Here is a 107,343-nt window from a genome sequence, read left to right as displayed (position 1 = left end):
TTTGGTGGGACACCCACTCAATCACCCTAGAGGCGAGAGCTTGGTTCGTGTCCCGGCGGCCACCCGGTTTCCCTGGCGACTTGGAGAACTTTACACGCCCTCCGAGGGCCCGAAACAGGGGGGTACCTTAACCGCGTTCCCGCAGGTCAGGCCCCCTGTTTCGGGCCCGGACGGAGATCAGGCCCCGACGCGGACGCCGGCCACCGTGCGCTTGCCCTTGCGGACCACGAGCCAGCGGCCGTGGAGCGCGTCGGAAGCAGACGGCTTCCACTCCTCGTCAGCGATCTTCACGTTGTTCACGTACGCGCCGCCCTCCTTCACGGTCCGCCGCGCCGCGCCCTTGCTGTCCACCAGTCCCCCGGCGATCAGCAGGTCGACGATCGTCGCGTCCCCCGCGGGCTCGACCTTGCCGTTCGGGACCTCGGCCATCGCCGCGTCGAGCGTCGGCGCGTCCAGCTCGGTCAGCTCGCCGCGGCCGAACAGCGCTTGGCTCGCCGCGATGACCTGGCGCGTCTGGTCCTCGCCGTGCACCAGGTTCGTGAACTCCTCGGCCAGCTTCTTCTGCGCGGCGCGCAGGTGCGGACGCTCTTCGGTGTCCTTCGCCAGCGCCTCGATTTCCTCCTGGTCGAGGAAGGTGAACAGGCGCAGGTAGCGGAGCACGTCAGCGTCGCCGACGTTCACGAAGTACTGGTACCAGGCGTACGGCGAGGTCAGCTCCGGGTCGAGCCACACGTTGCCGCCGCCGGTGGACTTGCCGAACTTGCGTCCCTCGGCATCGGTGACCAGCGGCGCGGTCAGCGCGTGCGCGGTACCGCTTTCGACGCGGCGGATGAGGTCCACGCCGCCGACGAGGTTGCCCCACTGGTCCGAGCCGCCGACCTGCAGCTTGCAGCCGTGCTTGCGGTACAGCTCCAGGTAGTCCTGGGACTGCAGCAGCAGGTAGCTGAACTCGGTGTAGGACATGCCGTCGCCTTCGAGGCGGCGCTTGACCGTCTCCCGGTTCAGCATCACGTTCACCGAGAAGTGCTTGCCGACGTCCCGGAGGAATTCCAGCGTGTTCTGCTTCCCGGTCCAGTCGAGGTTGTTCTCGACAATCGCGCCGGTCGGCGAATCGTCGAAGTCCACGAACCGCTCCAGCTGCCCGCGGATCCGCCCGGCCCAGTCGGCGACGACGTCCAGGGTGTTCAGCGAGCGCTCCCCGTTGTCGCGGGGGTCGCCGATCATCCCGGTGGCGCCGCCGGCCAGCACGATCGGCCGATGCCCGGCGCGCTGGAACCGCTTGAGCATCAGCAGCGGGACGAGGTTGCCGGCGTGCAGGCTGGGCGCGGTCGGGTCGAAGCCGCAATAGAGCGTGAGCGGGCCGTGGTCGAGTTCTCGGCGCAGGGCGTCGACGTCGGTGGATTGCGCGATCAGGCCGCGCCAGGACAACTCGTCAAGGATGTGCTCACTCACACCTGTAGATGATCCCCCACCAGGTCAAACGACTAACCCGCGGGTCGCACCTGCCGGCGTTTCCCGCCGCGGCGGTAGGTCGAGACTGCTGGTGAGCCGTCGACCCAGAACCGCCACGGCGTCTCCATCGCCATCGCGACGCCGACGCGCGGGCCGGTGCGCACGTTCTCCGCGGGCACGCGTTCGCCGACGAGCAGCCGCACCGGAGACTCGGGGTCGGTGAGGTCGACGCCGTTCTGCTCCCGGGCGAGGCCCAGCACGGAGGTGAGGATGGCCGGGCCCTTGGCGAGTTCGCCGTTGCCGCGCGCGTTCGGCCGCCGCTTCCGCACGATGTCCGCGCCCTCGACGACCTCGCCAGCGCGCAGCAGCACCGCGCCCGGCTGGCCGTCCTCGGTGCCGACGACGTTCGCGCAGAAGTGCATGCCGTAGACGAAGTACACATAGAGGTGCCCGGCCGGACCCCACATCACGGCGTTGCGCGGGGTTTTCCCGCGATAGCAATGCGAAGCGGGATCGTCGAGTCCTCGATAGGCCTCGACCTCGACGAGCCGCACCCCGACCCGGCCTTCGGGCGCGTCGGCCTCGAGGACGGCACCGAGCAGCAGCCGAGCCAGGTCGACCGGGTCCAGTGCCAGTTCTTCGCGCCGGAACAACCGGTCCACACGCACTCCCCTCGTCAGGCCGCCAGCCTAGCCAGCGGCCTGACGACTGATCACTTCAGCCACTGCCGATACGCCGCGACGCGCTCGACCAGGCGTTCCCGTTGCTCAGCCACGCGATCCGGAGCGGTGCCGCCGCGCGCGTCGCGCGAACGCACCGAGCCTTCGACGGTCAGGACTTCGCGCACCGCAGGGGTGAGCGCCGGGTTGATGGCCTGGAACTCCTCGTCGGTCAGCTCGTCGAGCCCGGCCCCGCGCGCCTCCGCGACCCGCACGCTCTCCCCTGCCGCCTCATGCGCGACGCGGAACGGCACGCCTTGGCGCACCAGCCATTCGGCGATGTCGGTCGCCAGCGTGAACCCGGCGGGAGCCAGTTCGGCGAGCCGGTCGGTGTGGAAGGTGAGCGTGCCGAGCATCCCCGCGATCGCCGGGAAGAGCAGTTCCAGCTGTTCGACGGAGTCGAAGACCGGTTCCTTGTCCTCCTGCAGATCGCGGTTGTACGCGAGCGGCTGCGCCTTGAGCGTGGCGAGCAGGCCGGTGAGGTTGCCGATCAGCCGTCCCGCCTTGCCGCGGGTCAGCTCCGCGACGTCCGGGTTCTTCTTCTGCGGCATGATCGAACTGCCGGTGGCCCACGCGTCGTCCAGCGTGACGTAGCCGAACTCGGCGGTGTTCCAGATGATCACCTCTTCGGCGATCCGCGACAGGTTCACCGAAAGCATCGCGACGGCGAACGCGAACTCGGCGACGAAATCACGCGAGGCGGTGCCGTCGATCGAGTTCTCCACGCTGGTGTCGAAGCCCAGTTCGGCGGCAACCGCTTCCGGGTCGAGGCCGAGCGACGAACCGGCGAGCGCGCCCGAGCCGTACGGCGACTCCGCGGTGCGCGCGTCCCAGTCGCGCAGGCGGGAGACGTCGCGCAGCAGCGACTGGCCGTGGGCCATCAGGTGGTGCGCGAGGAGAACCGGCTGCGCGTGCTGCAGGTGGGTGCGGCCGGGCAGGATCGCGTCCGGGTGCCGGGACGCCTGCGACACCAGCGCGTCGATCACGTCGAGCGTGCCCGCGACCACCCGGCGCGCGGCGTCGCGCAGCCACATCCGGAACAGGGTCGCGACCTGGTCGTTGCGGGACCGGCCCGCCCGCAGCTTGCCGCCCAGTTCGGTGCCGGCGCGTTCGAGCAGGCCGCGTTCGAGGGCGGTGTGCACGTCCTCGTCGGCGATCGTCGGCGTGAACGCGCCGGACGCGACGTCCTGTGCCAGCGTGTCGAGCGCTTCCAGCATCCCGGCCAGTTCCGCTTCGGTGAGCAGACCCGCCTTGTTCAGCACGCGGGCGTGCGCGCGCGACCCGGCGATGTCGTAGGGCGCGAGGCGCCAGTCGAAGTGGGTCGAAGCGCTCAGCGCCGCCATCGCCTCGGCCGGCCCGCTGGCGAACCGGCCGCCCCACAGCTGCACCGGCTGGTCTTTCCCGCTCACGTTCTGCCTCTCTCGTCCGGCGTCTCAGGACGCCTGGGTGCTCGGATGCTGGGTGCTCCCCAGCGGAGTCTGCCCGGTGACCGGACGGTACCGCCGTCCGACCGGGCGAAGCCGCCTCCCGTGCAGGTCGGCGACGGTCGCGCTGCCCGCGTGCAGCACCAGCCGCACCTCGCCGGACACGCGCTCCTGCGCCTGCCGGACGAACGCGTCCAGCGGCTCGCGCAGCGGCGAGAACCACAATCCGTCGTGGACCAGCTCGGCCCATCGACGGTCGACGCCGCGTTTGAACCTCGCCAGATCGCGGTCGAGCGTGACTGATTCCAGCTCCTGATGCGCGGCGATCAGGACCGCCGCGCCCGGAGCGTCATAAGCCTCGAACCGGCCGACGCCGTGCGCCCCGGCCCGATGTCCGAGCCGCTGCACCGCCTCGGCCACGCTGACCGTCTCGCCGTCGACCGCGACCGGCACGCCCTCTTCGAAGGTGACGACCACCTCGTCCGGCATGCCGAGGTTCACTACGGCGTCCTCGGTGCAGCGGTAACCGTCGTTGGCGGTCCGGCCCCACAAAGTCCGGCTCGTCGACAACTCTTGCCTGCCTCGGACGCCGAGTTCGACGATCTCAAGGTCCGGCGCGAGGACCGCGATCATGCTGGACAACGCGTCTCCGCCACCGTGCGCGACGGCCGACGCGTTCCGGTCCCTCGCGGTCGCGACGAGCTGGCTTGCCAGCAGCGGCCGGGCCAGGACCAGCGGGTGCCGGTCGAGAATCAGCGCATTCGCTTGCAGCGCAGGCAAACAGTAGCCGTTCGCGAATTCGTCACGGACGTCCGCGACCACGGCTTCGGCGGCACCGTCGGCCATGGCCTGCCGCCGGAGCGCGCATAAATCGACGTCGCCCGCGCCGAAATCCGCGGCGACAGCGACCACTTCGCATTGTCCTGCAAGGAGATTCAGCGCTGTTGAAGAGCCGTGCCCACCCGAATAGGCGAGCACGACCCGCCGGGTCACGGCTCGTCCCCTTCCGCCGAACCTTGCGCGAGCGCGGTGAACCTCTCGGCAAGGTCGCGTCCAGTCAGCGGTTCGCGCGCGATCACCGCGACCGTGTCGTCGCCCGCGATGGACCCGACGACCTCCTCCAGGGCGGCCCGGTCGATCGCGCTCGCGAGGAACTGCGCGGCGCCCGGCGGCGTGCGCAGCACGGTGAGGTTGCCCGACGAATCCGCCGACACCAGCAGTTCGGCGAGCAGCCGGGACAGCCGCGAGGTGCCGCCCTGGACGCCGCGGACGGGACTGCCGTCCTCGGGGATGACGTAGATCGGCGCGCCCGAGTCGGCGCCGCGCAGCTTGACCGCGCCGAGTTCGTCGAGGTCGCGCGACAGCGTCGCCTGCGTGACGTCGATTCCCTCGGCGGCCAGCAGGCGCGCCAGCTCCGTCTGGCTGCGGATGGCCATCGTGGACACCAGTTCGGTGATCCGCGCCTGCCGCCCGACCCGGCTGCTGGTCATCGGCCGTTCTGCCCGAACAGCCAGACCAGCAGGGCTTTCTGCGCGTGCAGCCGGTTCTCCGCCTCGTCCCACACCGCGCTGGCCGGGCCGTCGAGCACGTCGTCGGTGATCTCCCAGCCGCGGTGCGCGGGAAGGCAGTGCAGCACGATCGCCTCGTCGGCGGCGCGCTTCAGCAGCTCGGCGTTGATCTGCAGCGCGCGGAACGGGCCGACCCGGTCGAGGCCGTCGTTCTCCTGCCCCATCGACGTCCACGTGTCGGTGACCAGCACGTCCGAACCCTCGACGGCTTCGCGCGCGTCGGTGTAGACGGTCGCGCTGCCACCGGTTTCAGCCCCGTGCTGCTTGGCGTCCAGCATCACCTGCTGATCGGGCTGGAACCCCTCCGGCGACACGACGCGCACGTTCATCCCGGCGGTAGTTCCGCCGAGCAGCAGCGAATGCGACATGTTGTTGGCACCGTCGCCGAGATAGGTGAGCGTGAGCCCGGCCAGCTTGCCCTTGCGCTCGCGGATGGTCATCAGGTCCGTGAGCACCTGGCACGGGTGGAACTCGTCGGTGAGCGCGTTGACGATCGGGATCGAGGCGACCGACGCCATCGAGTCGATGCGCTTCTGCGCGAAGGTGCGCCACACGACGGCGTCGACGTAGCGGGACAGCACGCGCGAGGTGTCCTCGATGGTCTCCTCGCGGCCGAGCTGCATCGAGCGGCCGTCGACGATCACCGGATGCCCGCCGAGCTGGCTGATGCCGACCTCGAACGAGAACCGGGTGCGGGTGGAGTTCTTCTCGAAGATCGCGGCCACCGTGCGGCCGGCGAGCGCCTTTGTGCCGAGCGGGTCGGCCTTCAGCTGGTCGGCCAGATCGAGCAGAGCGGTCTGCTCGGCGGGCGTGACGTCGTCGTCGCGGAGGAAGTGGCGAGGCATCAGTCGGATTCCTTCGTGGTGGTGGAGTCGAGCGCGCCCGGGAGGGCGGAGAGGAAGCCGTGCGCCTGCTGCTCGTCGAGCACGAGCGGCGGGGCGAGCCGGACGGTGTCCGGGGCGACCGGGTTGACGAGGTAGCCCGCGTCCTGCGCGGCCTTCGCCACGGCCGCGGACACCGGTTCCCGCAGGCCGATGCCGAGCAGCAGCCCCGCGCCGCGGACCCCGGAGACGAGCGGATGGCCGAGCGCCTCGACGCCGGCGGCGATGTCCTTGCCCAGCGCCGAAACGTGGTCGAGCAGGTCGTCCCGGACGATCGTGCGCAGCACGGCCAGCCCGGCCGCGCAGCACACCGGGTTGCCGCCGAAGGTGGTGCCGTGCTGGCCCGGCTTGAGCAAATCGCCCGCCGCGCCGACGCCGATCACCGCGCCGAGCGGAAGCCCGCCGCCGAGGCCCTTCGCGAGCGTGATCACGTCCGGCACGATCCCGGCCTGCTGGAAGCCGAACCAGGTGCCGAGCCTGCCGATGCCGGTCTGCACCTCGTCGAGCACGAGCAGCGCCCCGGCGGCCTTGGTGATCTCGCGCGCGGCCTGCAGGTAACCGTCCGGAGCCGGAATCACCCCGGCTTCGCCAAGAACCGGCTCCAAGAAGACAGCCGCGGTTTCGCCGTCGACAGCGGCCCGCAACGCTTCGACGTCGCCATACGGAACATGCGTGACGCCCGGAACCAGCGGCTCGAACGCCTCGCGCTTCGACGGCTGGCCAGTGAGCGACAGCGCGCCCATGGTGCGGCCGTGGAACGCACCTTCCGCCGCGACGACCTTGCTGCGGCCGGTGAGCCGGGTGATCTTCAGCGCGGCCTCGTTGGCCTCCGCGCCGGAGTTGACGAACAGGACTTTGCCTTGCCCGTGCAGGCCAGCGACGTCGAGTAGGGTTTCGGCGAGTTCGACCGCGACCGGGTTCACGTACAGGTTCGACGTGTGCCCCAGCTTCGAGATCTGCTCGGTGACCGCGCGCACCACCTCGGGGTGGGCGTGGCCGAGCGCGTTCACCGCGATGCCGCCGACCAGGTCGACGTACTCGGACCCGTCCGCGTCCCACACTCGCGCGCCTTCGCCGCGCACCAGGGTCAGGCCGGGGGTGCCGTAGTTGTCCATGACCGCCGACTGCCAGTGCTGCTGACCGTCCGCATTGGACTTGAGGGTAGTCACGCGTTCTCCGTTCCGGATGCCGCTGCCTCGGGCAGCACCATGGTCCCGACGCCGCGCGAGGTGAAAACCTCGAGCAGCACCGAATGAGCGAGCCTGCCGTCGATGACGTGGGCGCCGCGCACGCCGCCGCGCACCGCGCGCACGCACGCCTCCATCTTCGGGATCATGCCGCTGGCGAGGCCGGGCAGCATGCGTTCGAGACGGTCGACGGCGATCCGGTCGATCAGCGACGACCGGTCCGGCCAGTTGGCGTAAAGGCCTTCGACGTCGGTGAGCACGACGAGCTTCTCCGCGCCGAGCGCCGCGGCGAGCGCGCCCGCGGCGGTGTCGGCGTTGACGTTGTGCACCACGCCGTCGATGTCCGGGGCGACCGTGGACACGACCGGGATGCGCCCGGCGTTCACGATGTCGAGCACCGCGTCCGGATTCACCTCGGCGACCTCGCCGACGAGGCCGATGTCCACCTGCTCACCGTCCACAGTGGCCTGTTTGCGCTCGGCGGTGAACAGCCGCGCGTCCTCGCCGGAAATGCCGACCGCGTACGGCCCGTGCGCGTTGATCAGGCCGACCAGCTCGCGGCTGACCTGCCCGACCAGCACCATGCGCACGATGTCCATGGTCTCCGGCGTGGTGACGCGCAGCCCGCCCTTGAACTCCCCCGGCACGCCGAGCCGGGACAGCATCGCGCTGATCTGCGGGCCGCCGCCGTGCACGACCACCGGGTGCAGGCCGGCCAGCCGCAGGAACACCATGTCCTCGGCGAAGGCGGCCTTCAGCTGGTCGTCGATCATCGCGTTGCCGCCGTACTTGATCACAACGGTCGCGCCGTGGAACCGCTGCAGCCACGGCAGCGCTTCGATCAGCACGCCGGCTTTCTCGGCCGCGCTGGCGAGCCGTTCGTCGGCGGAGACGAGCCTTCCGGTATCCGTCATGACGAGTACGCGCTGTTCTCTTCGACGTACGCGTGCGAGAGGTCCGTGGTGTAAATCGTGGCCTCGTCCGAACCGACCCCGAGATCCACGACGACGTCGATGGCGCGCCCGGACAGGTCGGCCGCCGACCGGTCCTCAGCGGTCGTGCCGCCCGCGAACAAGGTGACGCCGTTGATCGCGATCGACACCGTCTCCGGGTCGATCCGCGCCGGCGCGCGGCCGAGCGCCATCGCGATCCGGCCCCAGTTGGGATCGGACCCGAACAACGCGGTCTTGACCAGGTTGTCCTCGGCGATCGTCCGGGCCACGACAATCGCGTCGGCCTCGGACGCGGCGCCCTTCACCGTGACGTCGACATCCTTTGTGGCGCCTTCGGAATCGGCGCGCAGCTGCAGCACGAGGTCATGGCTGACCTTGGTGAGCAACTCGGTCAACTCGGCCTCGGTCGGCTCGACGCCACTGGCCCCCGAGGCGAGCACGAGCACCGTGTCGTTAGTGGACGTGCCACCGTCGACGTCCAGCCGATCGAACGTGAGGTGCGTGGCGGCGCGCAGCGCACGGTCGAGAGTTTCCTTGTCCACCACGGCATCCGTGGTCAGCACGGACAGCATCGTCGCCAGGTTCGGCGCGAGCATCCCCGCGCCCTTGGCGAACCCGCCGACGCTCCACCCCGATTCGTGCCGGGCGAACGCCTGCTTCGGCTTGGAGTCGGTGGTCATGACGCCCGTTGCGGCGTTCAGGGCAGCCTCCGGGCTGGTGTCCAGCACCTTGACCGCACTGTCCACACCGGACAGAACCGCGGGCATCGGCAGCCGCTCGCCGATCAGCCCGGTGGAACACACCGCGACCTCGATCGCCCCGGCGCCCAGCGCTTCGGCGACCTTCTCCGCCGTCGCGTGAGTGTCCTGGAACCCGCCCGGCCCGGTGGCCGCGTTCGCCCCGCCGGAGTTCAACACGACGGCCTTCAGTTTCTGCTGCTTCAGCACTTCCTGCGACCACAGCACCGGCGCGGCCTTGATCACGTTGCGGGTGAACACCCCCGCCGCGACGTCGAGCGGGCCGTCGTTGACGACCAGCGTGAAGTCGAGCGCGCCGGAGGCTTTGATCCCGGCGGCCACGCCGGCGGCGCGGAAACCCTTCGGTCCGGTGACGGTCACGGTGCCACTCCCACGGTGGAAAGTCCGGTGGCCTCGGGGAAACCGAGCGCCAGGTTCATCGATTGGACGGCACCGCCGGCGGTGCCCTTGGTGAGGTTGTCGATCGAGGTCACGACGACCAGCCTGCCCGCGTCGGCGTCGATCCCGAGCTGGAGCTGGACGTTGTTCGACCCGACCGTCGCCGCGGTGGTCGGCCAGGTTCCCTCGGGCAGGATCTGGACGAACGGCTCCGCGCCGTAAGCCTTCTCGTACACCGCTCGCACCGCGGCCTCGTCGACGTCTTGGAGGAGTTGAGCGCTCGCCGTCGTGAGAATGCCGCGCGGCATCGGCGCGAGCACCGGCGTGAACGAAACAGTCACCGGCTTGCCCGCCGCGCCCGAGAGGTTCTGCACGAACTCCGGCGTATGCCGATGCGCCCCAGCGACGCCGTACGCACTCGCATTGCCCATGACCTCGGACCCGAGCAGGTTCGGCCGGAGGCTCTTGCCCGCGCCCGACGTCCCCGTCACCGACACCACGGTGACCGCGGGCTCGACCAGCCCCGCAGCCAGCGCGGGCGCCAACGCCAGCGACCCGCCAGTCGGGAAGCAGCCGGGCACCGCGATCCTCTTGGTCCCTACGAGCTTCTCGCGCGCACCGGGAAGCTCCGGCATCCCGTACGGCCACTGCCCCGCGTGCTCGCCGGAGTACCAGCGTCGCCAGTCCGCCCCGTCCGCGAGCCGGTGGTCGGCCCCGAGGTCGACCACGAGCACGTCCGGCCCGAGCTGCGCCGCGATCTCGGCCGAGTGGCCGTGCGGCAGAGCAAGGAACACGACGTCGTGGCCCGCGAGCGTCTCCGCGTTCGTCTCGAGCAGCACCCGCCCGGCCAGCGGAACAAGGTGCGGCTGGTGCGTGCCCAGCGTGGTCCCCGCGCTGCTCGCCGCCGTGAGAGTGCCGATCTCGACCTCGGGATGGGTCAGGAGCAGGCGCAGCAGTTCGCCGCCCGCGTACCCGCTGGCACCGGCTACCGCGATCTTCACCGTCATACGAATGATTATGCACGAGCGTGCAAGCTCAAACAAAGAGGGTTTTCTCACCCTGGGCGTCCCCTCCCCGGGACTTCCGCAGATTCCTCCCGTCTTCCTTCCGTCATAGTCAGCGGCTGCTTGGAACGCGCGGCCACAGATCACCTGACTGCCCGGGCTAACCGGCCGTGCGTCGCCCGGGTGCCCGAGGCGTCCAGCACCAGGTCACCGGCCGTCGGAGCCACCGGCGACCGACCACTCGATTCACCCAGCCACAGATCACCAGCCGTCCGGGACACCCAGCCGTCCGGGACACCCAGCCGTCCGAGCCGCCCAGCTTCGCCGGACCATCCGGCGACGCGGAACCGTTCGGCAACGCAGGGCCGTACAGCGGAGCGGGGCCACTCAGCGATGCAGGGATCGTCCAGCTAGCCGAACCTCCCGATGCCAACCATCCGGCCAGCGCGCAGGCCCTCCATCCGAGCCCGGCTCTTCCAGGCACAACCCACCCGTCCGAACCCGGCTTTCCCGACCCCCTCCACCCGGCCGTCCGAACCGATAGCCGCGTAGCCATCCAGGCCCGCACAGAGAGTTCGGCACCGCCCAACCCCGTCCATTCGGCACGCTCCGCGTGCAAGAAATGCCCAAACCGCCAATCCGGCGCGCAGGCAACGCCACGCCGGGCCCGCCTCGGGACACGAACCCGGCGGGCCTTCGTCAGTCCGCTCCCTCCTCCGCATCGCGAAGACTCGGCGGCGTCGGCAGATGATTCCCCGGATGCTCCGGATCGCAGCCCACTCTCGGCAAGCGCGCCCGGATCCCTCCCGGCGTCCGCGCGAAATGCCGCGCCAGCTCGGTCACGGAGTCGCCGGCGAGCCAGCGGGCTTCCAGATCCGCGTCCATCTCGTCGGTCCACGGTCTGCCCTGCTGTGCCGGGCGTCCGCGCGATCTTCGCCGCGAGCCGCCGCCCGCGAAGGTGCGCAGGCTCGTGTCGAGCAGCTCCGCGACGGTCGCCACGGACGTCACGTCGAGTTCGAGTCTGCCCTCGACGACGGGTTCGCCGTCCGGCCGTTCTCCGCCGACCGTGACGGTGACCCGCTCCGGCTCGCCGTCCTCGGTGCGGGTGATGACGGCGACCTGGTACTGGACATCTCCTGACCGGACCTCGGTCCGGTGTTCCTGAATGATCGTCATGGCCGCGAAGGTATCGGCGACCCCCGACAATTTTCGATCACTTAACGCGATCGGGTGACTGCGTTCCGAAATTGTCAGACCCCCGCCGTAGCGTCCCCGGCGACCACGAAAACGACCGAGGGGGATCGGTGGACCAGCGGAAAAGAACAGTGCCCCGGTCTGGCGGACCAGACCGGGGCACCGGGAAGAACAGCTCAGAAACGCAGCAAACCGGAAAGCAGGCTCTGCTTCTCCTCCGCCGCGGCCTTCGCCAGGGCGTCGGCCTTCTGCTGCGCGCCGGTGGCGACCGGAGACGGAACCGGCTGCGGCACCGCGGCGCACTGGACGTCGGAGCGGTCGTCACGGACGCGCTTCGGCAGCGCCCCGGTGGCGAGGTAGTCGGCGACGCGGTCGTCCACGCACGACACCCCGGACAGCGATCCGGCGTGCGTCGTCCCGCCCGGCGCGCTGACGAGGCTCGAACGCGGGTAGCGCTTGCGCACCTCGAGGCTGCCCGAGTACGGCGTGGCCGCGTCGAGTTCCTCGCTGATCAGCAGCGCCCCGCTCGCCTTCGACCCGTCGATGTCCACCGGCTTGCCCGCCTTCGCGGGCCAGTTCAGGCAGGTCGCGTTGTACCAGGTGTTGCTCCAGGTCTCGAACGGCGCGCGGGTCTGGGTGGCCCAGGCGTCGCGGCGCCAGCGGTCCCAGTCCTGCGGCCACTGCGTGTCGGTGCACTGCACCGCGCTGTACACCGCGTATCCGTTGTCGTCGCCGGGCGCGTTCGACTTCTCGTACAACGCTTTCAGCGCCTGCCAGTCGCCGCGGTGCACCCAGCCGTCGAACGCCTTGGCCATGTCTTCCCAGCCGAACACGTAGTACCCGGCCTGCAGGAAGACATCGAGCCACTCGTCGCCGCCGATCACGCCGCCCGCCGGGTTCCGGTCGAGCTTCCGCTGCTGCGCGTACCAGAGCTGCTCGACCGCCGAACCGGTCTTGCCGAGGTGATAGACGTTGTCGTACTTCGCGAGCCAGCCGAAGTAGATCTTGATGTTGCGGTCGAAGGCGACGTCCTGGTCGAGGTTGGCGTCGTACCAGACCTTGCGCGGATCGACGTTCCCGTCGAGCACCATCCGGCGTATGCGATCCGGGTGCAGCGTGCTGTACACCTGCCCGAGATAGGTGCCGTACGAGAATCCGTAGTAGTTGATCTGCTTCTCGCCCAGGGCTTTGCGCAGGCTTTCCATGTCCTGCGCGACATCAGTGGTCTTGATGTGCTGGAGCAGCGGGCCGTTCTTCGCGCAGGCCTCGGCGTACCCCTTCGCGCGGGCCCGCCAGGTGCTCTCCAGCTGCGGCGTGCTCGGCACGTAAGCCGGGCGGGCGGGCGCGAAGTAGTTCCCGTCGCACGTCAGTGCCGGTTTGCTGGAGCCGACGCCGCGAGGGTCGAAGCCGATCCAGTCGTAGCTGTCGCCGGCGTGCTTGGGCACGTTCCGGCCGAGCACCGAAAGGCCGAGCCCGGAACCTCCCGGACCGCCCGGGTTCACCAGCATCACGCCCTGGTACTTCGCGGTCTTGTGCTTCACCCGCGAGACGGCGATCTGCACCGTCTCGCCGGACGGCTGGGCGTAGTCCAGGGGTGCCACCAGGAATCCGCATTCGGCGCCCGCCTTCGCGAGGCCTGGTGCGGAACACGGTCCCCACTTGATCGGCGGCGGCGCATAGCCCGGCGCCTCGGGCGGTACCGCGGTGGCGGCGGGTGCGACAGCCAGCGTTCCGGCCGCGACAGCGGCGGCGGCCAGTGCGGTGACGATTTTCCTCACAGTGGTCCTTTGCGTACGACGGCAACCCGGGCTCGTCGAAGCTACCGGCTGCGCGGCAGAATCCCGTTTCCCGACACGAGCCGCGCTGTCCCCCGATCGTCGGGATCCGATACGACGGAGGTGGCCCTCGATGCGTGCGGGCGAAGCGTTGATCACGGCGGTGCGAACCGGGCTCGTCGAACTTGCCGACCCGGTCAAGGCACCGGAAATGCAGGCGTACATGAAATCCGCGATGCCGTTTCGCGGAGTGCCGAAACCGCCGCGCGGCAAACTCATGAAGGCGCTTCTCGCCGAGCATGTTCTGCCCGATCGAGTGACGTTCGCCGAGACCGTGCTCGCGTTGTGGCGGGAAGCGGAGTACCGCGAAGAGCGGTACGCGGCGATCGATCTTTCCGGGCACCGTGCCTATCGGCAGTGGCAGGACCCGGAACTGCTGGAGATGTACGACGAGCTGATCGTCACCGGGGCGTGGTGGGACTACGTCGACGAGGTCGCGATCCGCCGGGTCGGGCCGATCCTGCGCGAGCACCGGGCGGCGGTTACGCCGGTTCTGCGCCGCTGGATGACAGACGCTGATCGCTGGCGCCGGCGAACGGCGGTGATCTGTCAGGTCAGCGCGAAGGACGAGGTGGACCAAAGCCTACTCGCCGACGCGATCGAGGCGAATCTCGGCGACCGGGATTTCTTCCTGCGCAAGGGAATTGGCTGGGCGCTGCGGGACCACGCCCGCGTCGAACCGGAGTGGGTCCGCGCGTTTGTCCGGGCGCACCCGGGGCTGTCCCCGTTGTCCACAAGGGAGGCGATGAAGCACCTCGGCTGAAGTGAACTGTCTGCAGGAAAAACAAAGGAGGGTGCCATGGCACCAGCGCTCCCCCGCCCCGGCTGACCGGCCGGGTGTGGCCGGAGCGCGGGGCGGGGACAGCGTCGGGTCAGGCGCGGAGCGTCGCTCCGAAGCGCTCGCCGGCAGCGGCGACCGCGGCGTCGCGGGACTTGGTGGCCTCGTCGACGGTGAGGGTGCGATCCGCGGCACGGAAGCGGAGCTTGTACGCCAAGGAACGCTTGCCGTCGCCGAGCTGCTCGCCGGTGTAGACGTCGAAGAGGGTGATCTCCTCGAGCAGTTCGCCGGCTCCCTCGCGGAGCACCTCGGCGAGGTCTGCGGACGGGACGTCCGTGCCGGCGACCAGGGCGACGTCCAGCAGCACCGGCGGGTAGGCCGAGATGCTGGGCGCCGGACGGGAGTCGGGCAGCGGGATCGCGTCCAGGTCGAGTTCCATCGCGACCGTGCGCGGCGGCAGGCCGAGGGCCTCGACGACCTTCGGGTGCAGTTCGCCCGCGTGGCCGACCGGCCAGTCGCCCACCCGCAGCTGGGCGCAGCGGCCCGGGTGCCACGGCAGGAGATCCGCGGCCTGCACGGTGAGCTGCACGCCGGCGGCCTCCGCCACGAGGCGCGCGGCCTGCACGGCGTCGGCCCAGCCTGCCTGGTCGCCCTTGCCCCACCAGCCGGCGCGCGGGCGCTGGCCGCTGAGGACGACGGCGACGTGCACCGGCTGCGCGGGCACGGCGGCCTCCAGCACGGCGAGGTCCTCGTCGCTCGGGCGGTGCTCGACGCCGAGGTCCGGAACCTTGAGCTGGTTCGGCTTCGGCAGCACGACCTGGCCGACGTGGAACAGAGACACGTCCTTCAGGCCGCGGGAGACGTTGCGCTGCAACGTTTCCAGCAGGCCCGGCAGAAGGGTGGTCGCCATCCGGTCGTGGTCGGCTTCGAGCGGGTTCTGCACGCGCACCGTGGTGCGGCGGATGTCGTCCTCGGGCAGGCCGAAGGCGTCCCACACCGCGTCGCCGATGAACGGGAACGGGCGCACCTCGACGTAGCCCGCCTCGGCGAGCGCGCCGGACACCGCGCGGCGGCGGCGCTGGGCGTCGGTGAGACCGCGGCCCGCGGGCGCGGCGGGCAGGACCGACGGGATGCTGTCGTAGCCCTCGAGCCGCAGGACCTCCTCGACGAGGTCGGCCGGCTGCACGAGGTCGCCGCGCCAGCTCGGCGGGGTCGCGGTGACGAGGCCGACGCCCTGGTCGCTCGTGCTGAGCTGGACCTTGCAGCCGATCTGGCCGAGCCGCCGCACGGTGACGCCGCGTTCGTAGCGCACGCCGGCGATCTGGTCGGGCAGGTTGATCGGCATGGTCACCGGGGCGTGCGGGGCGACGCCGCCGACGTCGGTGCGGCCCGGGCGGATCGCGCCCTCGCCGTACTGGCGCAGCAGCCGCGCGGCGAGTTCCACCGCGGCCGCGCACAGCGCCGGGTCGGTGTAGCGCTCGAAACGCTTCGCCGCCTCGGAGAACAGCTTGTGCCGTCGTGCGGTGCGGCTGATCGACGCCGGGTTCCAGTGCGCCGCCTCGAGAAGCACGTCGGTGCTCTCCGGCGTGATCTCCGTGGTGGCGCCGCCCATCGTGCCGGCCAGGGAGATGACGCCGCTGTCGTCGGCGATCACGATGTCGTCCGCGTCGAGGGTGCGCTCCACGTCGTCGAGCGTGGTGAGCTTCTCCCCCGCCTTCGCGCGGCGCACCACCAGGTCGCCCTGGATGGAGGCGGTCGCGAACGCGTGCAGCGGGTGGCCCAGCTCGAGCATCACGTAGTTGGTGACGTCGACCGCGAGCGAGATGGACCGGATGCCGGCCAGCATCAGCCTGCGGCGGATCCGCCACGGCGTCGGCGCGGTCGCGTCGAGACCGGTGACGCGGCGCAGCACGAACCGCGGGCAGCCCTCGGGGTCCTCGACCCGGACCGGCCAGGCCTCGCCCTCGGCTTCCGGGAAGCTGTCGAGCATCGCCGGGTCGCCGAAGGGCACGTCGAGCGCGTTCGACAGTTCGCGCGCCAGGCCGCGGATCGACAGCGCGTAGCCGCGGTCCGGGGTCGGCGTGACCTCGATGACGGTGTCGTCGAGGCCGAGCAGATCCTTCGCGTCGTCGCCCGGGCTCGCCGTGCCCGGCGGGAGCACGAGGATGCCGCTGTGGTCGTCGCCGAGGCCGAGTTCTGCCGCCGAGCAGATCATGCCGTCGCTGACCTTGCCGTACGTCTTGCGCGCGGCGATCTCGAAATCGCCCGGCAGGACCACGCCCGGCAGCGCGACCACGACGAGGTCGCCCTCGGCGAAGTTGCTCGCGCCGCAGACGATGCCGCGCGTCTTGATGCCGTGCGGGCCCTCGTTCTCGAGCGGGCCGTCGTCCTCGTCTTCGTCCTCTTCGGACAGTTCCGCGTCGTCGGGCTCCGGGTCGGGTTCCTCGCCGACCTCGACGCGGCAGTACCGCACCGGCTTCTTGAAGCCGGTCAACTCCTCGATCTCCGCGACGCGGCCGACCACGAGCGGACCGGTCACCGGGCCGAGCTCGCTCAGCTCGTCGACCTCGATCCCGATCCGCACGAAGGCGTCGGCCAGGTCCTGCGGCGTGACGTCGGCATCCACTTCGAGATGCTCGGTCAGCCAGCTCACCGGGACTCGCACTACGCCTCCGTTCCGAAGGGAAGGGTGAACCGGACGTCGCCTTCGACCATGTCGCGCATGTCCGGGATGCCGTTGCGGAACTGCAGGGTCCGCTCGATGCCCATGCCGAAGGCGAAGCCGGAGTAGACCTCCGGGTCGACGCCGCACGCGCGCAGGACGTTCGGGTTGACCATGCCGCAGCCGCCCCATTCGACCCAGCCGGGACCGCCCTTCTTCTCCTCGAACCAGACGTCGACCTCCGCCGACGGCTCGGTGAACGGGAAGAAGTGCGGGCGCAGCCGCGTCTTGGAGCTCTCGCCGAACATCGCGCGGGCGAACGAGTCGAGCGTGCCCTTGAGGTGCGCCATGGTGAGGCCCTTGTCGACGGCGAGGCCTTCGACCTGGGTGAACACCGGCGTGTGCGTCGAGTCGAGTTCGTCGGTGCGGTAGGTGCGCCCCGGGCAGACGACGTAGACCGGCAGGTCGCGGTGCAGCAGGCTGCGGGCCTGCACCGGCGAGGTGTGCGTGCGCAGCACCAGGCCGGAGCCTTCCTCGCCGACGTAGAACGTGTCCTGCAGCTGGCGCGCCGGATGGTCCTTGCCGAAGTTCAGCGCGTCGAAGTTGAACCACTCGGCCTCGAGCTCGGGCCCTTCGGCGACCTCGTAGCCCATGGCGACGAAGACGTCGGCGATGCGCTCGGACAGCGTGCTGATCGGGTGCCGGGCTCCGCGCGGAACCTGGTCCCACGGCAGGGTGACGTCGACGGCCTCCTCGCGAAGCACCCGCTCGTCGCGCTCGGCCTGCAGCGCGGCGCGGCGCGCGTCGAACGCGGACTGCACCGCCTGCCGGGCCTCGTTGACGCGCTTGCCCGCGTCGGCCTTCTCCTGCTTCGGCAGCGCGGCGATCTCCCGGCGTGCCAGCAGCACCGGAGACTGGTCCCCGAGATGGGCCGGTTTGACGGCGGCGAGCGCGTCCAGGTCGGCCGCGCCGGCGAAGGCGTCCTCGGCCGCCTTGACCGCCGCGCGCAGGGTCTCCGGTGCGAGCACGTCGACCGGCTGTTCTGTGGCTCCGGACATGACTCCTCGGCGTCCACTGGGACTGTGTTGTCGGCGGCACGCGGGCATGCTGCCGCACGTGCACATCGGGCAGCTCAGTCTAGGGGATCGGGCTCCAGGCCCGGCCGCTCACCCTCCGCTTCCGGAGCCGCTGCGCCGGATCCGCCCCGTGATCACGACCGACCGTCGCCGAAGACCCGAACGGACGTCAGCGGATCAGGTGAGGACCGCCCCTCGACCGACTTGCCGCGGATGGCAGCCCGGGTGACCGCGGGACGGATGTGGGACGGGCGGGACCGGGTGTGGGACGGGTGTGGGACGGCGGCGCTGCGGTGCTTGTCACGGATACCCGCACGGGGTGACGGCGGGGCAGGACGGGGTGGCGGCGGGGCAGGCTTGCGACAGCGGAGCGCCGTGCTTGCCGCGGACACCCGCACGGGACCGTGCAGCTGGACAGGATTAGGACGGCAAAGTCGCCGTGCTTGGCGGGCGAAGTCTTGTGGGTGTTCGGGAGAGAAGACCGCGGGATCGAAGCTCGGGGGTGGGCGGCCGGGATGCACCGTTCGGATGGCGGCAGCGGGCGAAGGGGGTTGGCGGCCCGGTCAGGTATGCGGCATGCGTGCGGCAGGACCTGGCAAAAGTGCGGATGGAACCCGGCGAGAGCACGGAAGGAACCTGGCAAGAGTGAGAAGGGAGCAAGAGCGAGGAGGAAGTTCGGCATGAGTGCCGAGGGAGTTCGGCAGAGTGCGGAGGAAGTTCGGCAGGAGTGCCGCAAGCCGCGGCAGGAAGCGCAGGTGGGCTGGCGAAGCGTTCGGCATCGGGCATCTCAGCGTGCGGCTACTGATTTCTGCGTCGTGGTTTCCGTGTCGTGATTTCCGCGTCGTGGCTGGCGGCGAGCCGCCGCAACACCAACCTGCCGCGACACCATCTCGGTGACAGTTCTGGCAGCACAGGGAAACGATCATGCGCCAAGCAAGCCGGAGCCCGCGGCGGGACCCGTTGAAGGCAACCGGGGGTCAGAGGCGGAAGGCGGTCGTCACCTGGCGAAGAAGTTCGTCCGCCGAAGTCACAGTGTCAACCTCGATCGCCCGCAACCCGAGCCTCGAGGTTTCCTCGCGGAGGCGGGTCGTGAACATCCGGTCCCGTTCGGCGAGATTGCCCGCAGCCCGGGCCGGATCACTGGTCCGCCATACGAAACCCTCCCCCGGCGCGCTCCGGCCTTCGATCGCCGCGTGGCGGAACTCCGGCGTCGGCAGGAGCCAGACGGCCTGGTCCACGGCTCCCAGCAGCGGCTTCACCAGATGCGGCAGCAACCGGAGACCGTCGACGACGACAGACGGTTCCGAAGGCAGGCCGAGGAGATCTTCGACAATCAGCCCGAAACCCTCGCCCCGGAACCAAGGGAACGTCTCCAGCATGACGTCCGGGGACCGGCAGACCCAGCGTTCGTCCATGTCCATGGACAGGAAGGCGTGCAGCATCGGAGCTGTAGAAGGAGTCGTGTGGGCGCGCATAGTGTCGTCGGTCGCGTAGTGGCGCCAGCCGTAGCGGGCGGCGAGGCGGCGGGCGATCGTCGATTTGCCCGCGCCGGGAGTGCCGCCGATCCAGTAGACGTGCCGGAGATCCGCCGCGGTCAGCGGTGCGCGGCCATTGCCGCCGTGTAGACGCAGACTGCGGCGGCGGTCGCGAGGTTCAGGCTTTCCGCCTTGCCGTACAACGGGATCCGGACTGCTTCGTCCACAGAGGACAACACGTCCTCAGGCAGGCCGTGCGCTTCGTTGCCGAAGATCCAGGCCACCGGGTCTCCGAAGTGGACAGTCTCCAGCGAAGTCGACGCGTAACCGTGCGCGGCCAGCGTTCGGAGGCCGGCTGAGCGCAGCGTCGTCAGGACCGACGGGATGTCGCGGGCGCGCGCGAGCGGGACGTGGAACGTGGACCCGGCGGCGGCGCGGACGCTTTTGCCGTTGTGCGGGTCGACGGTGTCGCCGGCCAGGACTACCGCGTCGGCGCCGGCAGCGTCGGCTACCCGGATCACGGTGCCCGCGTTGCCGGGTTCGGCGACGTCGACCAGGACCACCACCAGCCGGGCCGAGGCCAGGACTGTCTCCAGCGGACGGTCGACCAGCGAGCAGACCGCGATGATTCCTTGCGGCGTCACGGTTTCCGACAGGCTCGCGGCCGCGCGTTCGGTGATCGGCGAGACGCGAGGGGCGGCTGCCACCAAGGAAGGGTGTGCTGCGGCGGCGCGTTCGGTGACGAAGAGCTCGTGCACCGTGCCGTGAGAAAGCGCCGAGGTGACGGCGTTGACCCCTTCGGCCAGGAAGCGGCCGGTCTTCTCTCGTTCCGCGCGCCGGGTCAGTTTGCGCGCGGCAACGACCCGGGGGGTCCGTTCGGTGAACGGATCCGCCCCGGGCCGGAAAATGCTGCCGGTCAGGCCGACTTCGCTTCGCCGGTCGTGACGTTTGCCTTGGCGACCTCGGCGAGCGCGGCGAAGGCAGCCGCGTCGTTGACCGCGAGGTCCGCGAGGATCTTGCGGTCCACCTCGACACCGGCGGCCTTCAGGCCCTGGATGAACCGGTTGTAGGTGACGCCGTTGGCGCGAGCGGCCGCGTTGATGCGGGTGATCCACAGCTGGCGGAAGTCACCCTTGCGCGCGCGGCGGTCGCGGTAGGCGTAGTTGAGCGAGTGGAGCGTCTGCTCCTTGGCCTTGCGGTACAGCCGCGAACGCTGGCCGCGGTAACCGCTGGCCAGTTCGAGAGTCGCGCGACGCTTCTTCTGGGCGTTGACCGCCCGCTTGACGCGTGCCACTGGTCCATCCTGTCGAATTCGGGGGGTGCGAGGACCCCGGGGTGGTCGGGAAAGGGTGCGGGCCTCAGCGGCCGAGCAGGCGCTTCACGCGGCCGACGTCGCTCTGGGCGACCTCGGTGGTGCCCTCGAGACGGCGGGTGAGGCGGTTGGACTTCTTCTCCATCAGGTGGCGGCGGCCGGCCTTCTGGCGGCGCAGCTTGCCCGAACCGGTCACGCGGACGCGCTTCGACGTGCCCTTGTGCGTCTTCATCTTCGGCATGCTTGTTGTCCTCTTCCGTGCGGCGGCACACCGGATGACCCGGTGTGCCGCTGACTGTGCTGGTCGGCGCTGGGGCGCTACGCCTCGGGAGCCGATTCGGCCGAATCGGCCTTCGCCGCCTTCGGCTTCACGTTCTTGTGCGGGGCCAGCACCATGATCATGTTGCGTCCGTCCTGCTTCGGCGACGATTCCACGAAGCCGAGCTCGGTGACGTCGTCGGCGAGCTTCTGCAGGAGCCGGAAACCGAGCTCCGGCCGGGACTGCTCGCGACCGCGGAACATGATCGTGACCTTGACCTTGTTGCCCGCCGCCAGGAACCGCGACACGTGACCCTTCTTGGTCTCGTAGTCGTGCTGGTCGATCTTCGGCCGCAGCTTCTGTTCCTTGATGACGGTCAGATGCTGGTTGCGCCGGGAGTCGCGGGCTTTCTGCGCGCTCTCGTACTTGAACTTGCCGAAGTCCATGAGCTTGGCCACGGGCGGGCGTGCCTGCGGGGCCACCTCGACGAGGTCGAGATCCGCCTCCTGCGCAAGCCGCAGCGCATCTTCGATCCGGACAATGCCGACCTGCTCGCCGTTAGGGCCGACGAGCCGGACTTCCGGCACCCGGATGCGGTCGTTGATGCGTGTCTCGGAGCTGATGGGGCCTCCTTGGTCCGAGTGATGTTTTCTCGTTCGACCTGGTGCCCACACGATTCAGGCCCCGGACGCCGGCTGCTGCCGGTGCACGGGGCCCGCTCTGTCTCCGATCGCGCCCGGCCGGAAAGCCGAACGCTTCGCCTCCGCAGTACGCTGCCAGGACGGCATGCACCACTTCGGCGAGACCGGACCCGGACACCTCAGTCGGTGACACGGGTGGGAGCGGGGCTCCACTTGCCGCCCCCGATCGCTCGGGAGCTGGTCGCACGTGGAAGGGTACCAGACGTGTCTGAACAACCTTCGCCACCGCCCCCGTATTCCCCCGACGACCGCGGGCTCGAGGAGATCCCGAGCGTCGAGGTGATCAGCCGCGCCGCGGTGATGCTGCTGTCCGCGGGAGCCGAACGCCTCGGCCTCGCCGACGCCGACCCGGAGAACTCGCCGCACCGCGACCTCGACGAGGCGCGCCGCCTCATCACCGCGCTCGCCGGGCTCGTGACCGCCTCCGCCGAGTACCTGGGCCTGCACGCCGGACCCCTTCGCGACGGACTGCAGTCGCTGCAGAAGGCGTTCCGCGAGGCGTCGGTCGTGCCGGATCCGCCGGGCCAGGGGCCGGGCGAGAAGTACACCGGGCCGGTTTACTGAGCCCCAGAGTTCCAGGAAGGCAGGACCCGCTCCGCGATCGGCCGGGGCGGGTCCTCGTCATTTCCGGCGGGCACCGAGGCATGCCGCGTGGGTGGGGACTCCGCGACGCGCCCCCTGAAGCGGCGGCTCTCGGCTAGGCCTCGTCATTTCCGGCGGGCAGTGCCGCGCGGGAGCAGGACTGCGCAAACTGAACCCTGAAGCATGCGGTCGCAGCGGGAACCTCGCCGTTTCCGGCGGGCGGCACCGAGGCATGTCGAACTGCGCGACTCGCCCCTGAGACATCAGCTCGCAGCGAGGTCCTCGCCATTCCAGCGAGCAGCGCCAACGCATGCCGCACGGGCAGAACCGCGCGACGCGGCGTCCCCAGCGCCGGGTCCCGTCGTTCCGGGCCATTGCCTCCAGCTGCCTCCGACATCTAACATGTTAGATGTGAGTGCACTCCCCAAGGTCTCCCGCCCGCTGCTGCGCGACGAGGCGTACGAGCTCATCCGGCACGCCATCATCGACGGCAGCCTCCCGCCGGGCACTTCCCTGCGCGACTCCGACCTCGCCGAGCAGCTCGGGCTTTCCCGCGCCCCGGTCCGGCAGGCGCTGCTGCGGCTGGCCGAGGACCGGCTGGTGGTGTCGAAGCCGCAGAGTTACACGAGGGTCGCCGAGTTCGTGGCCGACGACGTCCGCGACGCGGTCCGGCTCGTCCGGGCGTTGCACGAGCTGGCCGTGCGCGAAGCCCGGCTCGGCCCTCGGCAGATCGCGGACATGCGCGAGGCCAACGAGCGGTTTCGCGAAGCTGTCGCCGAAGGAGACGTCGGCAAGGCGATCGAAGCGGACGACGAACTGCACGACATCCCGGTGCGGGCGTGCGGCAACCGGGCGGTCGCGGCGACGCTCGACCGGTACACGCCGCTGCTGCGCCGGCTCGAATACGCGCGGTTCAGCTCGCTGCCCGCGCATCGCTCGGTCACCCGGCACGAGGAACTCATCGACGCGTTGGAAAGCGGCGACGAGAAAACCGCCGCACAGGTCACTTCCACGATTTGGACCGATCTCGAAGCCCTCCTGGAGGACGCGTGAGCCTGGCTGATTTCCCCCGTTTCCCGTTGCTCGTCGGGCCCTCGCCGGTGCACCGGCTGGAGCGGCTGACCGAACACCTCGGCGGCGCGGCCGTCTGGGCCAAGCGCGAGGACCTCAACTCCGGCCTCGCTTACGGCGGCAACAAGACGCGCAAGCTGGAGTACCTCGTCGCCGACGCGCTCGCCAAGGGCGCGGACACGCTCGTCTCGATCGGCGGCGTCCAGTCGAACCACACGCGGCAGGTCGCGGCCTCGGCGGCGCGCGCGGGAATGAAAGCCGTGCTGGTGCAGGAAAGCTGGGTCGACTGGGCCGATCCGCTGCACGACAAGGTCGGCAACATCCAGCTGTCGCGGATCCTCGGCGCGGACGTCCGGCTCGTCGACGCCGGGTTCGGCATCGGCTTCAAGGAGAGCTGGGAGCAGGCGCTGGCGGAGGTCGAGGCGAACGGCGGCACGCCGTACGCGATCCCGGCCGGGGCGTCGGATCACCGACTCGGCGGGCTCGGGTTCGCGAACTGGGTGCTGGAGCTCGAGGAGCAGGAACGCGAGCTGGGCGTTTTCTTCGACACCGTCGTGGTTTGCTCGGTCACCGGCAGCACGCAGGCGGGGATGATGGCCGGAGCGGCAGCGAGCGGGAAGCCGCGGCGGATCCTGGGGATCGACGCGTCGGCGAAGCCCGGGGAGACCCGCGAGCAGATCGGCCGGATCGCGAAGAGCACGGCGGAGCTGATCGAAGCCGGATCGGTTGACGACCCCGAACTCGACGAGCGTTATCACGCGGGCGTTTACGGAATTCCGGATGAGCAGACGCTCGACGCCATCAGTACCGCCGCACGGTTGGAAGGCATGATCACCGACCCGGTGTACGAGGGGAAGTCGATGGCCGGGCTGATCGACCTCGTGCGCACCGGTGAGATCGCGAAGGACTCGAACGTGCTGTACGCGCACCTCGGCGGGCAGCCCGCGATCAACGCGTACACGAGCGTCCTCGGCTGAAACCGGGTGCCCGGCTCGTCGCCGGGCACCCGTGCGGCTCAGTCCAGAACGGCAAGCACGTCGATCTCGACCAGGAGACCGGCGGGCAGCCCGACGTACACCGTGGTGCGGGCCGCGTGCGGGGCCTCGCCGATCAGCTCGTTGTAGACCTCGTTGAACGCGGCGAAGTGGCTGGTGTCGGTGAGGTACACGCGCACCATCACCGCGTCCGCGAAGCTCGAGCCCGCTTCTTCGAGCAGCGCGGTCAGGTTCTTGAACACCTGCCGGGTCTGGCTCACGACGTCGTCGCCGACGATCTCGTTCGTGGCCGGGTCGAACGCGACCGCGCCGGCGACCTGCAGGATGTTCCCCTTGCGGACGGCCTGCGAGAAGTTCGCCGGCGGCTTCGGCGCGTTCTCGCTGGTGATCGCCGTCTTGCCCATCATTGCCCCTTTCCGTTCCCCGTCCATCCACTGTGGACGGAAGCTTTCTCCGCGGCGGCCAGCAGCTCGGGCACGAGCGCCAGCAGCCCGTCGTAGTCCAGCAGCACCTTCGGCACCGACATCGACGCCGCGGCGAGCACTTCGCCGCCCGCGCCGCGCACCGGCGCGGAAATGCAGTGGATGAAGTCCTCGTGCTCGGCATTGTCCACCGCGTACCCGCGCTCAGCGACCTGGTCCAGCTCGGCCAAGTACGCCTCGGGCGTGGTGATGGTGTTGGCGGTGAGCACGACGTAGTCGATCGCGCGGGCGATCTCCTCGCGTTTCGCCCGCGGCATCGCCGCGACGAGCACCTTGCCGACCGCGGTGCAGTGCAGCGGCGCGCGTTTGCCGACCCGCGAGTACATCCGGACCGCGTGGTGTCCCTCGAACTTGTCGATGTACACCACCTCGCCGTCCTCATAGGACGCCAGGTGCACGGTGTGCCCGGTGCGCAGGTTCAGCTCGGCGAGCGCTTCGTGCGAACTGCGCCGGACGTCCCGGTCCTCCAGCGCCTGGTTGGCGAGGTCGAAAAGCGCGCTGCCGAGCCGGTAGTGGCGAACTCCTTCGCGCCGCACGAAATGGTGCGATTCGAGGGTGCGCAGCAGCCGCAGCACAGTCGTCTTGTGCACGCCGATCTCTTCGGCCAGCTCGTCGAGCGTCTTGCCGCCGCGGGCGAGACCGCTCAGCAGGGTCAGCGCGCGGTCGAGACTTTGGCTCACGTGGCCACCACTCCCTCTCCGGTGAGCCGGACCGAACCCCAGCTGTCGGCGTCCGCCTGCACCAGCTTCGTCACGACGGCTTCGGCCAGCGGTACGCCGACGTCGTCTTGAGTCAACAGCGTCGCCGCGGCTTGCAGGTGACCGCGCCGAAGCCTCGTAAGCGGATCGGCGCCGCGCAGAGTCGCGGCCAGGAATCCGGCAGCGAACGCGTCACCCGCACCGACCGGCTCGACCACGTCAACGCGAAGCGCGGGCGAGAACAGCGGTTCGGCCGAGCCCTCGACGAGCGTCGCGCCGCGTTCCCCGTGCTTGACCACCAACGTACGCGGGCCGGGCAGAAGCGCGCGCAGCCGCACCGGATCACCGGTGCCCCACACGCGTTCCGCCTCGTCGTCGCCGGTCAGCACCAGGTCCGCCTTCCCCGCCAGTTCGGCGAGCACGGACTGGTCGCGTCCGGTCCACAGCGCGGGGCGGTGGTTGACGTCGAACGACACGAGCAGGTCGCCGCGCGGACGGTCGAGCAGCGCGCGGACGAGCGCGAGGCAGCTGTCCGAGAGCGCGGGAGTGATCCCGGAAAGGTGCAGCACGCGAACACCGGAGAAATCCAGCCGGGACACCAGGTCCGGGCCCATGCCGGACGCGGCGGACCCCGAACGGTAGTAGCGGACCGGACTGCCGCCCGCGCCGCTTTCCTTCACGTACAGCCCGGTCGGGCGCGTCGGGTCGACCACGACGCCGCGGACGTCCACGCCCGCCGAGGCGATCTCGCGGACGAGCGCGCGGCCGAACGGGTCGTCGCCGACCGCGCTGACCCATCCGCTCGGCACGCCGAGGGCGGGCAGGTGGCACGCGACGTTCGACTCCGCGCCGCCGATGGTGCGCAGCCAGGTGCGCACCTCGTCCGGCGGGCCGGGTTCGGCGGGCACGAACAACGCCATCGACTCGCCGATGCAGAGCACTTCGGGCGACCCAGTCGGACTGCTGGTCACTGACGTCCCTTCCCCGTTGACCTGTGGCGACCCGGATGCTACACCTATGCAACGCATTTTGCGCAACGTCCGTTGCAAGATACGCAACCGAGGTCCCAGATGAACAGCAACGCCGCTCTCACCGCCGCCGTCCGAGCCGGGCGCGGCGAACGGATCGACTGGCGCTTCCGCGCCCTCCCCCCGGCACTGTCCGGGCTCACTCTCGACGAAGCCGCATCCCGCCGCGCGAAACTCTTCGACGACGGCTTCTTCGGTCCGTTCGTGGTGCTCGACGCTGCCGCGATGGAGCACAACCTCGCCACCATGGCCCGCTGGTGCGCCGAACGCGGCATCGCGCTCGCGCCGCACGGCAAGACGACGATGGCTCCGGAGCTGTTCGCCCGGCAGCTGGAGCACGGCTCGTGGGGCATCACCGCGGCGAACGCCGGGCACGTGCGGATCTACCGCGCGTTCGGCGTGCCGCGGATCCTGCTGGCGAACCAGCTCGTGGATCCGTCCGCACTGCGCTGGCTGGCCGGCGAGCTGGCGGCGGATCCGGACTTCGAGTTCGTCTGCTGGGTCGACTCCGTGCGCAGCGTCGAGCTGATGACCGAAGCGCTCGCCGGTGCCGAACGGCCCGTCGATGTGCTGGTCGAGCTGGGCGGCGAAGGCGGCCGGACCGGCGTCCGCGACGCGGCGACCGCGCTTGCCGTGGCCGAGGCGGCGGCGAAGAGCCCGGTGCTGCGGCTGCGCGGCACGGGCGGCTACGAAGGCGCGCTTTCGCACCACACCGACGAAGCCGCGCTGACGAAGATCAGTTCCTATGTGGACAGTCTCCGCGACGCGACGGTCACGTTCGCGGATAAGGGTTTGCTCGCCGACGGCCCGGTGTACGTCACCGCAGGCGGCAGCGCGTACTTCGACCGCGTCGTGGACGAGCTGACCAAGCCGTGGCCGAACGGTCTCGAAGTGGTCCCGATCCTGCGCAGCGGCGCGTACCTGACGCACGACGACGGCTTCTACCGCGAGATCTCGCCACTCGGCGAGCACCCGCGCATCGCCGGTGTCGACAGCTTCCGTCCGGCGCTGCACGCGTGGGCGCAGGTGACGTCGAAGCCGACGCCGGCGTTGGCGCTGCTCACCGCGGGCAAGCGCGATCTGCCGTACGACGAAGGCATGCCGGAGCCGCAGCTGTTGCGCAAGGACGGCGTGGTCACCGAGCTGACTGGGCACACCGTTCCGAAGCTCAACGACCAGCACGCGTTCCTCGAGCTGCCGGAAGGCTCGCCGGTCGAGGTCGGCGACTGGGTGCGGCTCGGGTTGTCGCACCCCTGCACGACGTTCGACAAGTGGTCGCTGCTGCCGGTCGTGGACAGCGACGGCGAGACAGTGGTCGATTTCGTACGGACGTGGTTCTGATGGATCTCGTGATCCGCGGCGCACGCGTCGCCGACGGAACCGGGGCCCCGCTGGAAATCCGCGACGTCGGCATCGCCGGCGACCGCATCGCCGACGTCGCCGCGCCGGGAGAACTCACCGCGCCGCGCGTGCTCGACGCGACCGGGCTGGTCCTCTCCCCCGGCTTCATCGACATGCACTCGCATTCCGACCTGCAGGTGCTCGCCAACCCGGACCACCTGGCGAAGATCAGCCAGGGCGTCACTACCGAGGTGCTGGGCCAGGACGGTCTCTCGTACGCACCGGTCAACGACGAGGTGCTTGTCTCCCTCCGCCAGCAGCTGGCCGGATGGAACGACGACCCGGCCGGGTTCGACTGGAACTGGCGCTCGGTCGGCGAATACCTCGACCGGCTCGACCAGGGCATCGCGACGAACGCCGCGTACCTGGTCCCGCAGGGCACGGTGCGGATGCTGGTGGCGGGCTGGGAAGACCGGCCCGCCACCGGCGCCGAGCTGGCCCGGATGCAGGAACTCGTCGCGACCGGGCTGTCCGAAGGCGCGTTCGGCCTGTCGTCCGGGCTGACCTACACGCCCGGGATGTACGCGACCACCGAGGAACTGGTCGAGCTGTGCCGCGTGGTCGGCGAGCGGGGCGGTTACTACAGCCCGCACCACCGCAGCTACGGCGCGGGCGCGCTGGAGGCGTTCGCGGAGATGGTCGACGTCTCCCGCCGCTCCAGTTGTCCGCTGCACCTCGCGCACGCGACGATGAACTTCTCCGTCAACAAGGGCAAAGCGCCGGATCTGTTGCGGCTGCTGGACAACGCGCTCGACGACGGCTGCGACATCACCCTCGACACGTACCCGTACCTGCCCGGCGCGACCTACCTGTCGGCGCTGCTGCCGAGCTGGTCGACCGAAGGCGGATTGGAACCAACGCTCGCCCGACTGTCCGATCCGGACACTCGCGAACGGATCCGGGCGGAGATCGAAGAGTCCGGTTCGGACGGTGCGCACGGCGTGCCGATCGACTGGGACGCCATCGAAATCAACGGTGTCCGCCGCGAGGAGAACGCCGCGTTGGTGGGGCACAGCGTCCTCGCCTCCGCGCGTGCCGCGGGGAAATCCCCCGCAGAGCTGTACTTCGACACGCTGATCGACGAAAAGCTCGGCACCTCGTGCCTGATGCACGTGGGGCACGAGGAGAACGTGCAAGCCATCATGCGGCACCGCACGCACACCGGCGGCTCGGACGGCCTGCTGGTCGGCGCGCGGCCACATCCCCGCGCGTGGGGCACCTTCCCTCGGTATCTCGCGCGCTACGTCCGCGAACTGGGCGTTCTCGAACTGGCCGACTGCATCGCGCACCTCACCGGGCGCGCGGCACGGCGGCTGGGGCTGTCCGACCGGGGCCTTGTCCGGCCCGGTTATGCGGCCGATCTGGTGCTCTTCGACCCGGACACGGTCGCCGACACCGCGACGTTCGACAACCCCCGGCAGCCCGCCGCGGGTCTCTCCCACGTCTTCGTCAACGGCGTCGCCGCCCTCGAAGACGGATCCCCCACCGGCGCGCTCGCCGGGCATTCCCTTCGCCATCCCGGGAGTCGACGATGATTCACTGGCTGCAGACCAGCACGGCCGGTCTGCTCACGCTGGCCGCGGTGTCCATCGCGGTGCTGCTTTTCCTCATCATCAAGGTGAAGGTCGAACCGTTCATCGCCTTGATCGTGGTGGGCCTGCTCACCGCGCTGGCCGCGGGCGTGCCGGTCGGCACCCTGGTCGGCACCGCGCAGAAAACCTCGGATTCGCTGCTGGAGAAGGGCTTCGGCAGCATTCTCGGGCACATCGCGGCGATCATCGGGCTGGGCACGCTGCTCGGTTCGATCCTGGAGAAATCCGGCGGCGCGCGCGTGCTCACCTCGGCGCTGCTGCGCACGTTCGGCGAGAAACGCGCTCCGCTCGCGATGGGTCTTTCCGGGCTGATCTTCGGTATCCCGGTGTTCTTCGACATCGGCATTTTCGTGCTCGCGCCACTGGTTTACGCCGCGGCGAAGCAGGGCGGCCGGTCGATCGTGCTGTACGCGATGCCGTTGCTGGCCGGGCTTTCCATCACGCACGCCTTCATCCCGCCGCACCCGGGACCGGTCGCCGCGGCCGGGCTCCTGCACGTCGATCTCGGCTGGCTGATCCTGATGGGCGCGGTCTGCGGCATCCCGGCGTGGTTCATCGGCGGCATCCTGTACTCGACGTGGATCGGCAAGCGGGTGAACGTGCCGCTGGCCGAGGACTTCGCGAAGCTCGCCGGGGAAGAGGGCGAGCAGGACGGACCCGCGCCGTCGCTCAAGCTGGTCGGCGGGATCATCGCGGTGCCGCTGGTACTGATCCTCGTGGGCACGTTCGGCAGCATCCTGCTGCCCAAGGGGTCCACCGGCGCGGGTATCGCGGCGTTCCTCGGCACGCCGGCCATCGCGCTGACCATCGCGACGCTGCTCGCGTCGTGGCTGCTCGGCCGCCGTCGCGGGATGAGCGGCGCGGATCTGGCCCAGCTTTCCGCCAACGCGCTGCGTCCGGTCGCGATGATTCTTCTCGTGGTGGGCGCGGGTTCGTTCTTCGGAGCGGTGCTGTCCGCCACCGGCATCGGCAAGGCGGTGGCCGGTTCTCTCGGCGACGCCGGGCTTCCGGTGCTGCTGGCGGCGTACATCATCAGCTGCGGCATGCGCATCGCCCAGGGTTCGGCGACGGTCGCGATCGTGACGACGAGCGGCATCGTCGCGCCGACAGTGCTGGAACTGCATTATTCGCAAGCACAATTGGCGCTCCTGGTGGTCGCGATCTCGGCCGGGTCGATCATCGCCTCGCACGTGAACGACGGCGGATTCTGGATCGTGTCCCGGTATTTCGGGCTGACCGTGACCCAGACCCTGAAAACCTGGACGGCTTTGGAAACAGTCCTTTCCTTGAGCGGTTTCGGTGTGGCAGCATTGGTGATGGCATTGGTCTGAACCACATCGGCACAGGTTCCGGGGGTATTCGATGACCGAGATTTCCCGTCGCACGTTCGTCGGCGCAGTCGGCGCGGCCGGGGCCGCCGCCGTGGTGGGCGCACAGCTCGCCACGGCAGCGCCCCGTCCGCGCGCGGCCACGACGGTGTACGTCGGCAGCTACACCACCAGCGCACCGGCGGGCCACGGGCTCGACGTCACCCAGCGAGCGGCGGGAAGCCCCGCGCTCGCGCCGGTGCGCACCGTCCCGAAGCTGACCGACGTCTCCTGGTTCGACCGCACTCGCGACGGCCGGATCCTGTACGTCACCAACGAAAACGAGGGCGCGGAGACCGGTACGGTGTCCGCATTGGACATCTCCGACCCGACCCGGCCGAAGCTGCTCGGGTCGACGTCCTCCCAGGGCGGCTCGCCCACGCACCTTTCGGTGCACCCGAGCCAGAAGTACGTGCTGGCCGCGAATTACGACTCCGGCAGCGTCGTCGTGCTGCCGATCAAGTCCGGCGGCAAGCTCGGCGCGGCCACCGACCTGCAGCAGCACCAGGGCAAGGAGCCGCACGCGCACCAGGTGGTCGCCGACCCGTCCGGCAAGTGGGTGCTGGCGGTCGACCTCGGCACCGACTCGGTGTACGTCTACTCGTTCGACACCGGCAAGGGAAAGCTGAAGCTGCACAAGCAGATCACCCTTCCCGCCGGTGCCGGGCCGCGACACCTCGCGTTCCACCCGAACGGCAAATTCGCTTACGTCGCCCAGGAACTGCGGCCGGAGATCACCGTCGCCAGCTGGGATTCCGCCACCGGCGCGTTCAAGCCGATCGCCGTCGTGCCTGCCGTTCCGCCGGGCAGCACCGGCGAACTGTTCCCCGGCGAGATCACCGTGTCGCGCGACGGAAAGTTCGTCTACGCCACCGTTCGCGGCCCCAACACCATCGCCACCTTCACCGTCGCCGACGGCGGAGCCGGGCTCACCCTGGTGTCCTCGGCTCCCTCCGGCGGCAACTGGCCGCGGCACCTCGCGCTCGATCCGGACGAGAAGTGGTTCTACGTCTCGAATCAGCGCTCCGGCACTGTCACCTGGCTGCCGCGCGACCCGGCCACCGGCTTGCCCGGCAAGTCCGCGGGTTCGCTCGCGGTGCCGAACGTCAATTCCGTCTTCTTCGTCTGAGAAAAACCGGGGCTGTCACGCCGCACAGCCCCGTCTTTTCCGGTCTCCGACCGGTCCCCTCGACAGGAGTCACCGATGAAGCTGCGTTCTGTCCTGCCCGCTGTCGCCACGCTGGCGTTGCTCGCCGCGTGTGCGCCCACCCAATCCGGCCCGGCCGCCTCCGGCGGAAACCAAACCGACGGCACGCTGAGAGTCTGGCTGTTCGACGAAGCGAACCGCGCGCCGAAGGAGGCCGCGGTCAAGGAAGCGATCACCGAATTCGAGGCCAACCAGGCCGGCGTGAAGGTCGACGTGCAGTGGGTTCCGGTGGAAGGCCGCGCGGACAAGTTCTCCGGCGCGTTCAACGACCCGTCCAACGCCCCCGACGTCGCCGAGTTCGGCAACACCGACGTCTCCAGCTACGCGCAGACCGGCGCGTTGTCCGATCTCACCAAGGACATCTCGAACTGGTCGGACGGCAAGGACCTGCTTCCGTCCGTTTTGGACACCGCCAAAGCGAACGGCAAGATCTACGGCATTCCCTGGTACACCGGCATCCGCGCGTTGTACTACCGCACCGACGTGTTCGCCGAACTCGGCCTCAAGCCGCCGACGACGCTGGCCGAGCTGACCGACGACGCGCGCAAGATCCGAGAGAAGAAGCCGGATCTGTACGGCATCGCCACCGGCGGCAAGTACACCTACGCCATGCTGCCGTTCATCTGGGCCAACGGCGGCGATCTGGCCAAACAGGACAATGGCAAGTGGACGTCCACTGTGGATTCCCCGCAAGCCAAGGCCGGTGTCACCGCCTACGCGAACCTGATCAAGGACGACATCTGCCCGCCCGCCGCCTGCGCCAACCTCACCGGCACGCAGAGCGTGACCGCGTTCGCCGGCGGCAAGGCAGGCATGGTGATCGGCGGCGACTTCAACCGCAAGGCTGTCGAAAAGGGCTCGGTGAAGGGCAAGTACGCGATCATGCCGCTGCCCGGCACCACTCCGAACTCGGTCGCACCCGCGTTCGCCGGAGGCAACCTGCTCGGCGTGTTCGGCGCGAGCCAGCGCCACGGTCTCGCGGTGCAGTTCGCCGAACTGCTGGCCGGCATCAAGTACCAGGAGAAGATGTACGCCGCGATGGGCAACCTGCCCACCCTGGCGTCGGTGCAGAAGAAGCTCGCCGCCAGCGACCCCACGCTGAAGGCCTTTGTGGACACCCTCACCGCGGGGACGAAGTTCGTGCCCGCCACCCCGGCGTGGTCCAAGATCGACAGCCAGAATGTCCTGCCCACCGCGGTGCAGCAGATCGCGACCGGCGGCAAGGACGCGAACGCCGCGCTGGCCGACGCCGCCGCGGCGATGAACAAGAACTTCGGCTGACCCGTGGCCGCAGTCCGTTCCGCGACCGTCCGCCGCGACGGCCGCGCGGCCCTTCTGTACCTGCTGCCCGCCGGGATTCTTCTCGGCGCGCTGCTGGTGTACCCGATTTACCAGCTGGTCGTGATCTCGCTCTACGACTACGGCCAGCCGCAGGCGGCGGGCGCGGCCCCGCTGGTGTTCCTCGGCCTCGACAACTACGTCAACCTGCTCGCCGACGTCCAGTTCTGGACGGTGCTCGGCAAGACGGTCGGGTTCGCCGCCGCCTGCGTGATCGGCAGCCTGGTCGTCGGCACGGCTCTGGCCGTGCTGGCGAGCCGGGTCCGCTCGTTCCCGCGCACGCTGCTGTTCCTGGCGGCGCTCGGCGCGTGGGCGACCCCGGCGATCGCCGGCTCGTACGTCTGGCTGTTCCTCTTCGACACCGATTTCGGCCTGGTCAACGAGGTGCTCTCAGGCATCGGGTTCAGCGGCATGGAGCACCACTCCTGGACGTTCGGCACCTTCGGGACGTTCGGGCTGGTCGCCGCCGAGGTGATCTGGTGCTCGTTCCCGTTCGTCATGGTCACCATGTACGCCGGGATCAGCGGCGTGCCGAAGGAGACGCTGGAGGCGGCGGCGCTCGACGGCGCGTCGGTCTGGCGCACCACGCGGTCGGTGATCCTGCCCGCGGTGCGGCCGCTGCTCACCATCGCGACCGTCCAGTCGATCATCTGGGACTTCAAGGTGTTCACCCAGATCTACGTGATGACCAACGGCGGCGGCATCGCCGGGCGCAACCTGATCCTGAACGTCTACGCCTACCAGCAGGCGTTCGCCGGGCAGGAGTACGGGCTCGGCTCCGCGATCGGGGTCGTGATGACCTTGCTGCTGCTGTCGATCACCGGGCTGTATGTCCGGTCCCAGCGCCGGAGTGCCGCATGGCTGTGAAAATCCGCCGCCCCGCGCGGCTCGTCGCCGAAATCGTGACCGTGGCGATCGCCGGGATCGTCGCGTTCCCGCTGTACTGGATGGTGCTGTCGGCCTTCAAACCGGCGGGCGAAATCCAGTCGGCGCATCCGAAACCGTGGACGTTCGCGCCTTCGCTGGACAGTTTCCGGCGCGTGCTCACGGTTTCCGGGTTCGGCCGGTTCTTCCTCAACAGCCTCGCCGTCGCGGTGGTCGTGGTGCTGCTGTCGCTGGTGCTGTCGTTCCTTTCCGCGGTGGCACTGACGCGATTCCGCTTCCGCGGGCGCGGGATGCTGCTGGTGATGATCCTGGTCGCGCAAATGGTTCCGGTGGAAGCGCTGACCATTCCGCTGTTCTTCCTGATGCGCTCGGTCGGCGGGGCGGTGCCGGCGTTCGGGCTCAACGAACTGGGCTCGCTCGTGCTGGTGCACCTGGCGTTCAGCCTGCCGTTCGCGATCTGGATGCTGCGCGGGTTCGTCGCCGCGGTGCCCGACGAACTGGAGGAAGCGGCCACTTTGGACGGTGCGTCGCGGATGCGGTTCACCTGGCAGATCCTGTTCCCGCTCGTCGCCCCCGGGCTGGTGGCGGTGAGCGTGCTCGCGTTCATCCACGCGTGGAACGACTTCCTGTTCGCCAAGACGTTCATCATCTCCAAGACCGAGAACCAGACTCTGCCGCAGGCGATCCTGGTGTTCTTCAAACCGGAGGACACCGACTGGGGCGCCGTGATGGCCTCGTCCACCCTGATGACGATCCCCGTGCTGGTGTTTTTCGTGCTGGTGCAGCGGAGGCTCGTCGGCGGGACGGCCGGGGCCGTGAAGGGATGACCATGCCCGGATTCGACTCCCTCCTCCCCCGTCCGGCGTCCGCGGAACCCGCGCCCGGCACCTGCCCGTGGCCTGCTCCGGTGGAGGTGCGCACCGCGGATCTCCCCGCCGAGGGCTACCGGCTCACGATCACGCCGGACGGCGTCACCCTCGACGCGGCCGACGCCGCAGGCGAGTTCTACGGCCGCCAAACCCTGCGCCAGCTGGCGGGCCCGGACGCGTTCCGGGCCGTTCCGATCCACAATGGACCGGTCGAACTGCCGTGCGGGACGATCACCGACCATCCGCGATTCGCCTGGCGCGGCTGTCTTTACGACGTCTCGCGGCACTTCCGGACGAAGGCCGAGGTGCTGCGGTTCGTCGATCTGCTGGCCGCGCACAAGATGAACGTGCTGAACCTGCACCTCACCGACGACCAGGGCTGGCGGATCGAGACGCCGGAATTCCCCCGGCTCACGTCCGTCGGCGGCTGGCGGAAGTCGTCGATGGTCGGCAGGCACGACGGCCCGGAACGCGACGGCCGCCCGCACGGCGGTTACTACACTGTGGACGATCTGCGCGAGATCGTCGCGTACGCCGCCGCCCGGGCCGTCACCGTAGTGCCCGAAGTGGACATTCCCGGACACGCCCGAGCCGCCATCACGGCGTACCCGGAACTCGGCCCGGCCAGCGACACCCCTTGGGAGGTCTGGACTTCCTGGGGGATCAGCACCTCGCTGCTCGATCCGTCGGGGTCCACATTGGACTTCTTCCGCGCGGTCTTCGACCACGTGCTGGACATCTTCCCGTCGCCGGTGATCGCGCTCGGCGGCGACGAGGTGCCCGGTGTCACCGAGGCGCACCACCGGTTCGTCCGGGCGATCGCGGACCATCTCGTCGCGCGCGGGCGCACCCCGATGGGCTGGGACGAGGTCCTCGACGGCGGCGACCTGCCGACGATGGTGATCGGCGTGTGGCAGGACCGGGAACGGGCTTCGCTGGCGGTGAAGGGCGGGCACGAAGTGGTGCTCTGCCCCGAGGACGGCGTGTACCTCGACCACCGGCAAAGCGACCACCCGGACGAACCGATCCCGGTCGGGTACCTGCAGGATCTCGAGCATTTCTACGGTTTCGAGCCCGAAGCCGGGCCGCGCGTGCGCGGGGTCCAGGCGCAACTGTGGTCCGAGCACCTGGACACCGTGCGGCGGACGGACTATGCGGCGTTCCCCCGGCTGTCGGCGTTCGCCGAGGTCGCGTGGAGCAGCGGCCCGCGCGACTACGCGGAACTCCTGCCCCGGCTGCGGGAGCACCACCTGCCGAGACTGGACGCGCTCGGCGTGGAGTACCGGCCGCTCGACGGACCGCACCCTTGGCAGACCCGGCCGGACGCGCCGGGACGGCCCCGCTGAACCCCGGGCGGCTCGACCTCCTTCAGGCCGAGCCGCCCGGTTTCAGGAGACCGGCCGGGCGCGGAGCGCGGTGCAGCAGCCGGGGACTGTAGGCGGGCCGGTACCACGATCTCGCGGGGACAGTGCCGATCTTCGGCCAGTCCGGCGACGGTTCGAAGCCCGGCCTGCGATGGGCTCGCACGTGGACTTGGACGATCTCCCCGGAAAACCCCGCGGAGTCGCCGGAGAACCGCCCCTTCCCGGCGGTGATGCCGACGATCTCCTCCGACATGAGGTCGTCGCTGCCGAAACTGCGGAGCCTCGCGATCAGGATCCGCAGCCGTTCCGTCTGCTCGACCGCCGTCAGCTCCTGGAACTCGCGGCGCTCCCGTTCGGCGGAAGCATCGAGCCGACGGGCCCGCACCCGTTCCGGCACGCCGTCGAACAGCACCGTGGCGAGCTGCTCGGCGACCCAGATCAGCCGCTCCCGACGCGGGACGTCGTGCAGTTCCGCGACCAGCTCGGCCCGCCGAGGATGTCCCTTCGGGTAGACCCTGGCCAGCAGGTTCACCGCGAACACCGGGAAGAACCCGAAGACCAGGGCCGTCAGGAACAACGTGCCGGCTCCCCAGGTCGCGAGGTGACCCGCCAGCTCGTCCATCAGACCCACCCGAGCCGGATGCCGCGGAACCTCTCGTCGGCTGCGGCCCGCTCGAGCAGCGCGCCCAGCTCGGCCTTCCCTTTCCCGGTCAGCGTGTAATACCGGCGGGGCGGCCTGCCGTCGGCCTCCTCGACCGATTCCCAGCCGTCTTCCAGCCAGCCCTCGGCCAGCATCTGGGTCAGCCGGGGGTACATCGCGCCGGAACGGACTCCGGACGCCCGCGACAACCGGTAGCCCCAGTGCCGGTCGTCGGGGGCGGCCATGAGTGCGGCGGCGAGCTGCACCAGGGCGTGCGTTACGCGCATCAGCCAAGTATGACCTATGTCGCTCAAGCCCTCAACTAGCCGACGGCCGGGCCGAGGAAAGTCCCGCCGGTCGCGTCGACGACCTGTCCGGTGACCCACCGGGAGTCCGCCGAAGCCAAGAACGCGACCACGTCGGCGATGTCGGCCGGTTCGGCGATCCGCCGCAGCGCGGACGCCCCTGCCATCCCCGCGCGCATCCGCTCGTCGGCGAACATGAACGCGGTGCGGTCGGTGGGCGTCGGGCCGGGGGCGACGGCGTTCACCGTGATCCCCCGCTCGCCGAGTTCCTGCGCCAGGCTGCGGGTGAACACGTCGAGCGCGCCCTTTGTCATGCTGTACGCCAGCTCGAAGGGCAACGCGATCCGCGTGTCCGCGGACGAGATGTTGACGATCCGGCCGCCGTCCCGCAGCACCGGCAACAGCTTCTGCACCAAGAAAAACGGCGCTTTCACGTTCACCGCGAACACCCGGTCGAAGTCTTCCGGCGTCGCCGTGGTGATCGAACCGGCGCCGGTGGCCGCGTTGTTGACCAGGATGTCGAGCGCGACTTCGCCGGTGCGCTCGCGCAGCTCCGCCGAGAGACGGTCGAACAGCGTCGCCGCGTCTCCGTCAACGCCCAGCGTCGCCTGCACCGCGAACGCCTGCCCGCCGTTCGCCTCGATCGACGCGACAGTCTCCTTGGCCGCCGCTTCGTCGCTGCCGTAGTGCACGGCGACCAGCGCGCCGTCGTTCGCCAACCTGGTCGCGATGGCCCGGCCGATGCCCTTGCCGCCGCCGGTGACCAGTGCGATCTTCTTCGTCATTTCTTGCTCCCCTGCGTGGTGTGAACTTCGATGTCCACACCTTCGGGGAGTCCGCTTACCGTCCGCGCACGAAGCGCTGACGGGCTCAGCCAGGCTTCAGCCGGTACCAGACCTCCGGCCGTCCGACCTGCCCGTATCGCGGTTCTCGCTGGGCCAACCCGTTGTCCGCCAAGTACTCCAGATACCGCCGCGCGGTCACCCGGGACGCCCCGATCGCGCTCGCCGCACCACCGGCGGACAGCCCCTCGCCGGCCCCGGCGAGCGCGTCGGTGATCGCGTCCAGCGTCTCCGCGCTCATGCCCTTCGGCAGCGGCGCGGACTCGGTGGTGCGCAGTGTGCCGAGCGCGCGGTCGATCTCCGCCTGCCCGGTGACCTCGCCGGACGCCTCGCGGAACGACGCGTAGCGCTCCAGCTTGTCCCGCAGCGAGGCGAAGGTGAACGGCTTCAGCAGGTACTGCACGACCCCGACCGAGACCGCCGCCTTGACCAGCGCGAGGTCGCGTGCGGACGTCACCGCGATGACGTCGATCGGCAGCCCGGCCGCGCGCAGCGAACGGCAGACCGCGAGGCCGTGCGTGTCCGGCAGGTAGAAGTCCAGCAGGACCAGGTCGACGGGTTCGCGTTCGCAGAACCGCAGCGCCTCGCCGCCGGAATGCACCACCCCGGCAACCACGAATCCGGACAGCCGCTCGACGTACAGCCGGTGCGCCTCGGCCGCCACCGGCTCGTCTTCCACCACCAGCACCCGGATCACGCCTGCACCTCCTGCCTCGGCAACCGTACGGTGAACACCGCGCCGCCGTCGCGTCCGACGTCGATGGTGCCTCCGTAGCGCCGGACCGCCTGCACCACCAGCGCCAGCCCGAGACCGTGCTCGTCGCCTGCCTTCGTCGACCAGCCCCGGCGGAACATCTCCCCCACCGCTTCCTCCGGCACGCCGGGGCCGTTGTCCGCGACGCGCAGCAGCAGACCGTCCTCTTCGGACCGTGCGGTGACCACCACCGCCGGGCGCGCGCCGGATTCCCGCACCACAGCGTCGATTCCGTTGTCGATCAGGTTGCCGAGGATCGTCACCAGATCCCGTCCGGCGACGCCGGGACCGAGGTCGTCGATCATCGTGTCCGGCGTGATGGTGAATTCCACGCCGCGCTCGCTCGCCTCCGCGGCCTTGCCGAGCAGCAACGCGGCCAGCACCGGTTCGGCGACCGCGGTCATCACGCGGTCGGTGAGCTCCTGCGCCAGCGCGAGTTCGGCGGTTGCGAAGTCCACAGCGTCCTCGGGACGGCCCAGTTCCACCAGCGACACGACCGTGTGCAGCCGGTTCGCTGCCTCGTGCGCCTGCGACCGCAACGCTTCGGCGAGGCTGCGTGCGGTGGTGAGCTCGCCGGTGAGCGTCTGAAGTTCGGTGTGGTCGCGCAGAATCACGACGGTGCCCTGCGCGCGACCGCCGGAACTGACGAGCGTGGTGCTGACGACCAGCACCCGCGAGTCCGTCAGATGCAGTTCTTCGGTGCGGTTTTCCGGCGCGGTGAACGCCGCCGCCAGCTCGGGCGACAACCCCAGGTCGGCAAGCGGCTGGCCGACCGGGTCGCCGCTCAGCCCGAGGAGCGTGCGGGCCCCGTCGTTGCACAGCCCGACCCGCCCGTCGCGGCCGACCAGCAGCACCCCCTCGCGAACCGAATGCAGCACCGCTTCGTGGTACTCGAAAAGATTGCTCAGCTCCGCCGGAGCGATGCCGCGCGTCTGCCGCTTCAGCCGCGCGCTCACCAGCCATCCTCCGCAGGCGCCCACCAGCAATACTGCCGCCGCGACGCCGAGCAACGGCCAGACGCGCTCCTGCACCTCGGCCGAGATCGCCGCGATCGTGATGCCCACCGCGACGAGCGCGACCACGCGATGGTTCGCGTCGAACACCGGCACCACGACGCGCACCGACGGGCCGAGCGAACCGGTGTAGGTCTCGGACACCACTCCGCCCTGTTGCGCCGCTTCGATGTGCCCGAGGAACCGCTGTCCGATCAACGCCGGATTCGGGTGCGTGTAACGGATTCCTCGCGGCGACATGATCGTCACGAAGTCCACGCGCGTGTCCACGAGCACCCGTTGCGCGTACGGCTGCAGGGTCGCGGTCGGGTCGGCGGTCGCCGCTGCCCGCGCGACGTCCGGCGCGTCCGCGATCGAACGGGCCACCGCGAGCGACTGCTCCCCGGCCCGGTCGGTCGTCGTGCGCCGGGCGTCGAGATAGGCGATAGTGATCCCGCCGGAGACGAGCACGAGCAAGATCGCCAGCTGCAGCACCAGCAGCTGACGGGCCAGGCTCCAGCGGCTCGTCCGGATCCGAGGTGTCGGGGGCACCCGCTCATACCAGCACACGCACGGGTCCGGCAGCACTCCGGCGCCGCTGCCGGGAAGTCCACACCGGACACCTCCTGCCGCGAACTCAATGAACACAACGGTGACGCCGGTCATACCCGCCCCGCATAGTGACCCGCGTTCCCCCCACCGAGCTGGAGGCAACGGTGCCGACACCGACCCCCGAGAACGCCACAGCAGTTGCGCCCAAGCGCGACCGCACGCGTTACCTGTACCTGGCCGTGATCGCCGCCGTAGTGCTCGGCGTCGCGGTCGGCCTGCTCTGGCCGTCCGTCGGCAAGAGCCTCGCCCCGCTGGGCACCGGCTTCGTCAACCTGATCAAGATGATGATCTCGCCGATCATCTTCTGCACCATCGTGCTGGGCATCGGCTCGGTCGCGAAGGCGGCGAAGGTCGGCAAGGTCGGCATCACGGCGCTGGTCTACTTCATCGTGATGTCGACGTTCGCGCTCGCGATCGGGCTCGTCGTCGGCAATCTGCTGCACCCGGGCAGCGGCCTGCACCTCAACCCGGCCGACGTGTCGAAGGTGCACCAGCAGGCCAAGGGCGAGGGCGGGGTCGACTTCCTGCTCGGGATCATCCCGAAGACCTTCGTGTCCGCGTTCACCGAGGGCCAGGTGCTGCAGACGCTGCTCGTGGCGCTGCTGGCCGGGTTCGCGCTGCAGAAGCTCGGCAAGCGCGGCGAGCCGATCCTGCGCGGCATCGAGCACATCCAGCGGCTCGTGTTCCGCATTCTCTCGATGATCATGTGGGCCGCCCCGGTGGGCGCGTTCGGCGCGATCGCCGCGGTGGTGGGCGCGACCGGCTGGGGCGCGCTGCGCAGCCTGCTGGTGATCATGCTCGGCTTCTACCTGACGTGCCTCGTGTTCGTGTTCGGCGTGCTCGGCGCGGTGCTGTGGCTCGGCGCACGGGTCAACATCTTCAGCCTGCTGCGCTATCTCGGCCGCGAATTCCTGCTGATCCTCTCGACGTCCTCTTCGGAATCCGCGCTGCCGCGGCTGATCGCGAAGATGGAGCACCTCGGGGTCAGCAAGCCGGTCGTCGGCATCACGGTGCCCACCGGGTACTCGTTCAACCTCGACGGCACCGCGATCTACCTGACGATGGCGACGCTGTTCATCGCCACCGCGCAGGACCAGCCGCTCGCGCTCGGCGAGCAGATCACGTTGCTGCTGTTCATGATCATCGCCTCGAAGGGCGCGGCGGGCGTCAGCGGCGCCGGCATCGCGACCCTGGCCAGCGGCCTGCAGTCGCACCGCCCGGAACTCGTCGACGGCGTCGGCTTCATCCTCGGCATCGACCGGTTCATGTCCGAAGCCCGCGCGCTGACGAACTTCGCCGGCAACGCGGTCGCGACTGTCCTCATCGGATCGTGGATGAAGGAATTCGACCGCGAGCGTTCGCAGCAGGTGTTCACCGGCCAGGCGCCGTTCGACGAAGCGACCCTGCTCGACGAGAAACCGGCCGAGCCGGCCGCCCCAGTCCCGGCGAACGCCTGAGACCCAGTCCGGACCCGGGCCCCTTCCCTCCGGGTGCGGACTGTTTCGGCGCCGCAGCCGTGCGCGTCCCCCGTGCGCGCGGCTGCGGCGCTTTCCATTTCAGCAAGCAGTGCGGCCGTCGTATCCCTGCCGCGAGACCGCGATCGCCTCGCGGTGCCGCTCCGCCCAGTCGACCAGGCCAGCCAGCGAGTCGTACAGTTCGCGCGCCATCTCGGTCGCCTCGTACTCGACCTTCGGCGGGACCGTCGGGTAGACCGTGCGCTTCAGCAGGCCGTCGCGTTCCAGGTTCCGCAGGGTGAGCGTGAGCATGCGGCGGCTGATCCCCTGCACCGAGCGTTCGAGTTCGGTGAACCGCACCGGGCCGCGCGTCGCCTCCAGCAGGATGCCGATCACCCACTTCCCGCTGATCCGGTTCACGACCTCCATCACCGTGCACACCGCGAATTTCGCCGGGTCGAAGTCCGTGGCCTCGTCGGTCACAGCGATGTTCCCCTGGGACATGAAAGTGCCTCCTTCCGCAGTGCTCCATGGTCACACATGATGGGCACTGTAACAAGAGATGCCCTGGCTACGACCAGCGGAAACTCCCCCCCTGTGCCGGTTATGGAGGACTTTGTCATGCCCGAAACCGCTCGGCATCGCGGCGCGGCGCTCGCCGTGCTGTCGGCCGCCTCGCTGATGGTGGTGCTCGACAGCTCGATCGTCGCGGTCGCCCTGCCGGTGATCCAGACCGACCTCGGGTTCAGCGCGCCCGGGCTCGCCTGGGTGGTCAACGCCTATCTCGTCGCGTTCGGCGGCCTGCTCCTGCTGTCGGGACGCCTGGGCGACCTGGTCGGACGGCGGAGGGTGTTCCTCGTCGGCATCGTCGTTTTCACCGCCGCTTCGCTGGCTGCCGGCCTTTCGCCGAACGCGACCACGCTGGTGGTCGCGCGGTTTGTTCAAGGCGTCGGCGGGGCTCTGACGTCAGCAGTCGTCTTGGGAATGATCGTGACGCTCTATCCCGAGCCGCGCGCCCGCGTCCGCGCGATCGGCGTGTACAGCTTCACCCAGGCCGCGGGCGCGTCGATCGGCATGGTCGCCGGAGGTGCGCTTACCCAGGGGCTGGACTGGCACTGGACCTTCTACATCAACCTGCCCATCGGGGTCGCCGCGCTGGTGCTGACTCCGTTGGTCGTCGCCTCCGACCGCGGTCTCGGTCTGCGCACCGGTATCGACGTCCTGGGCGCGCTGCTGGTCACCGCCGGCGTGATGCTGCTGGTGCTGGGCATCGTGCAAGCAGGCGACGCCGGCTGGACTTTCCTGACGATCGCGACTCTTGCTTCCGCCGTCGTCCTGCTCCTGCTGTTCCTGCTGCGCCAAGCCCGGACGCGAACCCCGTTGCTGCCCCTGCGCTTGCTCCGGGTGCGCGCGATCAGCGGCGCCAACCTGACCATGGTCGTGATGGTCGCCGGGTTCCTCGGGTTCCAGTTCGTCACCGCGCTGTACTTGCAGCAGGTTCTCGGTTTCGACGCTCTCGCCACGGGTTTCGCCTTCGTCCCGACGCCGGTCATGATCGCCGCGTTCTCGCTCGGCCTGGCCGACTGGCTCAACACCCGCTTCTCCCCGCGCGCGGTCCTGGTCGCCGGTCTGCTGACGACGTCGGTCGCTTTCCTGTACCTGACCCAGGTCCAGACAGCTGGCGGTTATGCGGTGCACGTCTTGCCTTCGCTGATCCTGATGGGCGCTGGGGCCGGGATGGCGATCCCGGCGCTGATGGGCTTGGCGATGTCCGCCGCGACCCCCGAAGACTCCGGCGTGACGTCCGGTCTGATCACCACGACCCAGCAGGTCGGCGGCGCTCTGGGGACGGCCGTGCTGGCCACCGCCGCCGCGACCCGGACGGCCGAGATGCTGAGCGGCGGTGCTTCGGAGAAAGAGGCGCTGGCTTCGGGGTTCCGGGTGGCTTACGGGTTCAGCGCCGGGTTGACCGCTCTCGCCGCGATCCTCGCCGCGGTGATCCTGGGCCGCCGAACCGCTGCGGCTCCTGCCGCCGCTCCCGAACCGGTCGCCCGCTAGCCCCTGGCTGGTTACCTCGACGCCTTACCTCGGAGCCGCGAGGTAACCAGCCAGCCCGTGCCGGCCCCGCCGCATCATCCACGCGTGGTTGGCGCGAAAGAACGGCCGAGCGACGACGTCCAGCTTGCGCAGCAACGGTTTCCGCACCTGAACGTGCTGCGTGATCTCCAGCCGGGCGCCCCCGCGCTCGGCGTGGATCGCCCCGGCGAGCACCCCGTCGAGGTCGCCGCTCAACCGGACGCGCACCCGCAGCCCCGCCGCGTCCTGCTGCTCCCGGCGCATCGCGATGACGAGCCGATACGGCAACCGGGAACGGCAGACGACCTGGGCCGTATCGTCGTCGACCTGGCGCACCGACCGGACGTCCGGCCACCACCGCGGATAGGACTCGAGGTCGACGATCGCGTCGAACACCCGCCGCGGGAGAGCCGGCAGCCACCAGTCGCTCCGGAACGAGTACTCGGCGTCCCTCTTCTTCTCGAGGACCACAGTCCGCCCCTCTCTCCCGATCAGCGGAACGCGCGCTTGTCGATCTTGACTGCCGTTTCCTAGGCTGGCCGTCCCTTGGGTACGCCGCCGCCTGAACCATCGAGGAGGCCTGCCGTGCCATTAGCCGCCCGAACCGCCCTCGCCGCGCTGCTGACCGCAACGCTAGTCGGCTGCGGCTCCCCCGCGCCTCCAGCCGCTCCCGTTTTCACCGCGACCCTCACCTCGCCGACGAACGTCGTCCTGCACTGGCCCTCCGACCCGGCCGCGGCGGGATACCTCCTCGAATACGCCAACGCCGCCGACGGCCCGTGGACCGCGCTGCAGTACCTCCCGCCCGGCCAGACTTCTTACACCCACCCGAACCTGATCCCGGAAACGCCGTTCTACTACCGAATCCGCTCTTTCGCCGGTCCGGTATCGGCAACCGTCACGGCAGGCAATGCTTCTCAATCCGGTACCGCTGCTCCTCCGCCGACCGGCGCCCCGGCCAACCTCACCGCGACTCCCGCACCGGACCAGAGCCTGCACTTCGCCTGGACCGACCACTCGGCCGACGAAGCCGGTTTCCTGCTGGAGATCCGCCGTCCAGGCACCCCGGATTTCGCCCCGGTCGAGGTAACCGATCCCAACGCGACTCAATGCGCGCTGTCCCTCTTGCCCGGCGAACAAGGCTCGACTTTCCGGATCCGCGCCCTGTCTTACGGCCCGCTCTCCCCCGTCGTCGAGCGCACGACCGGAAAGGACTGACCCCGCCCGCCGCGCAGCAAAGAGCCGCCCGGTACGGGGACCGGGCGGCTCTTCCTGTCTCGCATCGTCTCGAAGCGCGGCCGGGTGCGGGCAAGCCGCGCGTCAGGCCGGGTTCAGCACCTCCGCGAGGAACTCGCCGGTGTAGCTCCCCTCGGTGGCCGCCACCTCCTCGGGCGTTCCCTCGGCGATCACCATTCCGCCGCCGGACCCGCCCTCCGGGCCCATGTCCACGATCCAGTCGGACGTCTTGATCACGTCGAGGTTGTGCTCGATCACGATCACCGTGTTTCCCTTGTCCACCAAGCCGTTGATCACGCCGATCAGCTTGCTGATGTCCTCGAAGTGCAGGCCGGTGGTCGGCTCGTCGAGGATGTAGACGGTCTTGCCGGTGGAGCGCTTCTGCAGTTCGCTCGCCAGCTTCACGCGCTGGGCCTCGCCGCCGGACAGGGTCGGGGCGGGCTGGCCGAGGCGGACGTAGCCGAGGCCGACGTCGACGAGGGTCTGCAGGTGCCGGTGGATCGCCTTGATCGGCTCGAAGAACTCGGACGCCTCCTCGATCGGCATGTCCAGCACGTCGGACACCGTCTTGCCCTTGTAGTGCACCTCGAGCGTTTCCCGGTTGTACCGGGCGCCCTTGCACACCTCGCACGGGACGTAGACGTCCGGCAGGAAGTTCATCTCGATCTTGATCGTGCCGTCGCCCGCGCACGCCTCGCAGCGCCCGCCCTTGACGTTGAACGAGAAGCGGCCCTGCTGGTACCCGCGGACCTTCGCCTCGGTGGTCGCGGCGAACAGCTTGCGCACGTGGTCCCACACGCCGGTGTAGGTGGCCGCGTTGGAGCGCGGCGTGCGGCCGATCGGCGACTGGTCGACGCGCACCAGCTTGTCGACGTTGGCGAGGCCGTTGACCCGGGTGTGGCGGCCCGGGACCTGGCGCGCGCCGTTGAGCTTGTTCGCCAGCACCTGCGCGAGGATGTCGTTGACCAGGGTCGACTTGCCCGACCCGGACACGCCGGTGATCGACACGAGGCAGCCGAGCGGGAACGACACGTCGATGCCGCGCAGGTTGTGCTCGCGCGCGCCCACCACGGTGAGCTGCCGCTTCTTGTCGACCGGCCGCCGGATCGCCGGGATCTCGATCTGCCGCCGCCCGGACAGGTACGCGCCGGTGATCGATTCCTTGTTCTTCAGGATCTTCTTGTACGGGCCGCTGTGCACGATGTGCCCGCCGTGCTCGCCCGCGCCAGGGCCGATGTCGACCACCCAGTCGCTGGCCCGGATGGTGTCCTCGTCGTGCTCGACCACGATCAGCGTGTTGCCGAGGTTGCGCAGCCGCGTGAGCGTCTCGATCAGCCGGTGGTTGTCGCGCTGGTGCAGGCCGATCGACGGCTCGTCCAGCACGTACAGCACGCCCACCAGCCCGGAGCCGATCTGCGTCGCCAGCCGGATGCGCTGCGCCTCGCCGCCGGACAGCGTGCCGGAGGCGCGGTCGAGCGACAGGTAGGTGAGCCCGACGTCGAGCAGGAAGCGCAGCCGCGCCTGGATCTCCTTCAGCACCGCGCCCGCGATCATCGCCTCGCGCGGGCCGAGGACCAGCTGGTCGAGGAATTCCGACGCCTCCGCGATGGACAGCGCGCAGACCTCGGCGATCGACCGGTCGCCCTGCGTCGCGTGCTCCAGCGTGACCGCGAGGATCTCCGGCTTGAGCCGGGTGCCCTGGCACGCCGGGCACGGCACCTCGCGCATGTAGCCCTCGTACCGCTCGCGCATGTACTCCGAGTCGGTCTGCTCGAGGCGCCGCTCCAGGAACGGGATGACGCCCTCGAAGGCCGCGTAGTACGAGCGCTGCCTGCCGTACCGGTTGCGGTAGCGGACGTGCACCTGCTCGTCGACGCCGTGCAGCACCGCCTTCTGCACGCGGGCGGGCAGCCGCCGCCACGGCGTGTCCATGCGGAACCCGACCGCCTCCGACAGCGATTCCAGCAGCCGCAGGAAGTAGTCGGCGCTCTGCCCGCCCGCCCACGGCGCGATGGCTCCCTCGGCGAGCGACAGCTCGTCGTCGGGCACCACCAGCTCCGGGTCGACCTCCTTGCGGATGCCGATGCCGGTGCACTCGGGGCACGCGCCGTAGGGCGAGTTGAACGAGAACGACCGGGGTTCGAGGTCCTCGATCGCCAGCGGGTGTCCGTTGGGGCAGGCCAGGTTCTCGGAGAAGCCGCGCACGCGGTGCGGGTCGTTCTCGTCGAGGTCGACGAAGTCGAGTTCGACGAGGCCGTCGGCCAGCCGCAGCGCCGTTTCCACCGAGTCGGTGAGCCGCTGCCGGGCGCTGGTCTTGACCGCGAGCCGGTCGATCACCACGCCGATCTGGTGCTTTTCCTGCTTCTTCAGCTTCGGCGGGTCGGTGAGCGGGTGCACCGTGCCGTCGACGACCACGCGCGCGTAGCCCTGCTGCTGCAGGTTCTGGAACAGGTCGAGGTACTCGCCCTTGCGCCCGCGCACGACCGGCGCGAGCACCTGGAACTTGGTGCCCTCGGGCATTTCCAGCACCTGGTCCACGATCTGCTGCGGCGTCTGCTTGCTGATCGCCTCGCCGCACTTCGGGCAGTGCGCCTTGCCCGCGCGGGCGTAGAGCAGCCGCAGGTAGTCGTAGACCTCGGTGATGGTGCCGACGGTCGACCGCGGGTTGCGCGAGGTCGACTTCTGGTCGATCGACACCGCGGGCGAGAGGCCCTCGATGAAGTCGACGTCCGGCTTGTCCATCTGCCCGAGGAACTGCCGGGCATACGCCGACAGCGACTCCACGTACCGCCGCTGCCCCTCGGCGAAGATCGTGTCGAAGGCAAGACTCGACTTGCCCGACCCGGACAGGCCGGTGAACACGATCATGCTGTCGCGGGGCAGATCGAGATCCACGCCGCGGAGGTTGTGCTCGCGCGCTCCGCGAACAACGAGGCGATCAGCCACGCCTTCGTCCCTTCCATCGTTCTGCTCGGTGGCCCGCCGGGAGATCCGGTGCCGACGGACGTGCCCAGGGTAGGGACGACCACCGACAAAAACCGGACCGCACGTGTTCTGCCTGGGCTTTTCCGCTCTCCGGGGGCCGGGGGAAGCGGCCCGCGGCGGGGTCGCCGGACGCTGTCGGAGGCCCCGCGCGGCGGAGCGGATGCGCGGGCTGGCCCGGTTCCACGATACAGGTCGGCGAAGGCTGCCCGGCCCGGGTGCACGGCCCCCGGGAACCGGGCGGGGGCAGGGCGTTCCGGCGGGTTTTCCGGAACCTGCCGGACCCGGCCGATAGGTTCTGGGCGTGGCAAGCGACGAAGCCGGAGCCGTGCGGATCTACGCGGCGGGGAAAGGCAGCGACAACCCGGGACCGGGCGGCTGGTCCGCGCTGCTGGCCTACGGCGAACATCGGAAATCCCTCGCCGGCGGGGCGGCGGAGACGACCGCAGGACGGATGGCGGTGACGGCGGCGCTGGAAGCGCTCGAAAGCCTGAAACGGCCGGTCCGCGTGCATCTCTACAGCGACAGCGAGTACCTGCGCACGGCGCTGGACGGCCAGGCGTCCGACGACCTCCTCACCCGGCTCCGCACCTGCGCCGCTCGCCACCGGATCACCTGGCGGGCGGCCGAGGAACCGGACGCCCGCGCCCTGCTGGCCGAACTGGCCGACCGCGCGACGGAAGCGCGCCCCACCGGACGGCCGGCCGCTCCTCCGGAAGACGACGAGTGCCGGCACGGCATGACCAAGGCCTACTGCGCCGACTGCCGGCAGCTCGACGCCGGAGTCCTGCCGACCGGATACCGCACGGCGGGCGGCAGCGCCTACCACAACGACGCCGACTGCTACTGGCTGCGCAGGGGCCAGCAGCGGCAGGAGCGGATGGGCCGCGACACCCACGAGATCGTCCGGATCGCCTGGGCGTCGGTGATCCCGGGCGAACTCGAACCGTGCGAGCACTGCTGCACGACGGAATGGCTGACGCGGCATCGGCGCGGCTGACCTCAACCGCTCTGCATGACGCAGCGGACCCGGTCGAACCGGCCCGCGGCGAGGTCGTCCTCGCGGATCAGCCAGTACAGAACGCCGACGTCGCCCCACATCAGGCCCGCGTCGCCGTCGCTGTCGATCTGGGCGAGCAAAGCCCAGCGCAGCGCTTCGCCGGCGAGATCCGATTCGGACGCGTCGTCCGGCAGGACCGCCGCGGCGACCTCGTCTTCCGGCGGGCCCTGGACCGGCCAGGAGCAGCCGCCGATCTGGTGGTACGGCGCGGTCGCCGACTCCCGGAGGCGGTCGAAGAACTCCTCGGACCAGTTGCCCGGATCGGAGAGCGGGAGCCCGTCGCGGGCGAGCGTGCGGCGCAGCACCTCCTGCCCGGAGTTCGGGAAAGTGCCCGTGATTTCCGCGGACACCTCCAGCCGCGGATAGACGTCGACTCCCTCCGGCGCCGCCCGTTCGGCGGTCTCGGCGTCAGCCGGAACGACCACGACCCCGCCGAGAGCGGTCAGATCGACCGGGGCCTCGGCCTGGAACCAGTCGTCGCAGTAGAAGAACAGCAACGAACCCGAGGCGGGCAGCTCGATCCCGCCGGGCACCCGGGGCAATGCCGCGCAGTCGATCGAGGCGACGAAGTTCATCGGCAGCTCGCCCCGCCAGACGGGCCATTCGACGTCCGCGGGCAGCGCCGGGCTCCCGCCGAGACAGCCGACGCGAGCGCCCGTCCCGCCCGGTGTCAACCGGACCGCGGGCCGGAACACCGTTTCCCACGCCTCGGCCACGTCCGGCGGCAGGTTCTCGCGCGCCAGCTTGGCGAGCGGGTCGATCCAAGAGGTCATGCGGAGATCTTGACAGCAGGCACCGACAAAAACGGCCACGTGGTCGCCGCGCGGGTGATCCGGCTACCGTGGGGACTCGTGAACATCGCCGACACTTACACCGGACACGTCGAACCGGGCGGCGACGCCGCGCGCCGGACGCTGGACGGGCTGACCATCACCAAGCTCTCCGTTGGCCCGATGGACAACAACGCGTACCTGCTCGTGTGCCGCGCGGAGAACGAAGCGCTGCTGATCGACGCGGCCAACGACCCGGAGCGAATCTCCGACCTCATCGGCCACGGCCCCGACCGGCCCGCGCTGCGCACCGTCGTGACGACGCACCAGCACGCCGACCACTGGCAGGCACTGGGCGCGGTCGCCGGAGCGAACGGCGCGAACACCGCCGCGCACCCGCTGGACGCGGAACCGCTGCCGGTCCCCCCGGACTTCCTGGTCGAACACGGCGACACGCTGAAGGTCGGCGAGGCAACGCTGGAAGTGATCCACCTGCGCGGGCACACGCCGGGGTCGATCGCGCTGCTGTACCGGGACCCGAAGGGGCACGGGCATCTGTTCACCGGGGATTCGCTGTTCCCAGGCGGGGTCGGGAAAACCGGGTCCCCGGAGGACTTCACGTCGTTGCTGGACGACGTGTCGGCGCGGATTTTCGACGAGCTGCCGGACGACACGTGGTTCTACCCGGGACACGGGGACGACTCGACGCTGGGAGAACAGCGTCCGCACCTGGCCGAGTGGCGCGAACGCGGCTGGTGAGCTGACGACCTTCTCTGACGGGGCTGCCTGAACTTTCAGGCAGCCCCGTCTGCTGTTTGGCGCGGCGGCACAACGGCCGAGGCTCCTGCCGAAAACGAACGATCGTGCTAGAAAGGTGTCATGGGCAAGGGCGAGACAACCCGGCAGGCCGTACTGGACCGCGCCGCCGCGACTGCCAGCCGGATCGGTCTCGCCGGGCTGACGATCGGGTCGCTGGCGGCGGACACCGGGATGTCCAAGAGCGGTTTGTTCGCCCACTTCCAGTCCAAGGAATCCCTTCAGGCGCAGGTCCTCGCCTACGCGCGAGAGCTGTTCGCCGATCAGGTCGTGCGACCGGCGCTGGCCGCTCCGAGGGGCGAGGCCAGGGTGCGCGCGCTGTTCGAACATTGGGTCGCGGCAGGCAGGGAAGGCGGCCCCGGCTGCCTTTTCGTGTCGGCTTCCGCCGAGTACGACGACCAGCCCGGCCCAATCCGGGACCAGCTGGTGCGCGACCACCTCGACTTCACCGACTCGGTCGCGCAGATGTTCCGCACCGGGATCAGCGAGGGCCAGTTCCGCCCGGACGCCGACCCGGACCAGTTCGCCCACGACCTGCACGGCGTGATGCTCGGCTTCTTCCACGCACACCGGCTGCTGGCCGAATCCGCCGCGGAGGCGAGGACCCGGCGCGCCTTCGAAAACCTGCTCGCCGCCGCGAAGTAACCCGCATCGACCAAAGGACAAGGTTATGAGCGTTTTCTGCCTCACGAAAAGCACGATCGTTCGTTTTACCCTGCCTCCGGCACGGGACGAGCCGACCGGCCTCGCCGCGACGTCCGGCTTCGGCCGCCCGGTGCCGTGCGGCGTCCAAGAGCGAAGATCGAGGCGTGCCAACGGAAATCCCCTTGCCGACCACTCACCTGAGCCGACGCCGGCCATCACCGAAAGACGGGATTCCGGCTCCTCGCGCGAAGGGGCCGTCTCATGCTGAGGACCGGTTGGCGGGCAGGCCCGGCGAACGTCGGCGGCGAACCGGTGTTCGTCGCGATCACCGAGTTCCGGCCGCGCCGGCGGCGGGACATGCTCGCGGTCGCGCGGGCCGGACTCCGGCTCGGGCGCGGCTGGCCGGAGCTTCCCGGCGCGATCGGGATGTGGCTGTGGTGCCAGCCGACCCTCGGACGCACCGGCTCGGTCTCGGTCTGGCGCGACGAGGAAGCGCTGCGCGGCTTCGTCCGCTGGCCGCCGCACGTCGAAGTGATCAAGCGGTTCCGCGACGAGGGCGCGTTGAGCAGCCACGGCTGGTGGACGCCGTCGTTCGATCAGGAACGGATCTGGGAACTGGCCCGCGAACGACTAGCGAGCCCTCGGGCTTGAGCCGTGCGAGTGTCCGTCGTTTTGTCCCGTCTCGACCGGGAGAGTACGGAAAATCCCAAGCCCGCCAAGGGAATTCGGCCGCAATTACGCGTGCCGCTTTGCCCTGCCAGGCTCCGGCGAGTACGCAGACGAAGGTCAACTTTCGCGGCACAGAAACCTGGGAGCGGCATGACAGCGCAGCTATGGTCACGGCGGACGTTGCTAGGCGGCGTGGCAGGCAGCGCGGCGCTGCTCATCACCAGTTGCGCGTCAAAACAAGCCAAAGCGACCGCCGCGGCTCTGCCGCCCGCTCAGCCTGGCGGGGCGCGGGTGATGATCATCCGGCACGCCGAGAAACCGGCCGGATCCGGTGGGCCGCAAGGGATCGACGTGAACGGCAACTCCGATTCGCACTCGCTGACCGTCCGCGGCTGGACCCGGGCGGGCGCGTTGGTGGAGCTATTCGCGCCGGCGACAGGCTCGACAAGGGAAGGACTCGCCCGGCCGACCGCTGTCTACGCGGCGGGCGGCAACGGCGGCGAGGGCACCCGGCCGAGGGAGACCGCCGGGCCGGTGGCGGAGCGGCTGGGCACAACCGTCCTGACCACCTACGCCAAGGGCAGCGAGAGCGCGCTCGCGGCGGAGGTCGCCCGGCGGACGGAGCCGACCTTGATCAGTTGGCAGCACGAGGAAATTCCCGCGCTCGCGGCCGCGTTCGGGGTCGCCGCACCGCAGAAGTGGCCGGACGACCGGTTCGACGTCGTCTGGGTGCTGACCCCGGCCGGGTCCGGCTGGACGCTCACTCAGGTGCCGCAACTGCTCCTGGCCGGGGACAGCGCCGATCCGATCAAGTGACCGCGGGTCTGTGCGCCCAGGTCGGGCGCACAGACCTGATCACCCAAAACTCACTGCCGCTCGAAAGGCAGCTTCTCCCCCGCCTCCACCGCGAACGGCAGGTGATTCCCCTCCGGCGGCAACGGGCACGTGGCGAAGTCCGTAAAAGCGCAAGGCAGATTCACCGCCCGGTTGAAGTCCAGCGTCACCGTCCCGTCCGCGGCGGCCTCGGCGACCGGCAGGGAACGGTTAGCGGCATAAGTCGTCACGCCGCTGGTCTCATCGGTGAAGAGAATGCTGTACCCACCAGTCTTGCCATTGAACGCGGTGAGCGCGTGCTCGACACCATCGCGCTCGAAGACGACCCGGCCAGGCGCGGTGTAGACGTGCGACAGTCCTTCCACGACCGCGCCAACAGTCGTCGGCCGCGGTTCGTCGAAGGCTTCAAAACGCCCGGTCAGAACCCAAGCGGGGTCGGGTTCGTACGCGGGTACGCCGTGGAAGTCGTGCAGCACTGGGGCTTTCGGGTCGTGGACGCGGATCAGGTAACCCGACCTGCGCGCGATCTCGATCTCCACCGAGCCCGCCGTCACGCGGGTGCCCGCGCCGCTGTTCACCAGCTCGAAACGGCGGACATCAGTCAGCAAAGTGCCTTCGTGCCGCAACTCCCCGCCATCCGGGTCGACGTAGGCGGCTTCGGCGTCCTGCCACCATCGGCCGGGAAGTCCGGGGTACGTCCGGGGCGAGTTCTCGAGCCAGTCGAGCGACACCAGCGCCAGCCAGCCGTACGGATCGGCCAGCGTCTTTTCCCGCTCCGCTTTCCAGTCCTGCCACGCCTGCGCGAACTCCACCGCCATGTCCGGATCCCTTCAGTGAGTGTCCACGGCACAACACCGGCCCCGGCATGGCATTCCGGCTCTCAGCACGTGGGAACGGTAGGGTCGCCCGGGTGGCGGAGCAGACGGAACAAACCGTGGAGATCTACACCGACGGCGCGTGCAGCGGCAATCCCGGACCGGGCGGCTGGGGCGCTCTCCTCCGGTACGGCAAGCACGAGCGCGAGCTGTACGGAGCCGAGGACACCGTCACCACCAACAACCGCATGGAGCTGATGGCTCCGATCCGCGCGCTGGAAAGCCTCACTCGCGCGGCCGTGGTGCGGATCTACACCGACAGCACGTACGTCCGCAACGGCATCCTCCAGTGGATGCCGCGCTGGAAGAAGAACGGCTGGCAGACGCAGGCGAAGCAGCCGGTCAAGAACGCCGACCTGTGGCAGCGCCTCGACACCGCCTGCGAGCGCCACGAGGTCGAATGGCTCTGGGTCAAGGGCCACGCCGGGCTTCCGGAGAACGAGCGCGCGGACAAGCTCGCGGTCAAGGGGTCGCAGGAAGCTGCGGCGGCCGGGGTGCGCCGGGCTCGCGGCTGAGCCGTTGCGGCTGAACTCGCGGGCTTGGCCTTACCGCTTCGACGAGGTTCCGTGGACCGAGATCGCCGCCCGGTTTCACGAGACGGCGGCGGGCGCATCCGGAGTTCCGGCATCCGGCAGACATCGTCGACAGCGTTCTGGCCTGCGAAGGCGCACACCGCTTGGCAGGGCTCACGTCGATGCACGACGGCCCGCCCGGTCCCGGATGAGCCGCCGATCGCGGTCGTGGCCGTCCGGTCGCCTTCGTCCGGCCAGGTGGGCGCGGGCGGGGTGTACCTCGAGCATCTGTCCCTGACCGGCCACGACGATCGGATTTTCCGGCCCGCGGAAGAGGCGGTGCCGTTGTTCTGGCGGTTCATGATCGAGAGGTTCGGGATCGCTCCCATCAACCGACAAAAAAATTAGTCTTGACAAGAAGAACCATCGGAAGGCAAGCTCGGCAGCACCAGAACGCCGAGAGGACGAAGCCATGCCGAAGTTCACGACCGTCGCCGAGTACGTCGCCGCGCAGCCCGAAGCGCTCCGCGAGATCTACACCGCGCTCCTGCCGGTGCTCGACGACGCGATGCCGCACCCGGCCACGCTCTACCACGGCGCTCCCACCTGGAAGACAGGCAAAAACCCGGTCTGCCTTGCGAAGGCGTACAGCTCGTACGTGACGCTCGCGTTCTGGCGCGGCCAACTGCTCACCGGCGCCGGCCTCGAACCGAGCGCCCGCGAAATGGCCCACGTGAAGCTGCGCAGCGCCAAGGACGTCGACGCCAACCAGATCACCGCCTGGGTGCAGGAGGCTCTCGCGCTGGAGACAGAATCAGCGGCGTGACCAACCCCTGCCCCTGCGGCCTGCCCGAGCCCTACGCCGACTGCTGCGGCCGATTCCACCGCGGCGACCAGAACGCCCCGACCGCCGAACGGCTGATGCGGTCCCGCTACTGCGCGTTCGCCGTCGGGGAGCCCGAGTACCTGCTCGACACCTGGCATCCGGACACCCGCCCGAAGCGGCTGCGGCTCGATCTCGCGCAGGAGTGGACCCGGCTGGAGATCCTCGGCCAGACCGGCGGCTCGCTGCTGCAGAACGAAGGCACTGTCGAGTTCCGCGCGCACTACCGCTACCAGGGCCACGACGAGTCGCAGCACGAGAACAGCCGCTTCGTCCGCGAGGACGGGCGCTGGTACTACGTCGACGCGCTCTAAGCGGAACCGCAGGGGAAAATCGGGCGAAAAGACCCCGTCGAGGTCTGTTCCCGGGCGCTCCGGGCGGCTACCATCACCGGCAATCGTTAAGGAACTTTACTAACAATTGCCACTCCCCCATCGCCGCCGCCAGGAGCCCGAGGAGGACCGCTCGTGACCCCACGCCGGCCAAGAATGCCCGGACGGCTGTTAGCAGTCGCCGCACTGACCGCCGCGTTGATCCCCGGCGTCGCCGGGGCCGCTTCGGCCGGGCCGGAGCCCGGCCAGGCCGCGATTCCCGGTTATCTCATCCAGTCCTCGGCCAAGGTGTCCGACGACGCCTCGGTGTCGAAGCCCGGCTTCGACGCGAAGGGCTGGTACCCGGTCGGCTCTCAGTCGACGGTCTACGCCGGGCTGCTCGCCAACGGCCGCTACTCCGACCCGTTCTACTCCACGAACATGAAGAACGTGCCGTCCGCGGACTTCAAGGTCCCGTGGTGGTACCGCGCCGACGTCAAGGTCGCCGACCCCTCGCAGCGCACCTACCTCGACGTCAGCGGCGTGCTCTCCAAGGCCGACGTCTGGGTGAACGGCGCCCGCGTCGCCACCAAGGACGACATCAACGGCCCCTACACCCGGCACGACCTCGACGTGACCAAGCAGGTCCACGAGGGCGTCAACAGCGTCGCGTTCAAGGTCTACCCGAACGACCCGAACAACGACCTGTCGATGGGCTGGATCGACTGGGCGCAGACCCCGCCGGACCAGAACATGGGCCTCGCCCGCGAGATCGTCGTCCGGCACAGCGGCCCGGTCGCGCTCCGCGGCGCGCACGTGGTCACGAAGCTGAACGTGCCCGCGCTCGACCACGCCGACCTCACCGCCAAGGCCGACGTCCGCAACGACTCCGACTCGGCGGTCCGCGCCACGGTGTCCGGCACCGTCGCGGGCAAACCGGTGAGCCAGGACGTTTCCCTTGCCGCGCACGAGAAGAAGACCGTCTCGTTCCCGGTGATCGGCGTCGACAAGCCGCAGGTGTGGTGGCCCGCCGGGATGGGCGGACAGCCGATGCAGCAGCTGGACCTGACCGCGACCGTCGGCGGGACCACGTCCGACGCGAGCCACTCCAGCTTCGGCATCCGCGACGTCAAGGCTCCGCTGAACTCCAGCGGCGGGCGGCAGTACGTCGTCAACGGCAAGCCGCTGATGATCAAGGGCGGCGGCTGGTCCCCTGACCTCCTGCTGCGCTGGGACGCGGGCCGGGCGGCGGACAAGCTCGCCTACGTCAAGAACCTCGGCCTCAACACGGTGCGGCTCGAAGGCCACATCGAACCCGACGCTTTCTTCGACCTCGCGGACCGGATGGGCGTGCTGACCATGCCCGGCTGGGAATGCTGCGACAAATGGGAAGGCCAGGTCAACGGCGACGAGAAGGGCGAGCCGTGGACTGAAGCGGACTACCCGATCGCCAAGGCGTCCATGACCGCCGAGGCCGAGCGGCTGCGCGACCACCCGAGCGTGCTGTCGTTCCACATCGGCAGCGACTTCGCGCCCGACGCGCGGATCGAAAAGGGCTACCTCGACGCGCTGTCCGCGGCGGACTGGCCCGCCGCGGTGATCTCCGCGGCGTCGGCCAAGGCGTCGCCGAAGCTCGGCCCGTCCGGGATGAAGATGAACGGCCCGTACGACTACGTCCCGCCGAACTACTGGTACGACAAGGCGCACAAGGACGCGGGCGGCGCGTGGAACTTCAACTCCGAGACCAGCGCCGGGCCGGACATCCCGACGATGGACACGCTCAAGCGGATGATGACGCCCGCCGAGCTGGAAACGCTCTGGAAGAACCCGGCCGCGCCGCAGTACCACCGCTCCGAATCGGAGACCTTCGCGAACCTGAAGATCTTCGGCGACGCGCTGGCCGGCCGCTACGGCAAGCCGACGGGCCTGGACGACTTCGTCCGCAAGGCGCAGCTGGCGCAGTACGAGAACGTCCGCGCGGAGTTCGAATCGCACTCCCGCAACTTCACCGACTCCAAGGACCCGTCGACCGGGCTCATCTACTGGATGCTCAACAGCGGCTGGACGTCGCTGCACTGGCAGCTGTTCGACGCCTACCTCGACCAGAACGGCTCCTACTTCGGAGCCAAGAAGGCGAACGAGCCGCTGCACATCCAGTACTCGTACGACACCAAATCGGCCGAGGTGGTCAACTCCACCGCGAAGAAGGCGACCGGCCTGACCGCCAGCGTCGAGCTGTTCAACACTGACGGCACGAAGAAGTTCTCGAAGACCAAGCAGGACCTGTCGGTCAACGGCGGCGGCGCGCACGCGAAGGCGCTCGACATCGGTTCGGTCAGCGGGCTTTCGTCCACCTACCTGGCGAAGCTGGTGCTCACCGATTCGGCGGGCAAGGAGGTCAGCCGGAACGTGTATTGGCTGTCCACCAAGGACGACAAGCTCAACTGGAGCAAGTCGGACTGGTACTACACGCCGACCTCGTCGTACGCCGACCTGTCCGGGCTGTCGAAGCTGGGCGCGGCGAAGGTGGCCACCACGGCGACCTCCGCACCGGGTCCGGACGGCACCACTGTCACCACCGTGAAGCTCACCAACACTTCGTCGGGCAAGACGCCGGCGTTCATGGTGGACACGCACATGGTGGACAGCGCGGGCACTCCGGTGCTTCCGGTGTCCTGGTCGGACAACCAGGTCAGCCTGTGGCCGGGCGAATCGGTGACGCTCACCGCCACCTACCGCACGGCCGATCTGCACGGCTCCGCGCCTTCGGTGCGGGTCGCGGGCTGGAACACCGGCACGCAGACCGTCCGCGGCTAAGCGCCTCGTGAGTGGCAATGCCGGTTAGAACCGGCATTGCCACTCACGAGCCCCACAGCCGCCGCTGCTCCGAATCCGGATCGGACACCGTCACGCTGACGTCGTCGAACACCCGCGTCACCCGATCCCCCGGCGCATACTGCTCCCACCCGGGATCACCGGTCGCCACGAACCGGACCCACGTTTCGAACATCTCCTTCGCCATCGCCTGCAACCGTTCCGGATCGGGGCGGGCGATGGCGAACAGGAAGCGCCAGTGGGTGTTGCGGACGTCGTCGAACACGAACGGCAGGTCCACCCCGTGCGCCGCGCCGAGGCCTTTCCCGCGCGGCGCGATCCGCCAGTCCAGCCGGTACATCCACGCCGTGCCGCCCGCCGCGTGCTGGGTTTCGGCGAGCCGGATCGCGGGCAGCCACCAGTCCCCCGCTGTGCGGACGCGGTTCACCAGCTGGTCTTCCGGCCAATCCGGCAGCAGCTCCCGGTACGCCTCGGTCATCCGGGCGATGACGTCCGGTTCGAGCATCGTCGAGCCGGTGCCGAGCAGTTTCGCCCCGCCGGTTTGCAGCCACGAGAACAGGTCCTGTTCGTCGGCCGTCGTTCCGGTGAGGATCCGGACTTCTCGCGCCGCACCGTCCGCGACCGCTTCTCCGGGTCGCTGCGGCAGAAGATCCCCGTCGACCACCACGCGGTACGACACGAGCGTGCCGAGTTGAGCCGTGACCCGTTGCTGTGCGGCCAAAATCTCCGTCACCGGCAGTGAGGACAGGTCCCCGCCGTCTAGCTCCTCCAGCACCGCCTCGCCGACATCTTCCGCCTCGGCCGGGGTGTGCACGACTGAGCCGACCCCGGTGCCGCTCTGCACGATCGCCTGGCTGAACAGCCCGCGTGCCGCCGGAACCGCCAGCAGCGTCCCGACGGTGCGGCCGCCGTTGGACTGCCCGGCGAGCGTCACGCGGCGCGGGTCGCCGCCGAACGCGGCCACGTTGTCGCGGACCCATTCCAGCGCCAGAGCCTGGTCCTGCAGCGAGAGATTCCCGTCGGAAACCCCGGGCAGGCGGAGCATGCCGAGCACCCCGAGCCGGTACCCGACGGTCACGACGACCACGCCGCGGCGGGCGTACGCGGACGCGTCGAACTGGTGCGGCGCGCCCATCACCCCGCCGCCGCCGTGGATCCACACCAGCACTGGGTACGAGCCGGGGGCCTCGGGCGCGTAGACGTTGACGTACAGGCAGTCCTCGTCGCCGACGAAGCGTTTCCCGGTCACATCCGGCTGCGGGGCTTTGGCGGCGAACTCCGTCGCGTCGCGCACGCCGGTCCAGGACGCCACCGGCACCGGCGGCCGGAACCGCAACTCCCCCACCGGCGGTTCCGCGAACGGCACCCCCAGGAAACGCCCGACACCGCCGGCCACCTCGCCGCGGACGGCACCGGCCCGCGTCTCCACCGTCGTCACGACCGGGAGCCTAACGCTGGCCCCCGCGCGTCCTCCGGGGCCGCAGGTGATGATTGTCCGGTGGAAATCGCAGCGGAATTGGTGGCGCTGGTCCTGACGGTCCTCCTGGTGACCGTCGTCGCGCGCCGGATGGACTGGTCGGCGCCGCTGTGCCTGGTCGCGGTCGGCGTCGGGGTGTCGTTCGTCCCCGGGGTGCCGCAGTACGAACTGGACCCGGAGATCGTCCTCATCGGACTGCTGCCGCCGCTGCTGTACTCGGCGTCGCTGCAGACGTCGCTGGTCGCGTTCCGCAAGCTGCGCGGGCCGATCGCGCTGCTGTCGGTCGGGCTGGTGGTGTTCACCGCTTTCGGCGTCGGGCTCGTCGCGTGGCTGGTGGTGCCGGGATTGCCGCTGGCCGCCGGGATCGCGCTCGGCGCGGTCGTCGCGCCGCCGGACGCGGTGGCGGCGAGCGTGGTCGCGCGGCGCGTCGGGATGCCGCGCAAACTCGTCCGGCTGCTGGAGGGCGAAAGCCTCTTCAACGACGCCGCCGCGCTCGTCGCGCTGCGGACCGCGATCGCGGCGATCGCCGGCGCGGTCAGCCTCTGGCAGGTCGGCCTCGACTTCCTGCTCGCGGCCGTCGGCGGGATCGTCGTCGGCTTCCTGGTCGGGCTGATCGTGACGTACGTGCGCGCGAAGCTGGAGGACACGCTCACCGACACCGCGCTGTCGTTCGCGGTGCCCTTCGCGGCGTATCTGCTGGCTGAAGCGGTGCACGGATCCGGTGTGCTGGCAGTGGTGGTCACCGGGCTCATCCAGGGGCACCAGACGCCGCGGATCCAGTCCGGGCCGTCGCGGCTGGCCAGCAGGCTGAACTGGGAAACCGTCCAGTTCCTGCTGGAGAACATGGTCTTCCTGCTGATCGGCCTGCAGGTGCGGGGAATCCTGCACGAGGTCGGCAAGAGCGGGCTGTCGCTGTGGCAGCTCGTCGGGATCTGCGCCGCCGTGCTCGCCGCGACGATCCTCACCCGGATGCTGTGGATGGTCGGCATCGGCGTGGTGAAACGCCTCCTGAACACCCTGGGCCTGGAACGCGGCAAGGTGTGGCCGTGGCGCTACTCGGCGGTGATCGCGTGGGCCGGGATGCGCGGCGTGGTCACGCTCGCCGCGGCGTTCGTGCTGCCCGCGGACACCCCGCAGCGGGCAGTGCTCGTGCTGGCCGCGGTCGTGGTGGTGGCCGGGACGCTCCTGGTGCAGGGCATGTCGCTGCCGCCGCTGATCCGGCGGCTTCGGCTGCCTCGTCCGGACCCGGCGGAGGACGCGTTGCAGGAGGCCGCCGTGCTGCACGACATGACCCGCGTCGCGCTCGCGAAGCTCGAAGAACTGCGCCGTCCGGAAGACCCGCCCGAGGTGATCGAACGGCTGCGCGACCGGTTGCAGGGCCGGTCCGACGCCGCGTGGGAACAGCTCGGCCGGCAAAGCACGCTCGCCGAAACCCCGAGCGACGCCTACCGCCGGCTACGCGTCCAACTGCTCGAAGCCGAACGCGAACAGTTCCTGAAGGCGCGCGACCGCGGCACCGCCGACGACGCCGTGCTGCGCCGCGTGCTGGCCCGGCTCGACATCGAAGAATCCATGCTCGACCGCGAAGAGGAGGAACCCCCGGTGGCCGAACGCGAACTCAGCACCCCCGCCGCCACGGCCGGGTCGTGCAAGCACCTCAGCCACGAGTGGCCTGCCAAGGAGCCCAGCTCCCAGGATTCCTGCGCCGAATGCATCGAGGCCGGGATGACGTGGGTGCACCTGCGGATGTGCCTCAAGTGCGGGCACGTCGCCTGCTGCGATTCGTCGCCGGGCAAGCACGCCTCGCAGCACTTCCACGAAACCCGGCACCCGGTGATGCGCAGCTTCGAGCCGGGCGAGACGTGGCGATGGTGCTTCGTGGACAAGCAACTCGGCTGAACCGACCGGTTAGGGTCGGGGCATGACCACGCCCGAACAGGAAGTCGAGTACCGCCAGCACCGCTTCAGCCCGCCCTCGGGCGCCACCGAGATTTTCCTGGTGCGCCACGGGGAATCGATGCCGCAACGGCTGAGCGAGCCGTTCGATCTCGTCGACGGACAGGCCGACCCGGACCTCGCGCCGGAAGGACGGGACCACGCCGCGCGCGTAGGCGAACGGCTGGCGTCCGAACGCATCGACGCGGTGTACGTCACCACGTTGCGGCGCACCGCGCAGACCGCGGCGCCGCTGGCGGAGAAGCTCGGCCTCACCCCCGTCGTCGAACCGGAGCTGCGCGAGATCCACCTTGGCGAATGGGAAAACGGGCTCTTCCGCAAGCACACCGCCGAGGGGCACCCGCTGGCGCGGAAGCTGTGGGAAGAGCAGCGCTGGGACGTCCTGCCGGGCGCGGAATCCGACGAAGCGTTCGGCCTGCGGATCCGGGCCGCGCTCACGCGCATCGCCGCGGCTCACCCGGACCAGCGGGTCGCGGTGTTCACCCACGGCGGCGTGATCGGCGAGGCGTTCGCCCAGGCGAGCCGCGCGCTGGAGCGGTTCGCGTTCCTCGGCGCGGACAACGGATCGATCTCGCACCTCGTGGTGCACGGCGAAAACTGGCTGATCCGCGGCTTCAACGACCGGTCTCACCTGGCGGCCCCGCTCGGCTGAGCGGACTCGTCGCGGCGGAGGAACCCCGCCGCGACGAGCTGCACGGTCGCCAGCACCGCGACCGATTCCGCGGCCAGCAGCCCGATCAGCACCAGCACCTGCGTGGTACCGGCCTGAAGCGGGCTAGCCCCGCCCAGCAGGACGCCCACGTATGCGCCCGGCAACGTCACCAGCCCGACCGTCCGGGTCTGGTCGAGCGCCGGGATCAACGCGTGCCCCGCCGAGGGACGGCAGATCTCCAGCGCGGCATGCCGAGGCAGGAATCCCAGGGCGAGCGCGGCTTCGTACTCGCCGCGGCGTTGTTCGAGCTCGTCGAGCGCGCGACGGGCCGCCTGCGAGGTCGCGGTCATCGAACCGCCGATCACGATCCCCGCGACGGGCACCACCGAAATCGGCTTCGCCGGGACGACCCCGGAACCCAGCACCAGCCCCAGCACCGGAACGACGCCGGACGCCAGCGCCAGCGCGACCCACCCGATCCGCCGCGGCGCCCCGATCCGGCCTGCGGACGTCGCGGCGGCGATGGAGAACATCGCGAGGACGAACAGTCCGGTCAGCCAATCCGAACGCAGGATGAAGGTGATGACCAGCGAAACGAGCGCGAGCTGCGCGACGGCCCGGACGGCCGCGACGAGCACCGCCCGCCCCTGCCCCAGCTGCCCGAACCGGACGACGGCCGCGCCCGCGAGCGTCAGCACGACGAGCACGGCGATCAACGCGGGCCCGAACCCGATCGCACCGTTCACCGGGGTGATCCTGCCCCAGACCGAGCTGCACCGCGCCAGAACCGCACCGCTCCGCCGAAGGTCCGTGAAGGACTCCTTGAGGGAATCTGATTCCCTCAAGGAGTCCTTCACGGACCTTTACGGATGCACGGCGCTGCCGGAGAAGTCCGTCCGGACAGCGTCGGCGCGCGGATCAGGCGCTGCAGCTGAGCTGCCGTCCCTCTCCCGACACCGTTTTCTCGGCGACCACGTGCCCGTCCACCCGGATCCGGCACAGCAGCGCCCCGTCGCTCTGCGCGACCAGGCTGCTGAACACCGGCTGTTCGGCGGGAGCCTTCCGCTCCACCGTCACCGACCAGGGCAGGCGCACCTCGGGCTGTTGTTCGAGGTCGCCGCCGGTCGCGACGTAGGTCAGGTTGCGCGCGACGTCCCCGCCGGTCAGCTCGTAGACGACCGTGCGGCTCACCTCGTGCACCGCCGCCGGTTCGACGGTCACCGACGGCACCGACGCGGCCGGGGCGGGCCGGTCCGGGGTCGCTTTCGGCATGACGTACCACGCGACAGTGACCGCGACGGCGATGACGCCGACCACGACCACCACGCTTCCGAGCGGCCGCAGCCTGCCCGAATCCCCCCGGGCCGCCGTGGGCCGGGTCGCGCCAGGAACACCCATGGAGAGGTCTTCTCTTCTCGAGCGCACTTCCCGCGAGTGCGACGTCTGGTTCTTCGCCAGACCGTTACACGGCGTTAGCCAACCCGGGAAAATGAGCTCCTTTTCACCCTGTTGGGGGTAGCTGGGGTTCGCTCACGAGCACGGTCACCACGCACGATGCCAATAACTCTCGCGCACACCCCGTCTGACCCAGGGTGATCAGTCGACCAGCCCGGCCTCGGACAGCATCCGCAGCACGCGCTGTCCGGCCGGCGGGCAAGCGGCGGCGTCCGCGGCGCGCAGCCACGCGGCTTCGGCGATCTCCGCCGACGGCTCCGGTTCGCCGGCGTGGTCGGCGGTGTAGCAGGTCATCCGGACGCGGCGGCCGTCGGCGAATCCGTCGGCCTGCTCGTCGAGCAGCGCGAAGAACCGGAAGCTGAGCGGGTCGAGCGCGACGCCCAGTTCCTCGCGGATCTCCCGGCACAGGCCCTCGACGTCGCCCTCGCCGGGTTCGCGCTTGCCGCCGGGGAGATAGAACTTCTGCTTGCCGGAGGTGCGGACGGACAGCAGCCGCCGGTCCTTCACGTGGACCCAGGCCAGGGCGTCGATCGGGGTCATGGACGCATTCTGTCGTACCCGCGGGGCATGATCGTGGGGTGTACCGCGAAAGCCTCCCGCCGGAACCCCTGCGCCGCCTCGTGCGGTGCTGCTGGGAGTCGGTGGAGCCCGGCCCGAAACGGATCGTCCCGGACGGCTGCGTAGACCTCGTCGCGGGCGACGGCGAGGTGTTCGTCGCGGGACCGGACACGGCGGCGTGGACGTCGGTGTTCCCGCCTGGTACCCAGTTGCGCGGCCTGCGCTTCCGACCGGGCGCGGCGGCGGCGATGCTCGGCGTGGGCGCGGACGAACTGCGCGACAGCCGGATCTCCCTGACGGACCTGTGGAACCACCGCGGCGCGACCCTCGCCGACGAGATCCTCAACGGCCGCGACCTCGCCGACGCGATGTCCGACGTCGCGACAGAACGGGCGGTCGCAGCGGATCCAGTGGTGGAGCAGATGCTGGCGCGACTCGCACAGCATCCAGCCAATGCCCAATCCGCGTGGCACCCGGCCAAAGCAGACCGCAGCGAACGACAGGCGCGCCGCCTCTTCACCCTCGCAGTCGGCTACGGACCAGCCACCTACCGCCGAATCCTCCGCCTCCAACGAGCCATCGCGCTGGCACCCGCCACCGCGACCCTCGCCGACCTGGCCGTCGCCGCGGGCTACTCAGACCAGCCGCACCTGACCCGCGAATGCCGGGCGCTCACCGGCCTCACCCCGAGCGCCTACTTCGCGCAGTAGCTCACTCCGCCGCCAAATCCTGCTGCCGCACAAGAACGCGCGAGACTCCACCGGCACCGCATTCACCCCGGCCGCCTGCTTCGCCTCGCAAACTCACTCCGCCGCCAAATCCTGTTGCCCGGCAAGAAAATGCGCCGTCTCCACCGTCGCCGGATACAACGCCCGGTAGTGCGCGTAAAACTCGTCGTACCGATCCGCCCGCTCCGGATCCGGCCGGATGACCTCGGCGACCGGGTTCCACGCCTCGATGTCCGGCTCCAGCCCGACCGCCACCGCCGCCAGATAAGCATCCCCGAAACACGCCCCGACAGTCTCCGTCGGAAGATGCTGCGGCGTCCGCGTCACGTCGCTCACGATGCCCGTCCACACCCGCCCCTGCGTGCCGCCGCCGACCGCCACCAAGCGGCGTGCGGGCGAGCCCATCGCGGAGAGGTTGTGCCGCACCCCGTAAGCCGTTCCCTCCAACGCCGCTCGGTACAGCTCCGCCCGGCCGTGCGAGGTGGTCAGCCCGGCGATCACCCCGCGCGCCAGCGGATCCGGCACCGGAGTCCGCTCGCCCGCGAAGTACGGCAGCATCAGCAACCCGCGGCTGCCCGCCGGAACCTGTCCGGCCGCCGCGACCAGCTCGGCGAAATCGCCGTCGAAGAGTTCCCGCAGCCAGTCGGTGATCGCGCCGGACGTCGCCATTCCCGCCGCCAGCGAGTAGCTGCCCGGCAAAACCCCGCGCGTCGCCCACAATCCGGAGACCGGCCGGGCCTCGGCGACAGCCTGGACGAGGAACATCGTGGTGCCGTACATGACCATCGTGTCGCCGGGGTCGCGCACGCCCGCGCTGGTCGCTTCGGCCCACGCGTCGACCGTGCCGCAGGTGACCGGCATTCCGACCGGCAAGCCGGTCTCGGCGGCGGCCTGAGCGGTGACCGTGCCGACGACCTCCGTCGGCCAGGCCAGCCGCGGCAGCTCGATCCCGGGCGCGACGAGCGCGGCCCAGTCCTCCGCCCAGCCGCCCGTGCGCAGGTCGTACATCGGGTCGCACTGGCTGGCCGAATGGTGGTCGAGCACGTATTCGCCGGTCAGCCGCTGAACGAGGTACGAACTCGCCATCAGGAACTGCCGGGCCCGCGCGGCGACGTCCGGCTCGTGCCGGTACAGCCACCGCCATTTCGGGCCGACCGCCTGGCTCGACAGCGCGCTCCCGCAGCGTTCCACAATGGACTCTTCGCCGAGTTCGGCGGTCAGCTCGGCGATTTCCGCGCCGGCCCGCGTGTCGACGCCGTAGAGAATCGCCGGGCGCAGAGGACGGCCGCCGGCGTCGGCGGGAAGCAGCACCGGGCCGATGCCGCTCACCGCGAGCCCCGCCGGTTTCCGGCCGTCGGCCAGCAATTCGCGCACCAGTTCGGCGAACCCGGCCCACCAGACGGTCTCGGCGTCGTGCTCGAACCAGCCGGGCCGCGGGCGGGAGGTGCTGTGCGGGCGGGCGGCGCGCGCCAGTACAGTGCCGTCCGCACCCACGAGGACGCCTTTCGAACTGGACGTGCCGATGTCGATGCCGAGCAACGGGCCCGGTCGCATCACAGCACCCCCGGCAAGCGGACGGTAAACGATTACCGGCAAGGTATTCTGCGCTCACCGGGGTGTCAAGAAAGCCAGGACGAGGAGGCTCGGTGGCCACGATCAGCGACGTCGCCGCCAGGGCAGGCGTCTCGACCGCCACGGTGTCGCGGACCCTGAACGGCAAGTCCACAGTGGACCCCGAGCTGGCCGCTCGGGTGCTCGAGGCCGCCGAGGAACTCGGCTATCACCCGAACGGACTGGCGAGAAACCTGCGCCGCCAGGAAACCGCGGTGCTCGCGCTGATCATCTCCGACGTCGAGAACCCGTTCTTCACGTCGATCGCGCGCGGGGTCGAGGATCTCGCGCAGGTGTCGGGGTATTCGGTCGTGCTCTGCAATTCCGACGAGAACGAGGACAAGGAGCGCCGGTACCTCGACGTCGCGCTGCAGGAACGCGTCGCGGGCGTGCTGCTCTCCCCGACCGGCCCGGCCACGAACGTCACGCGCCTGCGCCGGCTCGGCACCCCGGTGGTCGCGGTCGACCGGCCGCTGCCCGGCACTGACGGCGACCAGGTGCTCGTCGACACCCGCCGCGCCGCGCGGCAGGCGGCCCGGCACCTCGTCGCGAACGGCTACCGGCGGGTGGCGTGCCTGACCGGGCCGTCCGGCGTGCGCACCGCCGACGACCGGCTGTCCGGCTACTTCGACGCGGTCGGCGAGGAGAACGCGGTCTACCGCCGCGCTGAATACCGCTCGGAAGGCGCCCGCCGCGCCGCCGGGGACCTGCTGGACCAGCCGGAGCCGCCGGACGCGCTGCTGGTCGCGAACAGCACGATGGCGATCGGGGTCCTGGAGGCGCTCGCGGAGCGGAGCCTGCGGGCCGGGCGCGACATCGGCATCGTCTCGTTCGACGACGCACCGTGGACGACGCTGATCGACCCGCCGCTGACGGTCGTGGCGCAGCCGGCGTACGAGATCGGCCGGGTCGCCGCGCAATTGCTGCTGGCCCGCATCGCCGACAGCACCCGCGAACCGGTCACCACGACCCTGGACGCGCAGCTGATCGACCGGCAAAGCTCGCACCGCTGAGCGGACCGTGCCGGGGAACGCCGGCACCGGACCTCGCGGCGAAATCCGGCGAGCACGTCCGGGACGAAAACGGAATCCGAGGGAAACGACGTGCCTGGCGGCCCGGCGGACATCCGCCGAGCCGCCAGGCACGCCCCACCCCCTGTCCCCCCAGCTTCCGCCGCGGACGGCGGAGCACGGGCCGCTCCCGAGGGCGGGAAACCGATTACTCGTTCGCAACGTAAATCCGCGGTCCGGGAGTGTCAAGCACTCGAAAGCCTGGACAAGCCACCCGGTGCGGGGCAGACTGTCCCGACATCGCCTACGCATCGTGTTGACTTCTGTGCGATGCGTGGCGATCTTTGGTGAATTCACCCACAAAAGGGCCAGAAACCGCACGAACCCGCACACACGCGCTAGGCTGAGCGTATGTCGATAGCGCTGGAGAACGTTCTCGCCAGAGCCGGCCTCAAGGCCGACGCGAACGAGTTCCTCACGCTCGTGGAGGACGCGGCCCGCAGGCTGTCGCCGCCCAACCCCGACCCCTCGCACTACTTCTCGCCCGACCAGCAGGCCGCGCTCACCGACGCGGGCCTCGACCTGAGCCCGCGAGACGAGGGCGAGCCGGACTTCCGCGCGCGCACCGTCGCCGCGCACGCCGTGCTCGCCGATTCCGCGCTGTCGGTCGGCCAGGCCGCCGAGATGCTGAACGTCGACGACAGCCGGATCCGGCACCGCCTCAAGGAAGGCAGGCTCACCGGCTGGAAGGACCAGGGATGGCGGCTGCCCGCGTGGCAGTTCAACGGCGCGGGCGTGCTGCCCGGCCTCGAAACCGTGCTGCGCGCCGTCCCCGAGGACCAGCCCGCGCTGGTCGTCGCCGCGTTCATGAACACGCCGCAGTCCGACCTGGTGATCAGCGACCGGCCCGCCACGCCGCGGCAGTGGCTGCTCGCCGGCGGCGACCCCGAGCAAGTGGCCCGGCTCGTCGCCACGCTCGGCTCGCCGTTCTGACCCGCTGACCTTTCCCGCCTGCGCCCGCTCCGCCCTCCGAGCGCCAGGCCCGCCCCCTGCCCCGACACAGGACGGACAACCTCCCCCGCATGGCCCGGCTCCCCTCGCCTCCGGCGCGGTCTGCTCTGGTCAAAGGGCTGGACCGCAGCCACGACGTGGTTTCGGTGCAGCCCGAGACCCGGCTGGTCCGCATCTTCACCGCGCACGGCAACCATCCGCAGCAGTGGAACACCTTCCGCTACACCGGCCCGCTCCCGCACGGCCGGTTCGACCAGCAGCCGCCCGGCCGCGGCGGCCGTCCTGTCACCGACCCGGGCAACGGCGTGCTGTATTTCGGCCTGACCGTGCGCACCAGCGTCGCCGAGGTGTTCCAGACGACCTCCACGGTGGACCGCACGACGCGCGGCCCCCGGCTGGTCGTGGTGCGCCCGACGCGGGTGCTGCGGCTGCTCGACCTCACCGGCCTGTGGCCGACCCGGGTCGGCGCGTCGCAGGAGATCTCCAGCGGCCCGAAGAAAATCACCCAGGCCTGGGCGCGGGCGATCCGCGGCGCGATGCCGGACCTCGACGGGCTCTGGTACCGCTCGTCGATGGACGCGGGCAGGCCCTCGGTGTGCCTGTGGGACCCGCCCGCGGGCGCGGCGCTGCCGATCGCCCCGGACGTCCTGCTTCCGCTGGACCATCCGGGGCTCGACGTGCCGCTCGGGCGGGTGTGCGAGGAGCTGAACTACACGCTGCTCAGCTGAGGTGCCGCGCCCACCAGGCCAGCACCGCCTCGAACCGCTGCACCCGGTGCCGCGGCTTGCCCGAGCGCGTCAGCTCGTGCCCCTCGCCGGGGAACAGCAGGAACTCCGTCTCGACGCCGGCCTGGCGCAGCGCCACGAACTGCCGCTGCGCCTGCTCCAGCGGGCAGCGCCAGTCCTGCTCGGAATGCGCGACGGCGAACGGGATCCGCACGTCGGAGGCGTAGCTGAGCGGGCTGCGGCGACGCTGTTCCTCCGGGTCCGCGCCGACGTAGCCCTCGGTGAAGTAGTAGCCGATGTCGGAGCTTCCGGCGAAGGAATCCCATGCGTTCACCGCGCGCTCGCTCCACGCCGCGCGGAACCGGTCCGGGTGCTTCGCGGCGACCCAGCTCGTCATGAACCCGCCGTAGGAACCGCCCATGATCCCGGTCCGCGACGCGTCGAGGTCCGGCCGTTCCAGCGCCTTGTCGAGGAGCGCGAGCACGTCGTCGACATCGACGGTGCCCATGTTGTGCACGACCGAAGTACCGTGCGATTGCCCGTATCCGGCCGATCCGCGCGGGTTGCCGAGCACGACCGCGAACCCGGCTGACGCGTATACCTGGGCCTCGTCGAACACCGTCCATTCCTGCTGGGCGAACGGCCCGCCGTGCACCACGCGCAGCACCGGATGCGGTCCGTCGCCCTCGGGAAGCACGAGCCAGCCGTGCACCGGGTAGCCGTCCGGCGCGGTCGTTTCCAGCTCCACGACCTCGCAAAGACCCTTGTCCCGCAACGGCTTCGAGTAATCGGTGAGCACCCGTGGGCCGTCCGAACCAAGCACCACCAGCTCGCCCGCGGTGTCCGGACCGGCGACAACCGCGACGACAGTTTCGCCGTCCGCCGCGAATCCGTGGACCGCCGAATGCCCGGCATGCAGCACGCGCAATTCGTCGAACTTCGCGCCGTCGGCGTCCGTCGCGATCGCCCGCAGTTCCACCGCACCGCGGTTGCGCACGGCGACCAGCACCTCGTCGCCGAACGGAACTGCCGGACCGGCGCCGATTTCGATGTCGACAGTCTCCACATCGGTCAGCCGCCGCGGTTTCCCGTCCGGCACGACCGCGTACAGCCCGGAGTTGGAAGCGACGACGACACCGTCCTCATGGGACGTGCCGACGAAGTAGAGCGTGCCGTCCGGCGCGTACACCGGCTGATCGGCGTACCCGGCGCAGGCGGCGAGCACCTCGGGTTCGCCGCCGTCGACCGGGAACGCGACGAGATCGTGCTCGCGCGTTTCCGTCCGGTCGAAGTCGTGCGGCACGATCACGACGACCCGCTCGCCGTCCGGCGTCCAGACCGGCTGGCTGACGCTGTAATCGCGCGGCGTCACCGCTTCCGGCTCGCCCTCTTCGAACGTGTCGAGCACGAACAGCCGCTTCGGCCGGTCGCGCAGGAAGCCGATGTTGTCGAGGCGGTAGTCGAGCCGGGTGATCAGCCGCGGCGCTTCGAGCTCCGGCGTGCGGCCGTCGGCGTCCTCGGTGCCGTAGCGGCCCGGCTCGGCTTCCCGCGCGGTGAACGCGAGCCAGCGCGAATCCGGGGCCCACGCCGGAGCGTCCGCGCCGAGGTGCAGCGACGTGAGCTTCCGGGCTTCGCCGCCGCCGACGGGCATCACGTGCACCTGCGGGCTGCCCTCGGCGCCCTTGCCGTCGCCCGCGCGCAGGAACGCGACCCAGCGGCCGTCCGGCGAAATCGCCGGGGCGGAGTCGCGCGTACCGTGCGTCCACGGAGTTTCGCCGCCGGACAACGAGATCCGCCGGATCGCGCTGCGGTACTGGTCGGCTTCCAGATCGGGACTGCTCACCGCGGCGAGCAGGAGGTCACCGCGCAGCGCGGGACGGCCGGGGACGGCGAGGACTTCGATGTCGGCAGGACGCATGCCGACGACCGTACCCGATCCTTAGCAAGGCAAACGACCTATTTCGCCTCTACCGCCCGCTGTTCGTCGCGCTTGGCTTTCGCCAGGCTCGCCACGGTGGTGACGGTCAGGACCACGACGATGACGCCGAGGGACATCCAGTTGCTGATGTCGAGCCAGTCCGGCGCGAGGTGGTACTCGTGCAGCGCGTGCACCACCAGCTTCGCGCCGATGAAGGCGAGGATCACCGCGAGGCCGTAGCTGAGGTACACGAGCTTCGTGACCAGCCCGCCGAGCAGGAAGTACAGCTGCCGCAGGCCCATCAGCGCGAACGCGTTGGCGGTGAAGACGAGGAACGCCTCCTGGGTGATGCCGAAGATCGCCGGGATGGAGTCCACCGCGAACAGCAGGTCGGCCGAGCCGATCGCGATGATCACCAGCAGCATCGGGGTGATCTTCCGCTTGCCGCCTTCCTTCACCAGGTACTTGTGGCCGTGGTAGTCGTCGGTGACCGGCCAGAGCTTGCGCACCCAGCGGGTGAGCGCGTTCTCGTGGTACTCCTCCTCGTCGCCCTTGCCGCGCAGCATGCTGATCGCGGTCCACACGAGCACCGCGCCGAAGACGAAGAACACCCACACGAACTGGTTGATCAGCGCCGCGCCGACCGCGATGAACACGCTCCGCATGCCCAGCGCGAGCAGGATGCCGACGAGCAGCACGCGGTGCTGGTGGATCGCGGGGACCTTGAACGAGGTCATGATGATCATGAAGATGAAGAGGTTGTCCACGCTCAGCGAGTACTCGGTGATGTACCCGGTGAAGAACTGGACCCCGGGATCGTGCCCGGCGAAGAACCAGACGCCCGCGCCGAAGAGCACGGCGCAACCGATGTAGAAAATCACCCAGCGCGCGGCCTCGCCGGTGGTCACCTCGTGCGGCTTGTGGTCGACGATCACCAGGTCGATGGCGATCAACGCGAGCAGCCCGCCGACTGTCGCGAACCACAGCCACAGGGGGACGGTCATATCTGAAACCTCCGGATAGTGCGCAGCAGCAACTAACCGGAGGTCTCTCCCGCCGGTACGAAACCGGCCGACGGTGCCGGGGACCTGGGCGAATGACTCGCCGGGTACACCGTGCTGACGACACCGCCGCGAAGGAATACTCCCCTCACAGCGCGTTCAGTCTGCCGGTTACAGCCTGCAAACGCCAGCCGAGGTTGCCCACATCACCGAACCGGCCGTGTCACCTTCATCACTCCGGGCGTCCCACCGCCGAACCGGACGGATCCGGACACTCTCCGCTCACACCACCAACACCCGCCACCCCTTCCCCTACCCGCCTTCCCCACCCGACCGAAACTGCGGGATCGCGCCGGCGTTTGGGGGTGAGCGGCGGGACAGGCCGCAGGCCCCTCCCGCCGCTCACCCCCAAACGCCGGCTAAAAGCGATCCCGCACGCGGCGGCGGAGCCGACGCCAAAAACACAGTTTGGCGACTCTCCAACCCTCCTCGACCCCACCTCTCTCCGCGATACCCATCTCTCACCCCCCTCCCCATCCCCACACCCGCGGGTGAACCATGTCTAATCCATGTAAAGCCACCCACCCGTTCTCAGCAAAATCGTCATAACGTCGCCTCGTGCCCCGATTCCCGCTCCCCCGCACCCGCGGTTCCCGGCTAACCGCCGTCGCCGCCGTGCTCCTGGTCGCCGCCGCCGCGGTGACCGTCTGGGCGACCCGCGACCGCGGCCCCGCGCCGGTCCGGACCCAGGACGCCTTCGTCTCCACGCCCGCCGGTCCCGGTTCCCCCGATCAGGTCCGGATCGACACCACGACCTACTACCCCGAACACACGCCCGCACCGGCGGTGCTGCTCGCGCACGGCTTCGGCGGCGACAAGTCCAGTGTGGACCCGCAAGCGCGCGAACTGGCCCAGCGCGGCTTCGTGGTGCTCACCTGGTCCGCGCGCGGATTCGGCCACAGCACCGGCAAAATCGGTCTGAACGACCCGGACGGCGAGGTCGCCGACGCGCGCCGCCTGGTCGACCGGCTGGCGGCAAGTCCCGAAGTGGCGGCCGGAGCCGACGGCCAGCGCGAGATCGGGGTGACCGGGGCGTCGTACGGCGGTTCGCTGTCGCTGCTGCTCGCCGGGACCGATCACCGGGTGCGCGCGCTCGCGCCGGTCATCACCTACAACGACCTCGGCCAAGCCCTCGTGCCGAACGCCGCGGCGGCGACCGCGCCGTCGGCGAAAACTCCGGCGGCCGGCGCGTTCTCCCCGGACGGCGTCTTCAAGAAGACCTGGGCGGGCATCTTCTTCTCCGCCGGTTCTGGCGCGGCCGCGGCGAGCACGCCGTCTGCCGAAGCGCCGGAAGCGGGACAGAAGACCAACGACAACGGCAGCACGGCGGGCAACAGCGGAGGCACCGCTCCGCAAGCCGCCGCGCCACCGGCCGGGGCACGCGCGGAGCGGCCGTCCGCGGATCCTTGCGGACGGTTCACCCCGGCGGTGTGCAAGGCGTACACGGAACTGGCGACGACCGGCAAGGCCAGCCCGGAAACGGTCGCGCTGCTGCACCGCGTCTCCCCCTCGTCGGTCACCGGCAAGATCACCGCGCCGACGCTGCTCGTCCAAGGCGAGAGCGACACGCTGTTCGGCCTCGACCAATCCGACGCCACCGCGCGGCAGATCACCGCGGCGGGCGGATCGGTGCGCACGATCTGGTACACCGGCGGGCACGACGGCGGCATCCCCGGACCGCAGCTGCGCGCGAAGATCGGCGACTTCCTGTGGTCGTCGCTCACCGGCCAGGGCGACCCGGGCCACGGGTTCAGCTACGACGTCCAAGGCACGTTGCGCGCCAACGGAACCCCGTCGGTACGGACGGTCAACACCGCGGCGTACCCCGGGCTGAACGGCGACGGGACCGAGCGGAAGCAGGTGGCGCTCAGCGGTCCGGCGCAGCCGATCGTCCGGCCCGCTGGCGCGAATCCAGCGGCGGTGAGCGGGATTCCGGGACTCAACGGGCTCGCGTCCAGCACCTCGCGGCTGGCTCCGCTGTTCAGCAGCGACCCGCCGGGACAGGCCGCGCAGTTCGGCACCGCGCCGTTCGAAAGCCAGGTATTGCTGTCCGGTTCGAGCACCGTCCGGCTGCGAGTCGCGACTGATCCGGCGCATCCGCAGCCGGAGGCGGTGCTGTTCGCGAAGCTGTACGACGTCGGACAGGACGGCACCCGCGTGCTGCCCGCGAACGCGGTCGCGCCGTTCCGGGTCACCGGGCTGCCCGCCGACGGCACGCCGGTCGACGTCACGGTGACGCTGCCGGGCGTTGTGCGGCCGATCGACTCCGGGCATTCGCTGCGGCTCGTCGTCGGCACGACTGATCAGGCGTACTCGGTGCCGACGCAACCGGGAGTGTTCCGGGTCGGGCTCGCGGCGCGCGCCGCGCTCGCCGTTCCCGTGGTGCCGGGCGCTTCGGTCGGAGCTCCCCTCCCGGTCGGGCAGCTGATCGGCATCGGCGTGACGCTGCTGATCGCGATCGCGGTCGTCGTGGTCGCGGTGATCCGGCGGCGGCGAGCGCACGACGTCGACCCGGAACTCGCGGACACTCCGCTGGTGATCAAGGGGCTGCGCAAGCAGTACGCGGGCGGCTTCACCGCTGTGGCGGACCTGTCGTTCCGCGTCGAACCGGGCCAGGTGCTCGGCCTGCTCGGCCCGAACGGCGCGGGCAAGACGACCACGCTGCGGATGCTGATGGGCCTGATCACGCCGACCGCGGGCGAAATCCGCGTGTTCGGCCACCGGATCACGCCGGGCGCGCCGGTGCTGTCGCGGATCGGGTCGTTCGTCGAAGGATCCGGGTTCCTGCCGCATCTGTCCGGCAAGGCGAACCTGGAGCTGTACTGGGCGGCGACCGGGCGGCCGGTCGAGAAGGCGCACTTCACCGAGGCGCTGGAGATCGCCGGGCTCGGCGACTCGGTGCACCGGCGGGTGAAGACCTACAGCCAGGGCATGCGGCAGCGGCTCGCGATCGCGCAGGCGATGCTCGGGCTGCCGGAGCTGATGGTGCTCGACGAACCGACCAACGGGCTCGACCCGCCGCAGATCCACCAGATGCGGGAGGTCCTGCAGCGCTACGCCGCCACCGGGCGCACCGTCGTCGTCTCGAGCCACCTGCTGGCCGAGGTCGAGCAGACGTGTTCGCACGTGGTGGTCATGCACCGCGGGAGGCTCGTGGCCTCGGGCGAGGTCGGCGAGCTGGCGGCCTCGAGCGGCGAGGCCACGTTCCGGGTCGGCGACCCGGCGGCGGCCGCGGCGACGCTCAAGAGCGTCGGCGGGGTGTCGGACATCGAGACCGAGGGCGATCTGGTGCACGCGAATCTCGACGGGCTGCCGCGCGCGGACGCCGTCGCCGCGCTCGTGCGCGCCGGGGTCGCGGTCGAGCAGGCCGGGCCGCGACGACGGCTCGAAGACGCGTTCCTGCAGCTGGTGGGAGAGGATTCATGAGCGAGGGCAACGGTTCCGGCGGGGTGCACACCGACCCGGCCGCACTGCAGGAACTGAGCGACCTGGCCACCGCGGAACCGGCCGAGGTCGGACCGGACGGCGCGGTGGCGGGCTACCGCGCCGACCGGACGCTGCGGCTGGGCGTCGAGCTGAAACGGCAGCTGCGCCGCCGGCGGACCCAGCTGGTGCTGGCGTTCGTCGCGGTGCTGCCGTTCATCCTCGTGGTGGCGTTCCAGATCGGGCAGTCCAGTCCCAACCGCCGCTCCGGCGGGTTCGTGGACCTCGCGACGGCGAGCGCGCCGAACTTCGTGGTGCTCGCGTTCTTCGTGTCCGGCACGTTCCTGCTGCCGATGATCGTCGCGTTGTTCTTCGGCGACACGATCGCGAGCGAATCGTCGTGGTCGAGCCTGAAGTACCTGCTGGCGATCCCGGTGCCGCGGCACCGGTTGCTGCGGCAGAAGGCCGCGGTGTCCGGGCTGCTGTCGATCGCCGCGCTCGTGCTGCTGCCGGTGGTTTCGCTGCTGGTCGGCATTATCTGGTACGGCGCGGGCGACGCGATCAGCCCCACCGGCGACGCGGTCAGTTTCGGCGACAGCCTGCTGGCGCTGCTGTTGTCCACTGTATACATCGTGGTGCAGCTGGCCTGGGTCGCCGGTCTCGCGCTGCTGCTGAGCGTGTCGACGGAAGCGCCGCTGGGCGCGGTCGGCGGGACGGTGCTGGTGGCGATCCTGTCGCAGATCCTCGACCAGATCACCGCTTTGGAGGGCTTGCGGAACTATCTGCCGACGCACTATTCGTTCGCCTGGATCGACTTGATCTCCACCGACATCGACTGGACGAACCTGGCCAGCGGCGTGCTGTCGTCGGTGATCTACACGACGGTGTTCCTGCTGCTGGCGGGCCGCCGGTTCGCACGCAAGGACGTCACCAGCTGAGCCGGATGTCCGGTACGGTTCGGCGCGTGACGATCCACCTGGAACTCGATGCCGGCGTCGCACTCGTGACCCTCGAACACGGGCGCGGCAACACCCTCGACACCGCCACCTGCAAAGAACTGGTGATCAGACTCGAAGAGGCCGACGCGGCCGGTGCGCGCGCAGTCGTGCTCACCGGCTCCGGCGACATGTTCTCCGCCGGCGTGGACCTGCTGGCCATCGACGAGGGCGGCTCGCGCTACGTCGGCGATTTCCTGCCCGCGCTGTCGGACGCGTTCCTGGCCGTCTTCGGCTTCCCGCGCCCGGTGGTGGCGGCGGTGAACGGCCACGCCATCGCGGGCGGCATGGTCCTGGCGGCGGCGTGCGACCACCGGATCGCCGCCGACGGCCCCGGCCGCATCGGCGTGACGGAGCTGCTCGTGGGCGTGCCGTTCCCGTTGTCGGCACTGGAGATTCTGCGCTGCACCTACGGGACGAACCCGCTGCCGTCGCTGATCTACAGCGGCGCGACGGTCACCATGGCCGACGCGGTCCATCGCGGCCTGGTCGACGAGGTCGTGCCCGCCGAGGACGTGCTCACCCGGGCGCGCGAACTGGCCGCCCGGCTCGGCGAACTGCCCACGGAGGCTTTCGCGCACACGAAGCAGCAGCTGCGGCAGCCGTACCACCAGCGGATCGCGGAGAACCGCGTCTCCGACGACGCACAGGTGGAGCGCCTGTGGCGGTCCGAACCGGCGCTGGCGGCGGTGAAGGCGTACGTGGAGAAGGTGCTGAAGCGCTGACCTCTCCCCCGGCGTGCTGCCCGGGCAAGCTCGGCTCCGACCCGGCGCGTTACCCGGGCAGTCTCGGCGCGTTACCCGGGCAAGCTCGGCTCCGACCCGGCGCGTTACCCGGGCAGTCTCGGCGCGTTACCCGGGCAAGCTCGGCTCAGACCTGGCGCGTTACCCGGGCAGCCCGGGCTCGGGCCCCGGGGCGATCGCGGGACGAGAGACTTTCTTGCCCCAGCTCTGCCCCCGCACCCATTGCTTCGGCCGCATATTTCTGTGAAAGTCGAGGTGAGGGTCCGGGAACCGGGGGTGCCTCAGTTCGGAGCGCACCCCCGGGCCGGGGGCTGCCCAGGCTTCTTCCGCCGGTCCGGCAGGCGTCAGTTTTCTTCCAGTGTGACCAGCTCGAGGTCGGTTTGCGGGAAGTCGTCGCCGGGGCAGAGCAGCGGTTCTCCGGCGAGCTTGGCGGTGGCGCAGCCGTGGCAGTCGCCGAGATTCAGCTTCGCCGGATGGCACTCTTTTCCGAACTGGCTGAAAGCGTCAGTGGCGATCTCGCTGTGCTCCTCGGTGAAAGGGCGACCGCGATGCGGTTGCCCTGCATGAACCTGGCCAAAGCCAGCCTCCCCCGGGAGCCGAGCCGCACCGTCAAGGCAACGCCCACCTCCACCAAGGTCGGCGCGCCGATTCTCGGCACGGTCGCCTCGGCGAGAAGTTCTTCGAGCCGATCACGGCCCGGCTCGCGCAGGAGAATCGCCACGATCGCGCAGCTGTCGACGGGGTAATTATTTGATCCCGGCCGCGTCCATCCCCCGCAGTTCCTTCTTCAGGTCGGAGACCTCGTCGCGCAGCCGGGCGGCCAGTTCGAACTGCAGGTCGCGGGCGGCCTGCATCATCTGGTCGGTCATCTGCTGGATCAAGTCGGCCAGCTCGGCACGCGGCATCGACGACACGTTCTTGTCGGTCAGCATGCCCGAGCTCCGGACGCGGTCGCCCTGTTCCGGCTTCTTGCCGCGCGAGGCGTTGCGGCCCGAGCCGCCGACCGCGACTGCCTCGTCCGAGTCTTCCGCTTCGGTGTAGACGCGGTCGAGGATGTCGGCGATCTTCTTGCGCAGCGGCTGCGGGTCGAGGCCGCGCTCCTCGTTGTAGGCGACCTGCTTGGCGCGGCGGCGGTCGGTCTCGTCGATCGCGTACCGCATCGAATCGGTGATCTTGTCCGCGTACATGTGGACCTCGCCGGACACGTTTCGCGCCGCGCGGCCGATGGTCTGGATCAGCGACGTGCCGCTGCGCAGGAAGCCTTCCTTGTCCGCGTCGAGGATCGCGACCAGCGACACCTCGGGCAGGTCGAGGCCCTCGCGCAGCAGGTTGATGCCGACCAGGACGTCGTAGTCGCCCGCGCGCAGCTGGCGCAGCAGCTCGACCCGGCGCAGCGTGTCGACCTCCGAGTGCAGGTACCGGACCCGGATGCCCAGCTCCAGCAGGTAGTCCGTGAGGTCCTCGGCCATCTTCTTGGTGAGCGTGGTGACCAGGACGCGCTCGTCCTTGTCCGCGCGTTCCCGGATCTCGTGCACCAGGTCGTCGATCTGCCCCTCGGTCGGCTTCACGACCACCTTCGGGTCGACCAGGCCGGTGGGCCGGATGACCTGCTCGACGAACTCGCCGCCGGTCTGGCCCATCTCGTACGGGCCCGGCGTCGCCGACAGGTACACCGTCTGCCCGATCCGGTCGGAGAACTCCTCCCAGGTCAGCGGCCGGTTGTCGACCGCGCTCGGCAGCCGGAACCCGTAGTCGACGAGGTTGCGCTTGCGGCTCATGTCGCCCTCGTACATGCCGCCGATCTGCGGCACCGTCTGGTGCGATTCGTCGATGACGAGCAGGAAGTCTTCCGGGAAGTAGTCGATGAGCGTGGCGGGCGCGGTGCCCGCGCCGCGGCCGTCGATGTGCCGCGAGTAGTTCTCGATGCCGGAGCAGAATCCGACCTGGCGCATCATCTCGATGTCGTAGGCGGTGCGCATCCGCAGCCGCTGGGCCTCCAGCAGCTTGCCCTGCTTCTCCAGCTCGGCCAGCCGCTCCTCCAGCTCGGCCTCGATGCCGCGGATCGCCTTCTCCATCCGCTCCGGCCCGGCGACGTAGTGCGTGGCCGGGAAGATCCGGACTTCCTCGACCTCGCGCACGATGTCGCCGGTGAGCGGGTGCAGGTAGTACAGCTTGTCGATCTCGTCGCCGAAGAACTCGACGCGGATCGCCAGCTCCTCGTACGCCGGGATGATCTCCACCGTGTCGCCGCGGACGCGGAAGGTGCCGCGCGCGAAGGCGATGTCGTTGCGCGAGTACTGCACGTCGACCAGCGCGCGCAGCAGCACGTCACGCTCCACCGTGGCGCCGACCTCCAGCTTCGTGGACCGGTCGAGGTACGACTGCGGCGTGCCGAGGCCGTAGATGCACGAGACGGACGCGACCACGATGACGTCGCGCCGCGAGAGCAGGTTCATCGTGGCGGAGTGGCGCAGCCGCTCGACGTCGTCGTTGATCGACGAGTCCTTCTCGATGTAGGTGTCCGTCTGCGCGATGTACGCCTCGGGCTGGTAGTAGTCGTAGTAGCTGACGAAGTATTCGACCGCGTTGTGCGGGAACAGCTCGCGCAGCTCGTTGGCCAGCTGCGCGGCCAGCGTCTTGTTCGGAGCCATCACCAGCGTGGGCCGCTGGACGCGCTCGATCAGCCACGCGGTGGTGGCCGATTTGCCGGTGCCGGTGGCGCCGAGCAGCACGACGTCTTTCTCGCCGGCGCGGATCCGGCGCTCGAGATCGTCGATGGCCGCCGGCTGGTCGCCGGCGGGCTGGTACTCGCTGACGACCTCGAACCGGCCGCCGGCACGAGGCACCTCGGAGACCGGGCGGAAGTCGGACTGGGCGAGGACGGGGTGTTCGGTTGCGAAAGCCACGAGAACCAGGGTAGGCCGGGGCACCGACAATTTCCGCGACGGCCGGTGTGAGCTGGGGATCCGGCACTCTTCCGGGGCGGATTCGAGGCCGGAGCGCCGGTGGCCCGGCCGGGCGTGGGCTCGGCGGCGAAGGTCAGCAGGAGCCGTGCGCCCACCTAGAAGTCCGTGAGGGGAACCCTGAAGGAATCAGATTCCGTCAGGGTTCCCCTCACGGACTTCTGGCGTAGGTGCGCGGCCGGGGTCGCTGGGTGGTCGTCGTCAGCAGCTGCAGCAGTCGCATCCGTCGCAGCAGCTGCAGCAATCGCAGTCACAGCCGTTGCAGCAGTCACAGCTGTCGCAGGCGCCGCTGTGCGGTTCGCCGCTCCACGGGCCCGGGTACGGGTCGCGGCAGCAGAACTGGCACGAGCAGCACATGTACGTCGCGATCGCGCAGCCCGCGAAGAAGTTCCGGCGTTTCGGCGGGACCGCGAATTTCGGGACCCAGCAGGCGCCGCCCTTGCCGTCCAGCGAGCCGCCGTCCTCCGGCGGTTCGGGGCCGTCCGGGCCGCCTGGGCCTCCCGGGCCGCCAGGTCCTCCGGGACCACCTGGGCCGCCTGGTCCGGGAGGGCCAGCAGGGCCGCCGGGACCCGGCATTCCGGCGGGCCCGTAACCAGGCACCGGAGCGCCGTAACCCGGCGGCGGGCCGTACCCGGGCGTCCCCGGCGGCGGCCCGTACCCCGGCTGCCCGCCGGGCCCAGGCGCACCGATCCCCGGCCCATAAGGCGACTGCTGCGGAGTCGGCCCCGGCCCGATCCACCCCGGCGGCGGCTGCTGCCCGTGCATCCCAGTCCTATGACCATGCAACTGGTGATGCCCGAACGCCCGCCGCACCGCCTGGCGCAGCTCGTGCACCAGCAACGCGTGCACCAGCGCCGAATCAGCGAACTCCGCCTCGCGCAGAGCCAGCTCGACCCCGAGCACCGCGTCCGTGCACAACCGGTGCGCCTCGTCCAGCGCGGTTCCCGCGGCCAGCAACGGATTCCACGAACCGGACGCGGCGTCCGAAGCCAGGTCTTCCACCGCGTCGAGCAAATGCGCCACCCGGCCGAACAACCGCCCGGCCTCGGCGAGCGGCGCGCGGTTGCCGGGGCGTCCGGCCAGTACCGCGGTCTGCGCGAACGCCGCGGAGGACGCCAGCTCCGCCGGTTCAGTCGCCAGCAACGGCGAGTCCCCAAGACGAATCGCCCGCTCCAGCTCGCCCTGCCGGCCGACCGCTTCGGTCAGCACCGCGGTGTCGAAGCCGACGCCAGCACCCGTCCGACCGCCCTGCGCGGCCCAGCGTCGCGCCACGAGACGCGCTGCCCCGGCGACCGGACGCCGGGCGAAAGCACCGTCCCGGTCGGCGACGTGGTCGTCGACCTTCGCCGAAGCCAGTACCAGCGAAACCGCCGCAGCGAGCCGGGCGCCGTCGCCGACCGCGACTGACGCCGAGCGCATCGACCGCAACGGGCACGGTCCCGCGGCGCGCCGGGGTCCGCTCGGTGTCTGTGCTTCGACCAGCGCCGACACGATCAGCGCGTCGTAGTTCGTCACGACCCGGGCGAACTGGCCGTGCTGGTCGCGCAGGGCGAGGCAGAGGCCGCACAGGTGAGCCATCCAGTCCGCGTGGAGCCGCCCGGCCAGCCGGTGCCGGCAGGGTCTGATGATCCCGAACAAGTGCTTGTCCCCCCAGGAGAACCGAACGACCCGCGAACTTTAGCCTCTCGGCCGGGCCCCTACCCGGCTTTCCGGCGATTCTCGCGAAGGGCGCGGGCAAGGCAGGATGGGCGGATGACCGATCTGCACCCGCCGAAGGTCGAGACCTTCGACCCGGCCGCCCGCGTGAACATCGACAACAAGGGCATCCGCCGCGACGTGGAGGAGTTCCGCGAGGAGCCGTTCGGCCTGTACCTGGCGCGGCCCGCGCCGGGGCGGGCGCAGTTCCACTACCTCGAGTCCTGGCTGCTGCCGGAGCTGGGGCTGCGGATCACCGACTTCTGGTTCGCCCCGGGCCACGAGCGCGACCAGGACTTCTACCTCGACGTGGTGCGCGTGCGCCGCGACGGCCCGCGCTGGGTGGCCACCGACCTCTACCTCGACCTCGTGCTCAAGGACAAGATCTCGGTCCGGGTGATCGACACCGACGAGCTGCTCGCCGCCGTTTCCGGGAAGCTGCTCTCCCAGGAAGAAGGCGAATACGCGCTCGAAGTCGCCTACGCTGCCGTCGAGGGCCTCGCCGTGCACGGTTACGACCTCGCCGCCTGGCTGTCCACAAAGGACATGACACTCGGCTGGCGCAGGCATCCCTAACGAGGAACGGGGGAATTCCCCACCCCCGCCCGGCGGTCAGCCGGATTACCCGAAGCGGCTCCCCCGGCCACGATCAGCGGCATGGAACGAACCGCAAACCAGGTGACGCTCGACCTCGTGTGCTCGCTGTATCGCGAGCACACCGAAGCGTTGCGCGCCGCGAAGGACGCCCAGCGAGCGCACCGCCGCGCGCATCCGGCGATGAAGACCCAGCTCGACGACGTCGAGGCGGAGATCACCTACCTGCTCCTGCGCCACCTGCGCCCGGAGAAAGTCGTGGAGATCGGTTCGCTGCACGGCTGGTCCACGAGCTGGCTCCTGCGCGCGCTCGCGGACAACGGCTCCGGCAGGCTGACCACGATCGACCTCATCGGCAACGCCACCAAGACCGTCCCGCACGCGCTGGCCAAGGGCCGCTGGGAATTCCGCCAGGGCGACGCGCGCACCCTCACCGCCGACTGGATGTCCGATGTGGACTATCTGTTCGTCGACGCCGACCACGGCGCGCGCTTCGCGAGGTGGTACCTCTCCGACGTCTTCCCGAAGATCGACGCCGCGGTCAGCGTGCACGACGTGTTCCACCGCCGCACCCCGCTGCCGTTCACCGAAGGCGCCGAAGTGGTGCGCTGGCTGGAAAAAACGCAGAATCCGTACTTCACCGCGGCACGCGCCCGTGCGGAACACGCGTACGCTCGCCTCAACGAACTCAGGCGCGAACTCGGCGTCGACAGCGTCGTCCACACCGGCCGCGACAACCCGATGATCTACTTCCGCATCCACCGATCGGTGGATGCGCGGCTTACAGCCGGTGGACCGGAAGTCGCACCGTTCCGCTGATCCGATCGGCCGCTCCAGCCGGGATTCTCGAATACAGCAACCGCTGCGATTCGAGAGGGGACGGCAGACAATGCCGGTCATCGAGGTGCTGAACCTCCGCAAGCGCTACCGCGAGAAAACGGCGGTGGAAGACGTTTCGTTCACCGTGGAGCGGGGCGAGATCTTCGGGATCCTGGGGCCCAACGGCGCGGGCAAGACGACCACGGTCGAATGCGTCGAGGGCCTGCGCTCCCCCGACGGCGGCACCGTTTCGGTGCTCGGGCTCGACCCCAAGCGCGACGTCCGCGAGCTGCGCCAGCGCCTCGGCGTCCAGCTGCAGGAAAGCCGGCTGCCCGACCGGTTGCGCGTCGCCGAGGTGCTCGACCTGTTCGCCGCGATGTACCGCACCCCGGCCGATCCGGAGCGGCTGATGGACCTGCTCGGGCTCACCGAGCAGCGAAACTCCTTCTACCGCAAGCTTTCCGGCGGACAGCAGCAGCGCGTGTCGATCGCGCTCGCGCTCGTCGGCAGTCCCGAGGTGGTGGTGCTCGACGAACTGACTACCGGTCTCGACCCGCAGGCCCGCCGCGACACCTGGGACCTCGTCGAAGCGGTCCGCGCCGAAGGCGTGACAGTCGTGCTGGTCACGCACTTCATGGAAGAGGCGGAACGGCTGTGCGACCGGATCGCGGTGATCGACGCCGGACGCGTCGTCGCGACCGACACCCCGACGGGGCTGGTCGGGCGCGTCGGCGGGGAGCAGCACATCCGGTTCCGCCCGTCCGTGCCGGTCGATCCTCGGGAACTGGCCGGGTTGCCGGACGTGCTCAAGGTCGAGCGCAGCGGCGCGCATCTGGTCGTGACCGGCGGTGCCGGCGCACTGCAAGCGGTGACGTCGTTCCTCGCCCGGGCCGACGTGGTCGCGGGCGATCTGCGGGTGGAGCAGGCCAGCCTCGACGACGCCTTCGTCGCGCTGACCGGCCGGAAACTGGACTGAGGGGGAACCGGAAGTGTTGTCGAAGCTGACCGTCGCCGAGGCGAAGATCTTCCTCCGCGACCCCGGTGCGCCCGCTGTGGTGCTCGGGATCCCGCTGGCGCTGGTGCTGGTGTTCGGGCTGATGCCGGGGTCGCGCGAGCCGAGCGCCCAGTACGGCGGCCAGTCGTCGCTGGCCACGGTGATCGCGCCGATGGCGGTGGCGATCCTGCTCGGAATCCTCGCGGTGTACATGCTGCCGGGCGCGATGGCCGCGCACCGGGAGAAAGGGGTGCTGAAGCGGCTGGCGGCGAGCCCGATGTCGCCGTCGCGGCTGCTCGCCGCGCAACTGCTGGTGAACCTCGCCATCGCCGTGGTCGCGATCGTGCTCGTCGTGGGGGTGGGCACGATCGCGCTCGGCATGGCCCTGCCGAAGAATCCGGGCGGCTTCGTCGCGGTCGCGCTGCTCGGCGCGGTGTCGCTGTTCTCGGTGGGCACGCTGCTCGCCGCGTTCGTCCCGAGCACCCGCGCGGCGAATGGGATCGGCGCGGCGGTGTTCTTCCCGATGCTCGCGCTCGGCGGCGTCTGGGTGCCCAAGGAGCAGCTGCCGCCGGTGCTGCAGCACATCGCTGACGTCCTGCCGCTCGGCGCGACGCTCGGAAGCCTGCGCGACACCGCCGCCGGACACGCACCGCACTGGCTGCCGATGGTGGCCCTCGCGGTGTTCGCCGTCGTGTGTTCGACGCTCGCCGCCCGATTCTTCCGGTGGGAGTGAGTGCGATGACTGCGACGCAAGAAGAAAGCACGACCCGCTCGGTCGCGCCGTTCGCCCGGATGCCCGTGTTCGGCATTGCCGCGCTGCTCGCGGTGCCGTTGGTGCTCACCGCGAACAACTACGGCTACTTCGGCGACGAGCTGTATTTCCTCGCCGCCGGACGGCATCTGGCCTGGGGTTACGTGGACCAGCCGCCGCTGCTGCCGCTGCTCGCCCGTGCGATGGACACGATCGCGCCCGATTCGCTGTTCGTCCTGCGGCTCCCGGCGATGCTGGCGATGCTCGCCGGAGTCGTGTTCGCCGCGCTCATCGCCCGCGAACTCGGCGGCCGGACCCGCGCGCAGGTCATCACCGCCGCCACGTTCGCCGCCTGCACGCAGTTCGCCGCCAGCGGCCACTACCTGGCGACCTCGACGCTGGACCCGTTCCTCTGGACCGTCCTGCTCTGGCTGGTCGTCCGCTGGATCCGCACCCGCCGCGACGGCCTGTTGCTGTGGGCCGGAGTAGTCACCGCGCTCGCGCTGTACGTGAAGTTCCTGATCGGCGGGTTTTGGATCGTCGCCGGGATCGCGCTGCTGATCTGCGGTCCGCGCGAACTGCTGCGCCGTCCGATGCTGTGGGCGGGTGCGGCGATCGCCGTGCTGGCACTGGTCCCGACGCTGGTGTGGCAGGCGCAGCACGGCTGGCCGCAGCTCAGCATGGGCGCGGCGATCTCGAACGAGGTCGGCCAGACCTGGGGCGGACGGCTGCTGTGGCTGCCCGAGGTGCTGCTGATCGCCGGCATCCCGATCGGGGCCGTGCTGCTCGGCTACGGTTTGTGGCGGCTCCTGCGGTCGCCGCGGCTCCGTCCTTACCGCTTCCTCGCCTGGACCACGCTCGCGCTCGCGGTGGTGTTCATCGCGGTGAACGGCCGCAATTACTACATCGCGGGCATGTTCGCGCCGTGCTGGGCAGCCGCGGCGGTGGAACTCGAAAGCGGACAGGCGTCGCGGTGGTGGCGCTGGATCCCGACCTGGCCGGTCTACGTGCTGGCCGCGCTGCTGATGCTGCCCGGCGCGCTGCCGGTGTGGCCGCATTCCTGGGTCGAGAAGAACCCGTCGCTGCCGACGCCGGCTTTCTCGTTCGGTGAAGTCGGCTGGCCGGAAGGGACGCAGTCGGTCGCCCAGACATTCCGTCGCGTGCCCGACCCGGCACACACCGCGATCGTCGGCGAGACGTACTGGACGGCGAGCGCGCTCTATCGCTACGGCCCGGAGCTCGGCCTGCCCGAGCCGACCAGCCCGAACCGCGGATACGCGACGCTGGCCGTTCCGCCCGATTCGGCGCGCGACGTCCTGTTCGTCGGGGCCGATCCCCGGCCGCTGCTCGGGCACTTCGCCCACCTCGAGCCGGCCGGCACGGTGAAAACCGGGGACGCGAAGCCGAGTGTGCTCGACGGCACGCCGATGTGGCTGGCCACCGCGAGACTGCAGCCGTGGCCGGAAATCTGGTCCAAGCTGGCGAACACCGGCGCTTGACCGGCGCCACCCGCAGTACGGCGGCGTCAGGCCTCGCCCGTAGGGTGCGGGCGAGGCCAGCCCCCGATCCGCCGACAGGGAGCAGGATGGATGCCGTGACCACGGCCACCGCACCGAGCACGCCCGACCGTGCGCTCGCCGACTTCGCCCGGCGGCCGGTCTTCCTGCTCGCCGCGGGGACCGCCGCCGTACTCCTCGCCACCGCCGGCCGCTACGGCTACTTCGGCGACGAGCTGTACTTCCTCGCCGCGGGCAAACACCTCGCGTGGGGATACGCGGACCAGCCGCCGGTGCTGCCGTTCCTCGCCTGGCTGGCGAACTCGATCGCGCCGGGCTCGCTCGTCGTGTTCCGGATCCCGGCGATACTGGCGACCGCCGCGGGCGTGGTGTTCACCGCGCTGATCGCCCGCGAAATGGGCGGCGAACGCAAGGCGCAGACCCGCGCCGCCGCGGCGTACGCGATCTGCGGGCAGTTCGTCGGCAGCGGCCACTACCTCGCGACGTCCACTGTGGACCCGCTGCTGTGGACGATCGTGCTGTGGCTGCTGGTGCGCTGGATCCGTACCCGCGACGACAATCTGCTGCTGTGGCTCGGCGTCGCGACGGCGGTCGGGCTGAACGTGAAGTTCCTGATCGGCGGATTCTGGGCGGTCACCGCGATCACCGCTCTCATCTTCGGACCGCGAGACCTGTTGCGCCGCCCCAAACTGCGGCTGGGCGCGGCGATCGCTGCTGTCGCGTGCGTACCGACATTGCTCTGGCAAGCCTCGAACGGCTGGCCGCAGCTCGGCATGGGTGATGCGGTCTCCCGCGAAGTCGAGGAGGCGGGCGGCCGGGCGATGTTCGTGCCCGCGCTGCTCGCCGGGGCCGGTTGGGTCATCGGCGCGCTGGGCGTGCTGTATGGACTGACGGTGCTGGTCGGCAGCTCCCGGCTGCGCGCGTACCGCTTCCTCGGCTGGACCGCGTTGGGCGTTTTCGCGCTCTTCCTGATCGGCAACGGCCGGTTCTATTACGCCGCAGGCACTTTCGGCCTGCTGTGGGCCGCCGCCGCGGTGCATCTGCAGGACCGGCGGCCCGCGTTGTGGTGGCGCTGGGTGCCGACGTGGCCGATGTTCGTCCTGTCCGCGCTGTACAGCCTCCCCTATGCGCTCCCGGTCTGGCCCGAGCAGTGGCTGGTCGAGCATCCGACCGCGCCGCGCCCGGCGTACGCGATGGAGGAGTACGGCTGGCCGGATCTGGCCGCGTCCGTCGCCACGCAGTACCGCGCGCTGCCGCCGGAGCAGCGAACCCGCACCGCGCTCGTCACCGGCGGATACTGGCAGGCGGGCGCGCTCGGCCGGTACGGGCCTGATCAGGGCTTGCCTGAGGCGTACAGCGCCAGCCGCGGCTTCTGGTACTTCGGGCGGCCGGACGACAAGGCGGACACCGTCCTGTTCGTCGGCCGCGAACCGGCGAAGCTCGCGGCGCACTTCCGGTCCGCGCGCATCGTCGGCGAGGTCGACAACCGGCTGGGCGTCCCGAATGCCAGCCGCCACCTGCCGATCTGGCAGCTCGACGGCCGGATCGGCAGCTGGGCCCAGATCTGGCCGCAGCTCAAGGACCTCAAGGCGTGAGACTCGAGGACGTCCGAGACGTCAAACTCGATTGGCAGGGTTCGCTGCTGCCCCCGGCCAGGTCCCGGGCGGGCGATCCGCCGGTGCGGTGGCATCGGTGGTTCGCCGGGATCGAGACGGCGCTCGCGTGGCTCCTGCTGTTCGTCCCGACCCTGCTGAGCGCGCTGAGCAGCCAGCCGAACGACCACCGGATCACCACCGTGCTGATCGCCGCCGGGGCCGCGGTGTGGCTGGCGCTCACCACCTTCGCGCTCAGCCCGAAGCTGCGCGAGCACCCGACAGCCGCCGCGGCGGCGTTCGCCGGGGTCGTCACGTTCGGCTCGATCCTCCAGTCGCGCGACGCGTACTTCATCGTCTTCATGGTCTACGGGTTCTTCGCGGCGATGCGGATGAAGCCGATGCCGGTCGCGGTGCTCGGCGTAGGCATCAACTCGCTGCTGATCAACACGATGACGCTCGGCGGGCCGATCCACGCGCTGTCGGTTTCGCCGGGAATCTGGGGCACGGTGGTGATCGTGCAGACCGCGGCCATCGGCGGCGGCGGCGCGTTGTTCGCCGCGGTGGGCAGGCAAAATCAAGAACGCAAGCGCGCGCTCGAGCAGCTGGCGGCGGCCGAGGCGGAGAACCGCGGGCTGCAGCGGCAGTTGCTCACCCAGGCGCGCGAGGCCGGTGTGCTCGACGAGCGCCAGCGGCTGAGCCAGGAAATCCACGACACGCTCGCGCAGGGGTTCACCGGGATCATCACCCAGCTCGAAGCCGCCGCGCAGGCCCGGGGCGACGCGGCGGAATGGGAACGCCACCTCGCCGCGGCGACCCAGCTGGCCCGGGAAAACCTCACCGCGGCCCGGCGTTCGGTCGCCGCGCTGCACCCGGAAGCTCTCGAAACCGCGACGCTGCCCGAAGCGCTCGCCGAGGTCGTCCGGCTGTGGAGCGAACGCACCGGCGTGCCCGCGGAGTTCTCGGCCACCGGGACCGCCGTCCCGCTGCATCCGGAACTCGAGGCCACCCTGCTTCGGATCACCCAGGAAGCACTGTCCAATGTGGCCAGACACGCCCAGGCGGGCCGGTCCGGGATCACCCTGTCGTACATGGGCGACGAGGTGACGCTCGACGCGCGCGACGACGGCGTCGGCTTCGACCCGGCGCGGCCGCCCGCCCCGCCGTCGGCCGAAGGCGGCCACGGCCTGCCCGGCATGCGGCGGCGCGCCGAGCGGCTCGCCGGGACCCTGCACGTCGAGTCCGAGCCGGGCGGCGGCACCGCGATCTCGGTGCGCCTGCCCGCCGTTCCGGCTGCGACACTGGACCCGACCGAGGGGGCCTCATGACCATCACCCTGCTCATCGCCGACGACCACCCGATCGTCCGCGACGGCCTGCGCGGCATCTTCACCGGCGAGCGCGGTTTCGAGGTGCTGGGCGAGGCCGCGCACGGCGCCGAGGCGGTCACGCTCGCCGAGGCTCTTCGCCCGGACGTCGTGCTCATGGACCTGCGCATGCCCGGCACCGACGGCGTCGCCGCGATCACCGAACTCGCGCGCCTCGGCAACCCCGCGCGCGTGCTCGTGCTGACCACCTACGACACGGATTCCGACGTGCTGCCCGCGATCGAGGCGGGCGCGACCGGCTACCTGCTGAAGGATTCGCCGCGCGAGGAACTGTTCCGCGCCGTGCGCGCCGCCGCCCGCGGCGAGGCGGTCCTCTCCCCCGCGGTCGCGAGCCGGATCATGGGCCAGATGCGCGCACCGGCCCAAGAACCGTTGTCGCAGCGCGAAATCGAGGTGCTGAACCTCGTCGCGCGGGGGTCGACGAACAAGGAAGCGGCGAAGAAGCTGTTCATCAGCGAGGCGACGGTGAAGACGCATCTGCTGCACGCGTACGCGAAACTCGGCGTGAAGGACCGCGCGGCCGCGGTGGCGGTGGCTTTCGAACGCGGCTTGCTCGGGTCCTAGGCCCAGAGCTCGCCGCCTCTCGACGCTACCCGCGCAACTACCGCGGCCACGAACTCCTTCCCTGGCAACGGATCCAGCCTGCGGCCATCCCGAAGCCGAGGCGCGACCAGATCCGCAGCAGCCTCTCGCGCGCCGATCATCACCTGGTACGGCGCCAACCGCCGATCACGGATCCGAGAGCCCAGACTCCCCCGGTCCGCCGGGACGACCTCGGCGCGCAGCCCGGCGTCCATCGCTTCCTCCGCCACCGATCGGGCCGCCGGGAGTTCCGCGTTGCCAACAGGAAGCACAGCCACCTGCATCGGAGCCAGCCACGGCGGGAAAGCGCCGCCGTGCTCCTCGATCAGCTGCGCCAGCACGCGTTCCAGGCTGCCGAGCACCGCGCGGTGCACCAGAACCGGCCGGTGCGCGCGGCCGTCCGGGCCGACGTACTCCAGCCCGAACTGCTCCGGCTGGTGGAGGTCGATCTGCACGGTGGACAGGCTCGACTCGCGACCGGAACTGTCGGCGATCTGGACGTCGATCTTCGGGCCGTAGAACGCGGCTTCGCCGGGCCCGCGTTCGTAGTCGACGCCGTCGAGCGCTTCGACGAGCACGTCCGCCGCGCGCTCCCACGCCTCGGCCGCACCTGCGTATTTGCCGCGGTTGTCCGGCAGAGAAAGGCGGTAGCGCGCGGGTTTCAGGCCAAGGTCGCGGTACACGCGGCGGATCAGCGCGAGCGCGCTCCGCACCTCCGCGCCGACCTGCTCGGGGAGGCAGAAAATGTGCGCGTCGTTGAGCTGGATCGCCCGCACCCGGCTGAGCCCGCCGAGGACGCCGGACAGTTCGGCGCGGTACATTCCGCCGAGTTCGGCCAGCCGCACCGGCAGTTCGCGGTGGCTGTGGGCGCGCGAGCGGTAGATCAGCGCGTGGTGCGGGCACAGGCTCGGCCGCAGCACCACCTGTTCGCCGCCGAGATCCATCGGCGGGAACATGTCGTCGCGGTAATGCGCCCAGTGGCCGGAAAGCTCGTACAGTTCGCGTTTCCCCAGCACCGGCGACGACACGTGCCGGTAGCCGGCTCGGCGTTCGACCTCGCGGACGTACTCCTCCAGCACGTGCCGCACGGCGGCGCCGTCGGGCAGCAGATACGGCAGTCCGGCCCCGATCAGCGGGTCGCTGCCGAACAGGCCGAGTTCCCGGCCGAGTTTGCGGTGGTCAGGCATGGCGGTCTCCTCACGGAAGGCGAGGCGAGCGCACAGCGAGAAGCCCGGGGCGCTCGCCCCGGGCTCGATGGCAGTGTTCAGCGCGCCGGGACGGGATCCGGCGTCGTCGTGGACTGGGCGCGCTTCATGCCCGGACGGTAACCCCGCGCGAGGCGGGACCGCACCTGGTTTTCCGCGTCAGGGCTTCCAGCCGCTCTGCGCGGCCCACTGCTCCGCGCGCACGAATGCCGCGTTGACCCAGCCCTGCTTCTCCTCCGCGTACTGCTCGACCGTGCCGTCCGCGGAATGCTTGCGCGCCAGCTCTTCCTTCACTTGGGCGTAGCTGTCGCGCTCGTCCGGGTGCGCGCGGATCCAGTCGCGGAACAGCAGCGCGAGCCGCCACGCCGGGGTTTCGGTGGACCGGACGTGCAGGTTCACCGGCCGCTTCGGGTCGGCGCTCTGGTGGAACCGCTTGAGCCACTTTCCGTCGCCGTCCTGCGGATCGTCCCACCATTCGCCTTCGCGGCGCGGGAAACCGGCGTCGGCGAGGGCTTCGGCGAGCGCGTCCGCATCGTCCAAAGAGGACACTGTGAGCTGGAGGTCGAGTATGTCCTTGGCGGGCAGGCCCGGCACGGCGGTGGACCCGATGTGGTCCGCGCGCACCAGCCGCGAACCCGCGATCTGCCGCAGCCGCGCCAGCCGTCGTTCGGCCTGCAGCGGCCAGCTCGAGTCGTACGGCGAGATCACCGGCGAGGCGGGCGGACGCCGTTTGCGCAGCCGGAGATTCGCCTCGAACGGCACCAGCCGGTCCGCCCACAACGCGTCCACTTCGGCGAGCACGATGTCCTGCGTCCCGCCGTTGTCGAGCCAGACGTCCGCGACCGCGCGGCGCTGTTCCTCCGCGGCCTGCGCCCGGATCCGCGCCCGGGCGTCGGCCTCGGGCATGCCGCGCACCTCGACCAGCCGGCGCACCCGCACCTCCACCGGCGCGTCGACCACCAGCACCAGGTGATACGCGGGCGCGAGATCGTTCTCGACGAGCAACGGGACGTCGTGCACGACCACCGCGTCGTCCGCGGCCGCGGCCATCAGCTCACCGGTGCGCTGCCCGACCAGCGGATGCACGATCGCGTTGAGCCGCTTGCGGGACTCGTCGTCCGCGAACGCGCGCGCGGCGAGCGCGGGCCGGTCCAGCGAGCCGTCCTCGGCGAGGATTTCCTCGCCGAACGCCCCGGTCAGCGCGGCCAGCCCGGGCGTGTCCGGCTCCACGACCTCGCGCGCGATGCGGTCCGAATCGATGACGACCGCCCCGTGTTCGGCCAGCCGGTTCGCCACCGTCGACTTCCCCGCACCGATCCCGCCCGTCAGGCCCACTCGCAGCATGGCCACACCTTAACGAGAGCCGCCGTCACCCGCTCGGGCGACACCGAACCCCCCTGCACGTGCAACCGCACAGGTACCCGCACACCCTCCGCGTAAACGCAAGCACATTTTCGGGCGTAGCCGAACTGATGTGGGTGACACGCCGCGCGCTTGCGCTGTTTTCGCGGGTCGAGTGCGTACCGTGCGCGGCGGAAGGGTCGCCCACACGGAGGAACAATGGCGGATAAGCACGTCGGGAAGCACCGGCTCGGCACCCCGGGCCTGGTGCACTGCGTCGCCTACCGCCAGGTCTCGGACGCACTAGCGGAGTACCGGCGCACGTGGTTCAGCGCCCTGCTCGTGCCCGCGAAGCACAGCCTGGCCGGCCTCCGCCGCCGCGCCCGCGAAGCCGCACTCGAACGTGCCTGGGTGCCTTCGGTTTCCCTGGAACGCGCCTGACCCTCCGCCTTCGGCACCGCGGCAAGGTCTGTGAGGGGAACCCTCACGACCCACCCACCCAACCGCAGCCGACGCACCCAACAGCCAGGCACCCAGACCCTGCCCTGCACCCCGATACGAAGCCTCCCTGCGGTCTGGGGTTGCTTGTCAAGGCATCTTTCCCGCCTTGACAAGCAACCCCAGACCGTCAGCACAATCAGGCTTCGGGGTGCCCCCACCGCACCAATTCCGTGAGGGGACCCCTCACAGACCCTGATTCCCCCAGGGTTCCCTTCACGAACCGGCAGATCAGACCGCGTGGGTTTCGATCGCGATCTCGTGGCTCAGCGTCCGGTGCACCGGACATTTGTCCGCGATCTCCAGCAGCCGTGCACGCTGGGCGTCGTCGAGGTCGCCTTCCAGCGAGATCTCCCGGGTGATCCGGCTGATCAGCCCGACCTCGGTCTCGCAGCGTTCGCAGTCGCGGGCGTGGATGCGGTCGTGCCGGAGCCGGACGGTCGTGCGGGTCAGCGGGATTCCCTTGCGGTCTGCGTACATCCGCAGCGTCATCGAGGTGCAGGTGCCGAGCGCGGACAGCAGAAGGTCGTACGGCGTGGGACCGGCGTCCGCGCCGCCCACGCTCACCGGTTCGTCGGCGAGGAATTCGTGGCCCGCGGTCGTGACGCGCTGGGTGTAGCGGCCGCTCCCGGCATCGGTGACGACGACAGTGCCGGGTTCCGGCTGGGTCATGAGGGCGGATTCCTTCTGCTCGGCACTGCCCGCCCTGTGCGGGCGGTCGCTTGTGGACGGTCCGGGAACGACGTTCCCAAGAAGCCGTGAATATCGTATCTTCTGCTTGCGAGACGCGGACGCGCTTCCCGCGGAGCACGGGCAAAAGGGGGTGGGAGATGGCCACCCGGCATCTCTCGACACGGCCGGCGGAGCAGCACCACCGCGGCCGGTTCCTCGACGCGGCGCTGACCGTTCTGACCGAGCGAGGCGTCGCCGGATTGACCGTGCGCGCGGTGGCGGAACAGGCCGGGGCGTCCACGATCACGGTGTACACGCGCTTCGGCGGCCGCACCGGCCTGCTGGACGCCTTGTACGAACGCGCTTTCGACCTGCTGGGCGAAGAACTGCGCGACGTTCCGCGGTCCGAGGGCGACGGGGTCGCCGACCTGGTGGAGGTCGCGCTCGCCTACCGCCGCTTCGCGCTGGAAAGCCCGGCTCGCTACGGCTTGATGTTCGAGCGCTCGGTGCACGACTACGACCCGGATCCGGCGTTGCGGCAAGGAGTGCTGCGCACGAGTTTCGCCGAGTTCGTCGCGAAAATCGACCTGGTCTGCCCGCCGGGCGTCGTCGCGCAGGAATGCGGCTACCTGCTCTGGACGGCGATGCACGGGCTGGTGAGCGTCGAGCTGACGATCCGCTCGCAAAGCCCGCTCGACGACTGGTTCCTCGACCCGACCGAATCGGCGCACGAGACGATGTACCGGCGCGGGGTGCGCGCGACCATCGACGGGCTCGGCCTGCGCACCTGACCGGGCGCGGGCGCGAAAGATCTCGGGGACGTTCGGCCCCAGGTCCGTGTCCTGATGTCCAGACCACGACCGACCGCGCCCGGCGTGCGCGAACAATCCGAAAAACAGTTCGGCCCCGGTCCGTGCGGACCGGGGCCGAAACTGTTCAGAGACTCAGCGAGTCAACGCTCACGCGCCGCCCGACAGCTTCTCGCGCAGAGCCGCGAGCTGCTCGTCGCTGGCGAGCGTGCCGCCGCTCTTCGCCTCGACCGGAGCGGACGAGGTGTAGCTCTGCTCGCCGCCCTCGATGCCGGTGGCAGCGTCGGCAGCGGCTTCGGCGTCGGCCTCGGCGGCCTTCTTGACCTGCGCCATGTGGGCCTCGTAGCGCGTGTGGGCCTCGGCGTACTGCCGCTCCCACTCCTCGCGCTGCTTGTCGAAGCCTTCCTGCCACTCCTGCGTGTCCGGGTCGAAGCCCTCGGGGTAGATGTAGTTCCCCTCGGTGTCGTACTCGGCGGCCATGCCGTACTGGGTGGGGTCGAACTCGGTCTCCGGCGTGACGCCCTCGTTCGCCTGCTTCAGCGACAGCGAGATGCGACGGCGCTCGAGGTCGATGTCGATGACCTTGACCATGACGTCGCCGTTGACCTGGACGACCTGCTCCGGGATCTCCACGTGGCGCTCGGCCAGCTCGGAGATGTGCACCAGGCCCTCGATGCCCTCCTCGACGCGCACGAACGCGCCGAACGGGACGAGCTTGGTGACCTTGCCCGGCACGATCTGGCCGATCGCGTGGGTGCGGGCGAACTGGCGCCACGGGTCTTCCTGGGTCGCCTTCAGCGACAGCGAGACGCGCTCGCGGTCCATGTCGACGTCCAGGACCTCGACCGTGACCTCCTGGCCGACCTCGACGACCTCGGACGGGTGGTCGATGTGCTTCCAGGACAGCTCGGAGACGTGCACCAGGCCGTCGACGCCGCCCAGGTCCACGAAGGCGCCGAAGTTGACGATGGAGGACACGACGCCCTTGCGGACCTGGCCCTTGGCGAGCGCGTTGAGGAACTCGCTGCGCACCTCGGACTGGGTCTGCTCGAGGTAGGCGCGGCGGGACAGGACCACGTTGTTGCGGTTCTTGTCCAGCTCGATGATCTTCGCCTCGAGCTCGCGGCCGACGTACGGCTGCAGGTCGCGCACGCGACGCATCTCGACCAGCGACGCGGGCAGGAAGCCGCGCAGGCCGATGTCCAGGATGAGGCCGCCCTTGACGACCTCGATGACGGTGCCCTTGACGGGCTCGTCCTTCTCCTTGAGCTCCTCGATCGTGCCCCAGGCGCGCTCGTACTGCGCGCGCTTCTTGGACAGGATCAGACGGCCTTCCTTGTCCTCCTTCTGGAGAACGAGGGCTTCGACCTCATCGCCGACGGCGACAACCTCGGCCGGGTCGACATCGTGCTTGATGGACAGCTCGCGCGAGGGGATGACGCCCTCGGTCTTGTACCCGATGTCGAGCAGGACCTCGTCGCGGTCGACCTTGACGATGATGCCTTCGACGATGTCCCCATCGTTGAAGTACTTGATCGTCTTGTCGATAGCCGCGAGGAAGTCTTCCTCCGACCCGATGTCGTTGATGGCGACCTGCGGGGCCCCGGTCGGGGCGGTCGGGGCGGTGGCGGTGTCGGTGGTCATTAGGCGGGTTGCTCCGGTGGATGGGTGTCGTAGGTGGATGTGAAGTTGGCTACCGGCGGTGCACGCGGCGAGTCCCGCAGCCATGGCATGCGGCGACCCTGCTCAAACGTCCGGCGACCAAACGTTCCACCAGTGAACGACCGCGGCATGACCCGCTGACGATGCGCGGCCCCGGTGGGTAGTCACCCAGGCAGCGCGAACCCCACTGCGCTAACACGTATCGTACGCGGGCCCCCGCGAGGGACACAATCAGGGTCGCCCTGGGCTCCCGGTACCTTCTTTCCAACGTTTCCGCCGGTCCGGGCATTCCCCCGCCCAGCCGGCGCCACCGGGAGAGGAGACCGGCATGACCGAGCCCGCCGCAGCCCCGGCGGCCCCGTCCGGCGACCGCCACGCGAGCGCCGAAGAACGGCTCGGCACCGTAGGCGTCGCCCACCGCGAAGTCGGCGGAAATGAAGCGGAAGCGGCGAATCTGGCCTGGTGGGACGCGGACGCCGACGACTACCAGGCTACCCACGGCGGATTCCTCGGCGACGCCGATTTCGTCTGGTGCCCCGAGGGAGTCCGCGAGGAGGACGCGCGGCTGCTCGGCGACGTGCGCGGACAGCGCGTGCTCGAAGTCGGCTGCGGGCAGGCCGCGTGCTCGCGCTGGCTCGCGGCCGCCGGAGCCGAACCGGTCGCCACCGATCTGTCCGGCGGCATGCTCCGGCACGCTCGCGAGGGCAACGTCCGCACCGGCGCGACGGTCCCGCTCGTGCAGGCGAACGCCGAGCGGCTCCCGTTCGCCGACGCCAGTTTCGACATCGCGTGCTCCGCGTTCGGCGCGCTCCCCTTCGTGCCTTCGCTGGAGACGGTGTTCGGCGAGGTGCGCCGCGTGCTGCGGCCAGGCGCACCGTGGGTGTTCTCGGTGACGCACCCGATGCGGTGGATCTTCCCGGACGATCCCGGGCCGCAAGGGCTCACCGCGACCCAGCCGTATTTCGACCGCACGCCGTACGTCGAGGTGGACGACGACGGCACCGCGACGTACGTCGAATACCACCGCACGCTCGGCGACTACGTGCGCGCGCTCGCCGCCTCGGGCTTCGCGCTGGAAGACCTCGTCGAGCCGGAGTGGCCGGCGGGCCACACGCGCACCTGGGGCCAGTGGAGCCCGCTGCGCGGAAGGCTGTTCCCCGGCACCGCGATCTTCCGCACGCGCCGCGACTGACCGGCTACGCTGCGCTGGTGAGCTCCGCAGGCCGATTCGCCGCACTCGACCCGCTCCTGCCGCCGCCCGTTCCGCTCGCGAGCGGCGACCGGCTGCGCGCGGTGACCGCGTCCGGCGCGCAGGTTTCCGCGATGCTCCAGCGCTACCGGCACGGTCCGGGCGACGCTCCCCTGCTGTGGTCGGCGGCCGAGGTGTGGCAGCTCTTCCCGGATCCGGAGACGGCGGGCACCGAAGGGTTCGACGCGTTGCTCGGCGCGCTTCGGTCCGAAGTGGACACTGAAGCGCCGGGCTCCGATTCGGCTTGCGTCGTCAACTGGCCGAGCCGCGACGCCGAAGCCATCCGGGCCTTTCTCGACCACGGGCTGGTTCCGTTGTCCGCGCTCGCCGTCCGTCCCGCTGTCGTGCCGGAAGAGACCGGGTCCGAGGCTTCGATCCGTCTCGCCGGACCGGACGACTACACCGCGGCGCTGGCGTTGTGCACGGCCACGTTCGATTACACCGGCCTTGTCGCGCACCGGAAACGAGAGCAGACCGCGGAACTGCTCGGCCCGGCGCTGCGCCGCGCGCTCGGCGAGAAGGCGACTTGGGTCGCCGAGGTCGACGGCGAAGTAGCGGCGCTCGCCCAATGCGACTGGGTCGAGTCGGCGCCCGGGAACGAGGCCGCGGAACTGCTGCCGACCGGACGCTGGGGTTACGTGAACAATGTCGTCACCGGCCGGGCCAGCCGGGGCAAGGGGATCGGCCGCGCGCTGATGGCCCGCGCGCACCGCGAACTGCTGAACCAGGGCGCGACCGGCACCTACCTCTATTACAACCCGACCAATCCCCTGTCGTCGGTGTTCTGGCACCGGCAGGGCTACCGGCCGCTGTGGACGTCCTGGGAAGCACACCCAGTGTGGGCGCTGCGGTGAGCCGACCGCTCTTTGGTGTGACGTCCGGCGAGCCGCCTTGCTGACCGCTCCAGGTCGGGTCTAACTTTTGAACTGACTAGTCAGTTCAAAATCCGTGGAGTGTGTCCTGTGCAGGTCCGTGCCGACCGGGTGTCCCTGAAGGGTCCCCACGGCCCCTTGTTGCCGCCTACCTCGCTCACCGTCGAGGAGGGCTGCCTCACCGTCGTGCACGGCGAGCCGGGCGTCGGCATCACCGCGCTCGCGCTGGCGCTGGCCGGGCGGCTGAAGCCGACCACCGGCACCGTGACCGCCGATCCGGAGGGCGACCTGCGGCGGCTCGTGGCCGTAGTGGACTCGCCGGGGGTCAGCGAGCCGGACGATGCCTTGTCGCTGCGCGTCGTCACCGGCGAAGAGCTGGCCCTCGCGCACCGTCCTTCCGGCAAGGATGCGGTCACGGCTTGGCTCTCGCAACACGACGCCGGGCCGTACGCCGACAGCCGGTTCGAGAGTCTCGAACCCGCGCTGCGCACCCGGCTGCTCACCGCGCTGGCCTCCGAACGCGACGGCGTGCGCGTGCTCGTCCTCGACGCGCCCGACCGGCACACCAGCGACGTCGAGTCCTGGGCCGCCGTCGCCAGGGAGCACGCCGCCCGCGGGTTCGCGGTGGCAGTGCTCGCCGCGACAACGCCGGAGTCGGCGCTCCCCTACCCGCCGGCCAAGGTCGGCGAGGCCGAGCAACCGGATCCGATCCGGTTGTACGTGCCGCCGGAAACCGAGGCCGAGCAGACCAAGCAGCTCACGGACACCGCCGAACTGACCGCCGAAACCGAGAACTCCGAGGGAGACCGGGCATGACCACCCCCCACAAGCGGGCCGGCGGACTGAACGCGTTCCGGATCGCGCGCAACGAGCTGCGCAGGCTGTCCACCGGGACGCTGCCGAAGCTCGCCATGTTCGCGCTCGTCATGGTGCCGCTGCTGTACGCGTCGTTCTACCTCTACGCGAACTACGACCCGTACGGCCGCCTGGACAAGCTGCCCGCCGCCGTGTTCACCGAGGACGCCGGCGCGAAGGATTCCGGCGGAGCCGAGCGCAACGTCGGCCGCGAGGTCACCGACGAACTGGTGAAGTCCGGCACCTTCCAGTGGCATCAAGTGTCCGAAAAGGACGCTCGGGACGGCGTGCGGGACGACAAGTACTCGTTCGCCATCGGCATCCCGCACGACTTCTCGAAGGCGCTGCTGTCGTCCGGCAATTTCGAGCCGCAGCAGGCGACCATCACGCTGACCACCAACGACGCCAACAACTATCTGTCCGGCACCATCGCGAAACAGGTCGCCGACCAGGTCCGCAAGACGATCGCGGAGAAGGTGGGCAGCGAGGCCGCGGACAAGTTCCTCGTCGGTTTCTCCACCATCTACGGCAAGATCTCCGAAGCCACCGACGGCGCCAAACAGCTCGCCGACGGCGCGGCGAAACTCCAGACGGGGCAACATCAACTGGCCGACGGGGCGAGCCAGCTCGCGACCGGTTCGGCCAGTCTCGCCACCGGCTTGGGCACGCTCAAATCGAGCACCGCGCAGCTGCCGAGCCAGACTCAGAAGCTCGCCGACGGGGCAGGCCAGGTGGCCGACGGCAACCAGAAGGTGGCGAGCGCGGGTTCGCTGGCCGCGTCCGCTTCCTCCGACGTGATGGGCCGGATCGACAGCTACCGCACCCAGCTGGCCGCGAAGCTGCAGGAATCCGGGATGTCGGAGAACCTCGCCAACTCGATCCTCGCCGACTACGACAAGCTGCGCACGGACGCGAACCAGGCGAACGGGAAGATCCAGTCCGCCAACGGGGACCTGCAGAAGCTCTCCAGCGGCGCCCGGCAGGTGTCCGACGGGGCGCACCAGCTCGCGTCCGCCTCTCCGCAGCTGGCCAACGGAATCGCGCAGGCGTCCGACGGCGCGAACCAGCTGCGCGACGGAGCCGCGAAGCTCAACGACGGCGAGAAAACCGCGGTCACCGGCACCGACCAGCTCGCCGACGGTTCGGTGAAGCTGCGCGACGGCCTCGCCGCCGGGCTGAAGCAGATCCCGAACCCGGACGACCCGACCCGCACCGCCACCGCGAACACGATCGCCGACCCGGTCGCGGTCACGTCGAACGGCGTGGCGTCGGCAGGAACGTACGGCGCAGGGCTCGCGCCGTTCTTCATCTCGCTGGCCACCTGGATCGGCGCGTTCGTGCTGTTCCTGCTGATCCGCCCGCTGTCGACGCGCGCGCTCACCGCCGGCGCGTCGCCGCTGCGGGTCGCGCTCGGCGGCTGGCTGTCCTCGGCCGTGCTGGGGCTGGGGCAGGTGATCGTGCTGTTCGCCGCGGTGACCTGGCTGGTCGGCATCCACGTGGCGCATCCGCTGGGCGCGATCGGCTTCGCCTGTCTGGTGTCACTGGCCTTCACGTCGATCGTGCACGCGCTCAACGCGCTCTTCGGAGCCGTCGGCAAGTTCCTCGGCCTCGTGCTGCTGGTGCTGCAATTGGTGAGCGCGGGCGGCACGTTCCCCTGGCAGACGATCCCGGACGCGCTGTATCCGCTGCACATAGTGCTGCCCATGGGCTACGCCATCGACGGGTTCCGGCACCTGCTCTACACCGGCGCGTCGATGCAGATCCTCGGTGACATCGGGGTGCTGGTGGCGTACCTCGTCGGAGGGATCCTGCTGTCCACTCTCGCGGCGCGCAAACACCGGGTGTGGTCGGTCTCGGCGCTCAAGCCCGAGCTGAGCCTGTGAGAGAGGCGACCAAACGGAAGCTCTTCGAGGCCACGTTGCGGCTGTCGGCCAGCCGTGGCCTCGTCGGGCTGACGGTGGACGACATCGCGGCAGAGGCTGGGGTCGCCAAGGGGACCGTTTACTACAACTTCGGGTCCAAGGACGGGCTGGTCGACGCGCTGCTCCGGTTCGGCGTGGATTTGCTCGCCGGGCGGCTGCGGGCGGCCGGGACGGATGACGATCCGCTGGCGGTGATCGAGGCTCAGGTCGATACGACGCTGGAGTTCATCGCGGAGTATCCGGGGTTTTCGCAGATCGTGGTGAGCGAGTTGTGGCATACGCCGGGGCGGTGGCACGACACGCTGGCTTTGCTGCGGGAAGAGTTGATCGCCGTGGTCAAGGCGCAGCTGGAGAGGCTGGGGGCGGCTGGGCGGTTGCCGGAGGGGCTGGACATCGCGACCGCGGCGGCCGGGGTTTTCGGGACGATGCTCGTGGTGGCGTTGGATTGGCAGGTTTTTCATCCTGCTCGGGATCGGGCGGATGTGCTGGGGTCGGTGATGTTGCTGATCCGCGGGTTGAAGAGGTGAGCTTGGGGCGTGGCGGGGCCCGGCTTTCGGTGCCGGGCCCCTGGGGGTTAGTGGCAGTTGGCGCAGCAGCCGCAGCCCTTGCCGGTGCAGGCGGAGCAGCATCCGTGCCGCAGGACGGTCTGGAACAGGCGTTTGATCATTGCTCGGTCCTTCCGGGTTGGTCGTTCCTGCGTGGGTCACGCTAAGTGGGGTGGTGGTTACGGGGGTACCGCTGACTGGGCAGGTGGGCGGGTGAATCCTCTTTGGGGGGTGTCGGGGGCGGCTCGTCGCCTGGCGGCGACGTTGCGCCTCGTTGTCGTGGGGCACCCCGAAGCCCGATTGTGATGACGGTCTGAGGGTGGTTGTCAAGGCGGGAAAGATGCCTTGACAAGCAACCCCAGACCGCATTTTGGCTTCGTATCGGGGTGCGGGGGTGGTGTGGGTGCGCTGGTGAGTTTGTGTGCGCGGGTGCGGGTGGTCTGTGAGGGGAACCCTGAGGGAATCAGTGTCCCTGAAGGTGGCCCTCACGGACTTGGGCGGCATCACTGTCCACAGGGGACGTTGAGCCAGTCGGCTTTGGGGATGGCTTTGCGGGTGTCTTCCAGTCTGGTTAGCAGGGCGTCCAGTTGTGCTGGGTCAGCGGTGTATTCCAGGATCGCTCGGTAGAAGGCGCCGGTCATGGTTTTGGGCATCAGGTCTGAGGCGTCGAAGCAGACTGGTTTTCCTGAGGTGATGGTGTCGGCGACCTTTCGTCTTACCGGGTCTCGGTAGACGTCCTTCGCTACTGCGGTTCCTGCGGAGAAAGCCGTTGCGTTGGGGTTGCCTGCCCAGATTTGCTGGGCTTCGGGCGAGACCAGGAAGTCCAGGAATTGGCGGGCTTGCGAGGTGTCGTTGAACATCGCGGCCAGGTCCGCCGAGACCTCGGACGCGCCGGATCCGGGGAACGGGAAGAAGTCGTAGGCAGGCGGCGGGCTGGAGTCAGGCTTGCCTGGCCGGTTTTGTCGCCGATTTCGTTGCGCCGGACGCTGTTGGCGGTGGGGCACGCCGGGGATTCGGTTTCAACCGCGCCGCGATTCGCGCTCATGATCGGGATGCGCAGCCGATTCTCGCTCGCCCGAACGGAGAGACCGCACAGATTTCGTTGCCTGATCCGAGGAACCGCGACGACAGGACTGGATTCGATCGCCGACGCGGGCTGTCCTCGTGTTCGCCCGAACGGGCGCAGCACCGAGGCCGGTGCGCTCGCCGACCCGCGACCGTCCGCTGGATTCCGTCGCCACGCCGCAAACTCGAGCGCTCCCGCACCGCCGATCCCGTCTCCAGCCGCGAGACCGGCCCCTGCTGCCCGGGGCCGGTCATCGACCCCGGGCACTGCTCCTCAAGCTCAGCGCGTCAGTGCGCGGCCTCGTTCCACGAGCGCCCGTATCCGACCGAAACCTCCAGCGGCACCGCCAGTTCCGCGGCCGAGCCCATGCCCTCGCGGACCAGCTTTTCGACATCCGCGCGCTCGCCGTCGGCGATTTCCAGGACCAGTTCGTCGTGGACCTGCAGCAGCACTCGGCTGCGCGAGCCCGCTTCGGCGAGGGCGCGGTGCACGTTCAGCATCGCCACCTTGATGATGTCCGCCGCGCTGCCCTGGATCGGGGCGTTCAGCGCCATCCGCTCGGCCATTTCGCGGCGCTGGCGGTTGTCGCTGTTCAGGTCCGGCAGATAGCGGCGGCGGCCGAAGATCGTCTCGGTGTAACCGCGCTTCGCGGCCTCGCCGACGACCGACTGCAGGTAGTCGCGCACCCCGCCGAACCGCGAGAAGTACGCCTCCATCTGCTCTTTCGCGTCTTCTGTCGAGATCTTCAGCTGCTGCGACAGGCCGTACGCCGACAAGCCGTACGCCAATCCGTACGACATCGCCTTCACCCGGTACCGCTGTTCCGGCGTGATTTCCGCGGCGGGCACGGAAAACGCGCGCGACGCGACGAACGTGTGCAGGTCCTCGCCGCTGTTGAAGGCCTCGATGAGACCCTCGTCCTTCGACAGGTGCGCCATGATCCGCATTTCGATCTGGCTGTAGTCCGCGGTCATCAGCTCGGCGTAGCCGTCGCCGACCACGAACGCGTCGCGGATGCGCCTGCCTTCCTCGGTGCGCACCGGGATGTTCTGCAGGTTCGGCTCGACCGACGACAGCCGTCCGGTGGCCGCGATCGTCTGCTGCAGCGTGGTGTGGATGCGCCCGTCGTCGGCGACCGATTTGATCAGGCCCTCGACCGTGGTGCGCAGCCGCGTCGCGTCGCGGTGTTCCAGCATGTGCTGCAGGAACGGGTGCTCGGTCTTCTCGAACAGCGACTGCAGCGCGTCGGCGTCGGTGGTGTAGCCGGTCTTGGTGCGCTTGGTCTTCGGCATGCCCAGCTCGTCGAACAGCACGACCTGCAGCTGCTTCGGCGAACCGAGATTGATCTGCTTGCCGATCACCTCGTACGCGGAGTCCGCGGCCTGGGTGACCCGGCTGAGGTAGTGCGCCTCCAGCTCGGTGAGCTGGTCGACGTCGACCGCGATGCCCGCCGCCTCCAGTTCGGTGATCACTTCCAGCAGCGGCAGTTCCAGCTCGGCCAGCAGCTTCGCGCCGCCGAGTTCCTCCAGCTCCGTGGCAAGCGCGCCGGCCAGCTCGAAGATCGCGCGCGCTTTCACCAGTTCGGCGGAAATTTCCTTCTGCTCCAGCTCGTCCGCGCCGCCGTCGAGCAGCGACAGCTGACCGTCGCCGTCTCCGGCTTCCGAACGCAGCTCGCGGTGCAGGTAGCGCAAGGCGAGGTCGTCGAGGCCGAACGTGCGCTGGCCCGGCCGCGCGAGGTACGCGGCGAGCGCGGTGTCCATGCTGAGCCCGGCGAACGTCCAGCCGCGGGCGCGCACCGCGTGCAGCGGCACCTTCAGGTCGTGGCCGATCTTGCGGATCTTCGGGTCCGCCAGCCACGCCGACAGCGCCCGGTCGTCCGCCTCGTCCATCGCGGTGACGTCGACGTACGCACCCTCGCCGTCAGCCGTCGCGAAGGCGACCGCCTTGAGATCGGAACGGACCGACGCACCGGTCGCCCGGAACGACAGCGCCACCGGCTCGGCCGCGCCGGCGTGCGCTTCGAGCCACGCGCCGAGCGCGCCCGGCGCGAGCGCGGAGCCGGACACCTCGAAGCCTTCGTCGGCCTCCGGTTTGGCACTGCTCAGGTTCTCGAAGAGCCGGTCGCGCAGCACGCGGAACTCCAGCTCGTCGAAGAGGCGGTGCACCGCCTCGCGGTCCCACGGACGCAGCTCCAGCTGGTCCGGCACGGATTCCAGCGGCACGTCGCGGACCAGCTCGGTGAGCTGCCGGTTGAGCTGGACCGACGACAGGTGCTCGCGCAGCGCGTCGCCGACCTTGCCCTTGACCTCGTCGACCCGGTCGATCAGGTCGGCCAGCGAGCCGAACTGCCGGATCCACTTGGCCGCGGTCTTCTCCCCCACGCCGGGGATGCCCGGCAGGTTGTCCGACGGGTCGCCGCGCAGCGCCGCGAAATCCGGGTACTGGGTCGGGGTGAGGCCGTATTTCTCTTCCACCGCGTCCGGCGTGAACCGCACGAGGTCGGAAACGCCCCGCTTGGGGTACAAAACGGTCACCCGATCGGTGACGAGCTGCAACGCGTCGCGGTCGCCGGTACAGATCAAGACGTCGTAGCCGTCGCCCGCCTGCGTGGTGAGCGTGGCGATGACGTCGTCGGCCTCGTAGTTCTCCTTCGTCAAGGAGGGGATGCCGAGCACGTCGAGCACCTCCTTGACCAGGTCGACCTGGCCGCGGAACTCGTCCGGCGTGGCGCTGCGGTTGGCCTTGTAGTCGGCGTACGTCTCCGACCGGAAGGTCTTGCGCGAGAGGTCGAAGGCCACCGCGAGATGCGTCGGCTTCTCGTCGCGCAGCAGGTTGATGAGCATCGAGGTGAAGCCGAAGACCGCGTTGGTGACCTGCCCGGTCTTCGTGCGGAAATTCTCCGCGGGCAGGGCGAAGAAAGCGCGATAGGCCATCGAATGGCCGTCGATCAGCAGCAGCCGGGGGCGTTCCTGCGCACCGGCGGCGCCTGTGGTCTTGGCAACGGTTTGGTTCTCACTCGGGCTCACGGGGGCGAGTCTAGGGTGAGGGTCTGACACTCTTGCGTGTCGCATAGGTTGAGGAGCAGAGAGTGACCGAGCAGACGGCGGAAATCACGCCGGGCCAGTTCGCGGGCATGGACCCCGCGGTCGCGGGCCAGCAGCTGAACGACAAGATCGGACTGAAGCTCGTAGAGCTGACCCCGGAACGGGTCGTCGGCACGATCCCCGTCGAAGGCAACCTCCAGCCCTACGGCCTCCTGCACGGCGGCGCGAACGCCACCGTCGCCGAGGCGCTGGGCTCGGTGCTGGCCGCGCTGAACGCAGGGCCCGAACGCGCCGCGATGGGTTTGGAACTGTCCTGCACCCACCATCGCGCCGTCCGCTCCGGCGTTGTTACCGGGGTGGCGACTCCGCTGCACGTCGGGCGGGGGACGATCACGTCGGAGATCGTGCTGACGGATGACGAAGGCCGCCGCACCTGCACTGCGAGGCTTACCTGCGTGGTGCGAGACCGCCCACCAGGTGCCTGAACTGTGTCTAATTGCCTCGGCTCCGCCGAGGCGCCGAGATCGCCTTCAAGCCGGTCTCTTCCCGCTCGGTTCACCCGGCCCGGGGGGCCGTGCGAACCGAGCGGGAAGAGACCGGCGCGATCTCGGGTTTTGGTCGGGTTGAGGTGAAGGGCTTTCACAAACTGCGCTACCGCAGCTGGCGCACTCAACTCGCCAAGGCAGCCACACTCCCCCGCACCCCGATACGAAGCCAAAAATGCGGACGGCGGGTGCTTGTCAAGGCATCTTTCCCGCCTTGACAAGCACCCGCCGTCCGTCATCACA

97 protein-coding genes and 1 pseudogene are annotated in these 107,343 nt (G+C 70.0%); 50 read left to right on the top strand and 48 right to left on the bottom strand.

The genetic code is table 11. From position 1 onward, the window contains the following. Positions 1-177: 177 nt before the first annotated feature. From tyrS to ACZ7OI_RS47300, 12 genes are all read right to left on the bottom strand, one after another. Positions 178-1,452, bottom strand: a complete 1,275-nt coding sequence (gene tyrS / locus ACZ7OI_RS47355; RefSeq protein WP_470270659.1) for a tyrosine--tRNA ligase — start codon at positions 1,450-1,452, stop codon at positions 178-180. Positions 1,453-1,484: 32 nt separating this feature from the next. Further along, positions 1,485-2,120 (bottom strand): DNA-3-methyladenine glycosylase, encoded by a 636-nt coding sequence (locus ACZ7OI_RS47350; protein ID WP_470270658.1) that lies wholly within the window; start codon positions 2,118-2,120, stop codon positions 1,485-1,487. 44 nt (positions 2,121-2,164) lie between these two features. After that, the gene (gene argH, locus ACZ7OI_RS47345) at positions 2,165-3,580 is read right to left on the bottom strand and encodes an argininosuccinate lyase (RefSeq protein ID WP_470270657.1); all 1,416 of its coding nucleotides are present in this window, start codon (positions 3,578-3,580) and stop codon (positions 2,165-2,167) included. A gap of 24 nt (positions 3,581-3,604) precedes the next feature. Then, positions 3,605-4,573: an argininosuccinate synthase domain-containing protein gene (locus tag ACZ7OI_RS47340; protein WP_470270669.1), complete on the bottom strand. Its 969-nt coding sequence runs from the start codon at positions 4,571-4,573 to the stop codon at positions 3,605-3,607. An 11-nt stretch (positions 4,574-4,584) separates the two neighbouring features. Then, a complete protein-coding gene (locus ACZ7OI_RS47335) occupies positions 4,585-5,085 on the bottom strand; it encodes an arginine repressor (protein WP_470270656.1) in 501 nt (166 codons plus the stop codon). Continuing rightward, complete coding sequence (gene argF / locus ACZ7OI_RS47330) at positions 5,082-6,008, bottom strand: ornithine carbamoyltransferase (RefSeq protein ID WP_470270655.1); 927 nt, start codon at positions 6,006-6,008, stop codon at positions 5,082-5,084. Before argF ends, ACZ7OI_RS47335 begins: the two co-directional genes overlap by 4 nt. Beyond that, positions 6,008-7,213, bottom strand: coding sequence for an acetylornithine transaminase (locus ACZ7OI_RS47325; RefSeq protein WP_470270654.1), 1,206 nt, complete (start codon positions 7,211-7,213; stop codon positions 6,008-6,010). Before ACZ7OI_RS47325 ends, argF begins: the two co-directional genes overlap by 1 nt. Beyond that, positions 7,210-8,145, bottom strand: a complete 936-nt coding sequence (gene argB, locus ACZ7OI_RS47320) for an acetylglutamate kinase (protein WP_470270653.1) — start codon at positions 8,143-8,145, stop codon at positions 7,210-7,212. Before argB ends, ACZ7OI_RS47325 begins: the two co-directional genes overlap by 4 nt. Continuing rightward, positions 8,142-9,302, bottom strand: coding sequence for a bifunctional glutamate N-acetyltransferase/amino-acid acetyltransferase ArgJ (gene argJ / locus ACZ7OI_RS47315; RefSeq protein ID WP_470270652.1), 1,161 nt, complete (start codon positions 9,300-9,302; stop codon positions 8,142-8,144). Before argJ ends, argB begins: the two co-directional genes overlap by 4 nt. Then, positions 9,299-10,327, bottom strand: coding sequence for an N-acetyl-gamma-glutamyl-phosphate reductase (gene argC, locus ACZ7OI_RS47310; protein ID WP_470270651.1), 1,029 nt, complete (start codon positions 10,325-10,327; stop codon positions 9,299-9,301). The genes argJ and argC overlap by 4 nt, the downstream gene beginning before the upstream one ends. Before the next feature lie 696 nt (positions 10,328-11,023). Beyond that, the gene (locus ACZ7OI_RS47305; protein WP_470270650.1) at positions 11,024-11,500 is read right to left on the bottom strand and encodes a helix-turn-helix domain containing protein; all 477 of its coding nucleotides are present in this window, start codon (positions 11,498-11,500) and stop codon (positions 11,024-11,026) included. 194 nt (positions 11,501-11,694) lie between these two features. Then, complete coding sequence (locus ACZ7OI_RS47300) at positions 11,695-13,296, bottom strand: alpha/beta hydrolase (protein WP_470270649.1); 1,602 nt, start codon at positions 13,294-13,296, stop codon at positions 11,695-11,697. Between the two features lie 130 nt (positions 13,297-13,426). Between ACZ7OI_RS47300 and ACZ7OI_RS47295 the strand changes: the two genes are divergently transcribed. Then, the gene (locus ACZ7OI_RS47295) at positions 13,427-14,116 is read left to right on the top strand and encodes a DNA alkylation repair protein (RefSeq protein WP_470270648.1); all 690 of its coding nucleotides are present in this window, start codon (positions 13,427-13,429) and stop codon (positions 14,114-14,116) included. Positions 14,117-14,225: 109 nt separating this feature from the next. On the opposite strand, the gene pheT is transcribed toward ACZ7OI_RS47295, so the two are convergent. From pheT to infC, 8 genes and pseudogenes are all read right to left on the bottom strand, one after another. Further along, a complete protein-coding gene (pheT, locus tag ACZ7OI_RS47290) occupies positions 14,226-16,796 on the bottom strand; it encodes a phenylalanine--tRNA ligase subunit beta (RefSeq protein WP_470270647.1) in 2,571 nt (856 codons plus the stop codon). Further along, entirely contained in the window at positions 16,796-17,851 is a 1,056-nt protein-coding gene (pheS, locus tag ACZ7OI_RS47285; RefSeq protein WP_470270646.1) for a phenylalanine--tRNA ligase subunit alpha, read from the bottom strand. The genes pheT and pheS overlap by 1 nt, the downstream gene beginning before the upstream one ends. Positions 17,852-18,846: 995 nt before the next feature. Then, positions 18,847-19,311 carry a hypothetical protein gene (locus tag ACZ7OI_RS47280; protein ID WP_470270645.1) on the bottom strand — a complete coding sequence of 155 codons (465 nt, stop codon included), beginning with the start codon at positions 19,309-19,311 and terminating at the stop codon, positions 18,847-18,849. Positions 19,312-19,326: 15 nt separating this feature from the next. Then, positions 19,327-19,434 (bottom strand): annotated as a pseudogene (locus ACZ7OI_RS47275) (nucleoside monophosphate kinase); the annotation flags it as partial. 29 nt (positions 19,435-19,463) lie between these two features. Then, positions 19,464-20,252: a TrmH family RNA methyltransferase gene (locus tag ACZ7OI_RS47270; RefSeq protein WP_470270668.1), complete on the bottom strand. Its 789-nt coding sequence runs from the start codon at positions 20,250-20,252 to the stop codon at positions 19,464-19,466. 8 nt (positions 20,253-20,260) lie between these two features. After that, positions 20,261-20,638 carry a 50S ribosomal protein L20 gene (gene rplT, locus ACZ7OI_RS47265; protein WP_020660351.1) on the bottom strand — a complete coding sequence of 126 codons (378 nt, stop codon included), beginning with the start codon at positions 20,636-20,638 and terminating at the stop codon, positions 20,261-20,263. Positions 20,639-20,702: 64 nt separating this feature from the next. Beyond that, positions 20,703-20,897, bottom strand: coding sequence for a 50S ribosomal protein L35 (rpmI, locus tag ACZ7OI_RS47260; protein ID WP_344286555.1), 195 nt, complete (start codon positions 20,895-20,897; stop codon positions 20,703-20,705). Between the two features lie 77 nt (positions 20,898-20,974). Further along, on the bottom strand, positions 20,975-21,592 hold the full coding sequence (gene infC / locus ACZ7OI_RS47255) for a translation initiation factor IF-3 (protein WP_470270667.1): 618 nt from the start codon (positions 21,590-21,592) through the stop codon (positions 20,975-20,977). Between the two features lie 228 nt (positions 21,593-21,820). On the opposite strand from infC, the gene ACZ7OI_RS47250 reads away from it, so the two are divergent. From ACZ7OI_RS47250 to ACZ7OI_RS47240, 3 genes are all read left to right on the top strand, one after another. Next, positions 21,821-22,180, top strand: a complete 360-nt coding sequence (locus ACZ7OI_RS47250) for a DUF1844 domain-containing protein (RefSeq protein ID WP_037370356.1) — start codon at positions 21,821-21,823, stop codon at positions 22,178-22,180. Positions 22,181-22,609: 429 nt separating this feature from the next. Beyond that, on the top strand, positions 22,610-23,251 hold the full coding sequence (locus ACZ7OI_RS47245) for a GntR family transcriptional regulator (RefSeq protein WP_470270644.1): 642 nt from the start codon (positions 22,610-22,612) through the stop codon (positions 23,249-23,251). Beyond that, entirely contained in the window at positions 23,248-24,246 is a 999-nt protein-coding gene (locus tag ACZ7OI_RS47240; protein WP_470270643.1) for a 1-aminocyclopropane-1-carboxylate deaminase, read from the top strand. The genes ACZ7OI_RS47245 and ACZ7OI_RS47240 overlap by 4 nt, the downstream gene beginning before the upstream one ends. 38 nt (positions 24,247-24,284) lie before the next feature. Here ACZ7OI_RS47240 and ACZ7OI_RS47235 read toward each other — a convergent pair whose 3' ends face one another. From ACZ7OI_RS47235 to ACZ7OI_RS47225, 3 genes are read right to left on the bottom strand one after another with little or no spacing between them, the layout of a single operon-like run. Then, positions 24,285-24,668: a RidA family protein gene (locus ACZ7OI_RS47235; protein WP_116204166.1), complete on the bottom strand. Its 384-nt coding sequence runs from the start codon at positions 24,666-24,668 to the stop codon at positions 24,285-24,287. After that, a complete protein-coding gene (locus ACZ7OI_RS47230) occupies positions 24,668-25,426 on the bottom strand; it encodes an IclR family transcriptional regulator (protein ID WP_470270642.1) in 759 nt (252 codons plus the stop codon). Before ACZ7OI_RS47230 ends, ACZ7OI_RS47235 begins: the two co-directional genes overlap by 1 nt. Continuing rightward, positions 25,423-26,364: a sugar kinase gene (locus ACZ7OI_RS47225; RefSeq protein WP_470270666.1), complete on the bottom strand. Its 942-nt coding sequence runs from the start codon at positions 26,362-26,364 to the stop codon at positions 25,423-25,425. The genes ACZ7OI_RS47230 and ACZ7OI_RS47225 overlap by 4 nt, the downstream gene beginning before the upstream one ends. A gap of 150 nt (positions 26,365-26,514) precedes the next feature. Between ACZ7OI_RS47225 and ACZ7OI_RS47220 the strand changes: the two genes are divergently transcribed. From ACZ7OI_RS47220 to ACZ7OI_RS47185, 8 genes are all read left to right on the top strand, one after another. Further along, positions 26,515-27,813, top strand: coding sequence for an amino acid deaminase (locus ACZ7OI_RS47220; RefSeq protein WP_470270641.1), 1,299 nt, complete (start codon positions 26,515-26,517; stop codon positions 27,811-27,813). Beyond that, positions 27,813-29,408 carry an N-acyl-D-amino-acid deacylase family protein gene (locus ACZ7OI_RS47215; protein ID WP_470270640.1) on the top strand — a complete coding sequence of 532 codons (1,596 nt, stop codon included), beginning with the start codon at positions 27,813-27,815 and terminating at the stop codon, positions 29,406-29,408. Before ACZ7OI_RS47220 ends, ACZ7OI_RS47215 begins: the two co-directional genes overlap by 1 nt. Further along, positions 29,405-30,796: a GntP family permease gene (locus tag ACZ7OI_RS47210; protein ID WP_470270639.1), complete on the top strand. Its 1,392-nt coding sequence runs from the start codon at positions 29,405-29,407 to the stop codon at positions 30,794-30,796. Before ACZ7OI_RS47215 ends, ACZ7OI_RS47210 begins: the two co-directional genes overlap by 4 nt. A gap of 31 nt (positions 30,797-30,827) precedes the next feature. Next, a complete protein-coding gene (locus ACZ7OI_RS47205) occupies positions 30,828-31,961 on the top strand; it encodes a lactonase family protein (protein ID WP_470270638.1) in 1,134 nt (377 codons plus the stop codon). Positions 31,962-32,036: 75 nt separating this feature from the next. After that, on the top strand, positions 32,037-33,320 hold the full coding sequence (locus ACZ7OI_RS47200; RefSeq protein WP_470270637.1) for an extracellular solute-binding protein: 1,284 nt from the start codon (positions 32,037-32,039) through the stop codon (positions 33,318-33,320). Positions 33,321-33,323: 3 nt separating this feature from the next. Next, positions 33,324-34,244: a carbohydrate ABC transporter permease gene (locus ACZ7OI_RS47195; protein ID WP_470270636.1), complete on the top strand. Its 921-nt coding sequence runs from the start codon at positions 33,324-33,326 to the stop codon at positions 34,242-34,244. Further along, positions 34,235-35,089, top strand: coding sequence for a carbohydrate ABC transporter permease (locus ACZ7OI_RS47190; RefSeq protein ID WP_470270635.1), 855 nt, complete (start codon positions 34,235-34,237; stop codon positions 35,087-35,089). The genes ACZ7OI_RS47195 and ACZ7OI_RS47190 overlap by 10 nt, the downstream gene beginning before the upstream one ends. Positions 35,090-35,091: 2 nt before the next feature. Further along, complete coding sequence (locus ACZ7OI_RS47185; RefSeq protein WP_470270634.1) at positions 35,092-36,477, top strand: beta-N-acetylhexosaminidase; 1,386 nt, start codon at positions 35,092-35,094, stop codon at positions 36,475-36,477. A gap of 22 nt (positions 36,478-36,499) precedes the next feature. On the opposite strand, the gene ACZ7OI_RS47180 is transcribed toward ACZ7OI_RS47185, so the two are convergent. The 5 genes from ACZ7OI_RS47180 to ACZ7OI_RS47160 form a co-directional block, all read right to left on the bottom strand. Continuing rightward, positions 36,500-37,117: a hypothetical protein gene (locus ACZ7OI_RS47180; protein ID WP_470270633.1), complete on the bottom strand. Its 618-nt coding sequence runs from the start codon at positions 37,115-37,117 to the stop codon at positions 36,500-36,502. After that, positions 37,117-37,422, bottom strand: coding sequence for a PadR family transcriptional regulator (locus ACZ7OI_RS47175; protein ID WP_470270632.1), 306 nt, complete (start codon positions 37,420-37,422; stop codon positions 37,117-37,119). The genes ACZ7OI_RS47180 and ACZ7OI_RS47175 overlap by 1 nt, the downstream gene beginning before the upstream one ends. A 35-nt stretch (positions 37,423-37,457) precedes the next feature. After that, on the bottom strand, positions 37,458-38,225 hold the full coding sequence (locus ACZ7OI_RS47170; RefSeq protein ID WP_470270631.1) for an SDR family oxidoreductase: 768 nt from the start codon (positions 38,223-38,225) through the stop codon (positions 37,458-37,460). An 85-nt stretch (positions 38,226-38,310) separates the two neighbouring features. After that, on the bottom strand, positions 38,311-38,979 hold the full coding sequence (locus ACZ7OI_RS47165; protein WP_344286526.1) for a response regulator: 669 nt from the start codon (positions 38,977-38,979) through the stop codon (positions 38,311-38,313). Further along, positions 38,976-40,580, bottom strand: coding sequence for a sensor histidine kinase (locus tag ACZ7OI_RS47160; protein ID WP_470270630.1), 1,605 nt, complete (start codon positions 40,578-40,580; stop codon positions 38,976-38,978). Before ACZ7OI_RS47160 ends, ACZ7OI_RS47165 begins: the two co-directional genes overlap by 4 nt. Positions 40,581-40,744: 164 nt before the next feature. Between ACZ7OI_RS47160 and ACZ7OI_RS47155 the strand changes: the two genes are divergently transcribed. Then, positions 40,745-42,097 (top strand): cation:dicarboxylate symporter family transporter, encoded by a 1,353-nt coding sequence (locus ACZ7OI_RS47155; RefSeq protein ID WP_470270629.1) that lies wholly within the window; start codon positions 40,745-40,747, stop codon positions 42,095-42,097. Positions 42,098-42,196: 99 nt separating this feature from the next. Here ACZ7OI_RS47155 and ACZ7OI_RS47150 read toward each other — a convergent pair whose 3' ends face one another. Beyond that, positions 42,197-42,598: a winged helix-turn-helix transcriptional regulator gene (locus ACZ7OI_RS47150; RefSeq protein WP_470270628.1), complete on the bottom strand. Its 402-nt coding sequence runs from the start codon at positions 42,596-42,598 to the stop codon at positions 42,197-42,199. Between the two features lie 117 nt (positions 42,599-42,715). Here ACZ7OI_RS47150 and ACZ7OI_RS47145 point away from each other — a divergent pair, with 117 nt between their 5' ends. Further along, the gene (locus ACZ7OI_RS47145; protein ID WP_470270627.1) at positions 42,716-44,152 is read left to right on the top strand and encodes an MFS transporter; all 1,437 of its coding nucleotides are present in this window, start codon (positions 42,716-42,718) and stop codon (positions 44,150-44,152) included. A 24-nt stretch (positions 44,153-44,176) separates the two neighbouring features. On the opposite strand, the gene ACZ7OI_RS47140 is transcribed toward ACZ7OI_RS47145, so the two are convergent. Further along, on the bottom strand, positions 44,177-44,641 hold the full coding sequence (locus tag ACZ7OI_RS47140) for an SRPBCC family protein (RefSeq protein ID WP_470270626.1): 465 nt from the start codon (positions 44,639-44,641) through the stop codon (positions 44,177-44,179). Between the two features lie 114 nt (positions 44,642-44,755). On the opposite strand from ACZ7OI_RS47140, the gene ACZ7OI_RS47135 reads away from it, so the two are divergent. Next, positions 44,756-45,388 carry a fibronectin type III domain-containing protein gene (locus tag ACZ7OI_RS47135; RefSeq protein WP_470270625.1) on the top strand — a complete coding sequence of 211 codons (633 nt, stop codon included), beginning with the start codon at positions 44,756-44,758 and terminating at the stop codon, positions 45,386-45,388. Between the two features lie 102 nt (positions 45,389-45,490). Here the strand turns inward: ACZ7OI_RS47135 and uvrA are convergent, their stop codons facing one another. Further along, a complete protein-coding gene (gene uvrA / locus ACZ7OI_RS47130) occupies positions 45,491-48,352 on the bottom strand; it encodes an excinuclease ABC subunit UvrA (protein WP_470270624.1) in 2,862 nt (953 codons plus the stop codon). A gap of 340 nt (positions 48,353-48,692) precedes the next feature. On the opposite strand from uvrA, the gene ACZ7OI_RS47125 reads away from it, so the two are divergent. Continuing rightward, positions 48,693-49,388: an RNase H family protein gene (locus ACZ7OI_RS47125; protein ID WP_470270623.1), complete on the top strand. Its 696-nt coding sequence runs from the start codon at positions 48,693-48,695 to the stop codon at positions 49,386-49,388. 2 nt (positions 49,389-49,390) lie between these two features. On the opposite strand, the gene ACZ7OI_RS47120 is transcribed toward ACZ7OI_RS47125, so the two are convergent. Next, the gene (locus ACZ7OI_RS47120; protein WP_470270622.1) at positions 49,391-50,221 is read right to left on the bottom strand and encodes a YwqG family protein; all 831 of its coding nucleotides are present in this window, start codon (positions 50,219-50,221) and stop codon (positions 49,391-49,393) included. 78 nt (positions 50,222-50,299) lie between these two features. Here ACZ7OI_RS47120 and ACZ7OI_RS47115 point away from each other — a divergent pair, with 78 nt between their 5' ends. The 4 genes from ACZ7OI_RS47115 to ACZ7OI_RS47100 all read left to right on the top strand — a co-directional run bounded on the left by ACZ7OI_RS47115 (position 50,300) and on the right by ACZ7OI_RS47100 (position 53,164). Then, the gene (locus tag ACZ7OI_RS47115; protein ID WP_470270665.1) at positions 50,300-50,977 is read left to right on the top strand and encodes an MBL fold metallo-hydrolase; all 678 of its coding nucleotides are present in this window, start codon (positions 50,300-50,302) and stop codon (positions 50,975-50,977) included. Between the two features lie 120 nt (positions 50,978-51,097). Further along, a complete protein-coding gene (locus ACZ7OI_RS47110) occupies positions 51,098-51,679 on the top strand; it encodes a TetR/AcrR family transcriptional regulator (protein ID WP_470270621.1) in 582 nt (193 codons plus the stop codon). 261 nt (positions 51,680-51,940) lie between these two features. Beyond that, positions 51,941-52,330 (top strand): hypothetical protein, encoded by a 390-nt coding sequence (locus ACZ7OI_RS47105; RefSeq protein ID WP_470270620.1) that lies wholly within the window; start codon positions 51,941-51,943, stop codon positions 52,328-52,330. 168 nt (positions 52,331-52,498) lie between these two features. After that, complete coding sequence (locus ACZ7OI_RS47100; protein ID WP_470270619.1) at positions 52,499-53,164, top strand: hypothetical protein; 666 nt, start codon at positions 52,499-52,501, stop codon at positions 53,162-53,164. 50 nt (positions 53,165-53,214) lie between these two features. On the opposite strand, the gene ACZ7OI_RS47095 is transcribed toward ACZ7OI_RS47100, so the two are convergent. After that, positions 53,215-54,000, bottom strand: coding sequence for a DUF1684 domain-containing protein (locus ACZ7OI_RS47095; RefSeq protein WP_470270618.1), 786 nt, complete (start codon positions 53,998-54,000; stop codon positions 53,215-53,217). 92 nt (positions 54,001-54,092) lie between these two features. Between ACZ7OI_RS47095 and rnhA the strand changes: the two genes are divergently transcribed. From rnhA to ACZ7OI_RS47075, 4 genes are all read left to right on the top strand, one after another. Then, complete coding sequence (rnhA, locus tag ACZ7OI_RS47090) at positions 54,093-54,572, top strand: ribonuclease HI (RefSeq protein WP_470270617.1); 480 nt, start codon at positions 54,093-54,095, stop codon at positions 54,570-54,572. A 469-nt stretch (positions 54,573-55,041) separates the two neighbouring features. Next, positions 55,042-55,395, top strand: coding sequence for a DUF1801 domain-containing protein (locus tag ACZ7OI_RS47085; protein WP_470270616.1), 354 nt, complete (start codon positions 55,042-55,044; stop codon positions 55,393-55,395). Beyond that, positions 55,392-55,766 carry a YchJ family protein gene (locus ACZ7OI_RS47080; protein ID WP_470270615.1) on the top strand — a complete coding sequence of 125 codons (375 nt, stop codon included), beginning with the start codon at positions 55,392-55,394 and terminating at the stop codon, positions 55,764-55,766. The genes ACZ7OI_RS47085 and ACZ7OI_RS47080 overlap by 4 nt, the downstream gene beginning before the upstream one ends. Positions 55,767-55,940: 174 nt before the next feature. Then, complete coding sequence (locus ACZ7OI_RS47075) at positions 55,941-58,580, top strand: glycoside hydrolase family 2 protein (protein ID WP_470270664.1); 2,640 nt, start codon at positions 55,941-55,943, stop codon at positions 58,578-58,580. A 43-nt stretch (positions 58,581-58,623) separates the two neighbouring features. Here the strand turns inward: ACZ7OI_RS47075 and ACZ7OI_RS47070 are convergent, their stop codons facing one another. Then, positions 58,624-60,036: a carboxylesterase/lipase family protein gene (locus tag ACZ7OI_RS47070; RefSeq protein WP_470270614.1), complete on the bottom strand. Its 1,413-nt coding sequence runs from the start codon at positions 60,034-60,036 to the stop codon at positions 58,624-58,626. A gap of 60 nt (positions 60,037-60,096) precedes the next feature. On the opposite strand from ACZ7OI_RS47070, the gene ACZ7OI_RS47065 reads away from it, so the two are divergent. Both ACZ7OI_RS47065 and ACZ7OI_RS47060 read left to right on the top strand, forming a co-directional pair. After that, complete coding sequence (locus ACZ7OI_RS47065; RefSeq protein WP_470270613.1) at positions 60,097-61,974, top strand: Na+/H+ antiporter; 1,878 nt, start codon at positions 60,097-60,099, stop codon at positions 61,972-61,974. Positions 61,975-61,996: 22 nt separating this feature from the next. Beyond that, positions 61,997-62,683: a histidine phosphatase family protein gene (locus ACZ7OI_RS47060; protein ID WP_470270612.1), complete on the top strand. Its 687-nt coding sequence runs from the start codon at positions 61,997-61,999 to the stop codon at positions 62,681-62,683. On the opposite strand, the gene ACZ7OI_RS47055 is transcribed toward ACZ7OI_RS47060, so the two are convergent. The 3 genes from ACZ7OI_RS47055 to ACZ7OI_RS47045 all read right to left on the bottom strand — a co-directional run bounded on the left by ACZ7OI_RS47055 (position 62,659) and on the right by ACZ7OI_RS47045 (position 64,678). Further along, on the bottom strand, positions 62,659-63,429 hold the full coding sequence (locus ACZ7OI_RS47055; RefSeq protein WP_470270611.1) for an ABC transporter permease: 771 nt from the start codon (positions 63,427-63,429) through the stop codon (positions 62,659-62,661). The genes ACZ7OI_RS47060 and ACZ7OI_RS47055 overlap by 25 nt on opposite strands. A 172-nt stretch (positions 63,430-63,601) precedes the next feature. Continuing rightward, a complete protein-coding gene (locus tag ACZ7OI_RS47050) occupies positions 63,602-64,081 on the bottom strand; it encodes an MmpS family transport accessory protein (protein WP_470270610.1) in 480 nt (159 codons plus the stop codon). A gap of 198 nt (positions 64,082-64,279) precedes the next feature. Then, complete coding sequence (locus ACZ7OI_RS47045) at positions 64,280-64,678, bottom strand: NUDIX hydrolase (RefSeq protein WP_470270609.1); 399 nt, start codon at positions 64,676-64,678, stop codon at positions 64,280-64,282. Between the two features lie 38 nt (positions 64,679-64,716). On the opposite strand from ACZ7OI_RS47045, the gene ACZ7OI_RS47040 reads away from it, so the two are divergent. Then, positions 64,717-65,406, top strand: coding sequence for an AraC family transcriptional regulator (locus ACZ7OI_RS47040; protein ID WP_470270608.1), 690 nt, complete (start codon positions 64,717-64,719; stop codon positions 65,404-65,406). Positions 65,407-65,499: 93 nt separating this feature from the next. Here the strand turns inward: ACZ7OI_RS47040 and ACZ7OI_RS47035 are convergent, their stop codons facing one another. After that, positions 65,500-66,978 (bottom strand): FGGY-family carbohydrate kinase, encoded by a 1,479-nt coding sequence (locus ACZ7OI_RS47035; RefSeq protein WP_470270607.1) that lies wholly within the window; start codon positions 66,976-66,978, stop codon positions 65,500-65,502. Between the two features lie 92 nt (positions 66,979-67,070). Here ACZ7OI_RS47035 and ACZ7OI_RS47030 point away from each other — a divergent pair, with 92 nt between their 5' ends. The 3 genes from ACZ7OI_RS47030 (at position 67,071) to ACZ7OI_RS47020 (ending at position 69,784) form a co-directional block, all read left to right on the top strand. Further along, on the top strand, positions 67,071-68,048 hold the full coding sequence (locus tag ACZ7OI_RS47030; RefSeq protein WP_470270606.1) for a LacI family DNA-binding transcriptional regulator: 978 nt from the start codon (positions 67,071-67,073) through the stop codon (positions 68,046-68,048). Between the two features lie 408 nt (positions 68,049-68,456). Beyond that, positions 68,457-69,038, top strand: a complete 582-nt coding sequence (locus ACZ7OI_RS47025) for a DNA-binding protein (protein ID WP_470270605.1) — start codon at positions 68,457-68,459, stop codon at positions 69,036-69,038. An 89-nt stretch (positions 69,039-69,127) separates the two neighbouring features. After that, on the top strand, positions 69,128-69,784 hold the full coding sequence (locus ACZ7OI_RS47020; protein WP_470270604.1) for an RES family NAD+ phosphorylase: 657 nt from the start codon (positions 69,128-69,130) through the stop codon (positions 69,782-69,784). On the opposite strand, the gene ACZ7OI_RS47015 is transcribed toward ACZ7OI_RS47020, so the two are convergent. Both ACZ7OI_RS47015 and ACZ7OI_RS47010 read right to left on the bottom strand, forming a co-directional pair. Next, positions 69,777-71,699 (bottom strand): S9 family peptidase, encoded by a 1,923-nt coding sequence (locus ACZ7OI_RS47015; RefSeq protein WP_470270603.1) that lies wholly within the window; start codon positions 71,697-71,699, stop codon positions 69,777-69,779. The genes ACZ7OI_RS47020 and ACZ7OI_RS47015 overlap by 8 nt on opposite strands. A gap of 38 nt (positions 71,700-71,737) precedes the next feature. After that, positions 71,738-72,703, bottom strand: a complete 966-nt coding sequence (locus ACZ7OI_RS47010; protein WP_470270602.1) for a TerC family protein — start codon at positions 72,701-72,703, stop codon at positions 71,738-71,740. A gap of 615 nt (positions 72,704-73,318) precedes the next feature. Between ACZ7OI_RS47010 and ACZ7OI_RS47005 the strand changes: the two genes are divergently transcribed. The 4 genes from ACZ7OI_RS47005 (at position 73,319) to ACZ7OI_RS46990 (ending at position 78,667) form a co-directional block, all read left to right on the top strand. Next, complete coding sequence (locus tag ACZ7OI_RS47005) at positions 73,319-76,186, top strand: alpha/beta fold hydrolase (RefSeq protein WP_470270601.1); 2,868 nt, start codon at positions 73,319-73,321, stop codon at positions 76,184-76,186. Next, a complete protein-coding gene (locus ACZ7OI_RS47000) occupies positions 76,183-77,121 on the top strand; it encodes an ABC transporter permease (RefSeq protein ID WP_470270600.1) in 939 nt (312 codons plus the stop codon). Before ACZ7OI_RS47005 ends, ACZ7OI_RS47000 begins: the two co-directional genes overlap by 4 nt. Before the next feature lie 26 nt (positions 77,122-77,147). Further along, a complete protein-coding gene (locus ACZ7OI_RS46995) occupies positions 77,148-77,903 on the top strand; it encodes an enoyl-CoA hydratase/isomerase family protein (protein WP_470270599.1) in 756 nt (251 codons plus the stop codon). A 461-nt stretch (positions 77,904-78,364) separates the two neighbouring features. Next, positions 78,365-78,667, top strand: a complete 303-nt coding sequence (locus tag ACZ7OI_RS46990) for a hypothetical protein (protein ID WP_470270598.1) — start codon at positions 78,365-78,367, stop codon at positions 78,665-78,667. Here ACZ7OI_RS46990 and uvrB read toward each other — a convergent pair whose 3' ends face one another. After that, a complete protein-coding gene (gene uvrB / locus ACZ7OI_RS46985) occupies positions 78,668-80,827 on the bottom strand; it encodes an excinuclease ABC subunit UvrB (RefSeq protein ID WP_470270597.1) in 2,160 nt (719 codons plus the stop codon). It abuts the gene before it with no gap. Positions 80,828-81,085: 258 nt separating this feature from the next. Further along, positions 81,086-82,522 (bottom strand): DUF5685 family protein, encoded by a 1,437-nt coding sequence (locus tag ACZ7OI_RS46980; protein ID WP_470270596.1) that lies wholly within the window; start codon positions 82,520-82,522, stop codon positions 81,086-81,088. 114 nt (positions 82,523-82,636) lie between these two features. Here ACZ7OI_RS46980 and ACZ7OI_RS46975 point away from each other — a divergent pair, with 114 nt between their 5' ends. The 8 genes from ACZ7OI_RS46975 to ACZ7OI_RS46940 all read left to right on the top strand — a co-directional run bounded on the left by ACZ7OI_RS46975 (position 82,637) and on the right by ACZ7OI_RS46940 (position 90,797). Then, the gene (locus ACZ7OI_RS46975) at positions 82,637-83,155 is read left to right on the top strand and encodes a ribonuclease FAU-1 family protein (RefSeq protein WP_470270595.1); all 519 of its coding nucleotides are present in this window, start codon (positions 82,637-82,639) and stop codon (positions 83,153-83,155) included. A gap of 81 nt (positions 83,156-83,236) precedes the next feature. Beyond that, positions 83,237-83,992 (top strand): class I SAM-dependent methyltransferase, encoded by a 756-nt coding sequence (locus tag ACZ7OI_RS46970; protein WP_470270594.1) that lies wholly within the window; start codon positions 83,237-83,239, stop codon positions 83,990-83,992. Positions 83,993-84,062: 70 nt separating this feature from the next. After that, positions 84,063-84,968 (top strand): ABC transporter ATP-binding protein, encoded by a 906-nt coding sequence (locus ACZ7OI_RS46965; protein WP_470270593.1) that lies wholly within the window; start codon positions 84,063-84,065, stop codon positions 84,966-84,968. A 13-nt stretch (positions 84,969-84,981) separates the two neighbouring features. Continuing rightward, positions 84,982-85,719, top strand: a complete 738-nt coding sequence (locus ACZ7OI_RS46960) for an ABC transporter permease (protein WP_470270592.1) — start codon at positions 84,982-84,984, stop codon at positions 85,717-85,719. Positions 85,720-85,724: 5 nt separating this feature from the next. Continuing rightward, positions 85,725-87,236 (top strand): ArnT family glycosyltransferase, encoded by a 1,512-nt coding sequence (locus ACZ7OI_RS46955; protein ID WP_470270591.1) that lies wholly within the window; start codon positions 85,725-85,727, stop codon positions 87,234-87,236. Between the two features lie 95 nt (positions 87,237-87,331). Continuing rightward, complete coding sequence (locus ACZ7OI_RS46950) at positions 87,332-88,849, top strand: ArnT family glycosyltransferase (protein ID WP_470270590.1); 1,518 nt, start codon at positions 87,332-87,334, stop codon at positions 88,847-88,849. After that, a complete protein-coding gene (locus tag ACZ7OI_RS46945) occupies positions 88,846-90,174 on the top strand; it encodes a sensor histidine kinase (RefSeq protein WP_470270589.1) in 1,329 nt (442 codons plus the stop codon). Before ACZ7OI_RS46950 ends, ACZ7OI_RS46945 begins: the two co-directional genes overlap by 4 nt. Further along, on the top strand, positions 90,171-90,797 hold the full coding sequence (locus ACZ7OI_RS46940) for a response regulator (RefSeq protein WP_116205127.1): 627 nt from the start codon (positions 90,171-90,173) through the stop codon (positions 90,795-90,797). Before ACZ7OI_RS46945 ends, ACZ7OI_RS46940 begins: the two co-directional genes overlap by 4 nt. Here ACZ7OI_RS46940 and thrS read toward each other — a convergent pair. Together thrS and coaE are read right to left on the bottom strand one after the other, a co-directional pair. Then, positions 90,794-92,038: a threonine--tRNA ligase gene (gene thrS / locus ACZ7OI_RS46935; protein WP_470270663.1), complete on the bottom strand. Its 1,245-nt coding sequence runs from the start codon at positions 92,036-92,038 to the stop codon at positions 90,794-90,796. The genes ACZ7OI_RS46940 and thrS overlap by 4 nt on opposite strands. Positions 92,039-92,179: 141 nt before the next feature. Continuing rightward, complete coding sequence (gene coaE, locus ACZ7OI_RS46930) at positions 92,180-93,364, bottom strand: dephospho-CoA kinase (RefSeq protein WP_470270588.1); 1,185 nt, start codon at positions 93,362-93,364, stop codon at positions 92,180-92,182. A 216-nt stretch (positions 93,365-93,580) separates the two neighbouring features. Here coaE and ACZ7OI_RS46925 point away from each other — a divergent pair, with 216 nt between their 5' ends. Beyond that, positions 93,581-93,802, top strand: coding sequence for a hypothetical protein (locus tag ACZ7OI_RS46925; protein WP_470231052.1), 222 nt, complete (start codon positions 93,581-93,583; stop codon positions 93,800-93,802). 288 nt (positions 93,803-94,090) lie between these two features. On the opposite strand, the gene ACZ7OI_RS46920 is transcribed toward ACZ7OI_RS46925, so the two are convergent. Continuing rightward, positions 94,091-94,531, bottom strand: coding sequence for an OsmC family protein (locus ACZ7OI_RS46920; protein WP_470270587.1), 441 nt, complete (start codon positions 94,529-94,531; stop codon positions 94,091-94,093). 158 nt (positions 94,532-94,689) lie between these two features. Between ACZ7OI_RS46920 and ACZ7OI_RS46915 the strand changes: the two genes are divergently transcribed. Then, positions 94,690-95,322 carry a TetR/AcrR family transcriptional regulator gene (locus ACZ7OI_RS46915; RefSeq protein ID WP_470270586.1) on the top strand — a complete coding sequence of 211 codons (633 nt, stop codon included), beginning with the start codon at positions 94,690-94,692 and terminating at the stop codon, positions 95,320-95,322. A gap of 168 nt (positions 95,323-95,490) precedes the next feature. Here ACZ7OI_RS46915 and rpsA read toward each other — a convergent pair whose 3' ends face one another. After that, positions 95,491-96,984 (bottom strand): 30S ribosomal protein S1, encoded by a 1,494-nt coding sequence (gene rpsA / locus ACZ7OI_RS46910; RefSeq protein ID WP_470270585.1) that lies wholly within the window; start codon positions 96,982-96,984, stop codon positions 95,491-95,493. 346 nt (positions 96,985-97,330) lie between these two features. Here rpsA and ACZ7OI_RS46905 point away from each other — a divergent pair, with 346 nt between their 5' ends. The 5 genes from ACZ7OI_RS46905 to ACZ7OI_RS46885 all read left to right on the top strand — a co-directional run bounded on the left by ACZ7OI_RS46905 (position 97,331) and on the right by ACZ7OI_RS46885 (position 102,427). Further along, a complete protein-coding gene (locus ACZ7OI_RS46905) occupies positions 97,331-98,194 on the top strand; it encodes a class I SAM-dependent methyltransferase (RefSeq protein ID WP_470270584.1) in 864 nt (287 codons plus the stop codon). Between the two features lie 14 nt (positions 98,195-98,208). Next, on the top strand, positions 98,209-99,105 hold the full coding sequence (locus ACZ7OI_RS46900) for a GNAT family N-acetyltransferase (RefSeq protein ID WP_470270662.1): 897 nt from the start codon (positions 98,209-98,211) through the stop codon (positions 99,103-99,105). Between the two features lie 108 nt (positions 99,106-99,213). Further along, positions 99,214-99,939, top strand: a complete 726-nt coding sequence (locus tag ACZ7OI_RS46895) for an ABC transporter ATP-binding protein (RefSeq protein WP_470270583.1) — start codon at positions 99,214-99,216, stop codon at positions 99,937-99,939. Positions 99,940-99,965: 26 nt separating this feature from the next. Then, positions 99,966-101,861, top strand: a complete 1,896-nt coding sequence (locus ACZ7OI_RS46890) for a YhgE/Pip family protein (RefSeq protein WP_470270661.1) — start codon at positions 99,966-99,968, stop codon at positions 101,859-101,861. Beyond that, a complete protein-coding gene (locus ACZ7OI_RS46885) occupies positions 101,858-102,427 on the top strand; it encodes a TetR/AcrR family transcriptional regulator (RefSeq protein WP_470270582.1) in 570 nt (189 codons plus the stop codon). Before ACZ7OI_RS46890 ends, ACZ7OI_RS46885 begins: the two co-directional genes overlap by 4 nt. Positions 102,428-102,948: 521 nt before the next feature. On the opposite strand, the gene ACZ7OI_RS46880 is transcribed toward ACZ7OI_RS46885, so the two are convergent. Together ACZ7OI_RS46880 and polA are read right to left on the bottom strand one after the other, a co-directional pair. Next, entirely contained in the window at positions 102,949-103,449 is a 501-nt protein-coding gene (locus ACZ7OI_RS46880; RefSeq protein ID WP_470270581.1) for a hypothetical protein, read from the bottom strand. Positions 103,450-103,798: 349 nt separating this feature from the next. Then, entirely contained in the window at positions 103,799-106,537 is a 2,739-nt protein-coding gene (polA, locus tag ACZ7OI_RS46875) for a DNA polymerase I (protein ID WP_470270580.1), read from the bottom strand. Positions 106,538-106,644: 107 nt separating this feature from the next. Between polA and ACZ7OI_RS46870 the strand changes: the two genes are divergently transcribed. Continuing rightward, positions 106,645-107,040: a PaaI family thioesterase gene (locus ACZ7OI_RS46870; protein WP_470270660.1), complete on the top strand. Its 396-nt coding sequence runs from the start codon at positions 106,645-106,647 to the stop codon at positions 107,038-107,040. The last annotated feature ends 303 nt before the right edge of the window (positions 107,041-107,343 follow it).

The sequence above is a fragment of the Amycolatopsis sp. NPDC114503 genome, assembly GCF_055633655.1.
Note: the sequence above shows the minus strand (reverse complement) of the source record. Positions and strands in the feature narration are given on the sequence as shown.

Excerpts from the sequence above, each read along its gene's own strand:
- ACZ7OI_RS46955 (WP_470270591.1), top strand. The coding sequence starts at position 85,725 with ATGACTGCGACGCAAGAAGAAAGCACGACCCGCTCGGTCGCGCCGTTC.
- ACZ7OI_RS47025 (WP_470270605.1), top strand. The coding sequence starts at position 68,457 with ATGTCGATAGCGCTGGAGAACGTTCTCGCCAGAGCCGGCCTCAAGGCC.
- argB (WP_470270653.1), bottom strand. The coding sequence starts at position 8,145 with ATGACGGATACCGGAAGGCTCGTCTCCGCCGACGAACGGCTCGCCAGC.
- ACZ7OI_RS46970 (WP_470270594.1), top strand. The coding sequence starts at position 83,237 with ATGGAACGAACCGCAAACCAGGTGACGCTCGACCTCGTGTGCTCGCTG.
- ACZ7OI_RS47020 (WP_470270604.1), top strand. The coding sequence starts at position 69,128 with ATGGCCCGGCTCCCCTCGCCTCCGGCGCGGTCTGCTCTGGTCAAAGGG.
- ACZ7OI_RS47220 (WP_470270641.1), top strand. The coding sequence starts at position 26,515 with ATGAACAGCAACGCCGCTCTCACCGCCGCCGTCCGAGCCGGGCGCGGC.
- ACZ7OI_RS47075 (WP_470270664.1), top strand. The coding sequence starts at position 55,941 with ATGCCCGGACGGCTGTTAGCAGTCGCCGCACTGACCGCCGCGTTGATC.
- ACZ7OI_RS47150 (WP_470270628.1), bottom strand. The coding sequence starts at position 42,598 with ATGTCCCAGGGGAACATCGCTGTGACCGACGAGGCCACGGACTTCGAC.
- ACZ7OI_RS47100 (WP_470270619.1), top strand. The coding sequence starts at position 52,499 with ATGACAGCGCAGCTATGGTCACGGCGGACGTTGCTAGGCGGCGTGGCA.
- ACZ7OI_RS46940 (WP_116205127.1), top strand. The coding sequence starts at position 90,171 with ATGACCATCACCCTGCTCATCGCCGACGACCACCCGATCGTCCGCGAC.
- ACZ7OI_RS47050 (WP_470270610.1), bottom strand. The coding sequence starts at position 64,081 with ATGGGTGTTCCTGGCGCGACCCGGCCCACGGCGGCCCGGGGGGATTCG.
- ACZ7OI_RS47085 (WP_470270616.1), top strand. The coding sequence starts at position 55,042 with ATGCCGAAGTTCACGACCGTCGCCGAGTACGTCGCCGCGCAGCCCGAA.
- ACZ7OI_RS47145 (WP_470270627.1), top strand. The coding sequence starts at position 42,716 with ATGCCCGAAACCGCTCGGCATCGCGGCGCGGCGCTCGCCGTGCTGTCG.
- ACZ7OI_RS47200 (WP_470270637.1), top strand. The coding sequence starts at position 32,037 with ATGAAGCTGCGTTCTGTCCTGCCCGCTGTCGCCACGCTGGCGTTGCTC.
- ACZ7OI_RS47045 (WP_470270609.1), bottom strand. The coding sequence starts at position 64,678 with ATGACCCCGATCGACGCCCTGGCCTGGGTCCACGTGAAGGACCGGCGG.
- ACZ7OI_RS46915 (WP_470270586.1), top strand. The coding sequence starts at position 94,690 with ATGGCCACCCGGCATCTCTCGACACGGCCGGCGGAGCAGCACCACCGC.
- ACZ7OI_RS46905 (WP_470270584.1), top strand. The coding sequence starts at position 97,331 with ATGACCGAGCCCGCCGCAGCCCCGGCGGCCCCGTCCGGCGACCGCCAC.
- ACZ7OI_RS47110 (WP_470270621.1), top strand. The coding sequence starts at position 51,098 with ATGGGCAAGGGCGAGACAACCCGGCAGGCCGTACTGGACCGCGCCGCC.
- ACZ7OI_RS46975 (WP_470270595.1), top strand. The coding sequence starts at position 82,637 with ATGACCGATCTGCACCCGCCGAAGGTCGAGACCTTCGACCCGGCCGCC.
- rpsA (WP_470270585.1), bottom strand. The coding sequence starts at position 96,984 with ATGACCACCGACACCGCCACCGCCCCGACCGCCCCGACCGGGGCCCCG.
- ACZ7OI_RS46925 (WP_470231052.1), top strand. The coding sequence starts at position 93,581 with ATGGCGGATAAGCACGTCGGGAAGCACCGGCTCGGCACCCCGGGCCTG.
- ACZ7OI_RS47215 (WP_470270640.1), top strand. The coding sequence starts at position 27,813 with ATGGATCTCGTGATCCGCGGCGCACGCGTCGCCGACGGAACCGGGGCC.
- ACZ7OI_RS47095 (WP_470270618.1), bottom strand. The coding sequence starts at position 54,000 with ATGGCGGTGGAGTTCGCGCAGGCGTGGCAGGACTGGAAAGCGGAGCGG.
- ACZ7OI_RS46965 (WP_470270593.1), top strand. The coding sequence starts at position 84,063 with ATGCCGGTCATCGAGGTGCTGAACCTCCGCAAGCGCTACCGCGAGAAA.
- rpmI (WP_344286555.1), bottom strand. The coding sequence starts at position 20,897 with ATGCCGAAGATGAAGACGCACAAGGGCACGTCGAAGCGCGTCCGCGTG.
- ACZ7OI_RS46920 (WP_470270587.1), bottom strand. The coding sequence starts at position 94,531 with ATGACCCAGCCGGAACCCGGCACTGTCGTCGTCACCGATGCCGGGAGC.
- ACZ7OI_RS47000 (WP_470270600.1), top strand. The coding sequence starts at position 76,183 with ATGAGCGAGGGCAACGGTTCCGGCGGGGTGCACACCGACCCGGCCGCA.
- ACZ7OI_RS47170 (WP_470270631.1), bottom strand. The coding sequence starts at position 38,225 with ATGACGAAGAAGATCGCACTGGTCACCGGCGGCGGCAAGGGCATCGGC.
- ACZ7OI_RS47295 (WP_470270648.1), top strand. The coding sequence starts at position 13,427 with ATGCGTGCGGGCGAAGCGTTGATCACGGCGGTGCGAACCGGGCTCGTC.
- ACZ7OI_RS47010 (WP_470270602.1), bottom strand. The coding sequence starts at position 72,703 with ATGACCGTCCCCCTGTGGCTGTGGTTCGCGACAGTCGGCGGGCTGCTC.
- ACZ7OI_RS47120 (WP_470270622.1), bottom strand. The coding sequence starts at position 50,221 with ATGACCTCTTGGATCGACCCGCTCGCCAAGCTGGCGCGCGAGAACCTG.
- ACZ7OI_RS47190 (WP_470270635.1), top strand. The coding sequence starts at position 34,235 with ATGGCTGTGAAAATCCGCCGCCCCGCGCGGCTCGTCGCCGAAATCGTG.
- ACZ7OI_RS47335 (WP_470270656.1), bottom strand. The coding sequence starts at position 5,085 with ATGACCAGCAGCCGGGTCGGGCGGCAGGCGCGGATCACCGAACTGGTG.
- ACZ7OI_RS47180 (WP_470270633.1), bottom strand. The coding sequence starts at position 37,117 with ATGGACGAGCTGGCGGGTCACCTCGCGACCTGGGGAGCCGGCACGTTG.
- ACZ7OI_RS47305 (WP_470270650.1), bottom strand. The coding sequence starts at position 11,500 with ATGACGATCATTCAGGAACACCGGACCGAGGTCCGGTCAGGAGATGTC.
- ACZ7OI_RS47280 (WP_470270645.1), bottom strand. The coding sequence starts at position 19,311 with ATGCTGCACGCCTTCCTGTCCATGGACATGGACGAACGCTGGGTCTGC.
- pheS (WP_470270646.1), bottom strand. The coding sequence starts at position 17,851 with ATGTCCGGAGCCACAGAACAGCCGGTCGACGTGCTCGCACCGGAGACC.
- ACZ7OI_RS47235 (WP_116204166.1), bottom strand. The coding sequence starts at position 24,668 with ATGGGCAAGACGGCGATCACCAGCGAGAACGCGCCGAAGCCGCCGGCG.
- ACZ7OI_RS47175 (WP_470270632.1), bottom strand. The coding sequence starts at position 37,422 with ATGCGCGTAACGCACGCCCTGGTGCAGCTCGCCGCCGCACTCATGGCC.
- argF (WP_470270655.1), bottom strand. The coding sequence starts at position 6,008 with ATGCCTCGCCACTTCCTCCGCGACGACGACGTCACGCCCGCCGAGCAG.
- ACZ7OI_RS47060 (WP_470270612.1), top strand. The coding sequence starts at position 61,997 with ATGACCACGCCCGAACAGGAAGTCGAGTACCGCCAGCACCGCTTCAGC.
- coaE (WP_470270588.1), bottom strand. The coding sequence starts at position 93,364 with ATGCTGCGAGTGGGCCTGACGGGCGGGATCGGTGCGGGGAAGTCGACG.
- ACZ7OI_RS47205 (WP_470270638.1), top strand. The coding sequence starts at position 30,828 with ATGACCGAGATTTCCCGTCGCACGTTCGTCGGCGCAGTCGGCGCGGCC.
- ACZ7OI_RS47015 (WP_470270603.1), bottom strand. The coding sequence starts at position 71,699 with ATGCGTCCTGCCGACATCGAAGTCCTCGCCGTCCCCGGCCGTCCCGCG.
- ACZ7OI_RS47035 (WP_470270607.1), bottom strand. The coding sequence starts at position 66,978 with ATGCGACCGGGCCCGTTGCTCGGCATCGACATCGGCACGTCCAGTTCG.
- ACZ7OI_RS47105 (WP_470270620.1), top strand. The coding sequence starts at position 51,941 with ATGCTGAGGACCGGTTGGCGGGCAGGCCCGGCGAACGTCGGCGGCGAA.
- argC (WP_470270651.1), bottom strand. The coding sequence starts at position 10,327 with ATGACGGTGAAGATCGCGGTAGCCGGTGCCAGCGGGTACGCGGGCGGC.
- ACZ7OI_RS47225 (WP_470270666.1), bottom strand. The coding sequence starts at position 26,364 with ATGGCGTTGTTCGTGCCCGCCGAACCCGGCCCGCCGGACGAGGTGCGC.
- ACZ7OI_RS47185 (WP_470270634.1), top strand. The coding sequence starts at position 35,092 with ATGCCCGGATTCGACTCCCTCCTCCCCCGTCCGGCGTCCGCGGAACCC.
- ACZ7OI_RS47210 (WP_470270639.1), top strand. The coding sequence starts at position 29,405 with ATGATTCACTGGCTGCAGACCAGCACGGCCGGTCTGCTCACGCTGGCC.
- ACZ7OI_RS46870 (WP_470270660.1), top strand. The coding sequence starts at position 106,645 with ATGGACCCCGCGGTCGCGGGCCAGCAGCTGAACGACAAGATCGGACTG.